At 68.9% G+C, this 111,613-nt stretch carries 117 protein-coding genes, 4 tRNA genes and 1 pseudogene (2 of these 122 cut by a window edge); 27 read left to right on the top strand and 95 right to left on the bottom strand.

Annotated features, from left to right (window positions below):
* On the bottom strand, positions 1–1,595 hold the 5' portion of the coding sequence (locus ACIBCK_RS26840) for a protein kinase (RefSeq protein ID WP_399394250.1). The gene continues 1,291 nt to the left of window position 1, outside the view; the window shows 1,595 of its 2,886 coding nt (coding positions 1–1,595); its start codon is at positions 1,593–1,595; its stop codon lies off the left edge, out of view.
* Between the two features lie 133 nt (positions 1,596–1,728).
* On the bottom strand, positions 1,729–3,891 hold the full coding sequence (locus tag ACIBCK_RS26835) for a serine/threonine-protein kinase (RefSeq protein WP_399394248.1): 2,163 nt from the start codon (positions 3,889–3,891) through the stop codon (positions 1,729–1,731).
* A 135-nt stretch (positions 3,892–4,026) separates the two neighbouring features.
* On the opposite strand from ACIBCK_RS26835, the gene ACIBCK_RS26830 reads away from it, so the two are divergent.
* Complete coding sequence (locus tag ACIBCK_RS26830; protein ID WP_399394246.1) at positions 4,027–5,229, top strand: serine hydrolase domain-containing protein; 1,203 nt, start codon at positions 4,027–4,029, stop codon at positions 5,227–5,229.
* On the opposite strand, the gene ACIBCK_RS26825 is transcribed toward ACIBCK_RS26830, so the two are convergent.
* Complete coding sequence (locus tag ACIBCK_RS26825; RefSeq protein WP_399394245.1) at positions 5,226–6,932, bottom strand: glycerol-3-phosphate dehydrogenase/oxidase; 1,707 nt, start codon at positions 6,930–6,932, stop codon at positions 5,226–5,228. The genes ACIBCK_RS26830 and ACIBCK_RS26825 overlap by 4 nt on opposite strands.
* Positions 6,933–7,182: 250 nt before the next feature.
* On the opposite strand from ACIBCK_RS26825, the gene ACIBCK_RS26820 reads away from it, so the two are divergent.
* The gene (locus ACIBCK_RS26820) at positions 7,183–8,436 is read left to right on the top strand and encodes a nucleotide sugar dehydrogenase (RefSeq protein ID WP_399394243.1); all 1,254 of its coding nucleotides are present in this window, start codon (positions 7,183–7,185) and stop codon (positions 8,434–8,436) included.
* 83 nt (positions 8,437–8,519) lie between these two features.
* Here the strand turns inward: ACIBCK_RS26820 and ACIBCK_RS26815 are convergent, their stop codons facing one another.
* The 4 genes from ACIBCK_RS26815 to ACIBCK_RS26800 form a co-directional block, all read right to left on the bottom strand.
* The gene (locus ACIBCK_RS26815; protein ID WP_399394242.1) at positions 8,520–9,644 is read right to left on the bottom strand and encodes a GuaB3 family IMP dehydrogenase-related protein; all 1,125 of its coding nucleotides are present in this window, start codon (positions 9,642–9,644) and stop codon (positions 8,520–8,522) included.
* Between the two features lie 142 nt (positions 9,645–9,786).
* The gene (guaB, locus tag ACIBCK_RS26810; protein ID WP_399394240.1) at positions 9,787–11,304 is read right to left on the bottom strand and encodes an IMP dehydrogenase; all 1,518 of its coding nucleotides are present in this window, start codon (positions 11,302–11,304) and stop codon (positions 9,787–9,789) included.
* Between the two features lie 152 nt (positions 11,305–11,456).
* On the bottom strand, positions 11,457–12,032 hold the full coding sequence (locus ACIBCK_RS26805) for a sigma-70 family RNA polymerase sigma factor (protein ID WP_160506701.1): 576 nt from the start codon (positions 12,030–12,032) through the stop codon (positions 11,457–11,459).
* A gap of 266 nt (positions 12,033–12,298) precedes the next feature.
* Positions 12,299–12,910, bottom strand: a complete 612-nt coding sequence (locus ACIBCK_RS26800) for a response regulator transcription factor (RefSeq protein ID WP_003948568.1) — start codon at positions 12,908–12,910, stop codon at positions 12,299–12,301.
* A gap of 390 nt (positions 12,911–13,300) precedes the next feature.
* On the opposite strand from ACIBCK_RS26800, the gene ACIBCK_RS26795 reads away from it, so the two are divergent.
* Positions 13,301–13,663 carry a WhiB family transcriptional regulator gene (locus ACIBCK_RS26795; RefSeq protein ID WP_399394238.1) on the top strand — a complete coding sequence of 121 codons (363 nt, stop codon included), beginning with the start codon at positions 13,301–13,303 and terminating at the stop codon, positions 13,661–13,663.
* A gap of 32 nt (positions 13,664–13,695) precedes the next feature.
* On the opposite strand, the gene ACIBCK_RS26790 is transcribed toward ACIBCK_RS26795, so the two are convergent.
* A complete protein-coding gene (locus tag ACIBCK_RS26790; protein WP_399394236.1) occupies positions 13,696–14,592 on the bottom strand; it encodes a LysR family transcriptional regulator in 897 nt (298 codons plus the stop codon).
* 79 nt (positions 14,593–14,671) lie between these two features.
* Between ACIBCK_RS26790 and ACIBCK_RS26785 the strand changes: the two genes are divergently transcribed.
* Complete coding sequence (locus ACIBCK_RS26785; RefSeq protein ID WP_399394234.1) at positions 14,672–15,349, top strand: MOSC domain-containing protein; 678 nt, start codon at positions 14,672–14,674, stop codon at positions 15,347–15,349.
* Positions 15,350–15,382: 33 nt separating this feature from the next.
* Positions 15,383–16,156, top strand: a complete 774-nt coding sequence (locus ACIBCK_RS26780; protein WP_399394232.1) for an SDR family NAD(P)-dependent oxidoreductase — start codon at positions 15,383–15,385, stop codon at positions 16,154–16,156.
* Between the two features lie 147 nt (positions 16,157–16,303).
* Here the strand turns inward: ACIBCK_RS26780 and groL are convergent, their stop codons facing one another.
* The 3 genes from groL to ACIBCK_RS26765 all read right to left on the bottom strand — a co-directional run bounded on the left by groL (position 16,304) and on the right by ACIBCK_RS26765 (position 19,858).
* On the bottom strand, positions 16,304–17,929 hold the full coding sequence (gene groL / locus ACIBCK_RS26775; protein ID WP_399394230.1) for a chaperonin GroEL: 1,626 nt from the start codon (positions 17,927–17,929) through the stop codon (positions 16,304–16,306).
* Positions 17,930–18,046: 117 nt separating this feature from the next.
* A complete protein-coding gene (gene groES / locus ACIBCK_RS26770) occupies positions 18,047–18,355 on the bottom strand; it encodes a co-chaperone GroES (RefSeq protein WP_006347174.1) in 309 nt (102 codons plus the stop codon).
* Positions 18,356–18,898: 543 nt separating this feature from the next.
* Positions 18,899–19,858 carry a polysaccharide deacetylase family protein gene (locus tag ACIBCK_RS26765; protein ID WP_399394615.1) on the bottom strand — a complete coding sequence of 320 codons (960 nt, stop codon included), beginning with the start codon at positions 19,856–19,858 and terminating at the stop codon, positions 18,899–18,901.
* A gap of 82 nt (positions 19,859–19,940) precedes the next feature.
* Between ACIBCK_RS26765 and ACIBCK_RS26760 the strand changes: the two genes are divergently transcribed.
* Positions 19,941–21,176, top strand: coding sequence for a methyltransferase domain-containing protein (locus ACIBCK_RS26760; RefSeq protein ID WP_399394228.1), 1,236 nt, complete (start codon positions 19,941–19,943; stop codon positions 21,174–21,176).
* A 91-nt stretch (positions 21,177–21,267) separates the two neighbouring features.
* On the opposite strand, the gene ACIBCK_RS26755 is transcribed toward ACIBCK_RS26760, so the two are convergent.
* Positions 21,268–22,758: an MFS transporter gene (locus ACIBCK_RS26755; RefSeq protein ID WP_399394613.1), complete on the bottom strand. Its 1,491-nt coding sequence runs from the start codon at positions 22,756–22,758 to the stop codon at positions 21,268–21,270.
* Between the two features lie 80 nt (positions 22,759–22,838).
* Between ACIBCK_RS26755 and ACIBCK_RS26750 the strand changes: the two genes are divergently transcribed.
* Positions 22,839–23,609, top strand: a complete 771-nt coding sequence (locus tag ACIBCK_RS26750; protein ID WP_399394227.1) for a TetR/AcrR family transcriptional regulator — start codon at positions 22,839–22,841, stop codon at positions 23,607–23,609.
* 25 nt (positions 23,610–23,634) lie between these two features.
* On the opposite strand, the gene ACIBCK_RS26745 is transcribed toward ACIBCK_RS26750, so the two are convergent.
* Genes ACIBCK_RS26745 through tsaB form a run of 4 tightly spaced genes read right to left on the bottom strand, consistent with a single transcriptional unit; the run spans position 23,635 to position 26,171 of the window.
* Positions 23,635–23,892, bottom strand: coding sequence for a hypothetical protein (locus ACIBCK_RS26745; RefSeq protein WP_399394226.1), 258 nt, complete (start codon positions 23,890–23,892; stop codon positions 23,635–23,637).
* Entirely contained in the window at positions 23,889–25,019 is a 1,131-nt protein-coding gene (gene tsaD, locus ACIBCK_RS26740; protein ID WP_399394225.1) for a tRNA (adenosine(37)-N6)-threonylcarbamoyltransferase complex transferase subunit TsaD, read from the bottom strand. Before tsaD ends, ACIBCK_RS26745 begins: the two co-directional genes overlap by 4 nt.
* Positions 25,012–25,485: a ribosomal protein S18-alanine N-acetyltransferase gene (gene rimI, locus ACIBCK_RS26735; protein WP_367049173.1), complete on the bottom strand. Its 474-nt coding sequence runs from the start codon at positions 25,483–25,485 to the stop codon at positions 25,012–25,014. Before rimI ends, tsaD begins: the two co-directional genes overlap by 8 nt.
* 29 nt (positions 25,486–25,514) lie before the next feature.
* Positions 25,515–26,171 (bottom strand): tRNA (adenosine(37)-N6)-threonylcarbamoyltransferase complex dimerization subunit type 1 TsaB, encoded by a 657-nt coding sequence (tsaB, locus tag ACIBCK_RS26730; RefSeq protein ID WP_399394223.1) that lies wholly within the window; start codon positions 26,169–26,171, stop codon positions 25,515–25,517.
* 108 nt (positions 26,172–26,279) lie between these two features.
* On the opposite strand from tsaB, the gene ACIBCK_RS26725 reads away from it, so the two are divergent.
* On the top strand, positions 26,280–26,831 hold the full coding sequence (locus ACIBCK_RS26725; protein WP_399394222.1) for a hypothetical protein: 552 nt from the start codon (positions 26,280–26,282) through the stop codon (positions 26,829–26,831).
* Positions 26,832–27,116: 285 nt separating this feature from the next.
* On the opposite strand, the gene tsaE is transcribed toward ACIBCK_RS26725, so the two are convergent.
* The 5 genes and pseudogenes from tsaE to ACIBCK_RS26700 all read right to left on the bottom strand — a co-directional run bounded on the left by tsaE (position 27,117) and on the right by ACIBCK_RS26700 (position 32,499).
* A complete protein-coding gene (gene tsaE, locus ACIBCK_RS26720) occupies positions 27,117–27,647 on the bottom strand; it encodes a tRNA (adenosine(37)-N6)-threonylcarbamoyltransferase complex ATPase subunit type 1 TsaE (RefSeq protein WP_399394220.1) in 531 nt (176 codons plus the stop codon).
* Positions 27,625–28,870 (bottom strand): annotated as a pseudogene (locus tag ACIBCK_RS26715) (alpha/beta fold hydrolase); the annotation flags it as partial. The pseudogene ACIBCK_RS26715 and the gene tsaE, both read right to left, overlap by 23 nt.
* 13 nt (positions 28,871–28,883) lie before the next feature.
* Positions 28,884–30,044, bottom strand: a complete 1,161-nt coding sequence (gene alr / locus ACIBCK_RS26710) for an alanine racemase (protein ID WP_399394218.1) — start codon at positions 30,042–30,044, stop codon at positions 28,884–28,886.
* A 528-nt stretch (positions 30,045–30,572) separates the two neighbouring features.
* Positions 30,573–32,027 carry an NAD(P)H-hydrate dehydratase gene (locus ACIBCK_RS26705; RefSeq protein WP_399394216.1) on the bottom strand — a complete coding sequence of 485 codons (1,455 nt, stop codon included), beginning with the start codon at positions 32,025–32,027 and terminating at the stop codon, positions 30,573–30,575.
* Positions 32,028–32,130: 103 nt separating this feature from the next.
* Positions 32,131–32,499, bottom strand: coding sequence for a holo-ACP synthase (locus ACIBCK_RS26700; RefSeq protein ID WP_399394215.1), 369 nt, complete (start codon positions 32,497–32,499; stop codon positions 32,131–32,133).
* A gap of 99 nt (positions 32,500–32,598) precedes the next feature.
* Here ACIBCK_RS26700 and coaA point away from each other — a divergent pair, with 99 nt between their 5' ends.
* Both coaA and ACIBCK_RS26690 read left to right on the top strand, forming a co-directional pair.
* Entirely contained in the window at positions 32,599–33,597 is a 999-nt protein-coding gene (gene coaA, locus ACIBCK_RS26695; RefSeq protein ID WP_367044329.1) for a type I pantothenate kinase, read from the top strand.
* Positions 33,598–33,627: 30 nt separating this feature from the next.
* Entirely contained in the window at positions 33,628–34,578 is a 951-nt protein-coding gene (locus tag ACIBCK_RS26690; RefSeq protein ID WP_399394213.1) for a DUF389 domain-containing protein, read from the top strand.
* Here the strand turns inward: ACIBCK_RS26690 and glmM are convergent.
* The 4 genes from glmM to ACIBCK_RS26670 form a co-directional block, all read right to left on the bottom strand.
* Positions 34,575–35,933, bottom strand: a complete 1,359-nt coding sequence (gene glmM / locus ACIBCK_RS26685; protein ID WP_399394212.1) for a phosphoglucosamine mutase — start codon at positions 35,931–35,933, stop codon at positions 34,575–34,577. The two genes, ACIBCK_RS26690 and glmM, sit on opposite strands and share 4 nt — an antisense overlap.
* A 110-nt stretch (positions 35,934–36,043) precedes the next feature.
* On the bottom strand, positions 36,044–36,565 hold the full coding sequence (gene rpsI / locus ACIBCK_RS26680; protein WP_055548454.1) for a 30S ribosomal protein S9: 522 nt from the start codon (positions 36,563–36,565) through the stop codon (positions 36,044–36,046).
* A gap of 42 nt (positions 36,566–36,607) precedes the next feature.
* Positions 36,608–37,051: a 50S ribosomal protein L13 gene (gene rplM / locus ACIBCK_RS26675; RefSeq protein WP_361182318.1), complete on the bottom strand. Its 444-nt coding sequence runs from the start codon at positions 37,049–37,051 to the stop codon at positions 36,608–36,610.
* Between the two features lie 211 nt (positions 37,052–37,262).
* Positions 37,263–38,474 (bottom strand): glycosyltransferase 87 family protein, encoded by a 1,212-nt coding sequence (locus ACIBCK_RS26670; RefSeq protein WP_399394210.1) that lies wholly within the window; start codon positions 38,472–38,474, stop codon positions 37,263–37,265.
* A gap of 74 nt (positions 38,475–38,548) precedes the next feature.
* Here ACIBCK_RS26670 and ACIBCK_RS26665 point away from each other — a divergent pair, with 74 nt between their 5' ends.
* Complete coding sequence (locus ACIBCK_RS26665; RefSeq protein ID WP_399394209.1) at positions 38,549–39,397, top strand: hypothetical protein; 849 nt, start codon at positions 38,549–38,551, stop codon at positions 39,395–39,397.
* A gap of 30 nt (positions 39,398–39,427) precedes the next feature.
* Here ACIBCK_RS26665 and truA read toward each other — a convergent pair whose 3' ends face one another.
* The 35 genes from truA to rpsL form a co-directional block, all read right to left on the bottom strand.
* Complete coding sequence (truA, locus tag ACIBCK_RS26660) at positions 39,428–40,282, bottom strand: tRNA pseudouridine(38-40) synthase TruA (RefSeq protein ID WP_399394207.1); 855 nt, start codon at positions 40,280–40,282, stop codon at positions 39,428–39,430.
* 81 nt (positions 40,283–40,363) lie between these two features.
* Positions 40,364–40,864 carry a 50S ribosomal protein L17 gene (gene rplQ, locus ACIBCK_RS26655; RefSeq protein ID WP_399394205.1) on the bottom strand — a complete coding sequence of 167 codons (501 nt, stop codon included), beginning with the start codon at positions 40,862–40,864 and terminating at the stop codon, positions 40,364–40,366.
* A 120-nt stretch (positions 40,865–40,984) separates the two neighbouring features.
* On the bottom strand, positions 40,985–42,007 hold the full coding sequence (locus tag ACIBCK_RS26650) for a DNA-directed RNA polymerase subunit alpha (RefSeq protein WP_016645160.1): 1,023 nt from the start codon (positions 42,005–42,007) through the stop codon (positions 40,985–40,987).
* 120 nt (positions 42,008–42,127) lie between these two features.
* Positions 42,128–42,532 carry a 30S ribosomal protein S11 gene (gene rpsK, locus ACIBCK_RS26645; protein WP_003948617.1) on the bottom strand — a complete coding sequence of 135 codons (405 nt, stop codon included), beginning with the start codon at positions 42,530–42,532 and terminating at the stop codon, positions 42,128–42,130.
* A 62-nt stretch (positions 42,533–42,594) separates the two neighbouring features.
* On the bottom strand, positions 42,595–42,975 hold the full coding sequence (gene rpsM, locus ACIBCK_RS26640) for a 30S ribosomal protein S13 (protein ID WP_135332566.1): 381 nt from the start codon (positions 42,973–42,975) through the stop codon (positions 42,595–42,597).
* Between the two features lie 178 nt (positions 42,976–43,153).
* Entirely contained in the window at positions 43,154–43,267 is a 114-nt protein-coding gene (gene rpmJ, locus ACIBCK_RS26635; RefSeq protein WP_003974245.1) for a 50S ribosomal protein L36, read from the bottom strand.
* Positions 43,268–43,324: 57 nt separating this feature from the next.
* Complete coding sequence (infA, locus tag ACIBCK_RS26630) at positions 43,325–43,546, bottom strand: translation initiation factor IF-1 (protein WP_003948620.1); 222 nt, start codon at positions 43,544–43,546, stop codon at positions 43,325–43,327.
* 162 nt (positions 43,547–43,708) lie between these two features.
* Entirely contained in the window at positions 43,709–44,545 is an 837-nt protein-coding gene (gene map, locus ACIBCK_RS26625) for a type I methionyl aminopeptidase (protein WP_399394202.1), read from the bottom strand.
* A 116-nt stretch (positions 44,546–44,661) separates the two neighbouring features.
* Entirely contained in the window at positions 44,662–45,315 is a 654-nt protein-coding gene (locus ACIBCK_RS26620) for an adenylate kinase (RefSeq protein ID WP_399394200.1), read from the bottom strand.
* Positions 45,315–46,628, bottom strand: coding sequence for a preprotein translocase subunit SecY (gene secY, locus ACIBCK_RS26615; RefSeq protein WP_399394199.1), 1,314 nt, complete (start codon positions 46,626–46,628; stop codon positions 45,315–45,317). Before secY ends, ACIBCK_RS26620 begins: the two co-directional genes overlap by 1 nt.
* 224 nt (positions 46,629–46,852) lie before the next feature.
* A complete protein-coding gene (gene rplO / locus ACIBCK_RS26610; protein ID WP_098244248.1) occupies positions 46,853–47,308 on the bottom strand; it encodes a 50S ribosomal protein L15 in 456 nt (151 codons plus the stop codon).
* 1 nt (position 47,309) lies between these two features.
* Positions 47,310–47,492: a 50S ribosomal protein L30 gene (gene rpmD / locus ACIBCK_RS26605; RefSeq protein WP_041985698.1), complete on the bottom strand. Its 183-nt coding sequence runs from the start codon at positions 47,490–47,492 to the stop codon at positions 47,310–47,312.
* On the bottom strand, positions 47,492–48,094 hold the full coding sequence (gene rpsE, locus ACIBCK_RS26600) for a 30S ribosomal protein S5 (protein WP_160506669.1): 603 nt from the start codon (positions 48,092–48,094) through the stop codon (positions 47,492–47,494). The genes rpmD and rpsE overlap by 1 nt, the downstream gene beginning before the upstream one ends.
* A 46-nt stretch (positions 48,095–48,140) precedes the next feature.
* Positions 48,141–48,524, bottom strand: coding sequence for a 50S ribosomal protein L18 (gene rplR, locus ACIBCK_RS26595; protein ID WP_344522013.1), 384 nt, complete (start codon positions 48,522–48,524; stop codon positions 48,141–48,143).
* Between the two features lie 3 nt (positions 48,525–48,527).
* A complete protein-coding gene (gene rplF, locus ACIBCK_RS26590; RefSeq protein ID WP_190084423.1) occupies positions 48,528–49,067 on the bottom strand; it encodes a 50S ribosomal protein L6 in 540 nt (179 codons plus the stop codon).
* A gap of 21 nt (positions 49,068–49,088) precedes the next feature.
* Entirely contained in the window at positions 49,089–49,487 is a 399-nt protein-coding gene (gene rpsH, locus ACIBCK_RS26585; RefSeq protein ID WP_160506666.1) for a 30S ribosomal protein S8, read from the bottom strand.
* Between the two features lie 224 nt (positions 49,488–49,711).
* Positions 49,712–49,897, bottom strand: coding sequence for a type Z 30S ribosomal protein S14 (locus ACIBCK_RS26580; protein WP_003948630.1), 186 nt, complete (start codon positions 49,895–49,897; stop codon positions 49,712–49,714).
* Between the two features lie 5 nt (positions 49,898–49,902).
* Positions 49,903–50,460 carry a 50S ribosomal protein L5 gene (rplE, locus tag ACIBCK_RS26575; protein ID WP_399394196.1) on the bottom strand — a complete coding sequence of 186 codons (558 nt, stop codon included), beginning with the start codon at positions 50,458–50,460 and terminating at the stop codon, positions 49,903–49,905.
* The gene (gene rplX / locus ACIBCK_RS26570) at positions 50,460–50,783 is read right to left on the bottom strand and encodes a 50S ribosomal protein L24 (RefSeq protein WP_160506664.1); all 324 of its coding nucleotides are present in this window, start codon (positions 50,781–50,783) and stop codon (positions 50,460–50,462) included. The genes rplE and rplX overlap by 1 nt, the downstream gene beginning before the upstream one ends.
* A gap of 2 nt (positions 50,784–50,785) precedes the next feature.
* Positions 50,786–51,154, bottom strand: coding sequence for a 50S ribosomal protein L14 (gene rplN / locus ACIBCK_RS26565; protein ID WP_073768975.1), 369 nt, complete (start codon positions 51,152–51,154; stop codon positions 50,786–50,788).
* Positions 51,155–51,261: 107 nt separating this feature from the next.
* Complete coding sequence (gene rpsQ, locus ACIBCK_RS26560) at positions 51,262–51,546, bottom strand: 30S ribosomal protein S17 (protein ID WP_055564830.1); 285 nt, start codon at positions 51,544–51,546, stop codon at positions 51,262–51,264.
* Positions 51,546–51,770 carry a 50S ribosomal protein L29 gene (gene rpmC / locus ACIBCK_RS26555; RefSeq protein WP_005481220.1) on the bottom strand — a complete coding sequence of 75 codons (225 nt, stop codon included), beginning with the start codon at positions 51,768–51,770 and terminating at the stop codon, positions 51,546–51,548. Before rpmC ends, rpsQ begins: the two co-directional genes overlap by 1 nt.
* Entirely contained in the window at positions 51,770–52,189 is a 420-nt protein-coding gene (gene rplP / locus ACIBCK_RS26550; RefSeq protein WP_135332557.1) for a 50S ribosomal protein L16, read from the bottom strand. Before rplP ends, rpmC begins: the two co-directional genes overlap by 1 nt.
* A gap of 5 nt (positions 52,190–52,194) precedes the next feature.
* Positions 52,195–53,037: a 30S ribosomal protein S3 gene (gene rpsC / locus ACIBCK_RS26545; protein ID WP_160506663.1), complete on the bottom strand. Its 843-nt coding sequence runs from the start codon at positions 53,035–53,037 to the stop codon at positions 52,195–52,197.
* A complete protein-coding gene (rplV, locus tag ACIBCK_RS26540; RefSeq protein WP_016645177.1) occupies positions 53,037–53,384 on the bottom strand; it encodes a 50S ribosomal protein L22 in 348 nt (115 codons plus the stop codon). The genes rpsC and rplV overlap by 1 nt, the downstream gene beginning before the upstream one ends.
* A 41-nt stretch (positions 53,385–53,425) precedes the next feature.
* On the bottom strand, positions 53,426–53,707 hold the full coding sequence (rpsS, locus tag ACIBCK_RS26535; RefSeq protein ID WP_160506662.1) for a 30S ribosomal protein S19: 282 nt from the start codon (positions 53,705–53,707) through the stop codon (positions 53,426–53,428).
* Positions 53,708–53,719: 12 nt separating this feature from the next.
* Complete coding sequence (gene rplB, locus ACIBCK_RS26530; protein ID WP_160506661.1) at positions 53,720–54,556, bottom strand: 50S ribosomal protein L2; 837 nt, start codon at positions 54,554–54,556, stop codon at positions 53,720–53,722.
* 39 nt (positions 54,557–54,595) lie between these two features.
* Positions 54,596–55,012 (bottom strand): 50S ribosomal protein L23, encoded by a 417-nt coding sequence (gene rplW / locus ACIBCK_RS26525; RefSeq protein WP_160506660.1) that lies wholly within the window; start codon positions 55,010–55,012, stop codon positions 54,596–54,598.
* Complete coding sequence (gene rplD / locus ACIBCK_RS26520; RefSeq protein WP_399394191.1) at positions 55,012–55,665, bottom strand: 50S ribosomal protein L4; 654 nt, start codon at positions 55,663–55,665, stop codon at positions 55,012–55,014. The genes rplW and rplD overlap by 1 nt, the downstream gene beginning before the upstream one ends.
* A 7-nt stretch (positions 55,666–55,672) precedes the next feature.
* A complete protein-coding gene (gene rplC, locus ACIBCK_RS26515; protein WP_361182338.1) occupies positions 55,673–56,317 on the bottom strand; it encodes a 50S ribosomal protein L3 in 645 nt (214 codons plus the stop codon).
* A 13-nt stretch (positions 56,318–56,330) separates the two neighbouring features.
* Complete coding sequence (gene rpsJ, locus ACIBCK_RS26510; RefSeq protein WP_003948644.1) at positions 56,331–56,639, bottom strand: 30S ribosomal protein S10; 309 nt, start codon at positions 56,637–56,639, stop codon at positions 56,331–56,333.
* A gap of 505 nt (positions 56,640–57,144) precedes the next feature.
* On the bottom strand, positions 57,145–58,338 hold the full coding sequence (gene tuf / locus ACIBCK_RS26505) for an elongation factor Tu (RefSeq protein ID WP_160506655.1): 1,194 nt from the start codon (positions 58,336–58,338) through the stop codon (positions 57,145–57,147).
* A 152-nt stretch (positions 58,339–58,490) separates the two neighbouring features.
* Positions 58,491–60,617: an elongation factor G gene (gene fusA / locus ACIBCK_RS26500; RefSeq protein WP_399394189.1), complete on the bottom strand. Its 2,127-nt coding sequence runs from the start codon at positions 60,615–60,617 to the stop codon at positions 58,491–58,493.
* Between the two features lie 39 nt (positions 60,618–60,656).
* Entirely contained in the window at positions 60,657–61,127 is a 471-nt protein-coding gene (gene rpsG, locus ACIBCK_RS26495; protein WP_003974303.1) for a 30S ribosomal protein S7, read from the bottom strand.
* 2 nt (positions 61,128–61,129) lie between these two features.
* Positions 61,130–61,501, bottom strand: a complete 372-nt coding sequence (gene rpsL, locus ACIBCK_RS26490) for a 30S ribosomal protein S12 (protein WP_003948652.1) — start codon at positions 61,499–61,501, stop codon at positions 61,130–61,132.
* A gap of 386 nt (positions 61,502–61,887) precedes the next feature.
* Here rpsL and ACIBCK_RS26485 point away from each other — a divergent pair, with 386 nt between their 5' ends.
* The 6 genes from ACIBCK_RS26485 to ACIBCK_RS26460 all read left to right on the top strand — a co-directional run bounded on the left by ACIBCK_RS26485 (position 61,888) and on the right by ACIBCK_RS26460 (position 68,355).
* The gene (locus tag ACIBCK_RS26485; protein WP_399394187.1) at positions 61,888–62,613 is read left to right on the top strand and encodes a Crp/Fnr family transcriptional regulator; all 726 of its coding nucleotides are present in this window, start codon (positions 61,888–61,890) and stop codon (positions 62,611–62,613) included.
* Positions 62,614–62,737: 124 nt separating this feature from the next.
* Complete coding sequence (locus ACIBCK_RS26480; RefSeq protein ID WP_399394185.1) at positions 62,738–63,475, top strand: hypothetical protein; 738 nt, start codon at positions 62,738–62,740, stop codon at positions 63,473–63,475.
* A complete protein-coding gene (locus tag ACIBCK_RS26475) occupies positions 63,472–65,625 on the top strand; it encodes a hypothetical protein (RefSeq protein ID WP_399394183.1) in 2,154 nt (717 codons plus the stop codon). The genes ACIBCK_RS26480 and ACIBCK_RS26475 overlap by 4 nt, the downstream gene beginning before the upstream one ends.
* Before the next feature lie 18 nt (positions 65,626–65,643).
* Positions 65,644–66,693 (top strand): hypothetical protein, encoded by a 1,050-nt coding sequence (locus ACIBCK_RS26470; protein WP_399394182.1) that lies wholly within the window; start codon positions 65,644–65,646, stop codon positions 66,691–66,693.
* Complete coding sequence (locus tag ACIBCK_RS26465) at positions 66,690–67,187, top strand: Pycsar system effector family protein (protein WP_399394180.1); 498 nt, start codon at positions 66,690–66,692, stop codon at positions 67,185–67,187. The genes ACIBCK_RS26470 and ACIBCK_RS26465 overlap by 4 nt, the downstream gene beginning before the upstream one ends.
* Before the next feature lie 229 nt (positions 67,188–67,416).
* Positions 67,417–68,355 (top strand): M48 family metalloprotease, encoded by a 939-nt coding sequence (locus tag ACIBCK_RS26460; protein WP_399394178.1) that lies wholly within the window; start codon positions 67,417–67,419, stop codon positions 68,353–68,355.
* Positions 68,356–68,446: 91 nt separating this feature from the next.
* Here ACIBCK_RS26460 and ACIBCK_RS26455 read toward each other — a convergent pair whose 3' ends face one another.
* The 11 genes from ACIBCK_RS26455 to ACIBCK_RS26405 all read right to left on the bottom strand — a co-directional run bounded on the left by ACIBCK_RS26455 (position 68,447) and on the right by ACIBCK_RS26405 (position 82,859).
* Positions 68,447–72,346: a DNA-directed RNA polymerase subunit beta' gene (locus tag ACIBCK_RS26455; protein ID WP_361837202.1), complete on the bottom strand. Its 3,900-nt coding sequence runs from the start codon at positions 72,344–72,346 to the stop codon at positions 68,447–68,449.
* 96 nt (positions 72,347–72,442) lie between these two features.
* Positions 72,443–75,928, bottom strand: a complete 3,486-nt coding sequence (gene rpoB, locus ACIBCK_RS26450; RefSeq protein WP_399394175.1) for a DNA-directed RNA polymerase subunit beta — start codon at positions 75,926–75,928, stop codon at positions 72,443–72,445.
* Positions 75,929–76,517: 589 nt separating this feature from the next.
* Complete coding sequence (gene rplL / locus ACIBCK_RS26445; RefSeq protein ID WP_160506646.1) at positions 76,518–76,898, bottom strand: 50S ribosomal protein L7/L12; 381 nt, start codon at positions 76,896–76,898, stop codon at positions 76,518–76,520.
* A gap of 113 nt (positions 76,899–77,011) precedes the next feature.
* Positions 77,012–77,542 carry a 50S ribosomal protein L10 gene (rplJ, locus tag ACIBCK_RS26440; RefSeq protein ID WP_367044292.1) on the bottom strand — a complete coding sequence of 177 codons (531 nt, stop codon included), beginning with the start codon at positions 77,540–77,542 and terminating at the stop codon, positions 77,012–77,014.
* Positions 77,543–77,803: 261 nt separating this feature from the next.
* Entirely contained in the window at positions 77,804–78,790 is a 987-nt protein-coding gene (locus ACIBCK_RS26435) for a hypothetical protein (RefSeq protein ID WP_399394173.1), read from the bottom strand.
* A 65-nt stretch (positions 78,791–78,855) separates the two neighbouring features.
* The gene (locus ACIBCK_RS26430; protein ID WP_399394171.1) at positions 78,856–79,749 is read right to left on the bottom strand and encodes a hypothetical protein; all 894 of its coding nucleotides are present in this window, start codon (positions 79,747–79,749) and stop codon (positions 78,856–78,858) included.
* A 152-nt stretch (positions 79,750–79,901) separates the two neighbouring features.
* The gene (rplA, locus tag ACIBCK_RS26425) at positions 79,902–80,624 is read right to left on the bottom strand and encodes a 50S ribosomal protein L1 (RefSeq protein ID WP_351170386.1); all 723 of its coding nucleotides are present in this window, start codon (positions 80,622–80,624) and stop codon (positions 79,902–79,904) included.
* Between the two features lie 87 nt (positions 80,625–80,711).
* Positions 80,712–81,146, bottom strand: coding sequence for a 50S ribosomal protein L11 (rplK, locus tag ACIBCK_RS26420; protein WP_160506641.1), 435 nt, complete (start codon positions 81,144–81,146; stop codon positions 80,712–80,714).
* Positions 81,147–81,329: 183 nt separating this feature from the next.
* Positions 81,330–82,301: a transcription termination/antitermination protein NusG gene (nusG, locus tag ACIBCK_RS26415; protein ID WP_399394169.1), complete on the bottom strand. Its 972-nt coding sequence runs from the start codon at positions 82,299–82,301 to the stop codon at positions 81,330–81,332.
* Positions 82,302–82,390: 89 nt separating this feature from the next.
* The gene (gene secE, locus ACIBCK_RS26410; protein WP_399394167.1) at positions 82,391–82,675 is read right to left on the bottom strand and encodes a preprotein translocase subunit SecE; all 285 of its coding nucleotides are present in this window, start codon (positions 82,673–82,675) and stop codon (positions 82,391–82,393) included.
* Between the two features lie 111 nt (positions 82,676–82,786).
* Positions 82,787–82,859 (bottom strand) — tRNA-Trp (locus ACIBCK_RS26405).
* 191 nt (positions 82,860–83,050) lie between these two features.
* Between ACIBCK_RS26405 and ACIBCK_RS26400 the strand changes: the two genes are divergently transcribed.
* Together ACIBCK_RS26400 and ACIBCK_RS26395 are read left to right on the top strand one after the other, a co-directional pair.
* Positions 83,051–84,277 (top strand): pyridoxal phosphate-dependent aminotransferase, encoded by a 1,227-nt coding sequence (locus ACIBCK_RS26400; RefSeq protein WP_399394166.1) that lies wholly within the window; start codon positions 83,051–83,053, stop codon positions 84,275–84,277.
* A gap of 127 nt (positions 84,278–84,404) precedes the next feature.
* Positions 84,405–85,424 (top strand): adenosine deaminase, encoded by a 1,020-nt coding sequence (locus tag ACIBCK_RS26395; RefSeq protein WP_399394164.1) that lies wholly within the window; start codon positions 84,405–84,407, stop codon positions 85,422–85,424.
* Here the strand turns inward: ACIBCK_RS26395 and ACIBCK_RS26390 are convergent.
* Positions 85,414–86,013 carry a TetR/AcrR family transcriptional regulator gene (locus ACIBCK_RS26390; RefSeq protein ID WP_399394163.1) on the bottom strand — a complete coding sequence of 200 codons (600 nt, stop codon included), beginning with the start codon at positions 86,011–86,013 and terminating at the stop codon, positions 85,414–85,416. The genes ACIBCK_RS26395 and ACIBCK_RS26390 overlap by 11 nt on opposite strands.
* 87 nt (positions 86,014–86,100) lie before the next feature.
* Between ACIBCK_RS26390 and ACIBCK_RS26385 the strand changes: the two genes are divergently transcribed.
* Entirely contained in the window at positions 86,101–86,733 is a 633-nt protein-coding gene (locus tag ACIBCK_RS26385) for an NAD(P)-dependent oxidoreductase (RefSeq protein ID WP_399394162.1), read from the top strand.
* A gap of 25 nt (positions 86,734–86,758) precedes the next feature.
* Here ACIBCK_RS26385 and ACIBCK_RS26380 read toward each other — a convergent pair whose 3' ends face one another.
* The 8 genes from ACIBCK_RS26380 to ACIBCK_RS26345 all read right to left on the bottom strand — a co-directional run bounded on the left by ACIBCK_RS26380 (position 86,759) and on the right by ACIBCK_RS26345 (position 91,603).
* Positions 86,759–87,814: a UDP-N-acetylmuramate dehydrogenase gene (locus ACIBCK_RS26380; RefSeq protein ID WP_399394161.1), complete on the bottom strand. Its 1,056-nt coding sequence runs from the start codon at positions 87,812–87,814 to the stop codon at positions 86,759–86,761.
* Between the two features lie 113 nt (positions 87,815–87,927).
* Positions 87,928–89,382 carry a DHA2 family efflux MFS transporter permease subunit gene (locus ACIBCK_RS26375; protein WP_399394159.1) on the bottom strand — a complete coding sequence of 485 codons (1,455 nt, stop codon included), beginning with the start codon at positions 89,380–89,382 and terminating at the stop codon, positions 87,928–87,930.
* A gap of 85 nt (positions 89,383–89,467) precedes the next feature.
* Complete coding sequence (locus ACIBCK_RS26370) at positions 89,468–90,016, bottom strand: TetR/AcrR family transcriptional regulator (RefSeq protein WP_399394611.1); 549 nt, start codon at positions 90,014–90,016, stop codon at positions 89,468–89,470.
* Between the two features lie 142 nt (positions 90,017–90,158).
* Complete coding sequence (locus ACIBCK_RS26365; protein WP_399394157.1) at positions 90,159–90,587, bottom strand: MaoC family dehydratase; 429 nt, start codon at positions 90,585–90,587, stop codon at positions 90,159–90,161.
* A gap of 4 nt (positions 90,588–90,591) precedes the next feature.
* On the bottom strand, positions 90,592–91,056 hold the full coding sequence (locus ACIBCK_RS26360; RefSeq protein ID WP_399394155.1) for a MaoC family dehydratase N-terminal domain-containing protein: 465 nt from the start codon (positions 91,054–91,056) through the stop codon (positions 90,592–90,594).
* Between the two features lie 97 nt (positions 91,057–91,153).
* A complete protein-coding gene (gene rpmG, locus ACIBCK_RS26355) occupies positions 91,154–91,318 on the bottom strand; it encodes a 50S ribosomal protein L33 (RefSeq protein ID WP_004571794.1) in 165 nt (54 codons plus the stop codon).
* Between the two features lie 91 nt (positions 91,319–91,409).
* Positions 91,410–91,482 (bottom strand) — tRNA-Met (locus ACIBCK_RS26350).
* 48 nt (positions 91,483–91,530) lie between these two features.
* A tRNA-Thr gene (locus ACIBCK_RS26345) sits at positions 91,531–91,603 on the bottom strand.
* Between the two features lie 527 nt (positions 91,604–92,130).
* On the opposite strand from ACIBCK_RS26345, the gene ACIBCK_RS26340 reads away from it, so the two are divergent.
* From ACIBCK_RS26340 to ACIBCK_RS26330, 3 genes are all read left to right on the top strand, one after another.
* On the top strand, positions 92,131–93,426 hold the full coding sequence (locus ACIBCK_RS26340; protein ID WP_399394153.1) for an amidohydrolase family protein: 1,296 nt from the start codon (positions 92,131–92,133) through the stop codon (positions 93,424–93,426).
* Between the two features lie 108 nt (positions 93,427–93,534).
* Positions 93,535–94,191 (top strand): SDR family oxidoreductase, encoded by a 657-nt coding sequence (locus tag ACIBCK_RS26335; RefSeq protein WP_399394151.1) that lies wholly within the window; start codon positions 93,535–93,537, stop codon positions 94,189–94,191.
* 97 nt (positions 94,192–94,288) lie between these two features.
* Positions 94,289–94,666 (top strand): nuclear transport factor 2 family protein, encoded by a 378-nt coding sequence (locus ACIBCK_RS26330; protein ID WP_399394149.1) that lies wholly within the window; start codon positions 94,289–94,291, stop codon positions 94,664–94,666.
* Between the two features lie 49 nt (positions 94,667–94,715).
* Here ACIBCK_RS26330 and ACIBCK_RS26325 read toward each other — a convergent pair whose 3' ends face one another.
* On the bottom strand, positions 94,716–94,934 hold the full coding sequence (locus tag ACIBCK_RS26325; protein WP_399394610.1) for a hypothetical protein: 219 nt from the start codon (positions 94,932–94,934) through the stop codon (positions 94,716–94,718).
* 77 nt (positions 94,935–95,011) lie between these two features.
* Positions 95,012–95,093: transfer RNA gene (locus ACIBCK_RS26320), tRNA-Tyr, on the bottom strand.
* 222 nt (positions 95,094–95,315) lie between these two features.
* Here ACIBCK_RS26320 and ACIBCK_RS26315 point away from each other — a divergent pair.
* A complete protein-coding gene (locus ACIBCK_RS26315) occupies positions 95,316–95,804 on the top strand; it encodes a YajQ family cyclic di-GMP-binding protein (protein WP_393473025.1) in 489 nt (162 codons plus the stop codon).
* A 145-nt stretch (positions 95,805–95,949) separates the two neighbouring features.
* Here the strand turns inward: ACIBCK_RS26315 and ACIBCK_RS26310 are convergent, their stop codons facing one another.
* The 13 genes from ACIBCK_RS26310 to ACIBCK_RS26250 form a co-directional block, all read right to left on the bottom strand.
* Positions 95,950–96,216 carry a GlsB/YeaQ/YmgE family stress response membrane protein gene (locus tag ACIBCK_RS26310; protein WP_399394147.1) on the bottom strand — a complete coding sequence of 89 codons (267 nt, stop codon included), beginning with the start codon at positions 96,214–96,216 and terminating at the stop codon, positions 95,950–95,952.
* A 151-nt stretch (positions 96,217–96,367) separates the two neighbouring features.
* Entirely contained in the window at positions 96,368–96,760 is a 393-nt protein-coding gene (locus ACIBCK_RS26305) for a YccF domain-containing protein (protein ID WP_399394145.1), read from the bottom strand.
* Positions 96,757–97,620, bottom strand: coding sequence for a zinc metalloprotease HtpX (gene htpX / locus ACIBCK_RS26300; RefSeq protein WP_399394143.1), 864 nt, complete (start codon positions 97,618–97,620; stop codon positions 96,757–96,759). The genes ACIBCK_RS26305 and htpX overlap by 4 nt, the downstream gene beginning before the upstream one ends.
* A 187-nt stretch (positions 97,621–97,807) precedes the next feature.
* On the bottom strand, positions 97,808–99,346 hold the full coding sequence (locus ACIBCK_RS26295) for an NADH-quinone oxidoreductase subunit N (protein WP_399394141.1): 1,539 nt from the start codon (positions 99,344–99,346) through the stop codon (positions 97,808–97,810).
* The gene (locus ACIBCK_RS26290) at positions 99,343–100,950 is read right to left on the bottom strand and encodes a NuoM family protein (protein ID WP_399394139.1); all 1,608 of its coding nucleotides are present in this window, start codon (positions 100,948–100,950) and stop codon (positions 99,343–99,345) included. Before ACIBCK_RS26290 ends, ACIBCK_RS26295 begins: the two co-directional genes overlap by 4 nt.
* A 6-nt stretch (positions 100,951–100,956) precedes the next feature.
* Positions 100,957–102,951, bottom strand: coding sequence for an NADH-quinone oxidoreductase subunit L (locus ACIBCK_RS26285; RefSeq protein ID WP_399394137.1), 1,995 nt, complete (start codon positions 102,949–102,951; stop codon positions 100,957–100,959).
* Positions 102,948–103,343, bottom strand: coding sequence for an NADH-quinone oxidoreductase subunit NuoK (gene nuoK / locus ACIBCK_RS26280; protein ID WP_399394135.1), 396 nt, complete (start codon positions 103,341–103,343; stop codon positions 102,948–102,950). Before nuoK ends, ACIBCK_RS26285 begins: the two co-directional genes overlap by 4 nt.
* Positions 103,343–104,092 (bottom strand): NADH-quinone oxidoreductase subunit J, encoded by a 750-nt coding sequence (locus ACIBCK_RS26275; protein WP_399394133.1) that lies wholly within the window; start codon positions 104,090–104,092, stop codon positions 103,343–103,345. Before ACIBCK_RS26275 ends, nuoK begins: the two co-directional genes overlap by 1 nt.
* Positions 104,089–104,691, bottom strand: a complete 603-nt coding sequence (locus ACIBCK_RS26270; protein WP_399394131.1) for a NuoI/complex I 23 kDa subunit family protein — start codon at positions 104,689–104,691, stop codon at positions 104,089–104,091. The genes ACIBCK_RS26275 and ACIBCK_RS26270 overlap by 4 nt, the downstream gene beginning before the upstream one ends.
* A complete protein-coding gene (locus ACIBCK_RS26265) occupies positions 104,691–105,659 on the bottom strand; it encodes an NADH-quinone oxidoreductase subunit H (RefSeq protein ID WP_399394129.1) in 969 nt (322 codons plus the stop codon). The genes ACIBCK_RS26270 and ACIBCK_RS26265 overlap by 1 nt, the downstream gene beginning before the upstream one ends.
* Complete coding sequence (locus ACIBCK_RS26260) at positions 105,656–107,077, bottom strand: NADH-quinone oxidoreductase subunit C (RefSeq protein WP_399394127.1); 1,422 nt, start codon at positions 107,075–107,077, stop codon at positions 105,656–105,658. The genes ACIBCK_RS26265 and ACIBCK_RS26260 overlap by 4 nt, the downstream gene beginning before the upstream one ends.
* On the bottom strand, positions 107,074–107,745 hold the full coding sequence (locus ACIBCK_RS26255; protein ID WP_399394125.1) for an NADH-quinone oxidoreductase subunit B: 672 nt from the start codon (positions 107,743–107,745) through the stop codon (positions 107,074–107,076). The genes ACIBCK_RS26260 and ACIBCK_RS26255 overlap by 4 nt, the downstream gene beginning before the upstream one ends.
* Positions 107,736–108,125: an NADH-quinone oxidoreductase subunit A gene (locus tag ACIBCK_RS26250; protein ID WP_266863289.1), complete on the bottom strand. Its 390-nt coding sequence runs from the start codon at positions 108,123–108,125 to the stop codon at positions 107,736–107,738. Before ACIBCK_RS26250 ends, ACIBCK_RS26255 begins: the two co-directional genes overlap by 10 nt.
* Before the next feature lie 219 nt (positions 108,126–108,344).
* On the opposite strand from ACIBCK_RS26250, the gene ACIBCK_RS26245 reads away from it, so the two are divergent.
* The 3 genes from ACIBCK_RS26245 to ACIBCK_RS26235 all read left to right on the top strand — a co-directional run.
* Positions 108,345–109,607 (top strand): sensor histidine kinase, encoded by a 1,263-nt coding sequence (locus ACIBCK_RS26245; protein WP_399394123.1) that lies wholly within the window; start codon positions 108,345–108,347, stop codon positions 109,605–109,607.
* A 149-nt stretch (positions 109,608–109,756) separates the two neighbouring features.
* A complete protein-coding gene (locus ACIBCK_RS26240; RefSeq protein ID WP_399394121.1) occupies positions 109,757–111,115 on the top strand; it encodes a sensor histidine kinase in 1,359 nt (452 codons plus the stop codon).
* A 224-nt stretch (positions 111,116–111,339) separates the two neighbouring features.
* On the top strand, positions 111,340–111,613 hold the 5' portion of the coding sequence (locus ACIBCK_RS26235) for a LuxR C-terminal-related transcriptional regulator (RefSeq protein ID WP_399394119.1). It continues 404 nt past the right edge of the window; only the first 274 of its 678 coding nucleotides appear in the window; the start codon lies at positions 111,340–111,342; the stop codon falls past the right edge of the window.

Genomic DNA, 111,613 nt, shown 5'->3' with positions numbered 1-111,613 from the left:
GGCCCGATGGGCGGGGCGAGCTGCCAGTTCTCGTGCACGGGCCCGGCCTGCTCGGGCGCCCACCGCTCGGTCACGCCGCCGACCACGGTCATCCGCGCATGCCGGGCGCGCTCCGCGGCAAGAGCGGTGGCGGGCCCACGCCGAGCCCCACTCCGCTCGGCGACGAGGGCGTCCCAGTAGCTGTGCCCGGATGAGGCGGAGGGGGCCACGGAGGTGGAGGGGGCGGGGGCGTCGTGACGGGGGGCAGGGGTGAGCGCGCCGCGACCGTGGCCGGGGCCGGGGCCGGGGCCGGGGCCGGGGCCAGGGCCGGGGCCAGGGCCGCGCGCAGGGTTTCGCTCGCCGTGGGCGACGTCCGCGCCCTCGTCGGCGGAGGCTTCAGCGGACCCTTCGGCAGGCCCTCCCGCGAGTCCGCCCGCAGGCCCTGAGGGCGGACTCGCGTAGGGGCTGCCAACGCCCCCAACATCCCTGCCCCCACCGGGACTCGAAGCTCCCGCACCTCCACCCCTCGGCACAGCCCCGTGCCACGGCTTCGTGCCTGCGACGCCGTACGGGTCGAGGATCCGCCCGGCAGCTTCGGTATCCGTCCCGCTTCCCGCGGCCCCGGTTTCCCCGGCCCTCACCGAGTCACCGCTCTCGCCCGGCCCCTGACTCGCCCCGTACGTCCCGCCGGTCCTGGGCCCCGGCAACTCCGCGCCCCGGCGGCCTTCGTTCTCGCTCACCCGCGCCGCGGCACGCGCTCCGGCGCGATACGCGGCTATGGCACTGGAATGCGCGGCCCGCACGTCACCGCCGGGCTCCGAAGTCGGAGCCGGGGCAGCCTCAATGGCGACAGGCCCACTGGAACCGCCAGGCCCGGCTGAACCGCCAGGCCCACTGGAACCGCCAGGCTGCGAATCGTCCGCCTCGGGACCACCGCCGACATCCGCACCGGCGTCGCCCCCGCCCTCGAACCCCCCGAGGAACTCCTCGGGCCGAGGGTCGTAGCCGCACAGCGCCTCTTCCGCCGCGCCCGCCGCGAGGCCCGTGAGAACCACCCGGCCGTCGTCGCAGACCAGGACCGTACGAGCGGTGATGTTCCGGTGCACCCAGCCGTGCGCGTGCAGCACCCGCAGCGCCGTCACCACGTCGGAGGCGATCTCCGCCGCGCGGTACGGACTCAGCGGCCGGTCGGCGAGCAGCGCGGCCAGCGGCCTCGCCGCCACCAACTCGCTCACTATCCACAGCGAACCGCCCTCGGCGAACACGTCGAAGACCTGGTCGAGCCGCGGATGGTCGGGGATCTGGGCGGCGGCCTGCGCGGCCTCTATCGCGCGGCGCACCGCCGGATCCGACGGCCGCCGGGTGGTACGCGCCGAGGGTCGTCGCACCGCCCCGGCGCTCACGAACCCTGCCGGAAGCTCCCCGTCCGGCAGGTCGCGCTCATCGAGTTCGAGCACTTCCGCGTCGACGACCTCGGGCAACGGCACCTGCCTGACCAGGACTTCCTGACCGCTGTAGGTGTCAAAGGCCCGCGTCTCCGCGAGTTCGTACTCATCCGCGGGAGGCAGCGGCAGGCGATAGCGGTCGGCGAGTACCCGCCCCGCGTATTCGTCCACGACGCCTCCCCCGTCCGCACGGTGGTCAATTCCGTTCGCCCAACGCCCTGTTGCGGCTGCGTACGGTCCGCAAGCACTCACGATACGTGCCGGAGGCAAACCACATTGAGGGGATGCGAGATCTCCTCGATCGCTACTTCTTCGGCTCGAACGTCTTCGTGAAGGTCCGCCAAGCGTCCTTGCGCTCGTCCCCGTCCCACTTGTCCGCCTTGGCCGTGTACATCAGTCCGTAGCCCAGGTGGTCGTTGACGACGAACCCACGGTCTATCGACCGGTACTTCGTGCCGCCGTCGACGTACGTGAACTCCCAGTCGGCCGTGTTCCAGCCACGGAAGTCGACCTTCTCTATCCGGATCCGCTTGTACTGCGACCGGACCATGTACCTCTCCTGGCCCTTCCAGTCGCCCACCGGGTCGGACTTGGGGGTGGGAGTCCAGCCGATCAGGAGCTTCTGCCCGTCCGGCCCGGAGAAACGCGCGCCCGCGGCGCTCGTGGACTGGTACTTCCAGCCCTTGGGCAGCCCCACGGAGAAACCTTGCGAGTGCTTGTACGTCGACTCCGCTCCGTCTCCCGGCTTCTTGCCGGAGTCGTCGCCCTCGCCCTCGCCGTCACCGCTCTCGCCCGGCTCGCCCTCACCCGAACCGGGGCTCGCCCCCGCGCTCGCCTCGGCTTCGTCCTTGCCGTTGCCCTTGTCCTGATCGGCACCGCCGTCCTGCCCGGCGCCCTTTTCGTCTTCCTTCTCGCCACTGCCCGCGGTCGCGCCGCTGGACGCGGCCTTGTCGCCGCCGTTCTTGTTGTCGCGCGCACCGCTCTCGCCCCCGTCGTTCAGCGCGAACGCGAGCACGGTCCCGAGCACCGCGAGCGCGAGGGCCAACGAGAAGATCACCAGCGTGCGCCGCGGAACCACGTCGGTGAGCGAGGCCTTGGGCTGCTGCGCCGCACGCGGCGGCGTCGCGGGATCCGCAGGGGTAGCCGACCCCCCGGAAGCCAAGCCAGAACGAGAAGCGGGGACAGCAGCAGAGGCAGAGGCAGCAGCCGCGCGAGAGTTGGACCCGGAACCAGAAGGACCTGATCCGGAGTCAGCACCGGAGCGGGAGCGAGAAGGGGCCTCAGAACCAGCCCCGGCCTCGGACGCCGAAGCAGAACCGGAAGCAGCCGTCCCGGCCCCGGCACCCCGCGCGGTAGCCGCAGCCGCGGCCTTCCGCACCGACCGCAGCGCACCCTTGAGCCGCTCGGCAGCCTCCTCGCCCTTGCGACCGGAATCCCCGGTTGACTTGGCGGCCCCGGCGGCCCCCACAGCCCCGGAGGCTCCAGAGCCCTCAGCCGTACCCGCCGACCCAGCCTTGCCCTTGCCGAACCGCTTCCCCGCACCGGACGTCGGCGGCACCGGAGGCAACGGCACGACCTTCGTCGCGTCGACCGGCTCCGGCTCGTCCTTGACCTCCGGCGCGTGGATGACGTCGATCAGGAGCGCCCGCGCCCCCGCGTCGTCGAGCCGCTGCTCGGGGTCCTTGGCGAGCAGGCCGTAGATGACCTTCTCCAACGGTCCCGCGTTCGTCGGCTGTTCGACGTCCTCGGTCATCACCGCGGTGAGGGTGGCGATCGCCGACCCCTTGTCGTACGGAGGGACGCCTTCCACGGCCGCGTACAGCAGGCCGCCGAGCGACCACAGGTCGGCCGCGGGGCCCGGCTTGTGGCCTCGCGCCCGCTCGGGCGAAATGTACGAAGGAGCGCCGACGAGCATGCCGGTGGACGTGATCGACGGGTCGCCCTCGACCTGCGCGATACCGAAGTCCGTGAGGACGACCCGGCCGTCCTCGGCGATCAGCACGTTCGACGGCTTCACGTCACGGTGCAGGATTCCCTCGCGGTGCGCGGACCGCAGTACGTCGAGCACCGCGAGCCCGACCTCGGCCGCACGCCTCGGCGTGAGCAGCCCGTCCTCGCGAATGGCCTCGGCGAGGGACTTGCCCTCGACCAGCTCCATCACGATCCACGGCCGGTCGTCCTCGTCGACCACGTCGTACACGGTCACCGCGCTGGTGTTGCGGATCCGCGCGATCGCCTTGGCCTCACGCAGCGTTCGCGTGATGAGCCGCCGCTTCTCTTCCTCGTCGATGCTCGAGGGAAAGCGCAGTTCCTTCACCGCGACCGTACGGCCGAGTGTCTCGTCCTTGGCGCGCCAGACGGTTCCCATTCCGCCGCGGCCGAGCACTTCCCCCAGCCGGTAGCGCCCGGAGAGGAGACGTTCGCTCTGGTCCTGACGGGACTGACCCGTCTTCTCCGCGTCCGACATGCGTCCCCTCTGCTGCTACCGCTGCTACCTGCGCAACCCGCCCTGACAGAGCCTCCATTGTCCCTCACTCGGGGACCGGTCTACGCCCAGGGTCCAACGTCCCTCATGATGGGCTCCGCACAAGGAGGGACCGCCATGCCCATTTCACGGACACTGCTGGCCGTACCCCTTGCGGTGGCCCTCATCGGGCTGACTTCCGCCAGTGCGCCGCCGACCGCGAAACCGGCCACGGACGCCACTCTTCCGTTGCTCGTGACCCGAGGCAAGGCCCCCGCCGCGGCTCTGTTGACCCGCGAAGCCCCATGGTCGACGACCGAGTCGGCAGCCCCGGACCTTCCACCGGACCGGCAGCCGACCCAACAGCCACACTGGCACTTCGCCCACGTCAACAAGCCGTCACGCGACGCACCCACCCCGGGAACGAACAAGAACCCAGCGCGCGAAGCCGGTTACGACACCGGCGCCGGCACCAGCAGCGCGAACAGCACCGCCACCCGCATCCGCCGCACCGACCACTTCCGCGCAGGCAGCATCACCAAGACGTTCATCGCGACGGTCGTCCTTCAACTCGCCGCCGAGCACCGACTGTCCCTGTCCGCCCCCGTAGAACGACACCTGCCCGGTCTCATCCGCGGCAAGCGTCTCGACGGCCGGACTCTCACCCTGCGCGCCCTGCTCACCCACACCAGCGGCCTCGCCGACTACACCACCGGCGCCGAAGGCCTCGTCCCCCGTACTCCAGCGGAGGCGGTCCGCACCGCCCTCGCCCTTCCCGCGACCCCGCCCGGCCGCTGGTCGTACTCCAACACCAACTACGTCGTCCTCGGCATGGTGATCGAGCAGGTCACCGGCCGCTCGTACGCCGCGGAGACCGCGCGCCGCATCATCACCCCCCTTCGCCTGTCCGGCACTTCCTTCCCCGGCACCCGCACCACGCTCCCGCCCCCGCACGGCCGCGCGTACACGAGCGGGGGCCGGGACGTCACCGCCCTCAACCCGGGCATCGCGGGCGCGGCCGGGGAGCTGATCTCCACGCTGGCCGACCTGGACCGCTTCTACGCCGTACTCCTCGCGGGCCGGCTGCTCCCCGCGTACCAGCTACGCCAGATGCTCAACACCCGCTCCGCGCAGGGCCACTACGGCATGGGCCTCTACCCGCAGAAGCTGCCCTGCGGCACCACGGTCTGGGGACACAACGGCCGCATTCCCGGAAGCTACGTCCGCACGGCCGCCACCCGCGACGGCGGCCGCGTCCTCACTTTCCGGGTCAACACGGACGAGATCGCCGACCCGGCCCTCGAACAGACGCTTCTGACGGCGCAGTTCTGCCCGCGCTAGAGCGGCACGATGTCCGGCGCCCCCAGCCTCGCCGCGTCCGCCGTCAGGTCGTCCGGCTGCCGCTGCGACTCACGCTCCGCCTCCACCCGCTTCTCGTAATGCTGGACCTCCCTCTCCACCTGGTCCTTGTCCCAGCCGAGGACCGGCGCCATCAGCTCCGCACACAGCCGTGCGCTGCGCGTGCCCCGGTCGAACGTCTCGATCGAGATCCGTGTGCGCCGGGTCAGCACGTCGTCCAGGTGGCGTGCCCCTTCGTGCGACGCGGCATAGACGATCTCGGCGCGCAGATAGTCGTCAGCGGCGGGCAGCGGCTCCCCGAGGGTGGGGTCGGCGGTGATGAGTGCGAGGACCTCTTCCGCCAGCGAGCCGTACCGGTTCAACAGGTGTTCCACGCGCACCACATGAAGTCCGGTGCGGGCGGCGATTCCGGCGCGCGCGTTCCACAGCGCCTTGTACCCCTCGGCGCCGACCAGCGGAATGTCCTCGGTGACACAGTCGGCGACCCGCTGATCGAGGCCGTGCACCGCCTCGTCCACGGCGTCCTTCGCCATGACTCGGTACGTCGTGTACTTGCCGCCTGCGATGACCACGAGGCCGGGCGCCGGATGCGCCACCGTGTGCTCGCGGGACAGCTTGCTCGTGGCGTCCGACTCACCGGCGAGCAGCGGCCTGAGCCCCGCGTACACCCCTTGGACGTCGTCCCGGGAGAGGGGCACGCCGAGCACCGAGTTCACGTGCTCGAGGAGATAGTCGATGTCGGCGCTGGATGCCGCCGGGTGCGCCTTGTCCAGGTCCCAGTCGGTGTCGGTCGTCCCCACGATCCAGTGCCGTCCCCACGGAATGACGAAGAGGACGCTCTTCTCCGTCCGCAGGATCAGCCCGGTCGTCGAGTTGATCCGGTCCTTGGGCACGACCAGATGGATGCCCTTGGACGCCCTGACGTGGAACTGTCCCCGGTCCCCGACCATCGCCTGGGTGTCGTCCGTCCACACGCCGGTGGCGTTCACCACCTGCTTGGCCCTGACCTCGTACTCCCCGCCGCCCTCGACGTCCTGCACCTTGGCGCCGACGACGCGTTCACCCTCGCGCAGGAAACCCGTCACGCGGGCGCGGTTGGCGACCTTGGCGCCGTACGCCGACGCGGTGCGCACCAGGGTCGCGACATAGCGGGCGTCGTCCATCTGGGCGTCGTAATACTGCATCGCCCCGACCAGTGCGTCCTTCTTCAGGCACGGGGCGACACGCAGGGCGTGACGCCGGGTCAGGTGGCGGTGCATGGGTAGGCCGCGGCCGTGTCCTCGTGACATCGACATGGCGTCGTACAACGCGACGCCCGATCCGGCGTAGAGCCGCTCCCAGCCCTTGTGCTGCAAGGGGTACAGGAACGGCACCGGCTTCACGAGGTGCGGGGCGAGCCGCTCCAGGAGCAGGCCGCGCTCCTTCAGCGCCTCCCGCACCAGCGCGAAGTCGAGCATCTCCAGATAGCGCAGTCCGCCGTGGATCAGCTTGCTCGACCGGCTCGACGTGCCGGAGGCCCAGTCCCGCGCCTCGACCAGACCGGTGGAAAGGCCGCGGGTCACGGCGTCGAGTGCGGTGCCCGCACCGACCACTCCCGCGCCCACGACCAGGACATCCAGCTCCCGCTCGGCCATTCCCGCAAGTGACTCGGCACGCTCCGCCGGTCCCAAGGTCGCTGTCCTCACCGCTGCCTCCCGTTAGCTGTCGGGTGTGGTCGCGCTCACATCATGCCCAGATTCTGGTCGGGTCCGCTGAGTTCGACCGCCGCCTGTGGACAACCTGCGGCCGATCCGTGGCCAACACTCCGACGCCCGGCGCAGCGCAATGCCGCATAACGGTCATATTTACTCCTAGTCTGACATTGCGCTGGTCCACCTTGTCCACAGGACTTGCGCGCTCGTTCCGCTCCGGCTATTGGGAGGACGGCCCACCGCCATGCCCGCAGATCTCGCCGTCATCGGTCTCGGCCACCTCGGCCTGCCCCTCGCCCAGGCCGCCGTCTCCGGCGGCATCGCCACCATCGGCTACGACCCGGTCCGCGCCGCCGACCTGGCAAGCGGACGCCTGCCCTGTGACGGCGCCGAGGGAACCCTCACCGCCGCCGACGTCCGCCGGATGCTCTCGGGGGGTTTCCGGCCCACGACCGACCCGGCGCAGCTCGGCCGGGTGCGCACCGCGGTCATCTGCGCTCCCACCCCTCCGGCGGCCGACCGCAGCCTCGACCTGAGCCAGGTGGCCGACGCCGCCCGCGCCCTGGCCGCGCGCCTGCGCCCGCACACCACGGTCATCCTCGAATCACCCGCTTACCCGGGAACCACGGAGGAATTCCTGCGCCCCATCCTCGAAGAGGGTTCGGGCCTGCGCGCGGGCCGCGACTTCCACCTCGCGCACTCGCCGGGCCGCCTCGACCCGGGCAACCGCACCCACGGCTACGCCGGCACCCCCAAGGTCATCGGCGGCCTCACCCCGGCCTGTACCGAATCGGCCGCCGCCTTCTACGGCCGCCTCACCGACAAGGTCGTACGCGCGCGTGGCCCGCGCGAGGCCGAGACCGTGCACCTCCTGGAGACCAACTACCGGCACGTGAACATGGCCCTGGTCAATGAGATGGCCGTGCTCTGCCACGACCTGAGCATCGACCTGTGGGACGTCATCCGCTGCGCCGAGACCAAGCCCTTCGGCTTCCAGGCCTTCCGCCCCGGCCCCGGCGTCGGCGGCCACGGCGTCCCCCTGGACATCCCGGGCCCCGGCCGCGGCGCCCGCCCCCTGCGCATGGTCGAACTGGCCCAGCAGGTCAACGACCGCATGCCCCGGTACGTGATCCAGCGCTCGGCGACCCTGCTCAACGAGCACGGCAAGTCGGCCCGCGGCGCCCGGGTGCTGCTCCTCGGCGTCACCTACAAGCCCGACCTCGCCGACCAGCAGGGCTCCCCCGCCCAGGAGGTCGCGACCCGCCTGATGGAGATGGGCGCCGCCGTCAGCTACCACGACCCCTACGTGCCCAGCTGGAGCGTCCTCGGCCACCCCGTGCCCCGCGCGGACTCCCTCTACGAGGCGGCGGCCGACGCCGACCTCACGATCCTGCTCCAGCACCACCGCACGTACGACCTGCAAGGTCTCGCGGTGAAGGCCCAGCTGCTCCTCGACACCAGGGGCGCGACCCCGGCGGGCGCGGCACACCGCCTCTGAGGGCGACACGACACACAAGAAGGGCCCCGGTACGCATACCGGGGCCCTCCGTAGAGCTGAGCTTAGAGCTGAGCCAGAGACCGTCAGCGGCTGTGCTGCGAGTCCGCGACCGTCACCTCGACGCGCTGGAACTCCTTGAGCTCGCTGTAGCCCGTCGTCGCCATCGCGCGGCGCAGCGCCCCGAAGAAGTTCATCGAGCCGTCCGGGATGTGCGAGGGACCGGCGAGGATCTCCTCCGTCGTGCCGACCACACCGAGGTCGACGCGCTTGCCGCGCGGCACGTCCTCGTGGACGGCCTCCATGCCCCAGTGGTGGCCCTTGCCGGGCGCGTCCGTGGCGCGCGCCAGCGGGGAGCCGATCATCACCGAGTCGGCGCCGCAGGCGATGGCCTTGGGCAGGTCGCCGGACCAGCCCACGCCGCCGTCCGCGATGACGTGCACGTACCGGCCGCCGGACTCGTCCATGTAGTCACGGCGGGCGGCGGCGACGTCCGCCACGGCGGTGGCCATCGGCACCTGGATGCCCAGGACGTTGCGCGTGGTGTGCGCGGCGCCACCGCCGAAGCCGACGAGGACACCGGCGGCGCCCGTGCGCATCAGGTGCAGCGCGGCGGTGTACGTGGCGCAGCCGCCGACGATCACCGGCACGTCGAGCTCGTAGATGAACTGCTTGAGGTTCAGCGGCTCGGCGGCGCCGGAGACGTGCTCGGCCGAGACGGTGGTCCCGCGGATGACGAAGATGTCGACACCGGCGTCCACGACGGCCTTGGAGAACTCGGCGGTTCGCTGCGGGGAGAGCGCGGCGGCGGTGACCACGCCCGAGTCGCGCACCTCCTTGATGCGCTGCCCGATCAGGTCGGCCTGGATCGGAGCCGCGTAGATCTCCTGGAGGCGCCGGGTCGCGTTGTCGGTGTCCAGCTCCGCGATCTCGTCGAGCAGCGGCTGCGGGTCCTCGTACCGCGTCCACAGGCCCTCGAGGTTCAGGACGCCGAGGCCACCCAGCTCGCCGATGCGGATCGCGGTCTGCGGCGAGACGACCGAGTCCATCGGCGCCGCCAGGAAGGGCAGCTCGAAGCGGTAGGCGTCGATCTGCCAGGCGATCGAGACCTCCTTCGGGTCGCGGGTACGACGGCTCGGCACGACGGCGATGTCGTCGAAGGCGTACGCCCGGCGGCCGCGCTTGCCGCGCCCGATCTCGATCTCAGTCACGTGGGTGGCCCTTCAGCTTTCTTCGGTACTTCGCACTTCTTCGGCACTTCGGCACTCGGTCTGCCGCTCCAGTATCCCCGACGCACGCCAAGGGGGCGGCCCCGGGAATCCGGACCCGCCCCCACGCGCGCGTGGAGCGCCGTCAGCGCTTGTTCGTGTAGTTGGGCGCTTCGACCGTCATCTGGATGTCGTGCGGGTGGCTCTCCTTGAGACCCGCCGAGGTGATCCGTACGAATCGGCCGTTGCGCTGGAGCTCCGGAACGGTCTGGCCGCCCACGTAGAACATCGACTGGCGCAGACCGCCGACCAGCTGGTGCACGACCGAGGAGAGCGGGCCGCGGTAGGGCACCTGGCCCTCGATGCCCTCGGGCACCAGCTTCTCGTCGGAGGCGACGCCCTCCTGGAAGTAGCGGTCCTTGGAGAAGGACTTGCGGTCGCCGCGGGTCTGCATCGCGCCGAGCGAACCCATGCCGCGGTACGACTTGAACTGCTTGCCGTTGATGAACATCAGCTCACCCGGGGACTCCTCGCAGCCGGCGAGCAGCGAGCCCAGCATGACCGTGTCCGCGCCGGCGACGAGCGCCTTGGCGATGTCGCCCGAGTACTGCAGGCCGCCGTCGCCGATGACCGGGACGCCTGCCTCCTTGGCGGCGAGCGACGCTTCGTAGATGGCCGTCACCTGCGGTACGCCGATACCGGCGACGACACGCGTCGTACAGATGGAGCCCGGTCCGACGCCGACCTTGATGCCGTCGACACCGGCGTCGATGAGGGACTTGGCGCCGTCACGGGTGGCGATGTTGCCGCCGATGACGTCCACACCCGAGGCGTTCGACTTGATCTTGGCGACCATGTCGCCGACCAGGCGGGAGTGGCCGTGCGCGGTGTCGACGACGATGAAGTCGACGCCTGCCTCGACGAGGGCCTGGGCGCGCTCGAAGGCGTCACCCGCGACACCGACGGCGGCGCCGACCAGGAGACGGCCTTCGCTGTCCTTGGCGGCGCCGGGGTACTTCTCGGCCTTCACGAAGTCCTTGACCGTGATGAGGCCCTTGAGGATGCCGCCGTCGTCGACGAGCGGCAGCTTCTCGATCTTGTGGCGGCGCAGCAGCTCCATGGCGTCGACGCCGGAGATGCCGACCTTGCCCGTGACCAGCGGCATCGGCGTCATGACCTCGCGCACCTGGCGCGTGCGGTCCGACTCGAAGGCCATGTCGCGGTTGGTGACGATGCCGAGCAGCTTGCCCGCCGGGTCGGTCACCGGGACGCCGCTGATGCGGAACTTGGCGCAGATCGCGTCGGCCTCGGCGAGCGTCGCGTCCGGGTGCACCGTGATCGGGTCGGTGACCATGCCGGACTCGGAGCGCTTCACGAGGTCGACCTGGTTGGCCTGGTCCGCGATGGAGAGGTTGCGGTGCAGCACGCCGACGCCGCCCTGGCGCGCCATCGCGATCGCCATGCGGGACTCGGTGACCTTGTCCATCGCCGCGGAGAGCAGCGGGACGTTCACACGCACGTTCTTCGAGATGAGCGAGGAGGTGTCGATCTGGTCCGGCGCCATGTCCGACGCGCCGGGCAGCAGCAGCACGTCGTCGTAGGTCAGCCCGAGCGTCGCGAATTTCTCGGGCACCCCAGTCGAAGAACCGCCGTTTGCAGTCATGACACCTTCCCCAAATGGCCTTGATCGGTGCGGATGTCCATGCTAACGGGAACCGAGGGTGTCTCATTCCACGATCAAGATCATCGACCAGGTTCGTACGTTCATACGGCATGGATGGACACCGAAGGCGATCGCCGGGCGACCGCTGATCGCTACTGCTCGGCCAGCGCCCGCAGCCTGCTCAACGCGCGATGCTGCGCGACCCGCACGGCGCCCGGGGACATGCCCAGCATCTGCCCGGTCTCCTCGGCCGTGAGCCCGACCGCGATCCTCAGGAGCAGCAGCTCGCGCTGGTTCTCCGGAAGGTTCGCCATGAGCTTCTTGGCCCACTCGGCGTCGCTGCTGAGCAGCGCGCGCTCCTCGGGTCCGAGGGAGTCGTCGGGCCGCTCCGGCATCTCGTCCGACGGCACCGCCGTGGACCCGGGATGGCGCATCGCCGCGCGCTGAAGGTCGGCGACCTTGTGCGCGGCGATCGCGAAGACGAACGCCTCGAAGGGGCGCCCGGTGTCCTTGTAGCGCGGCAGTGCCAGAAGCACCGCGACGCACACTTCCTGCGCCAGGTCCTCCACGAAGTGCCGTGCGTCGCCCGGCAGTCGGGAGAGTCTGGTGCGGCAGTACCGCAGCGCCAGGGGGTGCACATGAGCCAGCAGATCGTGCGTCGCCTGCTCGTCACCCTCGACCGCGCGAAGGACGAGGGCACCGATCACCGTCGTCCTGTCATCGCGCATCGGTCCATGGTGCCTTGGCGCCGATTGATCCGTGGCACCACGTCCGTAGTTGTGCACCGAAGCGTTATGAGCAGGTGCGCCGGAACTCATCTCGTGCGCCCTCCCCTCCCGCTCGACCGACCTGTCCCCGAGGAACTCCACATCTCAAGGATGCGGCATCGGCGGCGAAGCAACGGCAACCGCTCCCCCGAGAGGGAGCGACGGGCGTCCGTCACCCCGCCCACCACACGGCGGGCGGGGATCGCCGTGCCCGCACGGCGGCACACCTATCGGACCAGGCCCCAGCGGAAACCGAGCGCCACCGCGTGCGCGCGGTCCGAGGCGCCGAGCTTCTTGAAGAGCCGCCTGGCGTGGGTCTTGACCGTGTCCTCGGAGAGAAAAAGCTCACGTCCGATCTCGGCGTTCGACCGGCCGTGGCTCATACCCTCCAGCACCTGGATCTCACGCGCGGTGAGGGTGGGCGCCGCGCCCATCTCGGCCGAGCGCAGTCTGCGCGGAGCCAGTCGCCACGTCGGGTCGGCGAGTGCCTGCGTGACGGTCGCCCGCAGTTCGGCGCGCGAGGCGTCCTTGTGGAGATAGCCGCGGGCACCGGCGGCGACCGCGAGTGCGACCCCGTCCAGGTCCTCGGCCACGGTGAGCATGATGATGCGCGCACCGGGGTCGGCGGAAAGCAGCCGCCGGACCGTCTCCACGCCGCCCAGACCGGGCATGCGTACGTCCATCAAAATCAGGTCCGAGCGGTCGGCGCCCCAGCGGCGGAGGACTTCCTCGCCGTTGGCCGCTGTCGTCACGCGCTCGACGCCGGGCACGGTCGCGACCGCGCGGCGGAGCGCCTCTCGGGCGAGCGGGGAGTCGTCGCAGACGAGGACGGATGTCATGACTGTCCTCCGCGGCTCTCACAGCTGCTGCGCGTCACCTTGAGCCTCCAGGCTGGTACTTATTCGTCACCTGTGCGGTTGACGCTCTCGGACATCTGCCCGAGCGCTTGTTCTTTCAACCGCCTCCGCACTCTCAACGACGGTCACCCGAAAGAGTTACGGGGCGGTGGGCCTCCTTCGGCACTCTACGTGAGGGCGCAGACACGGAGCAGGTAGCGCAAGAGACCCTCAACGTTTCATCACAACCAATGCCCCATTTAGCCCTCTTCCTTCCCTTTTGCTGGTGTCTGTGGCTAGATTTTCCAATGAGTCATATTTTCATCTCCTTAGACAGTAGATGTACGGTCGTGGGCACCGTATCCGCGCAGAACGGCTACCAGGAGACAAGCAATGGCAGATTTCTCCCGCCTTCCCGGACCGAACGCAGATCTCTGGGACTGGCAGCTCCTCGCGGCCTGCCGAGGGGTCGACAGCTCGCTCTTCTTCCACCCCGAGGGCGAGCGGGGCGCGGCGCGCAGCGCGCGTGAGAACTCCGCCAAGGAGGTCTGCATGAGGTGCCCGGTACGCGCGGAGTGCGCCGCTCACGCCCTCGCGGTACGGGAGCCGTACGGCGTGTGGGGCGGGCTTACCGAGGACGAGCGCGAGGAGCTCATGGGCCGCGCGCGCAACCGCCTCGTCACGACGTCCGCTCCCTCGGCCACGGCCACGGCCACGCACAGGGCACCGAGCGGCGGCATGATCACGCACACCTGAAGGAACGTTTCTTCGAAAGCACCCAGCAGTGCTCAGCGCTTCGCGGCGCGCTCCAGGTGGTCCAGCGTGGCCGCCACGGCGGGGACCTGCGCCAGATCCGGCAGGGTGAGCGCGACGATCTCACGCTGCACGGCAGGCTCCACCGTCACTGTGCGTGCACCCTTGGGGCGTACGGACTCGATGGCGAGCTCGGGCAGCACCGCGACCCCCAGGCCCGCGCCGACCAGGCCGATCACCGCCGGATAGTCGTCGGTCGCGAAATCGATGCGGGGCACGAACCCCGCCCCCTCGCAGACCTCGACCAGCTGCCTGCGACAGCGCGGACAGCCCGCGATCCACGGCTCGTCGGCCAGCTCCCCGATGGCGACCGCTTCCGCCTTGGCGAGCCGATGCCCCTCGGGCACGAGACCGACGAGCCGGTCGGCGAGCAGGGGCCGCACGACCAGGTCGTCCCACTCCTCCGCGGCGCCGGCGCCTTCGTAGCGGAAAGCGAGCGCCACGTCGCAGTCGCCCTCGCGCAACATCTCGACCGAGCGCGGCGGTTCGGCCTCCTCGAGCGAGACCCGGGTGCCGGGGTGCGCGGCGCGCAGGGCGGCCAGTGCGCTCGGCACCAGCGTCGAGCTGCCGCTGGGGAAGGAGACGAGGCGGACCCGGCCCGCCCGCAGGCCCGCGATGGCGGCGACCTCCTCCTCGGCGGCCGTCAGCCCCGCCAGGATCCCCGCGGCGTGCCGGCCCAGGGCCTCGCCCGCCTGCGTCAGGCGCATCTCCCGCCCCGTGCGGATCAGCAGTGTCGTGCCCGCGGAGGCTTCGAGCGCCTTCATCTGCTGGCTCACGGCGGGCTGGGTGCAGCCGAGCTCGCGCGCCGCGGCGGAGAAGGAGCCAGTGGCGGCGACCGCACGCAGGACACGGAGATGACGGGCCTCGATCATGGCTCAAGCATAAGCGACGCTTGGGTAGAACGACCAATAATGCGTCGACGCTTTGAGCGAGCTCGCCTAGCCTTCCGTCATGAAGCTTCTCTCCGTGAATCTGGGCCGGTTCAAAGCCGTGGACTACAGCGACGCCCCCTCGGGCGGCACCGGCATCGACAAGCAGCCCGCCGAAGGGGCCGTACGGGTGACGGCGCCCGGCCCCAAAGGCGTCGGCGGGAGCGGCCTTGCCGGGGACGAGGTCTGCGACACGCGGCACCACGGCGGCGACCACCAGGCGGTGTACGCCTACGCGCGCGAGGACCTCGACGCATGGGAACGGCTGCTCGGCCGCCCGCTGCCCCATGGTTCCTTCGGCGAGAACCTCACGACGTCCGGGATCGACGTCAGCGGCGCGAAGATCGGCGAACGCTGGCGCGTCGGGCCCGAGTTGCTCCTGGAGGTGACGTCGGGCCGCATCCCCTGCCAGACGTTCCAGGGCCACCTCGGTGAGAAGCAGTGGGTCAAACGCTTCACTCAACAGGGCACTCCCGGCGCTTACCTGCGGGTGATCGAGCCGGGTGAGATCCGCGCCGGGGACGCGATAGAGATCGCGCACCGTCCGGAGCACGATGTCACCGTCGCCCTCCAGTTCAGGGCGGTGATGACGGAGAAGCACCTGCTGCCGAGTCTGCTCGCCGCCGGGGACGCGCTGCATCCCGAGTTGATCGAGACGGCTCGTAAGTACGCGGAGAAGCACGGCTCACGGACGCCGTGACCGGAGGTCTTCGGATCTCACTAGCCTTGGTCCATGACTACGGCTCTGATTACGGGATCGACCGCCGGTATCGGCGCGGCCTTCGCCCGGCGGCTCGCCGGTGACGGCCACAACCTGGTCCTTGTGGCACGGAACACCGAGCGGCTACGGGAGCAGGCGACCGAACTGCACGACCGGCACGGCATCGAGGCCGAGGTGCTCACCGCGGACCTCGCGACCGACGACGGGATCACCGCCGTCGAGAAGCGGCTCGCGGACCGCAGGAACACGGTCGACCTGCTGGTGAACAACGCCGGGTTCGGCAACAAGGGCCGGTATCTGGAGGTGTCGATCGAGGACGAGCTGACGATGCTCAAGGTGCACTGCGAGGCGGTGCTCCGGCTGACGTCGGCGGCGACGAAGTCGATGCGGGAGCGGGGGCGCGGCGGTGTCGTCAACGTCGCTTCGGTGGCGGCGTTCGTGCCGCGCGGTACGTACGGGGCCTCGAAGGCGTGGGTCGTGCAGTTCACGCAGGGGGCGGCGAAGGACCTGGCCGGCTCCGGGGTGCGCATGATGGCCCTGTGCCCCGGATTCGTACGGACCGAGTTCCACGAGCGCGCCGGAATGGGGACGTCCAACATCCCCAAGTGGATGTGGCTCGACGCGGACAAGCTGGTGGCGGCCGCGCTCTCCGACTTGGCGCGGGGCAAGCCCCTGTCCATCCCGGACCCCCGCTACAAGGCCCTGATGGGCGTGGTGAAGGTGACGCCGAGGGCGCTGCTGGGCGGCGTCACGTCGAGGACGGGACGGAAGTACGGCCCGCAGTAGAGGCCCCGGACGAGCGCCCCGTAAGGGGCGCGGGGAACTGCGCGACAAGCCACGACGGGCTCGCACGCAAGAACGCACGGAGGCCCGGCACCCCGAAGTGGGGTGCCGGGCCTCCGTTTCAGCTACGCGGCAGCGTCAGGCAGCGGGTCAGTGCGAGTGACCGTGACCGCCGTGACCGGCGTCACCCTCGTCCTCGGCCGGCTTCTCGACGACCAGGGTCTCGGTCGTGAGCAGCAGGGAGGCGATGGACGCGGCGTTCTCCAGCGCGGAGCGCGTCACCTTGACCGGGTCGATGACGCCGGCCTTGACCAGGTCGCCGTACTCGCCGGTCGCGGCGTTGAAGCCGAAGCCCTTGTCGAGCTCGGCGACCTTCGAGGTGATGACGTAACCCTCGAGGCCGGCGTTCTCGGCGATCCAGCGCAGCGGCTCGACGGCGGCGCGGCGGACGACGGCGACGCCAGTGGCCTCGTCGCCCTCCTTGCCGAGGTTGCCCTCGAGGACCTTGACGGCGTGCACCAGAGCGGAGCCACCACCGGAGACGATGCCCTCCTCGACCGCGGCGCGGGTCGCGGAGATGGCGTCCTCCAGACGGTGCTTCTTCTCCTTGAGCTCCACCTCGGTGGCGGCGCCGACCTTGATGACGCACACGCCGCCGGCCAGCTTCGCGAGGCGCTCCTGGAGCTTCTCGCGGTCCCAGTCGGAGTCCGTGGCCTCGATCTCGGCCTTGATCTGGTTGACGCGGCCCTGCACCTCGGAGGCGTCGCCGCCACCGTCGACGACCGTGGTGTCGTCCTTGGTGACGGTCACGCGGCGCGCGGTGCCGAGCACGTCGAGGCCGACCTGGTCGAGCTTGAGGCCGACCTCTTCGGCGATGACGGTGCCGCCGGTGAGGGTGGCGAGGTCACCGAGCATGGCCTTGCGGCGGTCACCGAAGCCGGGGGCCTTCACCGCGACGGCGTTGAAGGTGCCGCGGATCTTGTTCACGACCAGGGTCGACAGGGCCTCGCCCTCGACGTCCTCGGCGATGATCAGGAGCGGCTTCGAGGCGTTGGTCTGGATGACCTTCTCGAGCAGCGGCAGCAGGTCCTGGATGGACGAGATCTTGCCCTGGTGGATCAGGATGTACGGGTCGTCGAGGACGGCCTCCATACGCTCCTGGTCGGACACCATGTACGGGGACAGGTAGCCCTTGTCGAAGGCCATGCCCTCGGTGAAGTCCAGCTCCAGACCGAAGGTGTTGGACTCCTCGACGGTGATGACACCGTCCTTGCCGACCTTGTCCATCGCCTCGGCGATGAGCTCGCCGACCTGCGGGTCCTGGGCGGACAGACCGGCGACGGCCGCGATGTCGGCCTTGTCGTCGATCGGGCGCGCGGTCGAGAGCAGCTCGTCGGACACGGCCTTGACGGCGGCGTCGATGCCCTTCTTCAGGGCGGCCGGGGAGGCGCCGGCGGCGACGTTGCGCAGGCCTTCCTTGACCAGGGCCTGGGCGAGCACGGTCGCGGTGGTGGTGCCGTCACCCGCGATGTCGTTGGTCTTGGTCGCCACCTCCTTGACGAGCTGGGCGCCGAGGTTCTCGTACGGGTCCTCGACCTCGACCTCACGGGCGATGGTGACGCCGTCGTTGGTGATGGTCGGGGCGCCGAACTTCTTGTCGATGACGACGTTGCGGCCGCGGGGGCCGATCGTCACCTTGACCGTGTCGGCAAGCTTGTTGACGCCGCGCTCGAGGGCGCGACGGGCGTCCTCGTCGAACTTCAGGATCTTCGCCATGGGAGCGGTTCAGCCCTCTCGAAAATTCGGGTTTAACGAACTACGCCCCTCGCCGCCCGGCAATCAGCGGGGTGACCAGGGGCGCAGCTCACAAGCAATACTGGTGAAGCGGGTGAATTACTTCTCGACGATCGCGAGCACGTCGCGAGCCGAGAGGACGAGGTACTCGTCGCCGTTGTACTTCACCTCGGTGCCGCCGTACTTGCTGTACAGCACGACATCGCCGACCTTCACGTCGAGCGGCAGGCGCTCGCCGTTCTCGAAGCGGCCCGGGCCCACGGCGAGGACAGCACCCTCCTGGGGCTTCTCCTTCGCGGTGTCCGGAATGACCAGGCCAGAGGCCGTGGTCTGCTCGGCGTCGAGCGGCTGGACCACAATGCGGTCCTCGAGCGGCTTGATGGCAACCTTGGAGCTGGCGGTCGTCACGATCCGGTCTCCCCCTTCGGAGATCTACGGGGTTAACAGTCTGGGGTGGCGACCAGGTGGATCCGTCGTCGCGGGTGCCGGACCTGCCCGTCGCTGGTTGGCACTCTCCAGTGGTGAGTGCCAAGGCCGAGACTAGGACGACGATTAGCACTCGGTCAAGCGGACTGCTAATTCGCTGACGCGGGTCTTATCCCGGAGGCGACGCCGAACGGCCCCCGCGCCCCTCGGGACAACGCTTCCCCGCGGTGGGCGGTTCCGTCTCCGTGGCCGTGCTCCGCCCCGAATCCGTGGCCGTGTACCCCTTCTCCGTAGCCGTGCGCCGCCCCGCCTCCGTCCTCAACTGCCGCCCCGTTTCCGGCGCCCCCGCAGGTGGAGCGCAGCTGGGCGACACCCCGGGCTTCTTCGGCGGGACCTTCTCCGCCGCCTTCCGCCCCAGCCTCTCGATCGGGTCGACCGACTGCGCGCACCCCGTGAGCAGCGCGGGCGCGAGCACGCCTGCCGCGAGCGCGCCGACGAGGAACCGCCGCGCCCGCGCCCGCCCGGTCACAGGTAGTCCTCCAGCCTGGCCACCGCGTACCCCTTGTCGGTGACCGTCTTCATGACCTTGCGGATCATGTCGGGCATCGTGCCCTTCCAGTCCTCGCGCCCCCGGAAGTGCGTGAGGATGATGTCGCCGGGGTGCAGGTCCCGGTCCCACTCGCGCCAGTCCATGCGGTCGGGGAACGCCTCGGACGCCCACAGCGGGACGGCCTTGATGCCGCAGGACTTGGCGGCGCGCAGCGAGTCCGCGTTGTAGTTGCCGTACGGCGGCCGGAAGAGCTCGGGGCGTTTGCCGTACCGCTTGTGGATGACGTCCTGCATGCCGCAGATCTCGCGCCGCTGCTGCTTGTACGAGAGTCCCGGCAGGTAGGGGTGGTTCAGGGTGTGGTTGTTGAGCACGACCCCGCGCGACTGCATCTTCTTGAAGTAGCCGTAGTCCTCCTTGACCAGGTAGTCGCTGAGGAACGCGGTGTACGGGATCTGCAGTTCGCTCATCATCTTGAGCAGCGCAGGGTCCTTCTCGGCGCCGTCGTCGATGGTCAGGAAGACGACCTTCTTCTTGGTCGGGATGGTCGTGAAGACCGGCGGCAGACTCGCCTGCCCCTTCACCTCGAACCCCTTGCGGGTGGTGATCGTCGGCTTCTTGGCCGGGGCGAGCGGCGCGGCCAGCGGGGGCTTCGCCAGGCCCCAGCGCTTCGCGGCCGCGGCGCGGGCGACCTGGGTGACGCGGAGTTTGTGGGCGTAGGAGTCGAGGGCGCGGGCGGGCGGTGCGTCCAGGCGCTGCTGACCGGGGGCGGGGTTCGCTCCGCCGTCGTCGCCCGAGGCGCAGCCGGAGACGATGGCGGCGGCGGTCAGCACGGCGGCCCCGGCCCGCACTCGGCCCCTGATCCGGCCCTGCGCCCGGACCCGCCCCCGGCCCTTCCGTCTCGCCCTAAATTTGTCGTTTTGTCGTACTAGTTGCATGGCGCCGAAGCTTTGCAGCTCACAGCCCCGCTGCCCGGCCGACACCGCCGCCGGACGCACACCATCCACCGACTGGCCCACAATGGGGCGGGTGAACGACCTCGACCGTGATCCGACTGCCCCGACCGCCCTGACCTCCTTCTCCGCGCTGCTCACCCCCGAAGGCCGGGCCCTGCTCGATCTCGACGAGGTGCGGGAGGCCGACCCGGCCCGGGAGCTGGCCGTCGCGACCCGCCTGCGCCGCGAGCACCCGGCGGAACTGGTCACGGCGGTGCTCGCGCAGGCGCGGCTGCGGCGGCGTGCGGTGGCGAAGTTCGGGACCGAGGACGCGGGCCGGATGTTCTTCACCCCGAACGGCGTCGAACAGGCGACCCGTACGAGCGTGGCCGTGCATCGCGCCGAGAGCTTCAAGGCACTCGGCGTCCGCACCCTGGCCGACCTCTGCTGCGGCATCGGCGGCGACGCGATCGCCCTCGCGCGCGCCGGTATCGCCGTCCTCGCCGTCGACCGCGACCCGCTGACCTGCGCGGTGGCGCGTGCGAACGCGGAGGCGCTCGGGCTCGCGGATCTCATCGAGGTGCGCGAGGCCGATGTCACCGAGGTCGACACGTCCGCGTACGACGCGGTCTTCGTCGACCCGGCGCGGCGGGGCGGGCGGGGCCGCATCTTCGACCCCGAGGCCTACTCCCCGCCCCTCTCCTGGGCGATCGAGGCCGCCCGCAAGGCTCCGCGCGCGGCGCTGAAGATCGCCCCTGGGATTCCGCACGAGGCAGTTCCCGCCGACGCCGCGGCCGAGTGGATCTCGGACGCCGGGGACGTGAAGGAGGCGGTGCTGTGGTTCGGCACGGACACCCCCTCCTCGCACCGCGCGACGCTGCTGCCCTCGGGGGCGTCGCTGTGGTCCTCGCTCGACGCGATGCTGCCGGACCCGCCGGTGCGGGCGATCGGGTGCTATCTGTACGAGCCGGACGGCGCCGTCATCCGTGCGCATCTGGTGGCGGAGGTGGCCGCGCGGGTGGAGGGCGGCCTGATCGACGAGACCATCGCGTACGTCACCTCCGACTCCCTGCACTCGACGCCGTACGCGGCGGCTTACGAGATCACCGACCAACTCCCCTTCGGAGTGAAGAAGTTGAAGGCGGTGCTGCGGGAGCGGGAGATCGGAACCCTGACGGTGAAGAAGCGAGGCTCAGCGGTGGAACCGGAGGAACTACGCCGCAAGGTGAAACCACAGGGCAAGAACGCGGCGACGGTGTTCCTGACGCGGGCGGCGGGGGCGCCGACGATGCTGATCGGGCAGCCGGTGACGGAATCCTGAGACGGGAGTGCCGCCCCCGCTGATCACCGGCTCCGCCGAGCTCGTCCTCAAACGCCGGACGGGCTGATTCGTCCGGCATTCTCCCCGCCTCTCACCCATGCGTCGAACGGGAGACCCCCGGATCGACGCCGTCGTCCAGATTCTGTGAAGAATCCTGCTGGGCGTACGTCTGCGCAGGTCGCGGCCGTGTGGGGGCGCGATGCAGCACCGCCGTGGCGGCGGCCGCCGCCGCGAGGAGCGCCGCGGCGACGCCGAACGCGGTCGCGTACCCGTCCGCGAGCGCCCCCGGCCCCCGGCCGCCCCCGGTGACGCCCGACGCCACCGTCACCAGGACCGCGAGCCCCAGCGAACCGCCCAGCTGCCGGGAGCTGTTGAGCAGCCCCGATGCCATGCCGGTCTCCTCGGCGGCGACACCGGACGTCGCCGCCGTGCCCAGCGGCACGAAGCACATGCCGATGCCGACGCTCGCCACGAGCGAGGGCCCCACGACGGATCCCAGGAACGTCCCGGCGGGGCCGACCGCGAGGGCGAACCACACGAACCCGGCCGCACCGAGAAGCCCGCCGGTCACCAGAAGCGCCCGCTCCCCGAACCGCCCCACCTTCCGCGCCGAGATCGCCGACCCGGCGACGATGCCCGCGCAGAACGGCAGGAACGCCGCCCCGGCCCGCGTCGGCCCGTACGACATGACCTCCTGGAGGTAGAGCGAGGTGAAGTAGAAGGCGGCGAACTGGCCCGATGACATCAGCAGCGCGAACGCGTTCGCGGAGAGCACGGGACGGTTCCTGAGCAGGCCGGGCCGGAGCAACGGCTCGCGGCGGCGGGACTCGACGGCGGCGAACGCGCCGAGCAGCGCGGCGGCAGCGGCGAGCGTGCCCAGCGTCGTGCCGGAGCCCCACGCGTACGTCTCCGTGCGGACGAGGCCGAGGACGAGCACCGTCATGCCGGCCGTGACGAGCAGCGCCCCCACCACGTCCAGGCGCGGCGCGGGCCCGGTGCGCCGGTCGGCGGGCACGCCGTGCCGGGAGAGGAGGAGCGCGGCGAGCACCACGGGGACGTTGATCAGCATCACCGAGCGCCAGCCCGCCACGTCCGTCAGCAGCCCGCCCGCCATGACCCCGACCGCGCCGCCCAGCGCGCCCGCGGCGCCCCAGAGGCCGAGCGCCCGTGAACGCGCGGGCCCGGCGGCGTAGTTGACGGTGATCAGCGCGAGCGCCACGGGTGCGAGGGCCGCCGCGCCCGCCCCCTGCACGGCCCGCGCCGCGACGAGCTGCCCCGGGGTCTGGGCCAGGCCGCCCACCAGGCTCGCGAGCCCGAAGACCGCGAACCCGGCGGTCAGCGTGCGCCGCCGACCCACCACATCGGCGAGGCGTCCGCCCAGCATGAGGAGGCCGCCGAAGGCGAGGGCGTAGGCGTTGACGACCCAGAGCAGCGATTCCGCCCCGAAGCCGAGGTCGTCGCCGATGTCGGGCAGTGCGATGTTCACGACGGACATGTCGAGAGAGACCAGGAACTGCACGGTGAGCAGCACAGGCAGCAGCCAACGCGCCCCCGAGGACTTCGAGTCAGCGGTATTCACCATGCTCACGCACATTACTATACGCGTATAGAAAATACAGGGGTGTGCGTCGGCCACTCGGGACGGGCGCGACAATGAGCCGCGTGGAAGCAGAGAAGCCAGCGCCAGGAGCAGCGAAGCCGGGAGAGAGGCCCGGCGAGAAGCCGGGAGAGGAACCGGGCGAGGAACCGGGCGAGGAACCGGGCGGGAAGCCGGGCGGGAAGCAGAAGCGGGGGCGCCCCAGCCGCATCGACCTCGACACGATCGTCGGCATCGCGCGCCGCATCCTCCAGGAGGAGGGCGTGGCCGCCCTGAGCATGCGCCGGGTCGCCAAGGAGGTCGGCACGACCCCGATGGCGCTCTACCACCACGTACGCGACAAGGACGAGCTCCTGATGCTCACCCTGTCCGGCACGGCCGACTCGGTCCCGCGTCCCGCACTCCCCGACGACCCGCGCGACCGGCTGCTCGCGGTGTCCCTGCACATGCACGGCACGCTGGCCCGGATGCCGTGGGTGGTCGAGGTGCTCGGCCTCGGCGACCTCACCGACAAGGGCGCCCTGTGGATGGTCGAGGAAATCATCGACACGTGCGTCGCCTGCGGCCTGACCCCGCCCCAGGCCGTCGCCGCCTACCGCACCATCTGGTACTGCGTCTACGGCGACCTGGTCTTCCGCAGGGCGACGGACCGCCGCGCCGATGAGCCGGACCGCAGGCTTCACTTCCCCGGCATGCTCGACGACGCGGACGCAGAGGAGCTGCCCCGGCTGACCGCGCTCGCCGGCCGCTGGCTGGAACTGACGACGGCGTACGACGTGGCCACGCAGCTGGGAGCGGTCATCGACGGGCTTCTGGGGCAGGCTCGGCGCCCCTGAACCGCTCCCCCGGCGGCGGAGGGCGTCAGCCCAGGCCCACCGACTCGAAGCGCCACCTGTGCACCGGGCGCGACACCAACTCCGGTGCGGGCTCCGGGAGTTCGGGCAGGTCGGCGTAGTACGCCGTGTCCCACCAGGTCAGGACGAGCACCCGGTCCTGCGGAGCGCGGAAGCTCTCCCGCCGGACCGGCTCACCGTCCAGGACCTGCGCCCGCGCCCACGCGAGCAGCTCATCGCCACGCCCGTCGGCGGCGCGGGCCTCCCACATCAGCGCGACGGTCACGAGTACAGGTTCTCCTTGCTGACCTCGTGCACGTGATCGTGATCGTGGCCGTGGTCGTGGTCGTGCGCGTGCGTGTGGCCCGGCACGTGCGGCTCCGTCACCGGCAGCGAGGAGTCCGCCGACAGGTCCCAGTCGGACGCCGAGCGGTTCCTGGCCACCATCTCGGCGCCCAGGGCGGCCACCATCGCGCCGTTGTCCGTGCACAGCTTCGGCCGCGGCACCCGCAGCCGGATCCCGGCCGCCTCGCACCGCTCCTGGGCAAGCGCGCGCAGCCGCGTGTTGGCGGCCACGCCACCGCCGATCATCAGGTGGTCCACGCCCTCGTCCTTGCAGGCCCGCACGGCCTTGCGGGTCAGCACGTCGACCACCGCCTCCTGGAAGGACGCCGCCACGTCACGGACGGGAACGTCCTCGCCCGCGGCCCGCTTGGCCTCGATCCAGCGCGCCACCGACGTCTTCAGACCGGAGAAGGAGAAGTCGTACGCCGCGTCGCGCGGCCCGGTGAGACCGCGCGGGAAGGCGATCGCCTTCGGGTCGCCCTCCTTCGCGTACCGGTCGATGACGGGGCCGCCGGGGAAGCCGAGGTCGAGCACCCGTGCGATCTTGTCGAAGGCCTCGCCCGCCGCGTCGTCGATCGTCGCGCCCAAAGGCCGGACGTCCGAGGTGATGTCGGTGGACAGCAGCAGCGAGGAGTGGCCGCCGGAGACGAGCAGCGCCATCGTCGGCTCGGGCAGCGTGCCGTGCTCCAGCTGGTCGACGCAGATGTGCGACGCCAGGTGGTTGACGCCGTAGAGCGGCTTGCCGAGCGCGTACGCGTACGCCTTGGCCGCCGATACGCCCACGAGCAGCGCGCCCGCGAGACCGGGCCCGGCCGTCACCGCGATGCCGTCGAGATCGGAGGCGGCGACCCCCGCCTCCTTCAGGGCGCGGTCGATGGTCGGCACCATCGCCTCCAGGTGCGCGCGCGAGGCGACCTCGGGCACGACGCCGCCGAAACGCGCGTGCTCGTCGACGCTGGATGCGATGGCGTCGGCGAGCAGGGTGGTGCCGCGGACGATGCCGACGCCGGTCTCGTCGCAGGAGGTCTCGATGCCGAGAACGAGAGGTTGGTCGCGCGAGTCAGCCATGGATGTCGGTTCCTTGTACGGAAGTTGATGGATCGGTCAGACGCATGACGAGGGCGTCCACATTGCCCGGCTGGTAGTAGCCGCGCCTGAAGCCGATGGGCTCGAAGCCGAAGCGCTCGTACAGCTTCTGCGCCCGCGTGTTGTCGACCCGCACCTCGAGCATCACCTCGGCGCACTCGAAGGCGGTCGCCGCGTTCAGCAGATCGGTCAGGAGCCGGGAGCCGAGCCCCGTGCCCCAGTGGCTCGGGGCCACCGCGATGGTCTGTACGTCGGCCTGGTCGCCGCCGGAGGCGAGCCCGGCGTAACCGACGAGACGCCCGTCGTCCATGGCCACCACATAGCGGCGGGTGGCCAGCGGCCCGCGCGCGTGGGAGAGCTCGGACCAGAACATGCCGCGCGACCAGGCGTCGTCCGGGAAGAGTTCCTTCTCCAGGACGAAGACGGGCTCGATGTCCCACCAGCGCATCTCGCGCAGGACGACTGTCGTCACGGATGTCACTTGGGGGTGACCACCTTGTAGTTCTTGGGCACCTGCGCGTCGGGGCGGCGCAGATACAGCGGCCTGGGGGCCGCCAGCTCCTCGCCCGCGGCGAGCTTCTCCGCGGCGAGGGAGGCGAGCGAGGCCGCCGAGACGTTCTCGGGGGCGCGGGCGTCCGGGAAGGTCTCGGGGTACAGCAGCGCGCCGGCGCCAACGGCGGGCAGGCCCGCCACCTCGTCCGCGATGTCCGCGGGCCGGTCGACGGCGGGGCCGGTGAGGCGGGTGCGCGGGTCCGCGTAACGCGCCCAGTAGACCTCCTTGCGGCGCGCGTCCGTGGCGACGACGAAGGGGCCGCCCTCGATGCCCGCCTCGTACGCGAGGCCGTCGAGCGTGCACACGCCGTGCACCGGCACGCCGAGCGCGAGGCCGAAGGTGTCGGCGGTCATCAGGCCGACACGCAGGCCGGTGTACGGGCCGGGGCCCACGCCGACGACGACGGCGGTCACGGCGTCGAGTCTGAGCCCGGCGTCGGCGAGCACCCGGTCGACGGCGGGAAGCAGCAACTCGCCGTGGCGGCGGGCGTCCACCTGGCTGGAGGCTGCGACGACGGACGAGCCGTCGTGCAGCGCGACGGTGACGGCGGGGGTGGCGGTATCCAGAGCGAGCAAGAGCACGCGAATAGCCTACGGCTCCGACGCCCGGCGCACGGCCGACCGAAGATGCCGCACACCTGCTGCTAACGTCACCCCGTAGCCGTACGGAGTACGAAGAGGGTGGCGCAGGTGTCCAGGAGCAGCTCGGGATTCGTGGCCGGCCTCACGGCTGCCGCACTCGCCGGAGTCGGCTTCCTCGCTTACCAGGCCTCGGCCAGCGCGCCGGACACCCTGGGCAAGAAGCCGGACTCGTCGCCTTCCTCGGCGGCCCCGCGCTCCCCCAAGGAAAAGGCCGACCCGACGGTCGTCCCTGCCCAGTCCGGCGCGGGCGAGCGGGTCGTCTACTCGGTGGGCGAGGACCGCGTGTGGCTCGTCGGTGGCTCCGGCAAGGCGCAGCACACCTTCAAGGTCACACCGAGCACGGTGGACCCGGTCCCCGGCACGTACGCCGTCACCTCACGCTCGGGCACCGTCACCGGAACGGACGGTGTGGCGATCGAGCACGTCGTGCGTTTCGCGAGCGTGGAGGGCATCGCGATCGGCTTCAGCGCGGCGGTGGACGGCTCGACGCCGAAGCCCGACCCGTCGAAGAAGACCGGCGGCATCCGCGAGTCCCGCAAGGACGGCAACGCGATGTGGGAGTTCGCGACGATCAGCAAGAAGGTCGTCGTCGTTCCGTAGGCGCTTCGCCCCGGGGCGCCGGATCACGCGGCGGTGTGGAGACGGCGGTCGCGGCGGCGCAGGACGCCAGCAGCTCGCTCATGGAGATCCCCGATGGCCTCGGCAGCCCGTGCGGCCGGGGCTGTGCGTCACGTTCAGAAGCCGACATGGATGCCTCCTGGGCTCCGGGGGCAGACGTGGTTAGGTAGACCTAACCAGTACTGGCATCCATGTCACCACGCGCGACGCACGCCGCGCAACATCTTCCCGACGCCCTGTCGGAAAGTTAGGGCGAAAAGACGAGGATCAGGCCGAGAGCAGCGTGAGGTCGGCTCGCGCCCATCGCGTCCCGACCCCGGTCAGCGTCACTTCCCGCACTTCGTCGGTGGTGTCGCCGACGGCGCGGTCGATCACGACACGCAGCCGGTCGTCGGAGAGCTCCTCGACCTTGCCGTCGCCCCACTCCACGACGATCACCGATTCGGGCAGCGAGACGTCGAGGTCGAGGTCCTCCATCTCGTCGAGGCCGCCGCCCAGGCGGTACGCGTCCACGTGCACCAGGGGCGGGCCGTCGGAGAGTGACGGATGGACGCGGGCGATGACGAAGGTCGGCGACGTGACGGCGCCGCGCACGCCGAGGCCCTCACCGAGGCCGCGGGTCAGCGTCGTCTTGCCGGCGCCGAGCTCGCCGGTGAGCATCACGAGGTCACCGGGGCGGAGCAGCTTGGCCAGGCGGCGGCCCAGGTCGCCCATCTGCTCCGGGGAGGTGACGGTGATGCCGAGGGTGTTCACGGGGGCCGGGTCGTTCACGGGGGCCGGGTTGTGCGGTGCTTCCATGCCCACCCACGTTAGCCGCTGGAGGTCCGTGCGTCGGCCGCCGTGGGCAGAGCTCCCGTACGGGCGAGAAGGTCCGCGAGGCGGTCCGTGACGACCTCGGGGTGTTCCAGCATGACCAGGTGCCCGGCGTCGGGTACGAGCACGAGTTCGGCGTCCGGGAGCAGATCGGCGATGGCCTCGCTGTGCTCGCTGGGCGTCACCAGGTCCTTGTCCCCCGCGAGGACGAGCACCGGAAGTCCGGCGAAGTGCCCGAGCGCCTCCGTCTTGTCGTGCTCGGCGAACGCCGGATAGAACTCCGCGACCACGTCGATGGGCGTCGACTCGATCATCCGCTCGGCGAACCGCGAGATCGCCGGGTCCACGTCCCGCGACGAGAACGAGTAGCGCTTGATGATCCCGGCGAAGAGATCCGCGGTGGCCCGCCGCCCCTTCTCCACGAGCTCGGCCTGCGACCCGAGGGCTTTGAGGACCCCCGGGAGCACGCGTCGCACGGCGTTCATCCCGGCGACGGGGAGACCGAAATTGACCTGACCGAGCCGCCCGGACGACGTACCGACGAGAGCGACTCCGACGACGCGCTCGCGGATCAGCTCCGGGTAGTGATCGGCGAGAGCCATCGTCGTCATGCCGCCCATGGAGTGCCCGACGAGGACCAGCGGCCCCTCGGGAGCCGCCGCGTCGATGACGGCCTTCAGGTCCCGCCCCAACTGATCGATGGAGACCGGCGCCTGCGCCGCACCCCGCCCCGAACGCCCGTGGCTGCGCTGGTCCCAGTACACACAGCGCACGACGCCGCGCAGCGCCGCCCGCTGGAAGTGCCAGGAGTCCTGGCTCAGGCAGTAGCCATGGCTGAAGACGACGGTGACCGGAGCCGGGGTCTTGCGTCCGAAGAGCCTGCGGCGGCGCGGCGCCCGCGCGCTGTCCTCCTCGCCCTTGTCGATCTCGTCGACCTCGTACGAGAGTTCGGTGCCGTCATCGGCGTACGCCACGCCGGGCATGCCGCGCAGCGAGCCGTACGGCCCCGACGCGTCGAGTGCGAGCCGCGCCTTCTTGCGCATCCCGCGGCCCACGGTCAGCCGTTCGATGGCGACACCGGCCGCGGCGCCCGCGGCGACGACACCTATCGCGGCACCGGCGAAGCCGGCCCTGCGCCAGTTGCCTGCCGCCGCCGCGACTTCCGTCACCACCGCGTCCGCGGCCGCCCCCGTGCTGGTCTCGCTCACGTGCCGCTCCTCCTCAGACGCCGTCCGCTTCTCGCCGCTCGTTCACATGGACGCGCGGGACGCGCGTTCCGATGCGGGTGACGATCTCGTACGCGATCGTGCCCGCCGCCTGTGCCCAGTCCTCGGCGGTCGGCTCGCCCCGGTCTCCCGGACCGAACAGGACGGCCTCCGAGCCCACCGCCGGCTCGTCACCGCCGAGGTCGACCACGAACTGGTCCATGGCGATGCGCCCCGCTACCGTCCGCAGCTTCCCGCCGACGAGCACGGGTCCCGTGCCGGACGCGTGACGCGGGACTCCGTCCCCGTACCCGACCGGGACGAGTCCAAGAGTCGTTTCGCCGGGAGTGACGTAGTGATGCCCGTAACTCACGCCGTGACCCGCCGGGGCGTGCTTCACGAGGGCGAGCGAGGCGCTGAGCCGCATGACGGGCCGCAGCCCGAACTCCTCCGACGTGCCGACCTCGGGGCTCGGTGAGATGCCGTACATCGCGATCCCGGGACGTACGAGGTCGAAGTGGGTCTCCGGAAGCGTCAGCGTGCCGGGCGAGTTGGCGATGTGCCGCACCTCGGGCCGGATGCCGCGGCCCTCGGCTTCCGCGACCATCTCGCGGAACAGGGCGAGTTGGGCCGCGATGGACGGATGGCCCGGCTCGTCGGCGCACGCGAAGTGCGACCAGAGGCCCGTGACGCGGACCAGGCCCTCGGCCTCGGCCTGCAGCGCCTGCGAGACGAGTTCGGGCCAGTCGGCGGGCATGCAGCCGCCCCGCCCGAGCCCGGTGTCGGCCTTCAACTGAACCCGTGCGGTACGCCCCACCGCTCGGGCGGCGGCGGACACTTCACGCAACGCCCAGAGTCCGCTGACCGACATGTCGAGGTCGGCCTCGACGCCCTCGCGCCAGGGCCCGCCCGGGGTCCACAGCCAGCACATGATGCGCCCCTCGATCCCGGCGGCGCGCAGCGCGAGGGCCTCTTCGGGGGTCGCGGTGCCCACCCAGGTGGCTCCCGCCTCGACGGCGGCGCGGGCGCAGGGCACCATCCCGTGGCCGTACGCGTCCGCCTTCACGACGGCCATGAAGGCGGCTCCGGGGGCGTGTGCGCGCAGAGTCCGCACGTTGGCCCGGAGGGCGGCCAGGTCGATCTCGGCGCGGGCACGCAAAGGTGCGGTCTCAGTCATAACGCCGACCAGTGTCTCAGAGCCCCACCTCCACCAACCCCCCAGCCACGGGGCTGCGCCTGCCCCCCCCCCCACAGCAACCTCCACCCCGAACAAGCCTTCCCCACCCACCCGCCCGATTCCCCGCAGCGACCTCCGCCCCGAACAAGCTCTCCCACCCACCCACCCGAATGCCCCGCGGTCGCGGGCTGGAAAGGGGGGTGGGTGGGTTAGGGGCGGACCGATCGGCGGGGTGGGCCAGCGCCACGCACCCGCAGTCGGCAGCGCTCGGAAGGGGACGTGCCGGTATGTCTGCCCGGAGCACGGCTCCCGAAGACCCCGGGAGCCGAAGCAATCCCGCGGCCACCGGACGATAGCGAGGACGGACATACCGGCGCGGCCCCGCACCCACAGACGGCCCGGAACCGCACCCGCACCCAGCACCGCACCCAAAGCGCCCGCCCACAGCCACACGCACCCCCAGCCAGCACCGCACCGCACCCAAGGTCCCCGGCCCCCCGGCCCCCCTACCCCCAGCCAAGCCGGACGCTAGTCCCCCCGTACATCCCGCCAAGCCCCAGCAATCGCCTCCGCCACGTCATGCGCCCCCACCGGCGCCCCATCCGCCGCACGGCGCCCCGCGAGGCCATGCAGATACGCGCCCACCGCGCCCGCGTCCCCCGCATCGAGACCCGCCGCGAGCAACGCCCCCGCGAGGCCCGAGAGGACGTCCCCGCTGCCCGCGGTGGCCAGCCAGGGCGTGCCCGTGGGGTTGACCCGCACCGCACCGCCACCGGGGCCGGCGACCAGCGTCGTCGACCCCTTGAGCAGCACCGTCGCCCCGTACCGCCCAGCCAGCTCCCGCACAGCGTCCAGGCGCCCCCGCTCCACCTCCTCCCGCGAGACACCCAGCAGCGCCGCCGCCTCCCCCGCGTGCGGAGTGAGCAACGTAGGCGCGGACCGCCCCCGCACGGCCGAGGCGTCGGCAAGGCGCAGCCCGTCCGCGTCGATCAGCACGGGCACATCGGCGTCGACCACCTCCGCGAGCCGCTCGGCATCGTCCCCGAGGCCGGGACCGACCACCCACGCCTGCACCCGCCCCGCCTTCGACGGCGGCCCCGCGGACACGAGGGTCTCCGGGAAGCGCGCGATGACGGCATCCGCCGCGTGCCCCACGTACCGCACGGCCCCCGCGCCACCCCGCAGCGCCCCGGCGACGGAGAGCACGGCCGCTCCGGGGTACCGGGCCGACCCGGCGACGATCCCCACCACGCCCCTCCGGTACTTGTCGCTCTCCCCGGTCGGCATCGGAAGCAGCGAGGCCACATCGGCGAACTGAAGAGCCTCGACCTCTCCACCACCCCCGGCCTCACCCATCTCCAACCCGATGTCCACGAGCCGCACCACACCCGCGTACTCCCGCCCCGGATCGATCAACAGCCCCGGCTTGTACGCCCCGAAGGTCACCGTCACATCGGCCCGCACCGCCTCGCCGTCCACGACACCGCTGTCCGCGTCGACACCACTCGGCAGGTCCACGGCGACCACGGGGGTACCCAAAACCCGGACTGCGCCCACCAGTTCCGGGGCCGGACCCCGCAGCCCACCCTTCCCCCCGATGCCCACGATCCCGTCCACGACAAGATCGGCCCTGCGGAGAAGCCCCCGAGCAACCCCGTCCGCGCCCTCGCGCGCAGCGACCCGCCCCCCGGCCGCGCGAAAGGCGGCAAGCCCACCCCCATGCACCCGTTCGGGCGAAAGCAGCACCGCGGTCACACCGGCCCCACGCCGGGCGAGCCGCGCCCCGGCGTACAGCGCGTCGCCGCCGTTGTCCCCGCTGCCCACGAGCAGCACGACCCGGGAGCCGTACACCTTGCCCAGCACCTCGGCGCAGACCACAGCGAGCCCGGCCGCCGCCCGCTGCATCAGGGCACCTTCCGGCACCCGCGCCATCAACTCCCGCTCAGCGGCCCTTACCGTCTCCACCGGATACGCAATACGCATACCCCCGAGTGTCACCCCGCGCCGCGAACACCGCCTACCCCCGCCACCACCCCGGCAGGGCCACCCCCACCCCCCGCCATCACCCCGCAGGACCCATCCCCACCTACCCCTCAGCAATCACCACAGCGGAAGCCACCCCCGCGTCATGGCTCAGCGAGACATGCCACGACCGCACCCCCAGCTCCGCCGCCCGCGCAGCCACCGTCCCCTTCACGCGGAGCCGTGGCTGGCCGGTGTCCTCGACGTAGACCTCCGCGTCCGTCCACCGCAGCCCCGCCGGCGCGCCCAGCGCCTTGGCCAGCGCCTCCTTCGCCGCGAATCGTGCCGCCAGTGAGGCGATCCCGCGTCGCTCCCCGCTCGGCAGGAGCAGCTCCCGCTCGACGAACAACCGCCCGGCCATCCCGGACGTACGTTCCATCGCCGCCTCGAACCGATCGATCTCGGCCACGTCGATTCCGACCCCAATAATCACGAGCAGCAGCCTACGAGGCGGGGCACCGTAACCGGCCGAGCCCCGCAGGGGTGACGCACCCCACCCCCCGGCCCGTTCAAACAGCCGTAACAATGGACTGTGATCTCTTCGGTCTCCGTACCCCCGACGACCGCGCGGAGCGCCCACCGGCACAGGCCGGAGGCGACTCCGTACGTCGACCTCACCCGCACCGAGTGGAGCGCCCTGCGCGACAAGACGCCGCTCCCGCTGACCGCCGAGGAGCTGGAACAGCTGCGCGGCCTGGGTGACGTCATCGACCTGGACGAAGTGCGGGACATCTACCTGCCGCTCTCCCGGCTGCTCAACCTCTACGTGGGCGCCACGGACGGCCTGCGCGGCGCCCTCAACACCTTCCTCGGCGAGAAGGGCTCCCAGTCGGGCACACCCTTCGTCATAGGAGTCGCCGGCTCGGTGGCCGTCGGCAAGTCGACCGTCGCCCGCCTCCTCCAGGCGCTGCTCTCCCGCTGGCCCGAGCACCCGCGGGTGGAGCGCGTGACGACCGACGGTTTCCTGCTGCCCACCAGGGAGCTGGAGGCCCGCGGTCTGATGTCCAGGAAGGGCTTCCCGGAGTCGTACGACAGAAGGGCCCTGACCCGCTTCGTGGCGGACATCAAGGCGGGCAAGGACGAGGTGACGGCGCCCGTCTACTCCCACCTGATCTACGACATCGTGCCGGACCAGCGCCTCACGGTCCGCCGCCCCGACATCCTCATCGTCGAGGGCATCAACGTCCTGCAGCCCGCACTCCCCGGCAAGGACGGCCGCACCCGCGTGGGCCTCGCCGACTATTTCGACTTCAGCGTGTACGTGGACGCCCGCGCGGAGGACATCGAGCGCTGGTATCTGAACCGCTTCAAGAAGCTGCGCGCCACGGCGTTCCAGGACCCGTCCTCGTACTTCCGCAAGTACACCCAGGTCTCGGAGGAAGAGGCCCTGGACTACGCCCGCACGACCTGGCGCACCATCAACAAGCCCAACCTCCTGGAGAACGTGGCCCCCACCCGCGGCCGCGCCGCCCTGGTCATCCGCAAGGGCGCCGACCACAAGGTGCAGCGCCTGAGGCTGCGCAAGCTGTGACCCTCCGCGGCCCCCGGATACCCTGCGCGCATGCTGCATCTGCGCCTGATCACCCCGGCGGACAAGACTGACGACGTGGTGCGCCTGATCGAGGAGACGGTCGGCGCCACGCACCTGGCCGTGGTGCCGGGCGCGGCCCGCAATCCCGCGGGCGACGTCGTGATGTGCGATGTCGCCCGTGAGGCGGGCGACACGCTGATCAACGCCCTGCGCGCGCTCGGCATCGACAGGACCGGCTCGATCGCCCTGGAGAACATCGATCTGTCGCTCTCCGAGCGTGCGGACAAGGCGGAGGACGACGCCCCGGGCGAGGGCGCGGACGCGGTCCTGTGGGAGCAGCTCAGCGACGTGACCCACGAGGAGTCGACGCTCTCCATCACGTACGTGGCCTTCATCACGCTGGCCACGATGATCGCGGCCTGCGGCGTGGTCCTGGACAACGCGATCCTGATCGTGGGAGCGATGGCGGTGGGCCCGGAGTTCGGCCCGCTCGCGGGCTTCTGCACGGCGCTCGTCCAGCGCGCGCCGCGACTGGCCCTGCGCTCGCTGATCGCGCTGCTCGTGGGCTTCGCGGCGGCGATGGTGGTGACCGTCGGCTTCAGCTACTTCATGGACGCGATGAACCTGTTCAGCGACGACGCCCTGAAGTCGGAGCGCCCGAACACGAACTTCATCTACCGCCCCGACTGGTTCTCGTTCGTCGTGGCCGTCCTCGCGGGCTCGGCGGGCACGCTCTCGCTCACCTCGGCCAAGTCGGGCGCGCTGGTGGGCGTGGCGATCTCCGTGACGACGGTCCCGGCCGCGGCCAACGCCGCCGTCGCCTTCAGCTACGACGAGTACAAGCAGGCGTGGGGCTCCACCGAGCAGCTCCTGCTCAACCTGCTCGGCATCGTCCTGGCCGGCACCCTCACACTGCTGGCCCAGAAGATTCTCTGGGCCAGGCAGCACGAACGTACGGCCAAGAAGGCCCGTCTTTCCTAGCCGAGCGCGGACTTCACCACGTCGGCGAGCCGCCCGGCCACGGACCTGGCCTGGTCGATGTCTGCGGCCTCGACCATGACGCGCACCAGCGGCTCCGTGCCGGAGGAACGCAGCAACACGCGCCCCGTGGCGCCCAGTTCACGCTCGGCCTCGGCGACGGCGGCCGTCAGCTCGGCGGAGGTCGTGACACGCGACTTGTCGACGTCCGGCACATTGATCAGGACCTGCGGAAGCCGCTCCATGACCCCGGCGAGCTCCGCGAGGCTGCGCTTGGTCTCGGCGACGCGCGCCGCGAGCAGAAGCCCCGTCAGGGTGCCGTCGCCCGTGGTGGCGTGGTCGAGGATGATCACGTGCCCGGACTGCTCGCCGCCGAGGGCGAAGCCGTGCTCCTTCATCGACTCCAGGACGTACCGGTCGCCGACGGCGGTCTGTACGAGGGAGAGTCCCTCGCGCTCCATGGCGAGCTTGAAGCCGAGGTTCGACATGACCGTCGCGACGACCGTGCCCTCGCGCAGCGTGCCGTGCTCCCGCATGGCGAGTGCGAGGACGGCGAGGATCTGGTCCCCGTCGACCTCGGCGCCCGTGTGGTCCACGGCCAGGCAGCGGTCGGCGTCACCGTCGTGCGCGATACCGAGGTCGGCGCCGTGCTCGACGACGGCGGCCTTGAGCAGGCCCAGATGCGTGGACCCGCAGCCGTCGTTGATGTTCAGGCCGTCCGGCTTGGCGCCGATCGTGATGATCTCGGCACCGGCGCGCGCGAACGCCTCGGGCGATACGCGGGCGGCGGCGCCGTGCGCCTCGTCGAGGACGATCTTCAGTCCGTCGAGGCGGTTGGGGAGCACACCGAGGAGGTGCGCCACGTACTGGTCGAGGCCCTGGTCGTACGTCCGCACGCGGCCGACGCCCGCGCCCGTGGGGCGCTGCCAGGGAGCACCGGTGCGGTGCTCCTCGTACACGGACTCGATGCGGTCCTCCAGCTCGTCGGCCAGTTTCTGGCCGCCGCGCGCGAAGAACTTGATGCCGTTGTCCGGCATGGCGTTGTGGCTCGCGGAGAGCATCACGCCGAGGTCGGCGCCCAGCGCACCGGTGAGATGCGCCACCGCGGGGGTGGGCAGCACACCGACGAGCTGGACGTCCACGCCCGCGCTCGCGAGACCGGCGACCACCGCGGCCTCCAGGAACTCCCCCGAGGCGCGGGGGTCGCGGCCGACCACCGCGACCGGGCGATGGCCCTCGAACGTGCCCGCTTCGCCGAGCACATGAGCCGCCGCCACGGAGAGCCCGAGCGCGAGCTCGGCCGTCAGATCCGCGTTGGCGACACCGCGCACGCCGTCCGTGCCGAAGAGTCGTCCCACTGCTGTCCTCCTCCGGACTACTGCCCCGGGGTCACCGGGGTTCCGATAAACGAACGCCCCGGCAGCACACAACGTGCCGCCGGGGCGAACGAAAAGTACAAGCAGGCAGATTAGCGCTTGCTGTACTGCGGAGCCTTGCGGGCCTTCTTGAGACCGGCCTTCTTGCGCTCGACCGCACGGTCGTCACGCTTGAGGTAACCGGCCTTCTTGAGGGCGGCGCGGTTGTTGTCGACGTCGGCCTCGTTCAGCGCACGGGCGACACCCAGACGGAGCGCACCGGCCTGGCCGGAGACGCCGCCACCCGAGATGCGGGCGATGACGTCGTAGCGGTCGTCGAGCTCGAGCACCTTGAAGGGCTCGTTGACTTCCTGCTGGTGGACCTTGTTCGGGAAGTAGTCCTCGAGCGTGCGCCCGTTGACCTTCCACTTGCCGGTGCCCGGGACGATCCGGACGCGGGCGATGGCGTTCTTGCGACGGCCCAGGCCGGCGGCCGGCTGGGGGTCGCCGAAGCGCGCGGCGTTCGACTCAGAGGTGTACTCGCCCTCGACGGGCGCCTCGGACTCGGTGGTGTACTGCTCGACGTCAACAACCTCGGTCTCTTCGACCGGCTGCTCAACGGTGGTCTCGGCCACGATTCTCCTCAGATTTCTTTACGTCTTTGGGGGTGGCCGGAACTACTGCGCGACCTGGGTGATCTCGAACGGGACCGGCTGCTGAGCGCCGTGCGGGTGCTGGTCGCCCGCGTAGACCTTCAGCTTCGAGAGCATCTGACGGCCCAGGGTGTTCTTGGGGATCATGCCCTTGATGGCCTTCTCGACGGCCTTCTCGGGGTTCTTCTCCAGAAGCTCGTCGTAGCGGACGGAACGCAGACCACCCGGGTAGCCGGAGTGGCGGTACGCCATCTTCTGGGTCTTCTTGTTGCCGGACAGGTGAACCTTGTCGGCGTTGATGATGATGACGAAGTCGCCCATGTCCATGTGGGGGGCGTAGATCGCCTTGTGCTTGCCCCGCAGGAGGTTGGCGGCAGTGGTCGCCAGACGGCCCAGGACGATGTCCTGAGCGTCAATGACGTGCCACTGGCGGGTCACATCGCCGGGCTTAGGGCTGTACGTACGCACTTCGTAGCCTTCGCTTCTTCAGTGGATGGGGTCCAGACACACGGCACCCAGGAAGCGATCATGCAGCTGGGGCTCACAGTGCCGGGGACGCTGCCCGTATGCGAGCCACTGGTAACTGCTCCAGGGAACCTACGTATGGGCCCTTCGCGTGAGAACGACGACACCAATACGCATAACAATCGCCGAGAATACCCGCGCCGCCCCGTACGGGTCAAAACGCGGACCTGGAGACCGGCACCGCCGGCTCCACCGCCTCGGGCGGTCGTGCGTCCTCCACGATAACCGCCGTCGGCCGCAGACAGCACCGGGCCACCGTGAAGGCCAGTACACACAGGGTGACGGAGTCCCGGAAGGCCCGCCGGGTGCCCGGTTCGAGCCAGGGCCAGGTGAACCCCGGGATCTGCGGGACGAACGCGAGCCAGAACCACTTCTCCCGGGCCACCGCCCCCGGCACGAGCACCCCGGCGAGCAGCATCGGCACGACGACGAGGAGGTAGTGGTCGTAGGACGGCCTGGAGACCAGGAAGGCCGCCAGCATCAGCATCGCGGCCGTCTCGACCACCCGCTGCTCGTACGTCCCCTCACCGCCCCGCCAGCGCCGCCACGCACACCACACCCCCGCCCCCGCGGCCACGAGGGCGAGCAGCGTCGCCGCCCCCTGCGGCACCCCGAGCCGCGGCAGGATCGCGGCGGGCGAAGCCTCGTAGAGCCGTACGAACTTGTCGTCGCCCCGCAGCAGGAACGGCAGCGTCCGCGTGAAGAACCCCGCGGGGTCCGGCATCGTGAGCGCCGCCACCGCCGACACCACCGCCGGCACGAGCACCGCGGCCCCGAGCGCCCGCCACCGCCGCGCGAACACGAAGAGCAGCACCACGGGCACGAGCAGCGGCTTCACGGCGACGGCGGCCCCGATGACAAGGCCCGCGCCCACCCACTTCCCCCGGCACACGAGGAGCAGCGCAAGCGGCAGCGCGGCCGCCGACGCCACGGTCCAGTTGCCGAGCTTGATGAGGTGCACGAACGGCGCGAACCCCACCGCGAGCACGAGGAGCCCGAGGGCCGCGAACCTGCTGCGCCACTGCACCCCGTAGATCCGCAGCGCACACCCCCACCCGAAGACGAGCGAGGACGCGACCCCCGCCGGGACGAGGAAGCGCACGACGGACTGCGGGAGCAGCGTCTGCGGCACCGCGGCGAGCACGGCTCCCGGCAGATAGAGGAAGTGCCGGTCGGCATAGGGCGAACGCCCCTCCAGCCACGCCTCGGCCGCCCGCGCCACGATGGCGTTGTCCATCCCTCCGCCCGAACTCTTCAGCCCCACCCGGATGACCGCGGCGAGCAGCACGACCCCGAGCGCCGCCCAGGCATGCCAGGTCGTCGGCCGCAGCATCCACCCACTAACAGCTACTTTGCCCGTATTCATAGGGATCAGGCTAGGTCGGCCACCTCCCCCGGCCCCCGCTCAACATCCCCAACTCCCCGTCTAAGATGCGGCGCATGAGCTTTGGGCAAGGGGGACCTCAGTGGGGTCCAGGGGATTCACAGACCCCTGACTGGGCGGCGCTCGCCGAGGCGTCCGAATCGCGCACCCGGCGCCGCAAATGGCTGATGATCGGCGGCGGCGCGCTCGCCACCGTCGTGGTCGCGGCCGCCGTCGCCGTCACCGTCGTCTCCGCGAACAGCGACAACACCTCCGCGTCGAACAAACCGGCGAGCGAGCTGCCGTCGACCGCGGACATCCCCGGCGCGAGCGAGAACCCCGGTCCGTCCTTCGAGGCGACGACACCGCCGCCCCCGCCGGACCCCAAGGAGTTCATCTCCAGCGCCAAGAAGGACAAGGCGCCGCTCAGCGCCGACACGCTCTTCCCCGGCAAGTCGCTGACCTCGGGCGACCGCGTCTACAAGAAGGGCGCCACCAGCGGCACGAAGAAGTGCGCGAGCGTCACCCAGGCCAAGCTCGGCGCGGTCCTCACGAAGAACGACTGCACGCAGCTCTTCCGCGCCAGCTACGTGAAGGACAACATCGCCGTCACGGTCGGCGTCGCCGTCTTCGACACCGCGGCCCAGGCCGCCAAGGTCAACGACCAGGCGAAGGAAGGGCTCGTCCTCTCCCTGTCCGGCAAGGGCGTGCCCGCCTTCTGCCGTACGGCGGTCTGCCGCGGCACCTACAACGCGTACGGCCGCTACGCCTACTTCACGACGTCCGGCTTCACCAGCGACAAGGACGTCACCACGAAGGAGCGCAAGGTCTACACGACCGGCGACGACCTGGCCCGCTTCGCCTTCGGCCAGATCAACCGACGGGGCGAGGCGCAGGCTTCCGCCGCGGCCAACGCCCCGCAGTAGTCCGGCAGCCAGGAGTCCGGCAGCCGGCGCTCAGCAGCAGCCGGCGCCGGGCAACGTCCGCTTGTTGCGCGCTTCTTTGCTGCGCGCGGCGAGCAACTCGTCGGCGGGGTAGCCGACTTCCTCAAGGGTCAGCCCGTGCGGCCGTACGACATGCACGGCCGAATCCCGCACCCCGGCGGCCAGCACCTTGGCGGGCCACTCCACGGGCCGGTGCCCATCACCCACGAACAGCATGGCCCCCACCAACGACCGCACCATGTTGTGGCAGAAGGCGTCGGCCCGCACGGTGGCTTCGAGAATCCCGTCCGGCCGCCGCTCCCACCGCAGTTCCTGGAGCGTACGGATGGTGGTGGCGCCCTCGCGCCGCTTGCAGTAAGCAGCGAAGTCATGCTCGCCGAGCAGCTTCTCGGCGGCGGCGTTCATGGCGTCGAGGTCCAACTCCCAGTCGTGCCACAGCACATGACTGCGCAGCAGCGGATCGACGCCGCCCGGGTGATCGGTCACGCGATAGGCGTAACGCCGCCACACGGCCGCGAACCGCGCGTTGAACCCCGCGGGAGCCTCGGCCACCTTCCAGACCCGCACGTCGTGCGGCAGCCGCCCGGCGAGCCTGCGCAGCAGCTTGTCACTGTGCTCGGCCCACACGCCCTCGGGCAGATCGACATGAGCGACCTGCCCGCGCGCGTGCACGCCGCTGTCGGTCCGCCCGGCGACGGTCAGCTCGTACGTCTCCTGCGACCGCGTCACGGTCTTCAGCGCGGCCTCGATCTCCCCCTGGACGGTCCGCTGCCCCTGCTTCTGCTTGGCCCAGCCGGAGAAGTCCTTGCCGTCGTACGAAAGGTCGAGCCGCACCCGCACGAACCCGGGCTCTACTTCATCACTCACACCAACAATCCTCTCAGCACCAGGTACACGCGAAAGCGGGCCCGCCCCGAAGGGCGGACCCGCTCACAGCAAGGCAGAGCCTCAGGCGTCCTTGGACTCGTCCTTGGACTCCTCGGCAGCCTCGTCACCCTTGGTCGTGTCGACCTTGGGCTCGGAAACCTCGGCGTCCTTGGCGGAACGCTTCGTGGCCGCCTCGGCCTCACCGGTGGCCTCCTGGGCCACGGTCAGGGCCTCCACCAGCTCGATGACAGCCATGGGCGCGTTGTCGCCACGACGGTTACCGATCTTGGTGATACGGGTGTAGCCACCCGGGCGGTTCTCGTAGCGCGGGCCGATCTCCGTGAAGAGCGTGTGCACGATGCTCTTGTCGGTGATGACGGACAGCACCTGGCGGCGGTTGTGAAGGTCACCCTTCTTCGCCTTGGTGACCAGACGCTCCGCGTAGGGACGCAGACGACGGGCCTTCGCCTCGGTGGTGGTGATGCGGCCGTACTCGAAGAGCTGCTTGGCGAGGTTCGCCAGCAGAAGCTTCTCGTGCGCGGCGCTGCCGCCCATACGGGCACCCTTGGTGGGCTTCGGCATGGTGTTTCTCCTTGTTGTCTGCCCCGGCCGTGTCAGGTACCGGGGTCAGCGGAATCCGTGCCCCAAAGGGGCGCGGGGAACTGCGCGACCAGCCGAAGCGGACCCGCAGCCAAAATCAGATCAGTACTGCTCGGTCTCGACGAAGCCGGCGTCCGCGTCGTCGTCAGCCCCGAAGGCGTCAGCCGCAGCGGTCGGGTCGAAGCCGGGAGGCGAGTCCTTCAGCGCGAGACCCATGCCGTTGAGCTTCATCTTGACCTCGTCGATCGACTTCGCACCGAAGTTGCGAATGTCGAGCAGGTCCGCCTCGGAGCGGGCCACGAGCTCACCCACGGAGTGGATGCCCTCGCGCTTGAGGCAGTTGTACGACCGAACGGTGAGCTCGAGCTCCTCGATCGGCAGGGCGAGATCAGCGGCCAGGGCCGCGTCCGTCGGCGAGGGACCCATGTCGATGCCCTCGGCGTCGATGTTGAGCTCACGGGCCAGACCGAACAGCTCGACCAGGGTCTTACCGGCGGACGCCATGGCGTCACGCGGGCGCATGGCCTGCTTGGTCTCGACGTCGACGATCAGCTTGTCGAAGTCGGTGCGCTGCTCGACACGCGTGGCCTCGACCTTGTACGTGACCTTCAGGACCGGCGAGTAGATCGAGTCGACCGGGATGCGCCCGATCTCCTGACCGACCTGCTTGTTCTGAACGGCGGAGACGTAGCCGCGACCGCGCTCGACGGTCAGCTCCATCTCCAGCTTGCCCTTGCCGTTGAGCGTGGCGAGGACCAGGTCGGGGTTGTGCACCTCGACACCGGCGGGCGGGGCGATGTCAGCGGCGGTGACGAGACCGGGACCCTGCTTGCGCAGGTACATCACGACGGGCTCATCGTGCTCGCTGGAGACGACCAGCTGCTTGATGTTGAGGATGAGGTCGGTGACGTCTTCCTTGACGCCCGGCACGGTGGTGAACTCGTGCAGGACACCGTCGATACGGATGGACGTGACGGCCGCACCCGGGATCGAGGAGAGAAGGGTCCGACGCAGGGAGTTGCCGAGGGTGTAACCGAAGCCCGGCTCCAGCGGCTCGATCACGAACCGGGAGCGGAATTCGTCGACGACCTCTTCGGTCAACGAGGGACGCTGAGCAATCAGCATGAAGTGTTTCCTTCAGTCATGGACACCCACTATTTGATGTCCTTGAGTGCTACAAGGGTACGGGCGGTACGGCTCCGAGGAGCCGCACCGCCCGAAAATCCCTGGTTCAAGCGACGTGCGTCAGACGCGGCGGCGCTTGGGGGGACGGCAGCCGTTGTGCGGCGTGGGGGTGACGTCCTGGATCGAACCGACCTCGAGGCCGGTCGCCTGCAGCGAACGGATCGCGGTCTCACGACCGGAACCCGGACCCTTGACGAAGACGTCAACCTTGCGCATGCCGTGCTCCTGGGCGCGACGCGCGGCCGACTCGGCGGCCATCTGCGCGGCGAACGGAGTCGACTTGCGCGAGCCCTTGAAGCCGACGTGGCCGGCGGAGGCCCAGCTGATCACGTTGCCCGTGGGGTCCGTGATCGAGACGATGGTGTTGTTGAACGTGCTCTTGATGTGGGCGTGCCCGTGAGCGACGTTCTTCTTTTCCTTGCGGCGCACCTTCTTGGCAGCGCCCTGACGACCCTTGGGGGGCATCTATTAACTCCTACGCGAGGTGGTCGGTCCTGCAGCGACAGCTGTCGATCGACCGCTGAGGACTACTTCTTGCCCGGCTTCTTCTTACCGGCGATGGCGCGACGCGGGCCCTTACGGGTGCGGGCGTTGGTGCTGGTGCGCTGACCGCGGACGGGCAGGCCACGACGGTGACGAAGACCCTGGTAGCAACCGATCTCGACCTTGCGGCGGATGTCGGCCTGGATCTCGCGACGGAGGTCACCCTCGGTCTGGATGTTGGCGTCCACGTACTCGCGGATCTTGATCAGGTCCTCTTCGGACAGATCACGAACACGGGTGTTGCGGTCCACACCGGTGGCGTCCAGCGTCTGCTGGGACAGCGTGCGGCCAATGCCGAACACGTACGTGAGGGCGACCTCAACACGCTTTTCGCGCGGGAGGTCAACACCTTCAAGGCGTGCCATTCAAGGCTCCTGTTGATTTTCGGAGGTCTTCAGCAGGACCGGTCCCAGGTGCCGTACGAGGTACATCCTGGGTCCCCGGCCTCCGACCGGGGGTGTCGCCCTCCATCACTGAAGAGGGACGGGTCCTGCACATGTGCTTACGTGCGTCGCGCGAAAATCTGCGAACTGCAGTCGTGCGTCAGCCCTGGCGCTGCTTGTGGCGCGGGTTGTCGCAGATAACCATGACCCGGCCGTGACGGCGGATCACCCTGCACTTGTCGCAGATCTTCTTGACGCTCGGCTTGACCTTCATTGGTGAGGTTCTCCGGGTCAGTGCCATCACCCCACGCGAATGGGGTGCGGGCAAGATCTACTTGTACCGGTAGACGATCCGGCCACGCGTCAGGTCGTAAGGAGACAGCTCCACCACGACCCGGTCGTCAGGGAGGATGCGGATGTAGTGCATGCGCATCTTGCCGCTGATGTGTGCCAGGACCTGGTGGCCGTTCTGGAGCTCAACCTTGAACATGGCGTTCGGAAGAGACTCAACGACAGTGCCCTCGATCTCGATGGCACCTTGCTTCTTGGCCACGCTTTGCCCTTCGAATCGACTACCTTGATCGACTTCGTACGCCGTATGCAGGCACACGGATGCACGAGAGCCGACGAGTCAGTCTACGTCAGGCACCCCGGAAAGACGAATCGAGGAAGTCTGCCCCACGAGCAAGATCTCTAAGCAGCGACACAACCGCACTTAGCCCAGCGGATCCGGCGCGACGGTAACCCCATACTCCGCCAGCTTCGCCCTGCCGCAGTCGGGGGAGGTCAAGACGAGCGGACCCTCCTCCGTGAGGGCGATCGTGTGCTCCCAGTGGGAGGACCAGGTCCCGTCAGTGGTGATGACGGTCCAGTCGTCCTCCAGGACCTCCGTGCGGGGCGTGCCCAGGGAGACCATGGGCTCGATGGCCAGGCAGAGGCCGGGGACCAGCTTGGGGCCCTTGCCGCGGCGGCGCTCGACGTAGTTGAGGACGTGCGGGTCCATGTGCATCTCGGTGCCGATGCCGTGGCCGCCGTAGTCCTCGACGATGCCGTACTTGCCACCGCCGGGCTTCGGCTGGCGGCGGATGTACGTCTCGACCGCCCGGGAGATGTCCACGAGGCGGTTGCCCTGCTTCATGGCGGCGAGGCCGGCCCACATGGACTCCTCGGTCACCCGGGAGAGCTCGATCAGCTCCGGGGCGTGACCGGTGCCCACGAACGCGGTGTACGCGGCGTCGCCGTGCCAGCCGTCGATGATCGCGCCGGCGTCGATGGAGATGATGTCGCCGTCCTTGAGGACGGTCTTGTCGTCCGGGATCCCATGGACGACGACCTCGTTGACCGAGGTGCAGATCGTCGCGGGGAAGCCGCCGTACCCGAGGAAGTTCGACTTCGCGCCGTGCTCGGCGATCACCTTGCGGGCGACGTCGTCCAGGTCCTTCGTGGTGGCACCCGGCACCGCCGCCTCGCGCGTCGCGGCGTGGACGGCGGCGACGACAAGGCCCGCCTCACGCATCTTCGCGATCTGCTCGGGGGTCTTGATCTGCACCATGGGGCTTCCGCTCTCCGTCATCCGTCCAACAACCGGCTACGTACACGAACCGACTACGTACACAACACTACGGCCGCGGTCCCCCGAGGGGCACCGCGGCCGAGACAGCGTACTGACTACTTGTCGCCCTTGAGGGCTTCCATCGCGCGCTTGGTGACCTCGTCCACCTTGCCGAGCGCGGAGATCGTGACCACCAGGCCCTGGGCCTTGTAGTGGTCGATGATCGGCTCGGTCTCGCGGTGGTACACGTCGAGACGCTTGCGCACGGTCTCTTCCTGGTCGTCACCGCGCTGGTAGAGCTCACCGCCGCAGACGTCGCAGACGCCCTCGGTCTTCGGCTGGCTGTACGTCACGTGGAAGACGTGGCTGGAATCGTTCCGGCAGATGCGGCGGCCGGCGATGCGCTTGACCACCTCGTCCTCGGGGACCTCGAGGTCGAGCACCGCGTCGAGCTTCTGGCCGTCCGTCTTGAGCGACTCGTCCAGGGCCTCGGCCTGTGACACGTTCCGCGGGAAGCCGTCGAGCAGGAAGCCGTTCTCGGCGTCCGACTGCGTCATGCGGTCATGGGCCATGCCGATCGTGACCTCGTCGGGTACGAGGTTGCCGGCGTCCATGAAGGCCTTCGCCTGCTTGCCCAGCTCCGTGCCCTGGCTGATGTTGGCGCGGAAGAGGTCGCCCGTGGAGATGTGCGGGATCGACAGGTTCTTGGCGAGGAACGCGGCCTGCGTTCCCTTGCCCGCACCGGGCGGCCCGACGAGGACGATTCGCATCAGCGGAGGAACCCTTCGTAATTGCGCTGCTGGAGCTGGCTCTCGATCTGCTTCACGGTCTCCAGACCCACACCCACGATGATCAGGATGCTTGTCCCGCCGAACGGGAAGTTCTGGTTCGCGTTGAAGCCCACCAACGCCATCGTCGGCACGAGAGCGATCAGACCCAGATACAGCGAGCCCGGCCACGTGATCCGGTTGAGTACGTAGCTCAAATACTCAGCGGTCGGACGGCCAGCCCGGATGCCCGGGATGAAGCCACCATACTTCTTCATGTTGTCCGCGACTTCCTCGGGGTTGAACGAGATAGCCACGTAGAAGAAGGCGAAGAACACGATCAACAAGAAGTACGTCGCGATGTAAATCGGGTGGTCACCCTTGGTCAGGTTCGCCTCGATCCACTGCTTCCACCCGGCGTTGCCACCCGCGAACTGGGCGACGAGTGCGGGGATGTAGAGCAGCGAAGAGGCGAAGATCACAGGGATGATGCCCGCCTGATTGACCTTCAGCGGAATGTACGTCGACGTACCGCCGTAGGACCGGCGGCCGATCATGCGCTTCGCGTACTGGACGGGAATGCGGCGCTGAGCCTGCTCCACGAAGACGACCAGGCCGACCATGACGAGACCGACCGCGATGACGGTGCCGAACTCGATCCAGCCGCCCGCCAGCGAGCCCTGCTTCTTGATGGCCCACAGGGCGCTCGGGAAGGTCGCGGCGATCGAGATGAACATCAGGATCGACATGCCGTTGCCGATGCCGCGGTCGGTGATGAGCTCACCCAGCCACATGACGCAGGCCGTGCCCGCGGTCATCGTGATCACCATGGTGATGGTCACGAAGATCGACTGATCCGGCACGATGTCGGTGGCCACGGGGCAGCCGGAGAAGAGCGAGCCCGAGCGGGCGGTGGCCACGAGACCGGTGCCCTGGAGGATCGCGAGCGCGACGGTGAGATAACGCGTGTACTGCGTGATCTTCGCCGTGCCTGCCTGACCCTCCTTCTTGAGCGCCTCCAGCCGCGGGATCACCACGGTCAGCAGCTGCAGGATGATGCTCGCCGTGATGTACGGCATGATGCCGAGCGCGAAGATCGTGATCTGCAGCAGCGCCCCGCCACTCATCATGTTGACCAGACCGAACAACCCCTGGTTGGAGTTGGCCTGGTCCATACATACCTGGACGTTTTTATAACTGACGCCCGGGATCGGAATGTGCGTTCCGAGCCGGTAGATCACGATGATGCCGAGAGTGAAGAGCAGCTTCTTGCGCAGGTCGGGCGTCTTGAACGCCCGGGCGAACGCGGTGAGCACGGTGCCTCCTGCGACCCCCGCGCGCGTGCGTCAGAGGTAGTGGTCTGAGGATCGACGAATACGTATCAGTCAGAAAAACCGCACGGGCAGACCGCACGGAGCTTAGACAGTGCACGCCACCTTACCGGCGACCGTGCCCCCCTTGGAACGACCAACCGGGGATGCCCCTTTTGTGGGGCATCCCCGGCTGGGAATCGCTCAAGTCATCGAGTGGCCTGAAGAATTCAGACGAGCTCGGTGACGGTACCGCCTGCGGCGGTGATCTTCTCCTTGGCGGAGCCGGAGACGGCGTCAACCGTCACCTGCAGCGCCACGGTGACCTCACCCTGGCCGAGGACCTTGACGAGGCTGTTCTTGCGAACCGCACCCTTGGCCACGAGGGCCTCGACGGTGACCTCGCCACCCTCGGGGAACAGCGCGCTCAGCTTGTCGAGGTTCACGACCTGGAACTCGGTCTTGAACGGGTTCTTGAAGCCCTTGAGCTTCGGGAGACGCATGTGGAGGGGCATCTGGCCACCCTCGAAGCGCTCCGGAACCTGGTAACGGGCCTTGGTGCCCTTGGTACCACGACCAGCGGTCTTACCCTTGGACGCCTCACCACGACCCACACGGGTCTTGGCGGTCTTGGCGCCCGGGGCGGGCCGGAGGTTGTGGACCTTCAGCGGGTTCTGCTCCGCCATGTCAGTCGACCTCCTCAACCGTCACGAGGTGGCGGACGGTGTTAGCCATTCCGCGGAACTCGGGGCGGTCTTCCTTGACGACCACGTCGTTCAGGCGCTTGAGCCCGAGCGAACGCAGCGTGTCGCGGTGGTTCTGCTTGCTGCCGATGTACGACTTCGTCTGCGTGATCTTGAGACGGGCCATTACGCACCCGCTCCCGCACGTGCACGCAGCAGAGCCGCGGGGGCGACGTCCTCGAGGGGCAGACCACGGCGAGCCGCGATCTCCTCGGGACGCTGCAGGCCCTTGAGGGCCGCCACGGTCGCGTGCACGATGTTGATCGCGTTGGACGAGCCGAGCGACTTCGACAGGATGTCGTGCACGCCGGCGCACTCGAGCACAGCACGCACCGGGCCACCGGCGATAACACCGGTACCGGGGGAAGCCGGCTTGAGCAGGACGACGCCTGCAGCCTTCTCGCCCGTGATCGGGTGCGGGATGGTGCCCTGGATACGCGGAACCTTGAAGAAGTTCTTCTTGGCCTCTTCAACGCCCTTGGCGATGGCCGCGGGAACTTCCTTGGCCTTGCCGTATCCGACACCTACGGTGCCGTCACCGTCGCCCACCACGACCAGCGCGGTGAAGCTGAAGCGGCGACCACCCTTGACAACCTTGGCGACACGGTTGATCGCGACAACGCGCTCAACGTATGCGGTCTTCTCGGCGGCAGCGCCACCGTCGCGACCCTTCCGGTCCCGCCGCTCGCCGCCACCGGCACCGCTCCCGCGGCGCTGGGGTCCAGCCATTGGAATTACCTCTCTCTGTTACGTCCGCTAGCTCCGGAACCGGGGCTTAGAACTTCAGCCCGGCTTCGCGGGCGGCGTCCGCCAGAGCGGCAATGCGCCCGGCGTACTTGTTGCCACCGCGGTCGAACACGACGGTCTCGACACCCGCGGCCTTGGCACGCTCGGCAACGAGCGCGCCGACCTGCTTGGCCTGGGCCGACTTGTCAGCCTCGCCACCGCGGATCGTGGTGTCCAGGGTCGACGCCGACGCAAGGGTGTGACCCTTGAGGTCGTCGATGACCTGAGCAACGATGTTGCGGTTGGAACGCGTCACGACGAGGCGCGGACGCTCCGCCGTACCCGACACGTTCTTGCGGATGCGGATATGGCGGCGGGCCTTGGCGGCACGCTTGTAAGCGTCACCCTTGGCGATCTTCACACCGTATGCCATGGCTTACTTACCTGCCTTTCCGACCTTGCGCCGGATGACTTCGCCCTCGTACTTGACACCCTTGGCCTTGTACGGGTCGGGCTTGCGGAGCTTGCGGATGTTGGCCGCAACCTCGCCGACCTTCTGCTTGTCGATGCCCTCGACCGAAAGCTTGGTCGCGGACTCCACCTTGAAGGTGATGCCCTCGGGGGCCTCGACCAGGATCGGGTGGCTGTAACCCAGCGAGAACTCCAGGTTGGAGCCCTTCGCGAGCACGCGGTAACCGACACCGCTGATCTCGAGCTTCTTCACGTAACCCGTGGTCACGCCGGTGATCATGTTCGCCACCAGCGTGCGGGACAGGCCGTGCAGGGCCTTGTTCTGACGCTCGTCGTTCGGGCGGGTGACGCTCAGCACGCCGTCCTCGCCCTTGGCGACATCGATCGGCGCGACGACGGTGTGGGAAAGGGAGCCCTTGGGACCCTTAACCGAAACCGTCCGGCCGTCGATGGTGACGTCCACGCCGGCGGGAACCGTGATGGGGAGCTTGCCAATACGCGACATTAGCTATTCCTCCGTTCCCGACTACCAGACGTAGGCGAGGACTTCCCCACCTACGCCCTTCTTGCCTGCCTGCTGGCCGGTGAGGAGACCGTGGGACGTGGAGATGATCGCCACGCCCAGGCCGCCGAGCACCTTCGGCAGATTGGTGGACTTCGCGTAAACCCGGAGACCGGGCTTGGAGATCCGCTTGATGCCCGCGATGGAGCGCTCACGGTTCGGGCCGAACTTCAGCTCGAGGACGAGGTTCTTGCCAACCTCGGCGTCCTCGGTCTTCCAGCCCGTGATGAAGCCCTCCTGCTGGAGGATCTCCGCGATGTGAGACTTGATCTTGCTGTGCGGCATCGCCACGGAGTCGTGGTACGCCGAGTTCGCGTTACGCAGACGAGTCAGCATGTCCGCGATCGGATCAGTCATGGTCATGAATTGGCCTTCGGCCTCTCTCGCCGTGGTTTCCTATCTGCGCCATCCCTCTCCCCACTCAGAGGCGGGACGGGTGCGGCGCGGGGACCTACGGCGTAGTAAGTCGGTCAGGGCGGCAGGCGCCCAACCCTCCTAGCCTAAGCCATGGAGAGGTGGGCCACCTACCGACCAGATACTTACCGAGAGCCTCCGGAAATTCCCAAGTCCCTAAGGACAGGAGGGAATTACCAGGAGCTCTTGGTCACGCCCGGCAGCTCGCCACGGTGAGCCATCTCACGAAGGCAGACGCGGCACAGGCCGAACTTGCGGTACACGGAGTGCGGACGGCCACAGCGCTGGCAGCGGGTGTAGCCGCGCACACCGAACTTGGGCTTACGAGCAGCCTTGGCAATAAGTGCCTTCTTCGCCATCTCGCTTACGCCTCCTTGAACGGGAAGCCGAGGTGACGAAGGAGCGCACGGCCCTCAGCGTCGTTGGTCGCCGTGGTGACCACGGTGATGTCCATACCCCGGACGCGGTCGATCTTGTCCTGGTCGATCTCGTGGAACATGACCTGCTCCGTGAGACCGAAGGTGTAGTTGCCACGGCCGTCGAACTGCTTGGGGGACAGACCACGGAAGTCGCGGATGCGCGGCAGCGCGAGCGACAGGGTGCGGTCCAGGAACTCCCACATGCGGTCGCCACGAAGCGTGACGTGGCAGCCGATCGGCTGACCCTCGCGCAGCTTGAACTGCGCGATGGACTTCCGGGCCTTGGTGATGGCCGGCTTCTGACCCGTGATGGTGGTCAGGTCACGGACGGCACCGTCCATGAGCTTCGAGTCACGGGCGGCGTCGCCGACACCCATGTTGACCACGATCTTGACGAGGCCGGGGATCTGCATGACGTTCTCGTAGGAGAACTCTTCCTGCAGCTTGCCCGCGATCTCCTCGCGGTACTTCGCCTTCAGACGCGGGCTGGTGGTGGTCGTCATCAGATGTCCTCACCCGTCCGCTTGGCAACGCGGATCTTGTTGCCGTCATCGTCGAAGCGGAAACCGACACGCGTGACGACCTTGTTGCCGTCCTTCTCCACGACCAGCTGGACGTTGGAGACGTGGACAGGGGCCTCGGTGGTCACGATGCCGCCGGCCTGCGAACCGCTGGCGGTCGGGCCGGCCTTCGTGTGCTTCTTGACCCGGTTGACACCCTCGACCAGGACGCGCTCGTCGCGCGGGTAAGCGGCAATGACCTTGCCCTGCTTGCCCTTGTCCTTACCGGTGATGACCTGGACCAGGTCGCCCTTCTTGATCTTCATGCTTACAGCACCTCCGGCGCGAGCGAGATGATCTTCATGAACTTCTTCTCGCGCAGCTCACGGCCGACCGGGCCGAAGATACGGGTGCCGCGAGGGTCGCCGTCGTTCTTCAGAATGACGGCGGCGTTCTCGTCGAAGCGGATGTACGAGCCGTCGGGACGGCGGCGCTCCTTGACGGTGCGAACGATGACGGCCTTGACGACGTCACCCTTCTTCACGTTGCCACCGGGGATCGCGTCCTTGACGGTGGCGACGATGACGTCACCGATGCCCGCGTAGCGGCGACCCGAGCCACCGAGAACACGAATGGTGAGAATTTCCTTCGCACCCGTGTTGTCGGCGATCCGAAGTCGCGACTCCTGCTGGATCACGTCTATCTCCTGATTGTCTGCCGGTTCCCGGCGGGGGCGAATCCCTTACGGGAGCCGGCCCCCACCGAGCCTGGCGGAACTGATCCGAGGGGAAACCCCCTCGGAAATTACTTGGCCTTCTCGAGGATCTCGACGATGCGCCAGCGCTTGGTGGCGGACAGCGGACGCGTCTCCATCAGGAGGACGCGGTCGCCGACGCCGGCAGCGTTCTGCTCGTCGTGCGCCTTGAGCTTGTTCGTACGGCGGATGACCTTGCCGTACAGCGCGTGCTTCACGCGGTCCTCGACAGCGACGACGACGGTCTTGTCCATCTTGTCGCTGACGACCAGACCCTCACGGGTCTTGCGGAATCCGCGGTCAGTCTTGGTCTCAGTCACGTTGCTCTCGCTCATCAGGCGCTCTCCACCGTCTCGATGCCCAGCTCGCGCTCACGCATCAGGGTGTAGATCCGCGCGATGTCCTTACGGACGGCCTTGAGCCGACCGTGGTTCTCGAGCTGACCGGTCGCCGCCTGGAAGCGGAGGTTGAACAGCTCTTCCTTGGCTTCGCGGAGCTTGTTGAGAAGCTCCTCGTCACCCAGTTCGCGCAGCTCGGACGCCTTGGTACCGGCCGACATCACGACTCACCTGCCTCGCGCCGAACAATCCGGCACTTCATCGGAAGCTTGTGAGCAGCGCGGGTAAGCGCCTCACGCGCAGTCTTCTCATTCGGGTAGGACAGCTCGAACATCACCCGTCCGGGCTTGACGTTCGCGACCCACCACTCGGGGGAACCCTTACCGGAACCCATGCGGGTCTCGGCGGGCTTCTTCGTCAGCGGGCGGTCCGGGTAGATGTTGATCCAGACCTTGCCGCCACGCTTGATGTGGCGGGTCATCGCGATACGAGCCGCCTCGATCTGGCGGTTGGTCACGTACGCCGGAGTGAGGGCCTGAATCCCGTACTCGCCGAACGCAACCTGCGTACCACCCTTGGACATACCGCTGCGCTTCGGGTGGTGCTGCTTGCGGTGCTTGACCCTACGAGGGATCAGCATGTCGGTCAGGCCTCCGTTCCGGTGCTCTCAGCCGGAGCGGCAGCTGCGGCGGGAGCGTCGGCCTTGGGGGCCTCGGCAGCCGGCGCGGACTGCTGCTGCGGCTTGCGGCCGCGGCCGCCACGCTCGCCACCACGGCCACCACGGGCCGGGCGGTCGTTGCCGCCACCACGGGCCGGGCGGTTACCCGCACGGGCCGCGGCGTTCTCGGCGCGGACCTCGGCGATGTTCTTGACGTCGCCCTTGTAGATCCAGACCTTCACGCCGATACGGCCGAAGGTCGTCTTGGCCTCGAAGAAGCCGTAGTCGACGTTCGCACGGAGGGTGTGCAGGGGCACGCGGCCCTCGCGGTAGAACTCCGAGCGAGACATCTCGGCGCCGCCGAGACGGCCGCCACACTGGATCTTGATGCCCTTGGCGCCGGCCTTCATCGTCGACTGCATGCTCTTACGCATGGCGCGACGGAAGGAGACGCGGGAGGACAGCTGCTCTGCAACGGCCTGCGCGACCAGCTGAGCGTCGACCTCGGGGTTCTTGACCTCGAGGATGTTCAGCTGGACCTGCTTGCCCGTGAGCTTCTCGAGGTCACCGCGGATGCGGTCGGCCTCGGCGCCACGGCGGCCGATGACGATGCCGGGACGCGCGGTGTGGATGTCCACCCGCACGCGGTCACGGGTGCGCTCGATCTCAACCTTCGAGATGCCGGCGCGCTCCATGCCGGACGTCATCATCCGACGGATGGCGACGTCTTCCTTGACGTAGTCCTTGTACAGCTTGTCGGCGTACCAACGCGACTTGAAGTCGGTGGTAATGCCGAGCCGGAACCCGTGCGGGTTTACCTTCTGGCCCATTACCGGGTTCCTTCCTTGCTGCTGACGACCACGGTGATGTGGCTGGTCCGCTTACGGATCCGGTAGGCACGGCCCTGAGCACGCGGACGGAACCGCTTCAGGGTCGGGCCCTCATCCACGTACGCCTCGCTGATGACCAGCGAAGAGGCGTCACTGTGGTCGTAGTTGTGTGCAGCGTTGGCGATGGCGCTGTCAAGCACCTTGCCAACCGGCACGCTCGCGGCCTGCGGGGCGAAACGCAGGACCGCCTGAGCCTCCGTGGCATCCATGCCACGGATGAGGTCCACCACTCGGCGGGCCTTCATGGGCGTGACGCGGATGTACCGCGCCTGGGCCCTGGCTTCCATGGTTGTCCCTTCGGTGTAAGTCATAGTCGTTCCACCCCGCGCTAGCGGCGCTTCGACTTCCGGTCGTCCTTGACGTGGCCGCGGAAGGTGCGAGTCGGCGAGAACTCGCCGAGCTTGTGGCCGACCATCGCCTCGGTGACGAACACCGGGATGTGGGTCTTGCCGTTGTGCACCGCGATCGTGTGGCCCAGCATGGCCGGGACGATCATCGAGCGACGGGACCAGGTCTTGATGACGTTCTTGGAACCTGCTTCGTTCTGGACATCCACCTTCTTGATGAGGTGTCCGTCGACGAAGGGTCCCTTCTTGAGACTGCGCGGCATCTAAACCCGCTCCTAGCGCTTCTTGTTCGTCTTGCGGCGGCGGACGATGTACTTGTTGCTCGCCTTCTTCGGCGAACGAGTACGACCCTCCTTCTGACCCCACGGCGAGACCGGGTGGCGACCACCGGAAGTCTTGCCTTCACCACCACCGTGCGGGTGGTCGACCGGGTTCATCGCCACACCGCGAACGGTCGGGCGAACGCCCAGCCAGCGCTTACGGCCGGCCTTGCCCCAGTTGATGTTCGACTGCTCGGCGTTGCCGACCTCGCCAATCGTGGCGCGGCAGCGGACGTCGACCAGACGGATCTCACCGGACGGCATACGAAGGTGGGCCATGGAGCCCTCCTTCGCCAGCAGCTGCACGGAGGCACCCGCGGAGCGGGCGAACTTCGCGCCGCCGCCGGGCCGCAGCTCGATGGCGTGGATGGTCGTACCGACCGGGATGTTGCGGAGGGCCAGGTTGTTGCCCGGCTTGATGTCCGCGCCCGGTCCGTTCTCGACCCGGTCACCCTGCGACAGGTTGCGGGGGGCCAGGATGTAGCGCTTCTCGCCGTCCGCGTAGTGCAGGAGCGCGATGCGCGCGGTGCGGTTCGGGTCGTACTCGATGTGCGCGACCTTCGCCGGCACGCCGTCCTTGTCGTGACGACGGAAGTCGATCACTCGGTAGGCGCGCTTGTGTCCGCCACCCTGGTGGCGAACGGTCACACGACCGGCGTTGTTACGGCCGCCCTTGCTGTGCAGCGGGCGGACCAGCGACTTCTCCGGCGTGGACCGCGTTACCTCGACGAAGTCGGCGACGCTGGAGCCACGACGGCCCGGCGTAGTCGGCTTGTACTTGCGGATTCCCATTTCTCAGTCCTCGTCCGATATTCGGACCAGGGCGCTCCGTTAGGAGGCCTGGCCGAAGATGTCGATACGGTCGCCCTCAGCAAGGGTCACGATCGCGCGCTTGGTGTCAGCGCGCTTACCGAACCCCGTGCGGGTGCGCTTGCGCTTGCCCTGGCGGTTGATCGTGTTGACCCCAGTGACCTTGACCGAGAAGACCGCCTCGACGGCCTGCTTGATCTGGGTCTTGTTGGCGCCGGGCGCGACGACGAAGGTGTACTTGCCCTCGTCGAGAAGCGCGTAGCTCTTCTCAGAGACGACCGGCTTGACGAGGACGTCACGGGGGTCCGTGAAGCTCTTGCTCAGCGGCGTCTCAACGGTGTTCTTGCCCTCGGTGGCGTGGCGCTTCGCCTTGGCGACGCGCGCGGCCTTGGCAGCCTTGGCCGCCTTGGGGGCGATGCTCGGGTGACGCGTAGCCATCAGGCTTCGCTCCCTTCGGTCTCATCGGCCTTGGGGCCAGACACGAAGGACTCGAAGGCGGCCTTGGTGAAGACCACGTCGTCCGAGACGAGCACGTCGTACGTGTTCAGCTGGCCCGGCTCCAGGATGTGCACCTGGGGCAGGTTGCGGGCGGAGAGCAGCGAAGTCTCGTCCGCACGGTCGATGACCAGGAGCACGTTCTTGCGCTCGCTGACCTTGCCGAGCAGCGTCTTCGCGGCCTTCGTGGAGATGTCGCCCTCGACCACGTTGGTGACAACGTGGATACGAGCGTTGCGGGCCCGGTCGGTGAGGGCGTGGCGCAGGGCCGCGGCCTTCATCTTCTTCGGGGTCCGCTGCGAGTAGTCACGCGGCTGCGGGCCGTGGACGACGCCACCGCCGGCGAACTGCGGCGCACGGGTCGAACCCTGGCGCGCGCGGCCGGTGCCCTTCTGGCGGTACGGCTTCTTGCCACCACCGCGGACTTCACCGCGGCGCTTGGTCTTGTGCGTGCCCTGACGGGCAGCGGCCAGCTGGGCGACAACGACCTGGTGGAGAAGCGGGATGCTGATCTTCTCTACGTCGAAGATCTCCGAGGGGAGGTCTACGGTCCCGGCCTTGTCGCCTGCCGGCGAAAGGATGTCAATGGTGCTCATCGGTTCCTCAAGCCCCCTTGGCCGCGGTACGGACCAGGACGAGGCCGCCGTTCGGACCGGGAACTGCGCCCTTGATCAGGAGCAGGCCCTTCTCCGCGTCAACGGCGTGAACGGTCAGGTTCTGGGTGGTGACCCGCTCGTTGCCCATACGGCCCGCCATGCGGAGGCCCTTGAACACACGGCCCGGGGTGGCACAGCCACCGATGGAACCGGGAGAGCGGTGCTTGCGCTGGGTGCCGTGACCGGCGCCGAGTCCCTTGAAGTTGTGACGCTTCATGACACCGGCGAAGCCCTTGCCCTTGCTCTTGCCCGTGACGTCAACCTTGACGCCGGACTCGAACACCTCGGCAGTCACCTCCTGGCCAAGCGTGTACTCGCTGGCGTCGGGGGTGCGGATCTCCACCAGGTGGCGGCGGGGGGTCACGTCGGCCTTGGCGAAGTGACCCTTGAGGGGCTTGTTCACCTTGCGAGGGTCGATCTCGCCGAAGGCGATCTGGACCGACTCGTAGCCGTCGGAGTCATTCGTACGGACCTGGGTAACGACACAGGGCCCGGCCTTGACGACGGTGACCGGGACGACACGGTTGTTCTCGTCCCAGACCTGGGTCATGCCGAGCTTCTCGCCCAGGACGCCCTTGATCTGCTTAGTCATCTGTCCGCGCCTCTCAGAGCTTGATCTCGATGTCGACGCCGGCCGGAAGGTCCAGGCGCATCAACGAGTCAACGGTCTTGGGCGTCGGGTCGAGGATGTCGATCAGGCGCTTGTGCGTGCGCATCTCGAAGTGCTCGCGCGAGTCCTTGTACTTGTGCGGCGACTTGATGACGCAGTACACGTTCTTCTCAGTGGGCAGCGGCACCGGGCCTGCGACCGACGCACCAGTGCGAGTCACCGTCTCGACGATCTTCTTCGCCGAAGAGTCGATGACCTCGTGGTCGTAGGCCTTGAGCCGGATGCGGATCTTCTGTCCCGCCATGGCTACTTGGTAGTCCTTTGTCTCGAAGGCTCTGGCTCCCGGGAGGCCCTTTTTTCTACTTCCTCCGACCCACGCGGTCGGGCGTGTCGCAGTCCCGCTCACGGAGATTTCCCGAAGGATTTCCCTGCTAGGGGCTGCGGCCCAGATGACCGCGGGTCCGGGGGAAGAAACCCACCGGGCGCCTGGCCGAGCTTCCGCACTGCACTTCCCAGAAGATTCCCGTACGTCCGCTCCAGCGCTGCCTTACGGCAGATGGGGCGACGAGTACTGTGGGACTCGCTTCCGGTCCCCCCGGCGGGAGGCGCGCAGCATCGGCACTCAACCGAGCAACCTGAACAGTGTGCCACACGTGGGACGATGAAGGCCAATCGGGCCAAGCTGTCAAGCTGGCACGGCCGACATCGCGTACGCAAAGAGCCCCGCCCACCCGAAGGTGGACGGGGCTTTTCGCTGCGCTCAGTTCAGAGCGACCGGGTCTCCCCGATCAACGCGTAAGCGGAAATGCTTACTTGTTGATCTTGGTGACCTGGCCGGCGCCGACGGTCCGGCCACCCTCACGGATGGCGAACTTCAGGCCCTCTTCCATCGCGACGGGCTGGATGAGCTCAACGGTCATCTCAGTGTTGTCGCCCGGCATGACCATCTCGGTGCCCTCGGGGAGGGTCACGACGCCGGTCACGTCCGTGGTGCGGAAGTAGAACTGCGGGCGGTAGTTGTTGAAGAAGGGGGTGTGACGGCCACCCTCGTCCTTCGACAGGATGTAGGCCTGGGCCTCGAACTCGGTGTGCGGCGTGACCGAACCGGGCTTGATGATGACCTGGCCGCGCTCGACGTCCTCGCGCTTGATGCCACGGAGGAGCAGACCGACGTTCTCACCGGCCTGGCCCTCGTCGAGCAGCTTGCGGAACATCTCGATGCCGGTGACCGTGGTGGTGGTCTTCTCGGTCTTGATGCCGATGATGTCGACGGTCTCGTTGACCTTGAGGATGCCGCGCTCGATACGACCGGTGACGACGGTGCCACGACCGGTGATCGTGAAGACGTCCTCGATCGGCATCAGGAACGGCTTGTCGACGTCACGCTCGGGCTCCGGGATGGACTCGTCGACAGCCTTCATCAGGTTGAGGACGGACTCACCCCACTCCTTGTCGCCCTCGAGCGCCTTGAGCGCCGAGACCTTGACGACCGGCAGGTCGTCGCCCGGGAACTCGTACTCGGAGAGGAGCTCACGGACCTCGAGCTCGACGAGCTCCAGGATCTCCTCGTCGTCCACCATGTCGGCCTTGTTCAGGGCGACGACGATGTACGGAACGCCGACCTGGCGGGCCAGGAGCACGTGCTCCTTGGTCTGCGGCATCGGGCCGTCGGTGGCGGCGACCACGAGGATGGCGCCGTCCATCTGCGCGGCACCCGTGATCATGTTCTTGATGTAGTCCGCGTGACCCGGGCAGTCGACGTGCGCGTAGTGACGCGTCTCCGTCTGGTACTCGACGTGCGCGATCGAGATCGTGATACCGCGCTGGCGCTCCTCGGGAGCCTTGTCGATCTGGTCGAAGGCCGAGGCCTCGTTCAGCTCGGGGTAAGCGTCGTGCAGCACCTTGGTAATGGCGGCCGTGAGGGTCGTCTTACCGTGGTCAATGTGACCGATGGTGCCGATGTTGACGTGCGGCTTAGTCCGCTCGAACTTTGCCTTCGCCACTGAATCCTCCTGCGGAGTGGTTCTGTACGCCTTGCTTCATCGGCGCCAGGTGATCTTTGCTGGGATACCCGGGGCCCGGGGCACCCGGCCCGAAGAGGGTCGGAATGCCCCGGAGACTCCGGAGTCAAGCCTAAAGCGTCAACTCGGGTGAGTTACTCGCCCTTGGCCTTCGCGATGATCTCCTCGGCGACGTTCCGCGGAACCTCGGCGTAGGAGTCGAACTGCATTGAGTAGCTTGCGCGACCCGACGTCTTGCTGCGGAGGTCTCCGACGTAGCCGAACATCTCCGAGAGGGGCACGAGGCCCTTCACGACGCGAGCGCCGCTGCGCTCCTCCATGGCCTGGATCTGGCCACGACGGGAGTTGATGTCACCGATGACATCGCCCATGTAGTCCTCGGGCGTGGTGACCTCAACGGCCATCATCGGCTCGAGCAGCACGGGCTTGGCCTTACGCGCGGCCTCCTTGAAGGCCTGCGAACCGGCGATCTTGAAGGCGAGCTCGGAGGAGTCGACCTCGTGGTAGGCGCCGTCGAGAAGCGTGATGCGAACACCAGTCATCTCGTAGCCCGCCAGGATGCCGAACTGCATGGCCTCCTGCGCACCGGCGTCCACCGACGGGATGTACTCCCGCGGGATACGGCCACCGGTGACCTTGTTCACGAACTCGTACGAAGCGTCGCCGCTGTCGATGGGCTCGATCGCGATCTGCACCTTGGCGAACTGACCGGTACCACCGGTCTGCTTCTTGTGGGTGTAGTCCACGCGCTCGACGGCCTGACGGATCGTCTCGCGGTACGCGACCTGGGGCTTGCCGACGTTCGCCTCGACGCGGAACTCGCGCTTCATGCGGTCGACGAGCACCTCGAGGTGAAGCTCGCCCATACCACCGATGATGGTCTGGCCGGTCTCCTCGTCCGAGTGGACCTGGAAGGAGGGGTCCTCCTCCGAGAGACGCTGGATGGCTACACCCAGCTTCTCCTGGTCACCCTTGGACTTGGGCTCGATGGCGACCTGGATGACCGGCGCCGGGAAGTCCATGGACTCCAGGATGACCGGCTTCTTGTCGTCGCACAGCGTCTCACCGGTGGTGGTCTGCTTCAGGCCCATGACGGCGACGATGTCGCCGGCGCCCACCGAGTCGATCTCCTCACGCTTGTTCGCGTGCATGCGGTAGATCTTGCCGATGCGCTCCTTCTTGCCCTTGACGGAGTTCAGCACCGCGGTGCCGGCCTCCAGGCGACCGGAGTAGATCCGGACGAAGGTGAGCTTGCCGAGGTGCGGGTCGCTCGCGATCTTGAACGCGAGAGCCGAAAGGGGCTCCTCGTCCGAAGGCTTGCGCTTGACGACCGTCTCGGGGTCCTTGACGTCGTGGCCCTCGATGGCCTCGACGTCCAGGGGGGAAGGCAGGTAACGCACGACCGCGTCGAGCAGGGGCTGGACGCCCTTGTTCTTGAACGCGGTGCCGCAGAACACGGGGGTGACGGTGGTGTCGCCGCCCTTGCCGGAGGCGATGGTGACGCGGCGAATGGCCTCGTACAGCTGCTCCTCGGTGGGCTCCTGGCCCTCGAGGTACAGCTCCATCATCTGCTCGTCGTTCTCGGCGACGGCCTCGAGCAGCTTGCCGCGGTACTCATCGGCAGCCTCGACGTGCGTGTCGGGGATGTCGACGATGTCGTAGGCCTCGCCCATCTTGGTCTCGGCGGACCAGACGAAGGCCTTCATGGTGACGAGGTCGACGACGCCCTTGAAGTCAGCCTCTGCACCGATGGGCAGCTGCATGACGATCGGGGTCGCACCGAGGCGGTCGACGATCATGTCGACGCAGCGGTGGAACTCGGCACCCGTGCGGTCGAGCTTGTTGACGAAGCAGATGCGGGGGACGCCGTAGCGGTCCGCCTGACGCCACACGGTCTCGGACTGGGGCTCAACACCGGCGACGCCGTCGAACACCGTCACGGCACCGTCGAGCACGCGGAGCGAACGCTCCACCTCGACGGTGAAGTCGACGTGGCCCGGGGTGTCGATGATGTTGATGGTGTGGTCGACGTCGTTCATCGGCCAGTGACAGGTGGTGGCAGCAGAGGTGATCGTGATGCCACGCTCCTGCTCCTGCTCCATCCAGTCCATGGTCGCGGCGCCGTCGTGGACCTCACCGATCTTGTACGACACACCGGTGTAGAACAGGATCCGCTCGGTGGTCGTCGTCTTGCCCGCGTCGATGTGGGCCATGATGCCGATGTTGCGCACCTTGGCCAGGTCAAGTGAAGTGGTAGCCATATCGGCTCAGTCTTCTCTCGGTCTCGATGTGGGTAGCGACTACCAGCGGTAGTGCGCGAAGGCCTTGTTGGACTCGGCCATCTTGTGGGTGTCCTCGCGCTTCTTCACAGCGGCACCAAGGCCGTTGGAGGCGTCGAGAAGCTCGTTGAGGAGACGCTCGGTCATCGTCTTCTCGCGACGGGCGCGGGAGTAACCGACCAGCCAGCGCAGGGCCAGCGTGTTGGCACGACCGGGCTTGACCTCGATCGGAACCTGGTAGGTCGCACCGCCGACGCGGCGGGACTTGACCTCGAGGGTCGGCTTGATGTTCTCGAGCGCGCGCTTGAGCGTGATGACCGGGTCGTTGCCGGTCTTCTCGCGCAGGCCCTCCATGGCGCCGTACACGATGCGCTCGGCGGTGGAGCGCTTGCCGTTCAGCAGCACCTTGTTGATGAGGGAGGTCACCAGAGGAGAACCGTAGACCGGGTCGATGATGACCGGGCGCTTCGGGGCGGGGCCCTTACGAGGCATTCTTACTTCTCCTTCTTGGCGCCGTAGCGGCTGCGGGCCTGCTTGCGGTTCTTGACGCCCTGGGTGTCAAGGGAGCCGCGGATGATCTTGTAACGAACACCCGGCAGGTCCTTCACACGGCCACCACGCACGAGCACGATGGAGTGCTCCTGCAGGTTGTGTCCCTCACCCGGAATGTAAGCGGTGACTTCGATCCCGCTGGTCAGACGCACACGCGCGACCTTACGCAGGGCCGAGTTCGGCTTCTTCGGGGTGGTCGTGAACACACGCGTGCAGACGCCGCGGCGCTGGGGCGATCCCTCGAGCGCGGGCGTCTTGTTCTTCTCGACCTTGTCCTGCCGGCCCTTCCGGACCAGCTGCTGGATCGTAGGCACTACTTCTCCGGTTTCTGTGTGCCGAATGGTAAAGCTAACCTGGAACGTCGCCGACCCACGCGGTCGGGTGTGTCGAATCCTGCAGACTCCCGCCGCAAGGCGGAAACGGGCGCAGATTACGGTGGCCGTTCACGGACCCGCGCAGCGGCTGAAGACACGCGCACGAGCCCAGGCACACCCCAGGCACAAGGTCTGAGCGTACCTACCTCATCGGGTTCGGTCAAAACAAATGCGGTGGGGGGCGACACGCCGGGCTTTTCGGCTCCGGTGTGACCGGTCTCGGCCAGGGGGGCCGATTGTCGCCCGTTCCCCGCGGGGCCACCTCAAGTACGTTGACTGGTTGCGAGAACGGCGGCATCGGCGCACGTGAACACGGGGGCAGCGGCATGACCGTGGGGCAGACGCACGCGCGGGACGACGACGGCCTGGACGACCGGGTGCCCTTCCTCGCGCGCCTGGAGAGAGACGACCGCACCGCGCTGCTCGCCATCGGCCGCCCCCTGCGCTATCCCGCACGCGGCATCATCATGCGCCAGGACGAGCCGTCCACCCACATCCTGCTGCTCCTGCAGGGCTGGACCAAGGTCACGGCGACCGCGGTCAATGGCTACGAGGCGCTCCTCGCCCTGCGGGGCCCCGGCGACATCATCGGCGAGGGTGCCGCGCTCAGCGGACGCGGCCGCTCGGCCACGGTGACGGCCCTGGAACAGGTCGAAGCGACCGCCATCGAGCAGGGGCGCTTCACGCGATTCCTCACCGGCAGCCCCCAGGTGGCGCTCAAGCTCCTCGGCCTGGCCACCGACCGACAGCGCTCCACCGACCGCCGCCGCCTCGAATGGGCGGCGCTGGCGGTGCGCGAGCGCCTTGCCGTGCTGCTCCTCGACCTCGTACGCACCCACGGAATCCGCACCGATCAGGGCATCGAACTCACCGTCCCGCTCAGCCAGCAGGAGTTCGCCGGCTCGGTCGGGGCCTCGCGGGAGGCGGTGGCCCGGCTCCTAAAGGAGTTACGCGACCGCCAAGTCGTCGTCACGAGCCGCCGCCGTGTCATCGTCGTCCGGCCGGACGTCCTGCGCCGCATAGCCGGAGTCGGCGGCAGCGGCAGCCAGTGATCCAGCGGTAACGACATGTCGCTCTGTGCACACGGTCACACTTCGTACGTGTCATCATCCCTCCGCCCTCTCGCCCTGCCGCGCCATCGTGCTGTTCGACAGCCCGAACCGGCGAGAGGCAGACATGACCGACCACCTGCACCGCACGATCCTGCTCTTCGACATCGAGCAGTTCGGCACCAGAGACGATGTCGAGCAGGCCTTCCTCCGGCGCATGCTCTACGACGTCGCCGACGACACCCTCACCGCGGCCGATGTCAGCGAAACGGCTCGGCTCCGCGCCGACCGAGGTGACTCCGTCGTCGAACTCATCGACGCGAATGTTCCGGTGTCCAGGCTGCTGAAGGTGCTGCTCACCGAGACCCCGATGCTGCTGCACGCCAAAAACCGGCTGATGGCGGGCAGCACCCGGATGCGGCTGCGCGTCGTACTGGCGGCCGGATACGTCGGCGTGGACGAGAAGGGCTGGATCGGCGGGGACCTGAACCATGCCTTCCGCCTTTTGGACGCCGAGCCACTGCGCGAGGCCCTGCGGACCGGCGCCGACAGCAGCGTCCTTTGTGTCTCCGACGCCGTCTACCAGGGCGTCGTACGCCACGGCCATCACGGCGTTCGCCCCGAGGAGTTCCACCAGGTCGCCGTACCGACCAAGGAAGGGCCGACCAGCGCCTGGCTTCGCCGGGTGGCGGCGCCCGAGCAGGGCGGCGACCGGGGGGCCTCCCGGCCGTCCGCCGCCTCCCACACCGCCCCCTCCCCCACCGGCACCCAGATCATGGGCTCGCAGTACGGAGTCACCGGCGGCCAGGTCGACGGCAACCTCAACTTCGACCTGCGGGGCTCGGAGCGGGGTGACCGGAAGTGAGCCAGGAAGAGGCCAAGCCGGAGAGGGCGCCGAAGGGCGAGCGGCCGGAGAAGGGTGAGAAGCCGGAGCCGGACACCGCCAAGACGGACGAAAGCCCGTCCGAAGGCGGCTCCGGCAAGGAGCACGATCAGGAACCGGAGGAACGGCAGCCGGCTTGGGCCGCCCGTCGCGACCTGATCGACCACGCACCGGACTTCATCGGCAGTCTGGTCTCACGTGACCAGCTCGGCGTCACCGGAGGCCACGTCGCGGGCGACGTCAACTTCCATCTCGGCACCCAGAGCTTTGGTGCTCGATCCCGCTCGGTGTCCGGCCAGGTCCGTCCCGAGGACATCGAACAGGTGGCGGCCTTCTTCCAGAGCTGCCCGAGCTTCGATGCGGCCCTTGAGCGACTCCGGGACGACCATGTCGTCGTCCTCAGGGGAAGCCGGGGCACCGGTCGCCGGTCCGCGGCGCTCATGCTGCTGCATCGGCTCGGTGCCCGACCCATACAGTCTTTCGACCCGGGCACCGCTCCGACAGCGCTGCCGGATGCCCTTGAGGACTCTCCCGGTTTCCTCCTGCACGACCTGTCGACCAGCCGCAGCCGTCCGCTCCTGGAACCCCATGTCCTTGGCATGCGGGAGAAGTTGCAGCGGCACGGCGGCCGGTTCGTGATTACTGTCGACACGTCGGCGTTCCTTGGCGAGGTCCCTTGCGTCCTGTGGGAACCGCCACCGGTCGCGGACGTGCTCCGTGCCCATGTCAGGGCCCTGGTCGGCAGCGAGGCATGGGAGCGTCTGCGGCTGCTCGCGTCCGTCGAGGACTTCCTCCGCCGTACTCACCAGCCGGGCGAGACCAAGACGTTCGCGGAGCAACTCGCCGCCCACCACCGAGGCGAACTCGACGAGGGGAAACTGGCCGACTTCGCGCGGTCGGCCCTGGCCGACCGGGTCTCCGGATGGCTCACGTCACCGGAGAAGGAACGCGGTGACGAGCTGCGTGACAAGGCGTTCCTCATCGCCCTCGCCGTCTTCGACAAGGCCCCGTACGCGATCGCCGCGGAGCTCGGCGACAGCCTCTTCGTCGAACTCCAAAGGACGGCGAATCCCGACGAGCCACCCGTGATCCCGATCTTCGGCAGCTCCACGGCATCGCGCCTCGAACTCGCCCACGCCGTCGGCAGTACGCAGGACGAGGTCACCGAATGGGGCCCGGTCTCCCAGTACAGGGCCGAGTTCCAGGACACGCGGACACCGAGCGTGCTCCTGCACGAGGTCTGGACGGTGCATCCCTCCGCACGCCCCGCTCTCGTCCGCTGGATCCAGCAGCTCGCGAAGGACGGCCGCCCGCTGGTCCGCACCCGGGCCGCCGCGGCCACTGCGCTGCTCGCCGAGGCCGATCTGCCCTCCGCCATGGCGCACTTGGTCGAGCCCTGGGCCGGCGGCAGGTCCTACAACGGCTGGCTGACCGCCGCCAACACGCTCAGTCTGGCCAGCCTGCTCGAGGTGCGGGGCGTGTCCCGCATCCTGCATTCCTGGTGCATCGGAGAACATCCCAGCCGCCGATGGACCGCGATCCGCGTCTACGGACTTCTCGGCCCGATGCAGCCGGTGGAGGCGCTGGACGCGCTGCTCGACACCGTGCGCCTGGAGAACGACGAGGAGGAGGAGGTGAACCAACTCGCCGAAGCCACGCAGCTGTTGTTGCTCGCGGCCCATGAGCCGGTGCTCCCGCGACTCGCCTCGCTGGCCCAGGGCAACCAAACGCCGCACGGCGACGCCCTGTACGACCACGCACTGCGTGCCTTTGGTCTCGCCTGCGAAGAGTCCGAGGAGGGCACGGACCGCCCTCTCGTCCTGAAATGGTTCGCCGATGCCCGTTCCTCCCCCGACAGCAACGAGGACGACCTCGTCGCCGGCCTCTGGCGTGCCGGGCTGCGCAATCGTGCCCACACCGACAGCGCCCGGGGGACCTTGCAGGAATGGGTCCGTGTGGCGGAGCGCGACACCTACACCGAGCAGGCCTTGACGCCGCTGCTGGCCGCGCTCGCCGACACCGAGACGGACCGGCAGCGGATCGATCACCTCCTGCGCACGGCGCACGACGCCGGTGGCAGGCCCCTGCACGTGACGCATCGCCTGCGCGCGGCTGTCGCGGCGCAGTCATGAGCCGGAGAGGAACCCGCCGTGGCAACGGACAAGGATCATCCTGAAACCCAGACCCCCCAATCGCCCCGAGAGGGACCGCGCTCACCCGAGGCGGCCGGGAACGACGACATACACGCCCTGCCGAGCCGACCCACGCAGCTGATCGACCCCGTCCTCGCGGTGCGCGAACTGTCACGCTACGAATTCACGGGCCGCCGCTATCTGGGGCGTGCCGACTGCGCTCTCGTGATCGCCGGCCCCGGCGATCACTACGAGACGTTTCTGCCTCCGCGGCGCCCGACGAGCCTCCGCGGCAAGACCGCCGCGTACGAGGTCGATCTCGGCGTTCACCCCCTGCACCTGCGCACCCGTCTACCCAGTGACGTCGACAGCTTCGAGTTCGACACCACCTTCGATCTCACCTGGCAGGTGACCGACCCGGAACGCTTCGTCATCAGCCAGGAACGCGACATCCCCGCCCTGCTGTACCGCATGCTGCACCGCCTGCTGCGCCCCGTCACCCGCAAGTTCCCCATTTCCTCGAGTGCGCGCGCCGAGGAATCCGTACAGCAGGTCCTCGACGCCTCCGGCGACCACGCGGCGCGGCAAGGCCTGCGGCTCGGCGGGACAGCCCAGCTGCGTCGCGATCCCTGCGAGCGCGCGGCGCAGTACGACGTCGCCGCCGTGCTGTCCGAACACGAGGTGGAACTGCTGCGGCTGGAACAGGAGCAAGATCTCAAGGCGCGGAAGATCGCGTTCTACCGCCACCACCTCGCCAAGGGTGGACTCGACGCGCTCCTCCTCCACCTGGCCGAGCACACACAGGACACCGGCTTGATCGTGGAGAATCTCCGCGCCGACGAGGCGAGGATGATCGAGAGCCAGCTCGGGCTCATCGACCGGGTTCTGCCCGAGGAAACCCTGGAGAAGTACCAGTTGGAGGAGCCTCAGCAGCTGGTGCTCGCGCTGTTCAGGTCCATGTTCACGCAGGCGGTGAGCGCTTCCACCGACGCACAGCCCGAAGACCCACTGCGCAAGCCACCCGATCCGTCCGCCCAGCACTTCGAGGGCCGGGCCGAGCCCGTATGACAGCCGAGGAATCGCAGTCCGGCGCCAGGCTGCTCACCGAGGTCCGGGCCGAGATCAGTCGCGCCGACAGCAAGGCGGCCGTAGTGGTCGGCGCCATCGCTATGGCAGTAGGGCTGCTCGGCGGCCTCGTCATGAGCCGAGGCTGGGACCCGTCCCGGCTCGCCCTGCCATGGGCCGTCGTCTGGTGGAGCGGAGTCTGCTCACTCGCGGCCTCCCTGCTCTCGATGCTCCTCGCCGTCGTGCCCCGCTACCGCAAGAGCGACTGGGAGCCCGGGATGCCACTCGGCTACTTCGGCGACATCCGACGTGCCGCCGACTCCGGCGCCCTGGCACAGGCGCTGACGGAAGCCGACCGCGATCCAACACCTCTGTTTGTGAACGCACTTGCGGCGACCAGCCGGATCGCCGCGCACAAGCACCTGTGCGTACGCGCCGGGCTCCTGGCCCTCACAGCGGCGACCCTGCTGCTCCCCGCGGCCCTGCTGCTCGGCTGAGGAAGCCTGTACCGAAGGAAGGAACACCATGTCCCAGCGTCACGAACCGGAGTACCCCGCACACGATGCGGCGGTGTCACCTCGCTACCCCGAATCAACCTCCACACCAGCACCGCGCTCGCCCCACGCCTTGCCGAAGCCATCAGCGGGCACGGAACCAGAGGCGCCATGCATATCCCATTTTCCAGGGGCGGGGGAACCTTCCCCCGCAGATAGCCCGGCCCCAGAGGTGGTCCGCGACGCCGGCCGGGTCCACATAGCGGCCCGCCGCAGGGGCGCCGACACCCTCGCTGTCGGGTCGCTGGCGCTCCACCTGCCGCACGCCGTGGCCAGCCTGCTTGTCGTGGCCTTTCTGGCGTACCTGCTGGAGAGCGCGACCGGCATTCCCCTCTGGGGGACACTCGCCGGGTGGCTGCTCAGCGGTGCGCTGATCTTCCATCGCCCGACGGAGGCGTTCCTGGCACACCATGTCTTCGGCCACCGACCGCCGTCCCTCATCGAGGCCGATCAACTGGAATCGGCCTGGCTCGACGTCACGGCCCGCTTCGGAGCGGACCCGGCCACGTACCAGCTCTGGATCGCCGAGAGCGAAGAACTCAACGCAGAGGCAGCAGCGGGGCACATCGTGACCGTCACATCGGCGGCTCTACGCCTCCCGCCGGGCCAGCTCGCGGCCGTGCTCGCCCATGAGCTCAGCCACCATGTCGCGGGACATTCCTGGTCGGCACTCCTGAGCAACTGGTATGCCCTGCCGGGAAGCCTTCTCTGGCGCATGCTGCGGGCCCTGCACCGGCTCACCCTTCCCCATCGGCACCAGCAGGCCAAGGAGGCAAACCGCCGACTCATTCTGCTGGCGAGCGTGGCCGGACTGGTGCTGCTCTATCTCTTCCCCTGGCTGCTTCTGCTGGCGCTCACTCCATGGCTGCTCGCCGCCGTGAGCAGGCGTGCCGAGCTGCGCGCCGACCGGTCCGCGGCTCTGCGCGGCTTCGGCCCTCAGCTGGTCGCGGTCCTGCAGCGCTTCATCACCGATGAGGAGGCCTCGAAGCCGCCCAACCCGGTCCACCACCACGACCGTCTGTTCCCGGCGCCGTCCCTGCTCTCGTCGAAGCCAGATCACCACACCCGTCTGCAGCGGCTCCAGCGGCAGCTCCAACAGCCCGGGCACTGAAAGAACGCCGAAGGGCGGCCACCCCGTACGAAACGGGATGACCGCCCATCAACTCAAGCGACTAGCTAGCTTGCGAGCTAGAAAGCAACGCCTACTGGTTGTAAGGCCCGTAGTCGTAGTCCTCCAGCGGCACAGCCTGACCCGAACCCGTCCCGAAGGGCGAGTAGTCGATGTCGTCGTAGCCGACGGCCGAGTACATCGCGGCCTTGGCCTCTTCGGTCGGCTCGACCCGGATGTTGCGGTAGCGGGAGAGACCCGTACCGGCCGGGATGAGCTTACCGATGATGACGTTCTCCTTGAGGCCGATCAGGGAGTCGGACTTGGCGTTGATCGCCGCGTCCGTCAGGACCCTGGTCGTCTCCTGGAAGGAGGCCGCGGACAGCCACGACTCCGTCGCCAGCGAGGCCTTGGTGATACCCATCAGCTGCGGACGGCCGGAGGCCGGGTGGCCGCCTTCCGTGACCACACGACGGTTCTCGGTCTCGAACTTCGAGCGCTCGACGAGCTCGCCCGGCAGCAGCTCCGCGTCGCCGGACTCGATGATCGTCACGCGGCGCAGCATCTGCCGGATGATGATCTCGATGTGCTTGTCGTGGATCGACACGCCCTGGCTGTTGTAGACCTTCTGGACTTCGCCGACCAGGTGGACCTGGACCGCGCGCTGACCGAGGATCCGCAGCACGTCGTGCGGGTTGGTGGCACCGAAGGTGAGCTTCTGGCCCACCTCGACGTGGTCACCCTCACGCACGAGGACCTTGGCGCGCTTCGAGATCGGGAAGGGAGTCTCGTCGCTGCCGTCGTCCGGCGTGACGACGATCTTCTTGGTCTTCTCGGTCTCCTCGATACGGATGCGGCCTGCCGCCTCCGAGATCGGGGCGACACCCTTGGGCGTACGAGCCTCGAAGAGCTCGACGACACGGGGCAGACCCTGGGTGATGTCGTCACCGGCCACACCACCGGTGTGGAACGTACGCATCGTCAGCTGCGTGCCGGGCTCACCGATGGACTGGGCGGCGATGATGCCGACCGCCTCACCGATGTCGACCAGCTTGCCGGTGGCGAGCGAACGGCCGTAGCAGAAGGCACAGGTGCCGACCGCGGACTCACAGGTCAGGACCGAACGGGTCTTGACCTCCTCGACGCCGTTGGCGACCAGGGCGTCGATGAGGACGTCACCGAGGTCGACGTTGGCCGGCGCGATGACCTTGCCGTCGATGACGACGTCCTCGGCCAGCATGCGGGCGTACACCGAGGTCTCGACGTTCTCCGTCTTGCGGAGCACACCGTCCTCGCCCTTGACCGCGATCTTGAGCTTCAGACCGCGCTCGGTGCCACAGTCCTCCTCGCGAATGATGACGTCCTGCGAGACGTCGACCAGACGACGGGTGAGGTAACCGGAGTCGGCGGTACGGAGAGCCGTGTCCGCAAGACCCTTACGAGCACCGTGCGTGGAGATGAAGTACTCGAGGACCGAGAGGCCCTCACGGAACGATGCCTTAATCGGGCGCGGGATCGTCTCGTTCTTCGCGTTCGACACCAGACCACGCATACCGGCGATCTGACGCATCTGCATCATGTTTCCTCGGGCACCCGAGTCAACCATCATGAAGATGGGGTTCGTCTTGGGGAAGTTCGCGTTCATCGCCTCGGCAACCTCGTTGGTCGCCTTGGTCCAGATCGCGATGAGCTCCTGCGTGCGCTCGTCCTTGGTGATCAGACCGCGCTCGTACTGCTTCTGGACCTTCTCGTCCTGCGCCTCGTAGCCCGCGACGATCGCCTTCTTGGCCTCGGGGACCACGACGTCGGAGATGGCCACGGTGACACCGGAACGGGTCGCCCAGAAGAAGCCCGCCGCCTTCAGGTTGTCGAGCGTCGCCGCCACGATGACCTTGGGGTAGCGCTCGGCCAGGTCGTTGACGATCTCGGAGAGCTGCTTCTTGCCCACCGAGTAGTCGACGAACGGGTAGTCCTCGGGCAGCAGCTCGTTGAAGAGCGCGCGGCCCAGGGTCGTACGCAGCCGGAAGCTGTCGCCCTGCTGGTACTCCTGCTCGCCCTCTTCGACGGCCGGCGGGGTCCAGCCGCGCGGCGGGATGGTGCCCACCGGGAAGCGGATGTCGACCTTCGCCTGGAGCGAGAGCTCCTTGGCGTCGAACGCCATGGTCGCCTCGGCGGAGGAACCGAACGAGCGGCCCTCACCGATGACCTTGCGCTCTTCCTCGTCCGTCGTGAGGAAGAAGAGACCGAGAACCATGTCCTGGGTCGGCATGGTGACGGGACGGCCGTCAGCCGGCTTCAGGATGTTGTTCGAGGACAGCATCAGGATGCGGGCCTCGGCCTGCGCCTCCGCGGAGAGCGGCAGGTGGACGGCCATCTGGTCACCGTCGAAGTCCGCGTTGAACGCGGTGCAGACGAGCGGGTGGATCTGAATGGCCTTGCCCTCGACCAGCTGCGGCTCGAAGGCCTGGATGCCGAGGCGGTGCAGCGTCGGCGCACGGTTCAGGAGAACCGGGTGCTCGGCGATGACCTCTTCCAGGACGTCGTACACGACCGTGCGGCCGCGCTCGACCATGCGCTTGGCGCTCTTGATGTTCTGCGCGTGGTTGAGGTCAACCAGACGCTTCATCACGAACGGCTTGAAGAGCTCCAGCGCCATGGCCTTGGGCAGACCACACTGGTGCAGCTTCAGCTGCGGGCCGACGACGATCACGGAACGCGCGGAGTAGTCCACACGCTTACCGAGAAGGTTCTGACGGAAACGACCCTGCTTGCCCTTGAGCATGTCGCTCAGGGACTTCAGCGGGCGGTTACCGGGACCGGTGACCGGGCGACCACGACGACCGTTGTCGAAGAGGGCGTCCACGGCCTCCTGGAGCATGCGCTTCTCGTTGTTCACGATGATCTCGGGAGCACCGAGGTCGAGAAGCCGCTTCAGGCGGTTGTTGCGGTTGATGACACGGCGGTACAGGTCGTTCAGGTCGGAGGTCGCGAAGCGGCCACCGTCCAGCTGCACCATCGGACGCAGGTCCGGCGGGATGACCGGCACGCAGTCGAGCACCATGCCCTTGGGGCTGTTGCTGGTCTGCAGGAACGCGGAGACGACCTTGAGGCGCTTGAGCGCACGGGTCTTCTTCTGGCCCTTGCCGGTACGGATGATCTCGCGAAGCCGCTCGGCTTCCTCATCCAGGTCGAACGACTCAAGGCGCTTCTGCAGTGCAGCGGCACCCATCGAACCGTCGAAGTACGTGCCGAAGCGGTCACGCAGCTCGCGGTAGAGCAGCTCGTCACCCTCCAGGTCCTGGACCTTGAGGTTCTTGAAGCGGTTCCAGACCTCGTCGAGACGGTCGATCTCGCGCTGCGCACGGTCACGCAGCTGCTTCATCTCGCGCTCGGCACCTTCGCGCACCTTGCGGCGTACGTCGGCCTTGGCGCCCTCGGCCTCGAGCTCGGCCAGGTCGGTCTCGAGCTTCTTGGCGCGGGCCTCCAGGTCGGAGTCGCGACGGTTCTCGACCTGCTGACGCTCCACGGAGACGTGCGCCTCCAGGGAGGGCAGGTCACGCGTGCGGCGCTCCTCGTCCACGAACGTGATCATGTACGCCGCGAAGTAGATGACCTTTTCGAGGTCCTTCGGGGCGAGATCAAGCAGGTAGCCGAGGCGCGACGGGACGCCCTTGAAGTACCAGATGTGCGTGACAGGGGCGGCCAGCTCAATGTGGCCCATCCGCTCACGACGCACCTTGGCGCGAGTGACCTCGACGCCGCAGCGCTCGCAGATGATGCCCTTGAAGCGGACACGCTTGTACTTACCGCAGTAGCACTCCCAGTCCCGGGTCGGACCGAAGATCTTCTCGCAGAAGAGTCCGTCCTTTTCGGGCTTGAGCGTGCGGTAGTTGATGGTCTCCGGCTTCTTGACCTCGCCGTGGGACCACTGTCGGATGTCGTCCGCGGTGGCAAGGCCGATCCGCAGCTCGTCGAAGAAGTTGACGTCGAGCACTTTGTCGTCAATCCCTCTTTCGGGGTCGAGTCTCAATCATGGTCTGAACGGGTCCGGGGAGAGCCGGCCGGACACGAGGTCCGGCCGGCCAACCCGTCAGACCTCTTCGACGCTGCTCGGCTCGCGCCGGGACAGGTCGATACCGAGCTCCTCCGCCGCGCGGAAGACGTCCTCGTCGGTGTCGCGCATCTCGATGGACATGCCGTCCGAGGACAGCACCTCCACGTTGAGGCAGAGCGACTGCATTTCCTTGATGAGCACCTTGAAGGACTCGGGAATGCCGGGCTCGGGGATGTTCTCGCCCTTGACGATGGCCTCGTAGACCTTCACGCGGCCGGTCACGTCGTCGGACTTGATCGTCAGCAGCTCCTGGAGGGCGTAAGCGGCGCCATAAGCCTCGAGCGCCCACACCTCCATCTCACCGAAGCGCTGACCACCGAACTGAGCCTTACCACCCAGCGGCTGCTGGGTGATCATGGAGTACGGACCGGTCGAGCGAGCGTGGAGCTTGTCGTCGACCAGGTGGTGCAGCTTGAGGATGTACATGTACCCGATCGAGATCGGGTCCGGGAACGGCTCGCCGGAGCGACCGTCGAACAGCCGCGCCTTGCCGGACGGCAGGACCATGCGGTCGCCGTCGCGGTTCGGGACGGTGTGCTCGAGGAGGCCGGTCAGCTCGTCCTCGCGGGCGCCGTCGAAGACCGGGGTCGCGACGTTCGTCCGCGGGGCGACCTGGTCGGCGCCGATGCGCTGCAGGCTCTGCGCCCACTCCTCGCTGAGACCGGAGACGTCCCAGCCCTGGCTGGCGAGCCAGCCGAGGTGGATCTCCAGGACCTGACCCGGGTTCATTCGGGACGGGACACCCAGCGGGTTGAGGATGATGTCGACGGGCGTGCCGTCCTCGAGGAAGGGCATGTCCTCGATCGGAAGGATCTTGGAGATGACGCCCTTGTTGCCGTGACGACCGGCGAGCTTGTCACCGTCCGTGATCTTGCGCTTCTGCGCCACGTAGACACGAACCAGCTGGTTCACGCCCGGCGGCAGCTCGTCGCCCTCTTCACGGTCGAAGACGCGTACGCCGATGACCTTGCCGATCTCACCGTGCGGCACCTTCAGCGAGGTGTCGCGCACCTCGCGCGCCTTCTCACCGAAGATCGCGCGGAGCAGGCGCTCCTCCGGCGTCAGCTCGGTCTCACCCTTGGGCGTGACCTTGCCGACGAGGATGTCGCCGGCGACGACCTCGGCACCGATACGGATGATGCCGCGCTCGTCGAGGTCAGCGAGGACCTCTTCGGAGACGTTCGGGATGTCCCGGGTGATCTCCTCCGGGCCCAGCTTGGTGTCACGGGCGTCGACCTCGTGCTCCTCGATGTGAATCGAGGAGAGGACGTCGTCCTGTACGAGGCGCTGCGACAGGATGATCGCGTCCTCGTAGTTGTGACCTTCCCAAGGCATGAACGCCACGAGCAGGTTCTTGCCGAGGGCCATCTCGCCCTCTTCGGTCGCGGGACCGTCGGCCAGAACCTGGCCCTCGATCACGCGGGCGCCCTCGTCGACGACAACCTTCTGGTTGACCGAGGTGCCCTGGTTCGACCGGGAGAACTTGGCGATGCGGTACGTGGTGTACGTGCCGTCGTCGTTCGTGACGGTGACGTAGTCCGCGGAGACCTCCTGGACCACACCGGCCTTCTCGGCCTTGATCACGTCACCGGCGTCGACCGCACAGCGGTACTCCATGCCGGTGCCGACGAGGGGAGCCTCGGCGGTGATCAGCGGCACGGCCTGACGCATCATGTTCGCGCCCATGAGGGCACGGTTGGCGTCGTCGTGCTCCAGGAACGGGATCATCGCGGTCGCGACCGACACCATCTGGCGCGGCGAGACGTCCATGTAGTCGACGTCGTCGCCGGGGATGTAGTCGATCTCGCCGCCACGACGGCGGACGAGGACGCGCGACTCGGTGAAGCGCATGTCCTCACCCAGCACGGCGTTGGCCTGGGCGATCACGAAGCGGTCTTCTTCATCGGCCGTGAGGTAGTCGACGTCGTCGGTGACGACGCCCTCGACGACCTTGCGGTACGGCGTCTCGACGAAGCCGAACGCGTTGACGCGGCCGTACGAGGCGAGCGAACCGATCAGACCGATGTTCGGGCCTTCGGGAGTCTCAATCGGGCACATGCGGCCGTAGTGAGACGGGTGCACGTCACGGACCTCGAAGCCGGCCCGCTCACGGGAGAGACCACCCGGGCCAAGCGCCGACAGACGGCGCTTGTGGGTGAGACCCGACAGCGGGTTGTTCTGGTCCATGAACTGCGACAGCTGCGACGTGCCGAAGAATTCCTTGATCGACGCCACGACCGGGCGAATGTTGATCAGGGTCTGCGGCGTGATCGCCTCGACGTCCTGGGTCGTCATGCGCTCACGCACGACGCGCTCCATACGAGCCAGACCCGTGCGGACCTGGTTCTGGATGAGCTCGCCGACGTTACGCAGACGACGGTTGCCGAAGTGGTCGATGTCGTCGGTCTCGACGACGATCGACGTACCGCTGTCACCAACGGTCTCGACCTCACCGGCGTGCAGCTTCACCAGGTACTTGATCGAGGCGATGATGTCCTCGACCGTGAGGATGCCCGCGTCGAGCGGAGCGTCCGCACCCAGCTTCTTGTTGACCTTGTAGCGGCCGACCTTCGCGAGGTCGTAGCGCTTGGGGTTGAAGTAGAGGTTCTCAAGCAGCGTCTGAGCAGCCTCACGCGTCGGCGGCTCGCCCGGACGAAGCTTGCGGTAGATGTCGAGCAGCGCGTCGTCCTGGCCCTGGGTGTGGTCCTTCTCCAGGGTGGCGCGCATGGACTCGTACTCGCCGAACTCCTCGAGGATCTGCTCGGTCGTCCAACCGAGAGCCTTGAGAAGAACGGTGACCGACTGCTTGCGCTTGCGGTCGATGCGCACACCGACCATGTCGCGCTTGTCGATCTCCATCTCCAGCCAGGCACCCCGGGACGGGATGATCTTGGCGGAGAAGATGTCCTTGTCGGACGTCTTGTCGATCGAGGAATCGAAGTAGACACCCGGCGAACGGACCAGCTGCGACACGACGACACGCTCGGTGCCGTTGATGACGAAGGTGCCCTTGTTCGTCATGAGCGGGAAATCGCCCATGAAGACCGTCTGGGACTTGATCTCGCCGGTCTCGTTGTTGGTGAACTCGGCGGTGACGAAGAGCGGGGCGGCGAACGTGAAGTCGCGCTCCTTGCACTCGTCGATGGAGTTCTTCGGGGGCTCAAAACGGTGGTCGCGGAACGTCAAGGACATCGACCCGGAGAAGTCCTCGATCGGAGAGATCTCCTCGAAGATCTCTTCCAGACCGGACTTGGTGGGGACGTCCTGTCCACTGTCGAGAGCCGCCTCGACACGACCCTTCCAGGCTTCATTCCCGAGCAGCCAGTCAAAGCTCTCGGTCTGCAGCGCAAGAAGGTTCGGAACCTCGAGGGGCTCCCTGATCTTTGCAAAGGAGATGCGCAGCGGGGCGGTGCTTGCGCCGTTGTTCGTATTCGCGGTCGAGGCAGTGCGCGAGGCGGCCAAGAGGGGGTCCTTCCGAGGGCTCGGACTCACTACGCGCGTACCGGTCCCAGGTTGGACGCAGGGCCGGAAAATCCCAGGTCAGGGAAAGTCCAGTCCACTGTGCTCAAGCATGGGCATGCCCCTGGTGACGGGCAGGAGGCAGCTAACAGGCAGCGCAAAGGGTCAGTGTAGCCACTAGGCCCACTGATGTCCAGTGCGGGTTTTTGAAGACCCTCGTTGTTCTCAACCCCTGCTGCAAGCCACGCCCTCGATGCACATCGATACTGCCCTCTTCGCCGTCGATCCATGCCTCGGATGCGGATCGTTGTGACGACGCGTCCTGAGAATTGCGCGCTGCGTGCGGTTCGTCAAGGCCCCCCTGCCCCGACTTGGCTCTCAGTTCGTCACCGTCACGGCCGTTCCGAGGCACGACGAAGATCACCATACTCGTCGGGGCGGGCTTCGCAAGGCAGCCGTAGGGGTGCGCCGGAGAACGCCGAAGGGCGACCACCCAGATGGGTGATCGCCCTTGGCGCGCGCTGCCTGAGCAGCGCTGAAAAGACCTGCCACCTACACGCCCTCAGGCGCGTGGCAGACGACTCGCGAGGTGTTACTTGACCTCGACCGAGGCGCCGGCGGCCTTGAGGGACTCGGCAGCCTTCTCGGCGGCCTCCTTGGCGACCTTCTCGAGGACCGGCTTCGGGGTGCCGTCGACGAGGTCCTTGGCCTCCTTGAGACCCAGGGAGGTGAGCTCGCGCACGACCTTGATGACCTGGATCTTCTTCTCGCCGGCGCCGGTGAGGATGACGTCGAACTCGTCCTGCTCCTCGGCAACCTCGGCGGCGGCGGCCGGGCCGGCCGGGGCAGCGGCGACGGCCGCGGCGGCGGTGACGTCGAACTTCTCCTCGAAGGCCTTCACGAACTCGGAGAGCTCGATGAGGGTGAGCTCCTCGAACTGGGCAAGCAGGTCTTCCTGGCTGAGCTTCGCCATGATGGGCGATCCTTCCACTAATTCGGCTGGTGCCGGGTGTACATGAAGGCGGGCGTACGTTTGGCCCGCTGCGACCGTCGCCCTAACGGGCGGCGATCAATGCGCGAGCCGAATTACTCGGCACCGCCCTGCTCGGCCTTCTTGGCGCGAAGCGCTTCCGCGGTGCGGACGAACTTCGAGGGAAGCGCCTGGAAGAGCTGCGCAGTCTGCGTCTGCTTGCCCTTCATGGCGCCCGCCAGCTTGGCGAGCAGAACCTCGCGGGACTCGAGGTCCGCGAGCTTCTTGATCTCGTCGGCGGACAGCGCCTTGCCGTCAAGGACACCGCCCTTGATGACGAGGTTGGGGTTGTCCTTGGCGAAGTCACGAAGACCCTTCGCCGACTCCACCGGGTCACCGGTGACGAAGGCAACAGCGGTCGGACCCGCGAACAGGTCGTCCAGCTGGTTGATCCCGGCCTCATTGGCCGCGATCTTGGTCAGCGTGTTCTTCACCACGGCGTACTCGGAGTTCTCACCGAGCGAACGGCGCAGCTGCTTGAGCTGGGCCACGGTGAGACCCCGGTACTCGGTCAGCACGGCGGCGTTCGAGCTGCGGAACTTGTCCGTGAGCTCGGCTACCGCGGCAGCCTTGTCGGGCGTCGGCATAGAGCGTCAGCCTCCTTCCGGGTGATGAGGACCGCTCAAAAGGGGCTGACAAAACAAAACGCCCCAGCGCAGGCGCATGGGGCGTGAGCTCGACCCGACGGAATCCCGTCCGGGAGCACTTCCACATCCACCTGCGCGGGTCGTCCGCAATTTCAACGGATCCTTCGGCCACCGCGTCCTCTAACGAGCACACGGCAACGACCAGCGGTCTTTGGCTTCTGTGGAAGAGTACGCGAACGGGTTCGCGTCAAGCAAATCGGCTCAGATGCCGCTGTTGGAGCTACCGGCGCTGTCGGAGACACCGGAGCTGTCGGCACCGTCGGCGTCCGGCTTCCCCAAGCCCTCGAGCTCCTTGAACATCTCCATCAGGTCGAAGGTCTCACCGGCCGGCGGCGGGGTCACCTTGGCGGCCGCGCCGTACTCCGAGAACTTCTGGGACGACTTCATCGTGCCCTCGGGGCTCTTGATGTCGATGTCCATGCGGACGGGGTAGTCGTCCTCGTTCACCCAGACCTCGGTGTCGTACCCCTTGATGCCCGACTTCTCGATGTTCTTGAGGAGCTGCTCGCGCTCGCTCTTGCCGAGCATCTCGTCGAGGCCCTTGTTGGACTCCATCATCTCCTTGACGGAGAGACGGCCCTTGTAGCGCTGCGTCTGGACGCCGTCGACCTTCGCGGGACCGACGTGCTTCAGGTTCGGCGAGTCCAGGAGCATGGCGAGCTGCTGCGCCGGGTCCTGGTTCATGCTGTCCAGGCCGCCGGTCAGCTGCTTGGCGGCCTTCTCGTCACCGACCTGCTCCGCGATGGTGTTCAGGTCCATCTTGACCCACTGCTTGCCGTCCATGTCCTTGGCGGCGACAGCCCCCATGTCCATGTACATGACGTTGTCGAGCCAGAGCATCCGGACCTTCTCCGGTGCCTCCGGGTCGCCGTCCGTGAGCGCCGAGCCCGACATCGTCATATCCATGACGGTCGGGTCCCAGCCCATGACGCCGGACATCTTCATGTCGCCGCTGGAGCCGCCCATCGACTTCGGCGCGGACATCGTCATCTCGACCTTGGCCGACTTGGCCTTCGAGGTCTTCTCGTACGCCGCCGTGATGACCTCGGTGACCTGCGAGCGGGACTGGGTCTCCCCCGAGCCCGTCCCGTTCGCCTTGCCGTCCTTGTCGGAGCCGCCGCAGGCGACCGCACCGGTACACAGCATCGCGGTGGCGAGCGCAGCGCTCGCCGTTCTCTTCACAGTCATGACCCCACCCCTAGGAACACATGATCGACACAATTCGGTCCGGCGAGAATACCCGACGTCCGAGGTCAGGCCTGCGGCTGCTGGTTCATGAGGTCCTTGAAGCTCATCGTGTCCGAGGCCGGGGGCTTCTCCACGGACACGGGGGTGCCGTAGTCGCTGTAGTAGGCCGTCTGCGAGAAGTCCCCGTCGGCCATCTTGCCCTTCTCGGCCTTCTTGACCAGCAGGTCGTCGGCGTCGACCCAGATGTCGATGGTCTGCGTGGTCAGACCGACCTGCTTGAACTGCTTCCTGAGCTCGGCCATCTGCTCGGCGTCGAGGTCGGCGTTCTTGCCGGTGAAGTCGGCGGCGTCGACGGTGCCGGAGTAGTGGGTGGCCTTCGTCCCGCGGACGGTCTCCTCGCCCACACGCTTCACATCACCCGAGGCGAGCAGCATCTTGACCGACTGGTTCGGGGTGGTGTTCTGCATCTGATCCTTGAAGGCGTCACCGGCAGCGCCACTTATCTCGGCCAGGGTGGCGTAGTCGTACTCGATCCAGTGCTTGCCGCCGCCGGCCTGCTCCGCGAACTTGTCCCCCATGTTCGCGTAGAACCCGTTCTTCAGATAGCGGTAGTCGATCTTCGACTGCCCGATCTGTTCCATCTGCTCGGCCTGGGTTCCGCCCGTGAGAGTGGCCGTCATGTTGCCGGTGATGCCGTCCGACCACTCCATGGAGCCCGTCATGTCCATCGACATCTTGGTGCCCATGACCGTCTTGCCCTCGATCTTGGCGGAGTCGGCGCTGTCGGTCTTGTCCTGGATGGTGCGCAGGGCAGCGATCGGGCTGAGGGCGACGGAGCCCTTCTTCTTGCCCTTCGCGTCGCCGTCGCCGCCGCCGGAGGAGCCACAGGCCGCGACCCCGGTCAGCGCGGCGGCCACCGCGATCGACAGGCCTGCGCGTCGCATGGTCGTGCTGTTCATGACATCCCACCCCTTGTACTCGTGTGAATCCCGCACGCTAGCGCAATCCCCCGAAAGCTCTGAGGCATGCACGTATACGAGGACGGGCCCCGCACCTCGAAAGGTTGCGGGGCCCGTCCACAAACGCGTACGCGACGCGGCTGCCGTCAGATTCAGACGGCGGCCGGGTCCTCCTCGGTGAGGAGGTTGCGGGTGCGGTTGCTGTCCAGCGGGATGCCGGGGCCCATCGTGGTGGCCAGCGCGGCCTTCTTGATGTAGCGGCCCTTGGCGGCCGACGGCTTCAGACGGAGGATCTCCTCCAGCGCCGCGGCGTAGTTCTCCACCAGCTTGGTGTCGTCGAAGGACACCTTGCCGATGATGAAGTGCAGGTTCGAGTGCTTGTCGACGCGGAACTCGATCTTGCCGCCCTTGATGTCGTTGACAGCCTTCACGACGTCGGGGGTCACGGTGCCGGTCTTCGGGTTCGGCATCAGACCACGCGGACCGAGCACGCGGCCGAGGCGGCCGACCTTGCCCATGAGGTCCGGGGTGGCGACGACGGCGTCGAAGTCCAGGCGGCCCTTGGCGACCTCGTCGATGAGCTCGTCGGCGCCGACGATGTCGGCCCCAGCGGCTTCCGCGGCCGCAGCACGGTCACCGGTCGCGAAGACCAGGACCCGGGCGGTCTTGCCGGTGCCGTGCGGGAGGTTCACGGTGCCACGGACCATCTGGTCGGCCTTGCGCGGGTCTACACCCAGGCGGAAGGCGACCTCGACGGTGCCGTCGAACTTGGTCGAGGAGGTCTCCTTGGCGAGACGGACGGCCTCGAGCGGGGCGTAGAGCTTGTCCCGGTCGATCTTGGCGTCCGCAGCGCGGAGAGTCTTGCTGCGCTTCACTTCTGCTCCTGGTGGTTTCAGGTGTGGAGTCGTGGTGCGGACCAGCGCTTGGTCCTACCACTGAGAAAGGTCAGACGGGGAAAGCTCTTAGCCCTCGACCGTGATGCCCATGGAACGGGCGGTGCCGGCGATGATCTTCGACGCGGCGTCCAGGTCGTTGGCGTTGAGGTCTTCCATCTTGGTGGTGGCGATCTCGCGGACCTGCGCCTCGGTGATCTTGGCGACCTTGGTCTTGTGCGGCTCGCCGGAGCCCTTCTCGACACCCGCGGCCTTGAGGATCATCTTGGCGGCCGGCGGAGTCTTGGTCACGAAGGTGAAGGAGCGGTCTTCGTAGACCGTGATCTCCACCGGGATGACCCAGCCACGCTGCGACTCGGTCGCGGCGTTGTAGGCCTTGCAGAACTCCATGATGTTGACGCCGTGCTGGCCCAGCGCGGGGCCGACCGGCGGGGCCGGGTTGGCTGCGCCGGCCTGGATCTGGAGCTTGATAAGCCCCGTGACCTTCTTCTTCTTGGGAGGCATTGCTCTCTCCGGGTCCTAGTGAGAGTTTCCAGCCACCATCCAGTCATCCGGATGGAGGCATACCGCACCACGATAACGGGTATCGTCACGCGGCCAAAAACCGAGCAGGTCAGACCGGCTTTGAGAGCCCGTCTGACCTGTTCGGAGGCGTATGTTCCAGAGGAAGCCAGGAAGCCGCGAGGGCTAGTTCTTCTGGATCTGGTCGAAGCTGAGCTCGACCGGGGTCTCACGGCCGAAGATCTCGACGAGACCCTTGACCTTCTTCGAGTCGGCGTTGATCTCGTTGATCGTCGCCTGCAGCGTCGCGAACGGACCGTCGGTGACGGTGACCGAGTCGCCGACCTCGAAGTCGAGGACCTGGACCTCGACCTTGCGGGACGGAGCCGGCTTGCCCTCGGCCTCGGCGGCCTCGCGGGCCGCCTTCTCCTCGGCCTCGGGGGCGAGCATCTTGACGATCTCGTCCAGGGTCAGGGGGTACGGGTCGTAGGCGTTGCCCACGAAGCCGGTGACGCCGGGGGTGTTGCGGACGACGCCCCAGGACTCGTTCGTCAGGTCCATGCGCACCAGGACGTATCCGGGGAGCTTGTTCTGACGGATGGTCTTGCGCTCGCCGTTCTTGATCTGCGCGACCTCTTCCTGCGGCACCTCGGCCTGGAAGATGAAGTCCTCGACGTTCAGCGAGACGGCACGCTGCTCGAGGTTGGTCTTCACGCGGTTCTCGTAACCCGCGTAGGTGTGGATGACGTACCACTCGCCGGGAAGGGTGCGGAGCTCGTCGCGCAGGGCCGCGATCGGGTCGACCGGCTCGGCCTCCTCCTCGTCCTCAGCGGACTCAGCGGACTCGTCGGCCTCAGCGGACTCAGCGGACTCGTCGGCCTCAGCGGACTCGGCGGCCTCTTCGGTGTCGCCCTCGGTGTCGTCCTCGTCGGACTCGGCGGCGGCTTCCTCGCCCGCCTCGGCGTCGTCGGCAGACTCGGTGTCGGTCTCGACGTGCAGCGCCGACTCCTCGGCGGGAGTGCCAGCGGCGGCGTCGGCAGCCTCGGCCTGGTCCGGGTCCTCGGCGTCCGCCGCCTCGACGATGTCGAGCTGGTCCTCCACGGACTCCGCGGAATCCACGCGCGGCTCAACGGCGTCGTTCAGGTTCGGGTCAGACACGGTGGCTGCTTCTTCCTGGATACAGAGGGGTGGAACGCGCGAAACGGGCGCCGGGTACGGCGCCCTTCGCTCTCGGCTGTGCCATCGGCTCAGCCGAAGACGTACTTGACGGCCTGGTTGAACCCATAGTCAATCACGGTCACGAGGCCGATCATGATGATGACGAAGACGATCACCACGGTGGTATACGTCGTGAGCTGACTGCGAGTCGGCCAGACGACCTTGCGGAGTTCCGCGACGATCTGGCGGTAGAAGAGCGCGAGACGGCCGAAGGGGCCCTTCTTGCCGCGCTTGCCGCCCTTGCGGGCCTTCTTCGAATCCGGCGCCTCGTCCTGGGCATCAGGCATGTCGATGGAGCCCACGGCGTCCGTCACTCGTCCTCACCTGATTCCGGGTCGTGGCCGTGCCGCGCCCGGTATGAGCCGCACGGCGGTGCAATGCAGTACGTACATGTGCGCACACATCCTGGTGAGAGGAGTGTGTAGCAGGGCCGGAGGGACTTGAACCCCCAACCGCTGGTTTTGGAGACCAGTGCTCTACCAATTGAGCTACGACCCTTTGATTTCCCCCAACCTACCGCATCCGCCCGGGTGCACAGAGTGCGAGGAGAAGGTGCGGCCGGTGAGGGCCAACGAGCAGTGAGTGTACGTGCTCTGCGGCGCCCCGTCGAACAGAAACGGATCCGGCGGCCGTCGGCAAACAGCGAAAGCCGCGTGCCGGGGGCGTTTCAGGTCTGGAACGATGGGGCGATGAGCGCTTCCACTTCTCCCACCGAGCGCAGGGTGTCCGCCCGCGTCGGCGCGATCTCCGAGTCCGCGACCCTCGCTGTCGACGCCAAGGCGAAGGCCCTCAAGGCCGCCGGGCGGCCGGTGATCGGTTTCGGTGCGGGTGAGCCCGACTTCCCGACGCCCGACTACATCGTCGAAGCCGCTGTCGAGGCCTGCAAGAACCCGAAGTACCACCGCTACACCCCGGCCGGCGGGCTCCCCGAGCTCAAGGCCGCGATCGCCGCGAAGACGCTGCGCGACTCCGGGTACGAGGTCGACGCCTCGCAGGTCCTGGTGACCAACGGCGGCAAGCAGGCGATCTACCAGGCGTTCGCCGCGATCCTCGACCCGGGGGACGAGGTCATCGTCCCGGCTCCCTACTGGACGACGTATCCGGAGTCGATCCGTCTCGCGGGCGGCGTGCCCGTCGATGTCGTCGCCGACGAGACCACGGGCTACCGCGTCTCGGTGGAGCAGCTGGAGGCCGCGCGCACGGAGCGCACGAAGGTCGTCCTCTTCGTGTCACCGTCCAACCCGACGGGCGCCGTCTACAGCGAGGCGGACGCCGAGGCGATCGGCCGCTGGGCCGTCGAGCACGGTCTGTGGGTCATGACCGACGAGATCTACGAACACCTCGTCTACGGAGACGCGAAGTTCACCTCGCTCCCCGCGATCCTGCCCGAGCTGCGCGACAAGTGCATCGTGGTCAACGGCGTCGCCAAGACGTACGCGATGACCGGCTGGCGCGTGGGCTGGATCGTCGGCCCGAAGGACGTCGTGAAGGCCGCGACGAACCTCCAGTCGCACGCCACCTCGAACGTCTCCAACGTCGCGCAGGTGGCGGCCATCGCGGCCGTCTCCGGCGACCTGACGGCCGTCGACACGATGCGCGAGGCCTTCGACCGGCGCCGCAGGACCATCGTGCGGATGCTGAACGACATCGACGGCGTGCTCTGCCCCGAGCCCGAGGGCGCCTTCTACGTCTACCCCTCGGTGAAGGGCCTCATCGGCAAGGAGATCCGCGGCAAGCGCCCGCAGGACTCCGTGGAGCTGGCCGCGCTGATCCTGGAGGAGGCCGAGGTCGCGGTCGTCCCGGGCGAGGCCTTCGGAACGCCGGGCTACCTCCGCCTTTCGTACGCCCTGGGTGACGAGGACCTCGTCGAGGGTGTCTCGCGGATCCAGAAGCTGCTGGCCGAGGCGCGCGACTGACCCTGCCTTTTTGTACGTGCGGGCCGTCTCCCCTCCCCGGGGAGGCGGTCCGTTTCTTCGTTCGGGGATGGGCACGAAGGGGGAAAGTGGCTACCGGGACGCCACGTACGTACGGCAAGATCCTTGAATGGAGCGCGTACGTGACGTAAGAGAGCTGCCGAAGGCCCATCTGCATCTGCACTTCACCGGGTCGATGCGGCCCACGACCCTGCTGGAGCTCGCCGACAAGTACGGGGTGCGGCTGCCCCCGGCGCTGACCGGCGGTGAGCCTCCGCAGCTGCGGGCGACCGATGAACGCGGGTGGTTCCGCTTCCAGCGGCTCTATGATATGGCGCGGTCCTGCCTGCGGGAGCCCGAGGACATCCAGCGCCTGGTGCGGGAGGCCGCGGAGGAGGATCTGCGGGACGGGTCGGGGTGGCTGGAGATCCAGGTCGACCCGACGTCGTACGCGCCCCGGCTCGGCGGGCTGATCCCGGCCCTGGAAATCATCCTGGACGCCGTCGAGAGCGCCTCGCGGGACACCGGCCTCGGAATGCGCGTCCTCGTCGCGGCGAACCGCATGAAGCACCCTCTGGACGCCCGCACGCTGGCCCGGCTCTCGGTGCGGTACGCCGATCGCGGCATCGTCGGCTTCGGGCTCTCGAACGACGAGCGCCGGGGCTTCGCACGGGACTTCGACCGGGCCTTCGCGATCGCACGGGACGGCGGCCTGCTCGCGGCGCCGCACGGCGGTGAGCTCAGCGGGCCCGCCTCCGTGCGGGACTGCCTGGACGACCTACACGCGGGACGGATCGGGCACGGGGTGCGGGCGGCGGAGGACCCGCGGCTCCTGAAGCGGCTCGCCGATCGTGGCGTGACCTGCGAGGTCTGTCCGGCGTCGAACGTGGCTCTCGGTGTCTACGAGAAGCCCGAGGACGTGCCGCTGCGCACCTTGTACGACGCCGGGGTGCCGATGGCCCTTGGGGCGGACGATCCGCTGCTCTTCGGGTCGCGGCTGGCCGCGCAGTACGAGATCGCGCGCAAGCACCATGCCTTCGACGACAGCGAACTGGCCGAGCTCGCCCGGCAGTCGGTGCGCGGCTCGGCCGCCCCCGTCGACGTACAGGAGAAGCTGCTTTCGGGGATCGAGGAGTGGCTCAGCGGCTGATGCCCGCGAGGAGGGTGCGGGCGAGGGCGGCCGCGAACTCCTCCACGGGCTGCGGGGGTTGCTTGCCGACCGTGGAGTCGTAGGCGAAGGCACGCTGGGCGCAGGCGCCCAGGAGGAGCGAGGCGGCCGCGAAGGTGTCGGCTCCGGGGGCGATCCGGCCGGCGTCGCGTTCGATACGGAGGTAGGCGTCGAGTGCCTCGATGGGCATGTGCGGGCCCGTGCCCATCTCCTGCATGGAGTCCTCGTGACGGCGCTTGAGCTTGGGCTCGGCGTACAGGGACGCGGCGATCGGGAAGCTCTGGGCGTAGAAAAGACTGGCCAGGCGGGCGATCTCGGCGAGGTTCTCCTCCACGGAGCGCTCCCCCGGGTCCTCGGCGAGGCGGCGTAGGAGCGGGCCGAGCCGGGGCAGCCGCTCCTGGAGGACGGCCACGAACAGCTCCTCCTTGCTCGCGAAGTGCTTATAGAGGGCCGCTTCGGAGCAGCCGGCCGCTTTGGCGATCTCCTTGGTGGTGGCACGGGCGAGGCCGATGGTGAGCATGAGGTCGTGCGCCGCGTCGAGAATGCGGGCCCGGGTGGGCTTCTGCTGCATGTGCCGTCCAACCAACCTTGACGTACGGGTGAGTGCATACTCACCCTAGGGGTAAGTGAATACTTACCCACCTGGGGAGGGTGCGCGATGAAGCTCACGGTGTTCGGTGCGACCGGTGGTGTCGGCGGGGAGATCGTCCGGCAGGCGCTGGCGGCGGGCCACGAGGTGACGGCAGTCGTACGTGATCCCGCACGGCTGAGGGCGACGGGCGGGGGCCTTGAAGTGTTCCGGGCCGACCTGACCGATTCGGAGTCCCTGCGGGCGGCGGTGACCGGACGGGACGCGGTCCTGTCGGGGCTCGGGCCGCGCAAGAGGTCGGACGCGGGGATCGCGGCGGAGCTCACGCGTTCGGTGCTGCACGCCATGGAGGCCGAGGGCGTGCGCAGGCTGGTGGTGGTGAGCGCGGCGCCGGTGGGCCCGCCGGCCGAGGCCCAGCCGGTGGTCGACCGGATCATGGGCGCCCTGGTCAGCAAGATCCTGAAGCCGGTGTACGACGATCTGCGGGCCATGGAGGCCGCGCTGGCGAGCAGCGCGACGGACTGGACGTCCGTGCGCCCACCGAGGCTGCAGGACAAGCCGGCCACGGGCGTCTACCGCCGGGTTGTCGGGGGCACGCCGACCAGCGGGCGGTTCATCGGCAGGGCCGACGTGGCGCACGCGATGCTGGCGGCGGTCGACGACCTGGCGACGGTGAAGCAGGGCGTGGGCGTGGCCTACTAGCCGCGCACCGCCGGCGGGGGGGGGCTCAGAGGCTGACGCCGACCGTCACCGGCTCGTTGACCAGCGTGACCCCGAAGGCGTCCCGCACTCCGGCGACGACCTCACGGGCCAGGGCCAGCAGGTCCTCCGTGGTCGCGTTGCCGCGGTTGGTCAGGGCGAGCGTGTGCTTGGTGGAGATGCGGGCCGGGCCCTCTCCGTAGCCCTTGGTGAAGCCCGCCTTGTCGATGAGCCAGGCGGCGGAGGTCTTCACGCGGCCGTCCTCCGTCGGGAAGGCGGGGGGTGCCACGTCCGGGCCGAGACGGTCCACCACGCGCGCGTGGAACGCGGCGAACTCCTCCTCGGTGAGGATGGGGTTGGTGAAGAAGGACCCGGCCGACCAGCTGTCGTGATCCTCGGGGTCGAGCACCATGCCCTTGCCCGCGCGCAGCTTCAGGACGGTCTCACGGGCGACGGCCGCGGGGACCCGGTCGCCCGCTTCGACGCCGAGGGTGCGGGCCGTCTCCGGGTACTTGAGGGGGGCGCTCATCCCCTGGGCGTCCTCCAGGGCGAAGCGGACACGCAGCACCACGAAGCGGTCGGGTTCGGCCTTGAACCGGCTGTGGCGGTACGAGAAGTCGCACTCGGCGTTCGTGACGGTGACCGTCTCGTGGGTCTTCCTGTCGTACGCGACCACTTCGGTGATGGTCGACGAGACCTCCTGGCCGTACGCCCCCACGTTCTGGATCGGCGTCGCGCCCGCGGAGCCCGGGATGCCCGCCAGGCACTCGATGCCCGCGAGGCCGGCCTCCACGACGCGGGCCACCGCGTCGGTCCACACCTCACCGGCGGCCAACTCGAGCTTCGTGCCGTCGAGTTCGAAGCCCTTCGTGGCGATGCGCAGAGCGGTGCCGTCGAATCCCTTGTCGCCGATGACCAGGTTCGAGCCACCGCCGATGAGCAGCAGCGGGGTCCCGGAGTCGTCGGCTTCGCGGACGGCGGCGATCACCTCGGCGTCGGTCGTCGCGGTGATCAGGCGGGCCGCGGGACCGCCGAGCCGGAAGGTGGTCAGCGGGGCGAGGGGGGCATCGTGGAGTTCCTGCACGTGCCCAAGGGTACGGTCCGTGGCCCCGCCGCTCTGGCGGGGCCACGGACCGGGGGCGGGCGAGTCGGGCGGGCCCACGGACCGTGGGGCCGGGCGAGACGGGCGGAAGCGGTTCAGACTCCGGCCGGGGTGCGCTCTTCGGCGGCGGGCACCGCGCCCGCCTGCTTGCCGGTCGCGGCCCGCCCGGGGAGCAGCGCGGCGGCCACCGCGCCCACGCCGACCATCGCGGCGCCGACCCACAGGGCGGGCCCGAGGCCGTCCACGAAGTGCTGGGCGGGCCCGTAGCCGCCCTGGGCGGAGAACACCGCGGCGAGGATTGCGATGCCGAGGGCGCCGCCGACCTCGCGCAGGGCGTTGTTGGCGCCGGACGCGATGCCCTGCTCGGAGTGGCGGACGCTGGACATCACCAGGTTCGCGGCGGGGGCGAAGTACAGCGCCATGCCGACCCCGCTGATGATCAGGGCGGGCAACTGGGCGGCGTACGACACATCGGGCTCCAGGACGGCCGCGAACCAGGCGAGACCGATGGCCTGGAGCGCGAGGCCAGCGGTCACGACGGGACGACCGCCGATCCGGTCCGAGAGATAGCCCGCGATGGGGGCGACGATCATCGGCATGCCGGTCCAGGGGAGCATCCGCAGGCCCGCCTCGGTGGGCGAGTAGCCGACGACGGTCTGCAGGAACTGGGCGAGCAGGAAGATCGAGCCGAACATCCCGACGAACATCAGCAGGCTCGCGGCGTTGATCGCGGAGAACGCACGGTTCCGGAAGAGCCGCATCGGCAGCATCGGGTTCTCGCTGCGGATGCCGTGGCGCACAAAGAGGGCCAGGAGCACGCCGCCGCCTATCAGGCCGATGAGGACGGTCGCGCTCGTCCAGCCGTCGATGTTGCCGCGGATGAGCGCGTACACGATGCCGAAGAGGCCGCCGCTGGCGAGCAGTGTTCCGGTGATGTCGAGCGGCGCTCCCGTGCCGTACGACTCGGAGAGCCGCAGCCGGGCCAACGGCAGCACCGCGAGGCCGAGCGGCACGTTCAGCCAGAAGATCCACTGCCAGGACACGTGTTCGGTGAGGCTGCCGCCGATGAGCGGGCCACTGGCCACCGCGAGGCCGTTGACGGCGCCCCAGATCCCGTACACCATCCCGCGCTTGGCCACCGGCACGGCCGCCGTCAGGAGGGTCAGCGTCAGGGGCATCATGATCGCGGCGCCGACGCCCTGGACCGCGCGGGCCGCGATGAGCGCCTCGATGCCGGGCGCGAGTGCCGCGGCGCCGGAGGCTCCGGTGAAGATGGCGAGGCCGACGATGAAAAGCTTGCGGCGCCCGAAGCGGTCGCCCAGGGCCGCGCCGAACATCAGCAGCACGGCGAAGGTGAGCGTGTAGGCGCTCACCGTCCATTCGAGGTCGTGCAGCGCTCCCCCGAAGTCCGCGCGGATGGCGGGCAGGGCGGTGGTGACGACGAGGTTGTCGAGGGCCGCCATGAATCCGGCGACGCTGGTGATGGCGAGGGCCCAGGCCGCTTCCCCGCGCCGCGCTGGTTTCCGCTGTCGCTGCTCCTGCTGTGACATTGCTTCCCCTGTGGTTAGTTATTGATGACTAACTTTTGTGGGCGCAAAGGTACGCACCCCCCTGACGCGCGCCGGAGTGCGCGTCCTACCCCTTGGGCTGCACCGACTCGTAGAAGCCGGTCCACACCCGGTGCTCCGGACTGAACCCCATGGACACCAGGACGTTCACGAGCATCCCGTACGCGAGGAACTGGGTCGTCTCGTTGACGTCCGCCCCCAGTGCGAGGCGGACCGTGTCGTACATCTCCATCCATGAGGCCCGTAGCGCCTCGCCGAACTCCCGGTCGCCGGACGCCTCCGCGGAGGCCACGGCGACGTACATCTGCATCTGCATGAGCAGCTTGTCCGGGTCGTCGGCGATGAGCGCCTGGTAGGCCGCTCCCATGGCGTGTAGGGCCTCCTCCCCCTCGAGGCCCTGCGCCGCCTTGCGGAACACCTCGGTGACCTCCTGGCAGCAACGTCCGGATGCGGCAAGGAAGATCGCCTGCTTGCTCGGGAAGAGGCGGAAGAGGTACGGCTGCGAGACACCCACGCGCTTGGCGATCACCTCGGTGGACGTGCCGTTGTAGCCACCGCGGGCGAACTCGATCATCGCCGCGCGGATGACGCTCTCGCGTCGCTCCTCTGCGCTCATCCTGACCATGTGATTAAGTTAGTGGCTAATCACTACCTTGGTCAAGCGGTCGTGACGACGAGCCACGGAAATAGGGGGCGTCATAAGGGGCGTCCGCTATGGCGGACGCCCCTTACCTGTGAGACCTGCGAACCCGCGAACGTCAGGCGAGCTGGACCACCGCGCGGGACATACCGAGGACCTTCTGGCCCTCGCTGGTCGCCAGCAGGTCCACGCGGACCCGGTTGTCGTCGAGCTTCTGGGCGACCTTGGCGCTGACCTCGATGACCGCGCCCTTGTCGTCGTTCGGAACTACGACGGGCTTGGTGAAGCGCACGCCGTACTCGACGACGGCGGCCGGGTCGCCCACCCAGTCCGTCACCACACGGATCGCCTCGGCCATGGTGAACATGCCGTGCGCGATGACATCGGGGAGGCCGACCTCGACCGCGAACTTCTCGTTCCAGTGGATCGGGTTGAAGTCACCGGAAGCGCCCGCGTACCGCACGAGCGTGGCGCGCGTCACGGGAAAGCTCTGGGCCGTCAGCTCGGTGCCGACCTCGACGCTGTCGTACGAAATCTTGGCGGTCATCGCGTCACGCTCCCTCTGCCGCAGGCTCCGCCGCACGCGCGACGAGCTTCGTCCAGGCGGTCACGACGTGCTCGCCGGCCTCGTCGTGGACCTCGCCGCGGATGTCCAGGATGTCGTTGCCCGCGAGCGACTTGATGGCCTCGATGGTCGAGGTCACCGTGAGCCGGTCCCCCGCGCGCACCGGGCGGGTGTACGCGAACTTCTGGTCCCCGTGCACGACGCGGCTGTAGTCGAGCCCCAGCTGCGGGTCCTCGACGACCTTGCCCGCGGCCTTGAACGAGATGGCGAACACGAAGGTCGGCGGGGCGATCACATCCGGGTGCCCGAGCACCTTGGCGGCCTCCGCGTCGGTGTACGCGGGGTTGGCGTCGCCCACCGCCTCGGCGAACTCACGGATCTTCTCCCGGCCGACCTCATAGGGATCGGTGGGCGGGTAGGACCGCCCGACGAAGGACTGGTCGAGCGCCATGGACTCGGTACCTCCTGCAGGTATGGGTAACAGGTATGGGTAAACGACGCGAGGCCGCCCCCAGAAATCGGGGACGGCCTCGTGTACGAGCCTGTGTCTAGCGCGTTTCGCGGTGCGCAGTGTGCGCGTTGCAGCGCGGGCAGTGCTTCTTCATCTCAAGACGGTCCGGGTCGTTACGCCGGTTCTTCTTGGTGATGTAGTTCCGCTCCTTGCACTCCACGCAGGCCAGCGTGATCTTCGGGCGGACGTCTGTGGCAGCCACGTGAGTGCTCCTTGACGGACGGATGGACGGATGAACGCAAAAAAATAGTAGCCGATCGAAGGTCCGACCCCACAATCGGCTACCAAATCAGTAGCGGTGACCGGACTTGAACCGGTGACACAGCGATTATGAGCCGCTTGCTCTACCGACTGAGCTACACCGCTGCAGATGCCTGATCCCCTCGCCCGAGGGCGAGGATCACGCGACATCAGAGCCCCAATGCGGAATCGAACCGCAGACCTTCTCCTTACCATGGAGACGCTCTACCGACTGAGCTATTGGGGCGAGCGATGAAGACATTACACGGTCGGTCGCCGATCGCCCAAATCCGTTTCGCCGGGGCTGTCCGGGGGCATTCCGGCAGGCGTCCCGCCCGCCTCACGACGTCACTTCGACGCCTCACGCCACACCGGTTCGGCGGCTCGGGGTGGGGTGGTTCGGTCGCTGGGGGTGGGGTGGTTCGGTCGCTCGTGGCGGGGTGGTTCCGTCGCTCAAGGCGGGGTGGTGCGGCGGCTCGTGGCCCGGCCGATCCGCGGCGCGCGGAGTGCCCCTTCCGCGGCGCGCGGCCTGCCCCTGTTCGCGGCTCGTGGCCGGCCCGTTCCCCGGCGCGCGGAGTGCCCCCCGTAGCTCCGCACCACGCCGGTACGACTATTCCGCTCCTCCTCGAAGAGGGCCGGTCGCCGTCCTAGGCTCGACCCACCCTGCGTGATCTTGCTCGACCCACTCCGCGTGATCTCGGGCGTCCTGATCCCGGACGCCTCCGTCCCGGACGACGCCAGGTCCCGCAGCCGCCCCCGAACCTCAGGAGCGCGATGCCCGACAGCCAGCCGCAGCCCCACTCCTCCGGGTCATCCGGCTCTTCCGGCTCCTCCGGGGACGACGCCGACGCGTCCGCGCTGCTTCTGTGCGGCGCCCGGCTGACCGACGGCCGGACCGTGGACGTGCGGCTCGGCTCCGGGCGCATCGAAGCGGTAGGCACGGCGGGCAGCCTGACCTCGCACGCCACGCGTGTCGACCTCGGCGGCTACCTCCTACTGCCGGCCGCCGCAGAACCACACGCGCACAGCGACACAGCGCTGTCGGCGGACGCGGAGGGCCCCGTCTCGTACGAACTCGCCGACGTCCAGCGCCGGACGACCGAGGCCGCCCTGCTGCAGCTCGGGCACGGCGCCACGGCGCTGCGCTCGCATGTGCGGATCGGCGACGTCCCGGGGCTCACCTCGATGGAGGCGGTGTTGCAGGCGCGGCGTTCGCTGCGCGGCCTGGTCGACCTCGCCGCCGTGGCCGTGCCGCGGCTGCTGACCGGCGTGGCCGGTGCCGACGGGCTCGCGATGCTGCGGGACGCGGTGAAGATGGGCGCCTCCGTAGTGGGCGGCTGCCCCGACCTTGATCCCGATCCGACCGGCTACGTGGAGGCGGTGCTCGAAGTGGCCGCCGAGCACGGCTGCCCCGTCGACCTGCACACGGACGGCAGCGATCCGGCTCGCCTGGGGCGGCTCGCGGCGATGGCGGGCGGGCTGCGGCCCGGGGTGACGATCGGGCCGTGCGGAGGGCTCGGGCGACTGCCGTCGGACGTGGCCGCGCGAACGGCGGAACAGCTGGCGGCGGCCGGCGTGACGGTGGTGTGCCTGCCGCAGGGTGGCTGCGGGAGCGTGGAACGGCGGGGCGCGGTGGCTCCGGTACGGCTGCTGCGGGCGGCCGGGGTGCGGGTCGCCGCGGGCAGCGGGGCCATGCGGGACGTGTCGAACCCCGTGGGGCGCGGGGACCCGCTGGAGGCCGCCTACCTGCTGGCCTCGCGGTGCGGGCTGCGCCCCGGGGAGGCGTACGGGGCGGTCAGCTCGGCGGCGCGTGCCGCGATGGGGCTGCGCCAGGTCCGGGTGGAGGCGGGCTTCCCCGCCGAGCTGCTCGCGGTGCGCGGCGACCATCTCTCGGGGGCGCTCTCGCTCGCGTACAGCCGCATCGTGGTGCACCGGGGGCGCGTGGTGGCACGGACGAGCGCGGTGCGGGAGTACTGCGATTCGGCGGCCGCCGTGGCACTCGACCTGCCCCGGCAGGGCCGTTCGGCGGGGAACGGCCCGGGACGGGCGAAGGGCGCGGAGCCCTCGTGAAGACACCTTGAGGGCGGCTTGCGGGCGGGCGTGAGGGCGGGCGGCACCTCCTGACGTGCACCCGCGTGCGCGGGGCGAACACGCGGGTGCTGTCGTACGGTCGGAGACATGCGCATTGTCATCGCTGGAGGTCATGGTCAGATCGCCCTGCGGCTCGAGCGGTTGCTCGCCGCGCGGGGTGACGAGGTCGTCGGGATCATCCGCAGAGGCGACCAGGAAGCCGATCTGCGGGACGCGGGCGCTGAAGCGGCGCTGTGCGACCTGGAATCGGCGTCGGTAGACGAGGTCGCCGGGCTTCTGGAAGGCGCCGACGCCGCCGTCTTCGCGGCGGGCGCCGGGCCGGGCAGCGGAGTCGACCGCAAGAACACCGTGGACCGTGACGCGGCGGTGCTCTTCGCGGACGCGGCGGAGCGCGCGGGCGTGCGGCGCTACGTGGTCGTGTCGTCGATGGGCGCCGACCCCGCGCACGAGGGCGACGAGATCTTCGACGCCTATCTGCGCGCCAAGGGCGAGGCCGACGCCTCCGTACGCGGCCGCAAGGCCCTGGACTGGACGATCCTGCGCCCCGGCATGCTGACGGACGACGCGGGCACCGGTCTCGTACGCCTGGAGGCATCGACCGGACGCGGTCCTGTCCCGCGGGACGACGTGGCCGCGGTCCTCGCCGAGCTCGTCGACTCGTCGGCGACGGCAGGCCTGACGCTGGAGCTGGTCAGCGGCTCCACTCCGGTGTCCGTGGCGGTCAAGTCCGTTGCGGGGAACTGACGTTCGTACAGGCCGTACGGGTATGTCGGTCTCCTGAGGGATGCCCCGCGCGCGGGGCGGTGCTTGGCTGGGAGGCACTGCCTACGTGAGGAACGCCATGCCTGCTTCCGATGTGCCCGCCGCGCAGGAAGCCCTCTTGCGGCAGATGTACGCCGTCTTCAGTACCGAAGAGCGCGATGCGTTCATCCCCCGCTCCCTGGCACCCGACGTGGACTGGCCGAACCTCCTGGACAACACCCGCGCCCGCGGCATAGCGGCGGTCCGCGCCTACTGGGCACGGCAGTTCGCGGTGATGCACCCCCTGGTGCACCTGGAGCGGCTGCGGCTCGACGACGACGGGCGGCGGGTCGTGGCGACCGTGCGGCCCGGCTTGCGCGACGGGACGGGCGACCATTGGGCGCCGATGACGGTCGAGCACGTCTACACGTTCCGGGCGGACGGCCTGGTGAGCCGCATGGACGTCCGCCAGCCGTGACGCCCGCCCTGACGTGCGCCAGGCGGCCCTGAAGGCCCGTGAGAGCGCCTCAGAAGAGCGGGAGCTGGCCGGGGAAGTCCGGGACCGCGTAACCGTCCAGAGCGGGCTGCGCGGCGCCCAGCATGGCCTGCCTGCGCGAGCCGGGACAGGAGACGAGGTCACCGCTGCCGCGCGCCCCCGGCGGATCATGCCGGGCGAACCGGCCTCCGACGACGGCGATTTCACGGCGGCACTCGGGGCAGTTCCTGCGACGCGATGAGGAGGGCATGGACGACATGCCCTCAGCGTACGAAAAGACCCCCTCCGACTCGCGTTTCCGCAAGATCGGAGAGGGTCTCCTTCGTGTGGCGGCGCCAGGATTCGAACCTGGGAAGGCTGAGCCGGCAGATTTACAGTCTGCTCCCTTTGGCCGCTCGGGCACACCGCCTGGGTCGCTGCGTGGAATCGACCGCTTTGGGGCGGCGCTCCGTGGCAACGACGTAAACGATACCTGATGCACAGGGGTGCTTCGCCACCCGATTGATCAGCGCCCGGCGCGGGGGCGGTGGCTAGGCTTTGCGGGTGCGGCCAGGGACCGAAGGCCGTGCACCTGCTCGGTACGCAGACGCACGTAGACGTACACAGACCCCGATACAAGGAGCCACAGGACATGGCCGACTCCAGTTTCGACATCGTCTCGAAGGTCGAGCGGCAGGAGGTCGACAACGCCCTCAACCAGGCCGCCAAGGAGATCTCGCAGCGCTACGACTTCAAGGGCACGGGCGCTTCGATCGCCTGGTCCGGCGAGAAGATCCTGATGGAGGCGAACGGCGAGGAGCGGGTCAAGGCGATCCTCGACATCTTCCAGTCCAAGCTGATCAAGCGCGGCATCTCGCTGAAGTCGCTGGACGCGGGCGAGCCGCAGCTCTCCGGCAAGGAGTACAAGATCTTCGCCTCGATCGAAGAGGGCATCTCCCAGGAGAACGCGAAGAAGGTCGCCAAGATCATCCGCGATGAGGGCCCCAAGGGCGTCAAGGCGCAGGTCCAGGGTGAAGAGCTGCGGGTCAGCTCGAAGAGCCGTGACGACCTGCAGGCCGTGCAGGCGCTGCTCAAGGGGCAGGACTTCGACTTCGCCGTGCAGTTCGTCAACTACCGGTAATCGCGGTAGGGACGCAGCAGTAAGTACTGGTGATTGCTCGTTGCATTACGCCGAAGGGCGGGCACCCGGATCGGGTGCCCGCCCTTGCTGCTGGCCGCAGATCGGGGGACTACGCCTGAGGAGGCGTGGTTGGCGCGTGTGTGGCTCAGCGGCGTGAGTGGCCGAAGAGGATGCGGTAGGCGACGAGCAGGACGAGTGAGCCGCCGATCGCCGCCGCCCAGGTCGCGCCGTCGTAGAAGTCGTTGACGATCGGGCGGTCGAGATAGCGGGCGGAGAGCCAGCCGCCGATGAAGGCGCCCGCGATGCCGATGACCGTCGTGCCGATGAAGCCGCCCGGGTCGCGGCCGGGCAGCAGGATTTTGGCCACGGCACCGGCGAGCAGCCCGAGAACGATCCAGCTGATGATGCCCATGCGGTGCCCTGCCCCTCTTCGTGCCTTCTTGGTGCTGTTGTCCTGGAGGACGACACGAGGGCGGGGCGTGGTTGCGGTGATCAGCCAGGTGCGGTGTATGACACACGGGCCGCTGCGGCGCGGCTCGGCACGCGGCGGTGGCGCGCTAGCGCTAGCGCGCCGCGAACGGCTGGTCCGTGCGGACGATTTCGCGGCCGAGCGGCATCAACGACACCGGGATCAGCTTGAAGTTGGCGATGCCCAGCGGGATGCCGATGATCGTGACACAGAGAGCGAGGCCCGTGACGATGTGGCCGAGCGCGAGCCACCAGCCCGCAAGGACCAGCCACAGGACGTTCGCGATGCAGGACGGTGCGCCCGCGTCGCGACGCTCAACTGTCGTGTAGCCGAAGGGCCACAGGGCATAGCGGCCGATGCGGAAGCTGGCGACACCGAAGGGGATGCCGATGACCGTGATGCACAGGAGCACCCCGGCCAGGAGATAGGCGAGGAACATCCAGAAGCCGCACAGGACGAGCCAAATGACGTTCAGGATTGTCTTCACTGTTGGCGACCTGCCATCTGCTCGAGCCGGGCAATGCGCTCCGCCATCGGCGGATGCGTGGAGAACATCTTGGACATGCCCTGCCCCGGACGGAAAGGGTTCGCAATCATCATGTGACTTGCCGTCTCAAGGCGTGGCTCGGGCGGCAGCGGCAGCTGCTTCGTGCCCGCCTCGAGCTTGCGCAGGGCGCTCGCGAGGGCCAGTGGGTCCCCTGTGAGCTGTGCGCCGGACGCGTCGGCCTCGTACTCCCTGGAGCGGCTGATCGCGAGCTGGATGATGGAGGCGGCGAGCGGGCCGAGGAGCATGATCAGGAGCATGCCGAAGATGCCGGGGCCTTCGTTGTCGTTCGACCTGCCGATCGGGATCAGCCAGGCGAAGTTGACCAGGAACATGATCACTGAGGCGAGTGCGCCGGCGACCGATGAGATCAGGATGTCGCGGTTGTAGACGTGGCTGAGCTCGTGGCCGATGACGCCGCGCAGCTCGCGCTCGTCGAGGAGGCGCAGGATGCCGTCGGTGCAGCACACCGCCGCGTTACGGGGGTTGCGGCCCGTCGCGAAGGCGTTCGGCGCCTCGGTGGGTGAGATGTAGAGCCTGGGCATGGGCTGGCGGGCCTGGGTGGAGAGCTCGCGGACCATGCGATACAGCTCGGGGGCCTCGAACTCGCTCACCGGGCGCGCGCGCATGGCGCGCAGGGCGAGCTTGTCGCTGTTCCAGTACGCGTACGCGTTGGTGCCGAGCGCCACGAAGAGCGCGACGATCAGGCCCGTACGTCCGAAGAAACTGCCGATGACGAGGATGAGAGCGGACAGTCCCCCGAGGAGTACGGCGGTCTTCAGCCCGTTGTGCCGGCGGTGCACGGTACGCCCTCCTGTGGTGCGTGGGGGAACCCTCTGTCTACTGGTGCTTCCACTCTTCAGTGGACCCTCCCGTACTGGTCAACGCCAGGCGGGGAGCACTAGTTCCCTTGTGCGCGCAGGAGCCGCGCAGGAGCGGTGTGGGCCGCTCGGGTGATGGCCGAGCGGGCCCCACGGGGACCGGAACGCGTCAGAAGAGGCCGGTGTCGGAGAACCTCAGGACGAGTTGCGGCGCTCCGGAGAGCGCGATGCCGAGAACCGCGGTCAGGGCGATGGCCGCCGTGAGGGGTGCCGGGACGCGGTGCTTGACCGGCTCGCCCTCGGGGGCTCGGAACAGCAGCGCGGTCCACTGGAGGTAGTAGAAGAGCGCGATCACCACGTTCGCGGCCATCACCACGGCCAGCCAGCCGAGGCCCGCGTCGACCGCCGCGGAGAAGACGGTGACCTTTGCGAAGAGGCCGATGATGCCCGGCGGGAGTCCCGCGAGGCAGAGCAGGAAGAAGCCGAGCACCAGGGCCGCAAGGGGGCTTCGCGCGTACAGGCCCCGGTAGTCGCTGACGCGGTTCAGGCGCTGCGTACGGCCGACGAGCGCGGCTACGGCGAAGGCGCCGAGGTTCACGGCCGCGTACATGAGGGCGTACGCGACGGTGGAGCCGACGGCCTTCTCGGCCTCGGCGGGGTTGTCGGCGTATCCGGCCGCGGCGATCGGCACCAGGAGGTATCCCGCCTGGCCGACCGAGGACCAGGCGAGCAGGCGGACCGCGCTGTACGCGCGCGTGGCCTGTTGGCGCAGCGCCGCCACGTTGCCCGCGGTCATGGTGAGGGCGGCGAGCACGGCGAGGGCCGGCCCCCACACGTCCGCGTACGAGGGGAAGGCGACGACGGTGACCAGGATCAGGCCGGTGAAGCCCACCGCCTTACCGACGACCGAGAGGTAGGCCGCCACCGGCAAGGGAGCGCCTACGTAGGTGTCGGGCACCCAGAAGTGGAAGGGCACGGCGGCCACCTTGAAGGCGAAGCCGACGAGGGTGAGGGCGACGCCGGCCTGGGCGAGGGTGTCCAGCTGCCCGTCGACGTGCTGGAGCTTCTCGGCGATCTCCGTGAGGTGGAGGGTGCCGGTCGCGGCGTACACGAAGCTGACGCCCATCAGCGTCACGGCGGTCGCGGTGACGGAGGAGAGGAAGAACTTCAGGGCCGCTTCGGATGACCGCTTGTCGCCGTGCCTGAGGCCGACGAGCGCGAAGGCGGGGAGGGAGGCCACTTCCAGGGCGACGACGAGCGTGGCGAGGTCACGCGAGGCGGGCAGCAGCGCGGCGCCCGCCGCGGAGGAGAGCAGCAGGAACCAGAACTCCCCTTCGGGGAGTTCCTTGGCGGTGCCGTTCGCGTCCTTGAGTGTGCTGATCGAGAGCAGCGCGGCCAGCAGGGCGCCGCCGATGACGAGCAGTTGGATGACGAGTGTGAAGCGGTCGGCGGTGTAGCTGCAGGCCTCCGCGCCACCGGTCAGGCAGAAGGTCGACCGGTCGTCGTTGAGGATCGGCAGCAGGGAGAGCGCGGCGACGGCGAGGCCCGCCACGGAGATCCAGCCGAGCAGCGCCTTCTTCTTGTCGCCAACGAAGAGGTCGACGACGAGCACGAGGAGACCGACGACCGCCGCGATGGTGGGCGGAGCGATCGCGAGCCAGTCGACGGACTGGACGACGCCGGCGGCGCTTTCGGCGGCCACGGTCACGACTTGCCTCCTGAGAGGAGCTGCTGCACGGCCGGGTCGGTGAGGCCGAGCAGAGCGGCGGGCCAGAGTCCGGCGAGGACGGTGAGGGCGACGAGCGGAGTCCAGGCGGCGAATTCATAGCCCTGGACGTCGGCGAGCGCCGGGGTTTCGGGCTCGACCGCACCCTTGGAACCCTGCGGACCCTGAGTCGTCGGGCCCATGCAGACGCGGCGTACGACGATGAGCATGTAGGCGGCAGTGAGCAGGGTGCCGACGGCGGCGATCGCCATGAAGGTGAGGAAGGCGGGGCGGCTGAGTCCCTCGGCGGGCTTGAACGCGCCGAACAGGGCGAGCATTTCGCCCCAGAACCCGGCCAGGCCCGGCAGGCCGAGCGAGGCGACCGCGCCGAAGGCGAGGAGGCCGCCGAGGCGGGGTGCCTTGCCGTAGAGCGCGGCGCCCGATTCCTGAGCGAGGGTGTCGAGGTCGCTGGTGCCGGTGCGGTCCTTCAGCGCGCCGACGAGGAAGAACAGCAGGCCGGTGATGAGGCCGTGCGCGATGTTGGCGAACAGCGCGCCGTTCACGCCGGTCGGGCTCATCGTCGAGATGCCGAGAAGCACGAAGCCCATGTGGCCCACGGACGAGTACGCGATGAGGCGCTTGAGGTCGCCCTTCGCGCCCTGCTTGGCGAGGGCGAGGCAGGCGAGCGATCCGTAGATGATCCCGACGACCGCGAAGGCCGCGAGGTACGGCGCGAAGGTCTGCATTCCGTCGGGCGTGATCGGCAGCAGGATCCGGACGAAGCCGTACGTGCCCATCTTCAGCAGCACGCCGGCCAGCAGGACCGAGCCGACGGTCGGCGCGGCGGTGTGCGCGTCCGGCAGCCAGCTGTGCAGCGGCCACATCGGCGTCTTGACCGCGAGCCCGATCCCGATCGCCAGAACGGCGATGACCTGCACGGATGTGCTCAGGCGAGGGCCGTTGTCAGTGGCGAGTGCCACCATGTCAAAGGTGCCGGACTTGAGGCCGATGAGGAGGAGACCGAGCAGCATCACGACGGAGCCGAGAAGCGTGTAGAGGATGAACTTCCAGGCGGCTTGCGTGCGTTGGGCGCCGCCCCAGCGTGCGATGAGGAAGTACATCGGGATGAGGACCATCTCGAACGCCAGGAAGAACAGCAGCAGATCGAGGACGGCGAAGGTCGCGAGGGTGCCGGACTCGAGCACGAGGATCAGCGCCACAAATGCCTTGGGGGACGGCCCGGTCGGCATTTTGAAATAGCTGTACATCGCGCAGAGGAAGGTCAGGAGCGCGGTCAGGACCAGGAGGGGGAGCGAGATGCCGTCGATGCCGAGGTGGATGCGCACGTCGAGTGCGGGGATCCAGCTGATATCGGTCGTGGCCTGCATCTTTGACGGATGGTCATGGTCGAAGCCGAGCGCGAGGACGATCGCGGCGATGAGGATCACGCCGGTCACGACCACGCCGTGGCGGAGCACCGCCTGGTCGGGCGACTTCCCCTTCAGTCCGGGCGGGGCCGGGAGCAGGGCGGCGACGGCGCCGATGAGCGGGACGACCACGATCAACGCGAGAAGAAGCTGCATCACGGATTCACTGATATCGATCACGGCTGCTCACGCTCCGGCGGTGGCGACGAGGACGGCGGCGACAGCCAGGACGACGGTGCCTGCGAGCAGCGCGCTCAGGTAGGTCTGCACGTTGCCGGTCTGCGCGCGGCGGACCGCCGCGCCGAGCCAGCGGGGTGCGGTGCCCGCGCCGCGTACGTACGTGTCGACGACCTCGCGGTCGAGGAACCGGACGAGGCGCGCGGCGGCCTGGACGGGACGCACGAACAGGGCGGCGTAGACGGCGTCGAGGTGGAAGCCGACGGCGGCGTGCCGGTGCAGCGGGCCGAGCAGGAGGCGGCCGGGGTCGGCCGGGTCGTGGGCCTGGGCCACGTCTCCGTAGGCGGGGGCGTGCGAGGCGATGGCCTCGGCCTCGACCAGGCCTCCGTCGGCGCCCGTGTCGGCGGCGACCGCGCCCATCGGGTGGCGGACGGCGAGAGCCGTGGTGTGCCGCCACGCTCCGTACGTGACGAGTCCGCCGACGAGGGCGAGTCCCGTGCCGAGGACGGAGGTGGTGAGGGTCGGGGTGAGCGAGTGGCCGTCGAACCAGTCCGGCAGGACGCCGACGGTGAGGCCGAAGGCGAGCGAGGGGACGGCGAGCACCCAGAGCACGGCGGTCATGGTGATGGGCTGGCGGCCGTGGTCCGGGGCTTCGGGGCCCTGGCCGTTGAAGGCGAGCAGCCACAGACGCGTCGCGTAGGCGGCGGTGAGGAGGGCGGTAAGCAGACCGGCGATCAGGACGATCCAGCCCGCCACGGTGGGGGCGGTCTCGGAGTGTCCTGTGGCGGCGTGCTCGGCGGCGCCCAGGACGGCTTCCTTGGAGAAGAAGCCGCTGAAGGGCGGGATCGCGGCGAGCGCGAGGAGCGCCACGGTCATCGTCCAGAAGGCGTCGGGGACGCGGTCGCGCAGGCCCTTCATGCGGGACATCGCGGCGAGGGAGTTGGTGCCGGCGGCGTGGATGATCACGCCGGCGCCGAGGAAGAGGAGCGCCTTGAAGGCGCCGTGCGACAGGAGGTGGAAGACGGCGGCGCCGCGGTCGCCGACGGCGAGGGCGCCGGTCAGATAGCCGAGCTGGCCGATCGTCGAGTAGGCGAGGACGCGCTTGATGTCGTCCTGGGCGAGCGCCGCGAGGGCCGAACCGGCCATCGTGACGGCGGCCATGACGGCGAGGACGACCAGCGCCGCCGACGAGGCGGCGAAGACCGGGAGGAGGCGGGCCACGAAGTAGACACCGGCGGCGACCATCGTCGCTGCGTGGATGAGCGCGGAGACGGGCGTGGGGCCCGCCATCGCGTCGGGCAGCCAGGTGTGCAGCGGGAACTGCGCGGACTTGCCCGCCACACCGGCGAGGAGCAGCAAGGCGATCAGCGTCGGGTGGTCGAGGTCTTCGCCCGCGACCGTCGCGAGGACGGTCGTGATGCGGAAGGACCCCGCGTCGACGGCGAGCGCGAACAGGCCGATCAGGAAGGGGACATCGCCGAGCTTGGTGACCAGGAAGGCCTTGAGGGAGGCGGCGCGGGCTTCGGGCGTCTCCCAGTAGTGGCCGACGAGGAAGTACGAGCAGATGCCCATGATCTCCCAGCCGACCAGGAGCACCATCAGGTCGCCGGAGTAGACGACGAGCAGCATCGCGGAGGTGAAGAGGGAGACGAGAGCGGCGTACGAGGGGTAGCGCGGGTCGTCGCGCAGGTAGCCCGTCGAGTAGATCTGCACGCACGAGGCGACGACGCCGACCAGGACGGCGACGAGGGCGGCGAAGCCGTCGATGTGCAGGGCGAGTTCGATGGGGACCGAGCCGGTCGGGGTGAGCTCGGTGGCGGAGTCGATGTCGGCGCCGCCGCCGTGGCGGACGGCGACCAGGACGGCGATGACCAGCGCCACCAGAGTGGGCAGGACCGCGAGGGGGCGTACGAGGCCGGGGACGGTGCGGCCGAGCAGCAGACCGGCGACGGCACCGAGGAACGGCAGGAGGGGGACGAGTACGGCGAGGGTGGTCGTGGTCACGCGGTGGCCTCAGCCTTCTGCGACTTCTGCGACTGCTGTGCCGAGGCGGGGTCATCGCCGTCGTCATCGTCATCGGGGTCGTCGGGGCCCTCGGCGGTGTCGCGGAGGTCGTCGACGGCGGAGGAGCCGCGGTTGCGGTAGACCGCCAGGACGATCGCGAGGCCGATGCCGATCTCCGCCGCGGCGATGGCGATGGTGAAGAGGGTCAGGGCCTGGCCGGAGTGGAGGGCGTCGCGGAGCCAGACGTCGAAGGCGACCAGGTTGAGGTTGACGGCGTTGAGCATGAGCTCGACGGACATCAGGACCAGGATCGCGTTGCGGCGGGCGAGCACTCCGTACAGGCCCACGCAGAAGAGGAGGACGGCCAGGACGGCGGGATAGGCGAGGTGCATCAGCGCTGCTCCTTGTCGCCGGCGGCACCGGTCGGACGGCTTTCGGCGGCCGGGCCGGTCGGGCGGCTTTCGGCGGCGGCATCTGACGGGCGGCTCTGGGCCGGGGCGCCTGACGTGGGGCCTGCTCCGGGGGTGCCTGTCGTGGGGGTGTCGCCGGGGGTGCCGTTCAGGCGGGTCATGCGGGCGTTCCTGCGGGAGAGGACGATCGCGCCGACCAGCGCGGCGAGGAGCAGGACAGAGAGCGCTTCGAAGGGCAGCACCCAGTGCCGGAAGAGGAACTCTCCGGTCACCGCGGTGGAGCCCTGGGCTTCGTCGGCGGCGCGGTCGAGGTCGATCCACTCCGTCCGGAAGGCGTCGACGACCACCCAGACCAGCAGGCCCGCAGCGACGACGGCCACCGCGAGCGCGACCGGGCGGTTGCCCGAATCGGCGTCCGGGGAGCGGCCGATGGGGGCCCGGGTCAGCATCAGACCGAAGAGGAGGAGTACGACGACGGAGCCTACGTAGATCAGGACCTGCACCCAGGCGATGAACTCGGCGGTGAGCAGGAGGTACTCGACGGCCAGGCCGCCGAGCGTCGCCACGAGCCACAGGGCTGCGTGCACCAGCTGCTTGGTGGTGACGGTGACGATCGCCGAGCCGAGGGTGACGAGGCCGACCAGGAGGAAGGCGATCTCCACTCCCTTCGGGGAGAGGAAGCCTTGGGGGGCGTTGGCCGCCAGGGAGGTGGCGGTGGCTGCGAGGGTCACGCGTCTCCCTCCGGTCCGGTGGCTTCGGCCTGCTGTGCGGCGGCTTCAGCTGCCTGGGCCGCGGCTTCCGCTTCCTGCGCGGCGGCCAGCTTCTCCGCTGTCTTGCGGGCGGTGACGATCTCCTTTGGGTCCTCGGCCGCGGGGTCGAGGGCCGGCGGGGCGGGGACCGTCCACATCCAGTCGCGGAGCTTGTCGCGCTCGTGGGTGAGTTCGTGGATGTCGGTCTCGGCGTACTCGAACTCCGGGGACCAGAACAGTGCGTCGAAGGGGCAGACCTCGATGCAGATGCCGCAGTACATGCAGAGGGAGAAGTCGATGGCGAAACGGTCGAGGACGTTGCGGCTGCGCTCGCGGCCGCCCTCGACGGCCGGCGGGACCGTCTCCTTGTGGGAGTCGATGTAGATGCACCAGTCCGGGCACTCGCGGGCGCAGAGCATGCAGACCGTGCAGTTCTCCTCGAAGAGCCCGATGACGCCGCGGGTGCGGGGCGGGAGTTCGGGCTGGTGCTCCGGGTACTGCTCGGTGACGGTCTTCTTCGTCATCGTGCGGAGGGTGACGGCGAGGCCCTTGGCCAGGCCGGACCCGGGGATGGGAGCCATCAGTTGATCGCCACCTTCACGATGCCGGTGAGCGCGATCTGCGCGAGGGCGAGCGGGACGAGGAGGGTCCAGGAGAGCTTCTGGAGCTGGTCCTCGCGGAGACGGGGGTAACTGACGCGGAGCCAGATCACGACGAAGGCGAGCAGTCCGGTCTTCAGGAGGGTCCAGACCCAGCCGAGGCCGTCGGCGCCCCAGGGGCCGTGCCAGCCGCCGAGGAAGAGGACGGTGGTGAGGCCGCAGAGTACGACGATTCCGGCGTACTCGGCGAGGAGGAAGAGGGCGAAGCGCAGGCCCGTGTACTCGGTGTACGCACCGAAGATGATCTCCGAGTCGGCGACCGGCATGTCGAACGGCGGGCGCTGGAGTTCGGCGAGGCCCGCGATGAAGAAGACCAGGGCGCCGACGATCTGCCAGGGCAGCCACCACCACTCGAAGGCGTTCAGGATGCCGGGCAGCGAGACCGTCCCGGCGGCCATCGCGACCGAGGCCGCGGCGAGCAGCATCGGGAGTTCGTACGCCAGGAGCTGGGCCGCGGTGCGCAGGCCGCCGAGGAGGGAGAACTTGTTGGCGCTGGCCCAGCCCGCCATGAGCGAGCCGAGTACGCCGACGCCCATGACCGCGAGCACGAAGAAGATGCCCGCGTCGACGAGTTGGCCGACGGCGCCTTCGCTCGGGCCGATCGGGATGGCGACCAGGACGAGGAGGTACGGCAGCAGGGCGACGGCGGGGGCGAGCTGGAAGATACGCCGGTCGGCCTTGGCCGGTACGACGTCTTCCTTCTGCGCGAACTTCACGCCGTCGGCGACGAGCTGGGCCCAGCCGTGGAAGCCGCCCGCGTGCATGGGGCCGAGGCGGCCCTGCATATGGGCCATGACCTTGTGTTCGGTCTGGCCGACGACCAGGGGAAGGACGAGGAAGACGGCGAAGACGATGAGCAGGCGCAGGGTGACGTCGAGCACGTCGGTCACTCCGAGCCTCCTTGGCGGTGGGCTTCATCGTCGGGCTTGGTTGGGGCGGGCTTCACGGGGTCGGGCCTGGTGGGCTCGGGCTTGGCCGACTCCGGCTTGGCAGGGGCGGACTTGGCCGACTCCGACTCCGGCTCGGCAGGCTCGGGCTTGGCAGGCCCGGACTTGGCTGACTCCGGCCCGGCAGGCTCCGGCCCGGCCGACTCCGGCTCTGCAAGTCCGGACTTGGCTGACTCCGGCTCGGCAGGCTCGGGCTTGGCAGGCCCGGACTTGGCCGACTCCGGCTTGGCAGGCTCCGGCTTTGCCGACTCCGGCCCGGCAGGCTCGGACTCGGCCGCCTTAGCAGGCTCCGGCTTAGCAGTTACGGCGCCGGGGTCAGTACTAGTACCAGTGCCGGGCTCGGCTTCCGTAGCCGGTGCCGCCTCACCGCTTGCCTCACCGCTTGCCTCGCCGCTCACCCCCTCGCTCGCGTCGAACGCCGGGCGGGCCTGGTGCCACGGAGCGTCGGAAGCAGGTGCCGACGGCTCGGGCTTCGCCTCCGGCCCCGGAGCAGCTTCGGGCTTCGCCTCCGGTGCCGGAACGGCCGGTGTCTCCGGTGCCGGAACGGCCGGTGTCTCCGGCGCCGGAACAGCCGGAGTCTCCCGTGCCGGAACGGCCCCAGCGGGCCCCTCCCCCTCCGGTCGCTGCGACGCCGACCCCTGGCTCGCGCTCCGCGAACGGCGCGGGGTCGGGGTGGGCTCCGGCCCGGCAGTTGGCGTCTGGCTGGCCGAGCCCTCCCCCGCCGTGCGTGCCCGGCGTACGGGACGGTCGCCCGCCGCGCGGGCCGCGCCGCGGGCCGGGCGGGCCGGGGCCGCCGGGAGTTGGCCCTTGAGGGGGCCCCATTCGTTCGGGTCGGGTACGCCGGGCGGCAGCATCTGGCGGCGCTTGGGCCCGCCGTGCTCCGACTCCCCCGGTTCCTTCGCACCGGGCCATGCCTTGGCGACCCGGGCCGCCAGGACGAAGTCCTTGCGCAGGGGGTGGCCTTCGAAGGTGTCGGGGAGGAGCAGCGGGACCAGATGCGGGTGGCCCTCGAAAGCCACGCCGAACATCTCGTGCGTCTCGCGCTCGTGCCATGCCGCGCCCGCGTAGACATCGACCGCCGTCGGCAGGACCGGGGCGTCGTGCGGAACGGTCGTACGGATGAGGAGGCGACGTACGGGAGCCAGGGCGACGACGTGGGTCGAGACGTGGAAGCCCGTGCCCGGCTCGTCGACGGCGCTCAGCCAGTCGAAGTAGGTGCAGGTCAGGGTCGTGCGCGCGGTTTCGAGCGCCGCGATCCACGAGCTCGGCGGGACGTCGACCGTCAAGAGGTCGTACGACTCGTCCGCCGTGGCGTCCGCGCCGAAGAGCTCCTCGACGGCGCTCGGCAGCCAGCCCGTCATGCCTGCTCCTCCTTCGCCACGGCCTCGCCCGGCACCGGCGGCTTCACAAGTCCGCTCCGGAGAGCCGCCGTCGAAGGACGGCTGCCGTTGCCCTTCCCGCGCCCGTACCGCTCGCCGAGCGACTCCGCCGCGATCTTCTCCTGGAGCTTGAGGATGCCCTGGAGCAGCGCCTCGGGGCGGGGCGGGCAGCCCGGTACGTACACGTCGACCGGGATGATCTGGTCGACGCCCTTGGTCACCGCGTACGAATCCCAGTACGGGCCGCCGCAGTTGGAGCAGGCGCCGAAGGAGATGACGTACTTGGGCTCGGGCATCTGCTCGTACAGGCGCTTCACGGCCGGGGCCATCTTGTCCGTGACCGTGCCGGAGACGACCATCAGGTCGGCCTGGCGCGGGCCCGGTGCGAACGGGATCACGCCGAGCCGGATGAAGTCGTGCCGGGCCATGGAGGCGGCGATGAACTCGATGGCGCAGCAGGCGAGGCCGAAGTTGAAGACCCACAGCGAGTACCGGCGGCCCCAGTTGAGGACCACCTTCATCGGTTCGGGGGCCAGCCGCGACAGCACGCCCAGCTTCTGCGGCTCGGGCGTGGGGAGCACGGTCGGCTCGGGCAGGAGCACGGGCTCCGGGGTGACGTCGGTGCGAGGACGCTCCGGGGTCACGTCCATGTGAGGACGCCCTTCTTGTATGCGTACAGCAGGCCCACGGTCAGGAAGCCGAGGAAGATGAACATCTCCACCAGCGTCGTCGCACCGTAGCCGGGCGCGGCGAAAACCGTCGCCCAGGGAAAGAGGAAGATCGAGTCGACGGCGAAGATGACGTAGAGGAACGCGTAGACGTAGTAGCGGACCTGGGTGTGCGCCCAGCCCTCGCCGACCGGGTCGACGCCGCACTCGTACGTCAGGAGCTTCTCGGGTGTCGGCACGACGGGGCGCAACAGCCGCCCCGCGCCGAAGGCGACGGCGACGAACAGCACGCCGACGACGGCGAGCAGTCCGACGACGGAGTACGACTGGTAGTAGCTCGCCGCGACGTTCGTCACGTGCACGTCAGCCCCTCACTCCCTGACCGCCTCTGACACTCAGCACTGTTCGACGATCTGTACGCACGGGAGTCTAGGGCCTGCTAAAGGTGAGGTAAGCAGAGCGTCACGCATCGGCAAGGACTGATCCCCCACGGCCTTCCACCCACAGGTGGGGATATCCCCCGAGTGTCCGGGCGGTCCTCCTCATGGCATCGCCGCGACAAGCCGTGCACCCTGGCGCTTATGACCGCACGCGCCACGTCCTCAGCCACATCCACCACGTCCTCGCCGCCGCCCCCCGCCCGCTTCGCGGCGTACGACGGGCGGACCTGGAAGGAGATCGCGCATCTCCTCGCCAACCTGCCGATCGGTGTGGCCGGTTTCGTCTACGTGGTCGTGACGCTCGCGGCCGGCTGCGGTCTCGCCGTGACGGTCGTCGGTCTGCCGCTGCTCGCGGGCGCGCTGCTCGGCGCGCGGCTGCTCGGCAGGGCGGAGCGGGCGCGGGCGCGCAAGCTGCTCGGGCTGCGGATCGACGAGCCGAGCCCGATGCCGAAGCAGCGCGGGCACGGCTTCTTCAGCTGGCTGTGGTCGAGCCTGAAGGATCCGGTCGGCTGGCGCACGATGCTGTACTCGTTCATGCGGCTGCCCTGGGGCGTGGTGACGTTCACCGTCACCCTGACCGGGCTCTTCGTGTTCTGGCCCGTGCTCCCCTACATCGTGCGCGGCCTGACCAACGCCGACCGCGCGATGGCGCGCGGGCTGCTCTCGCCCTCCGACGAACTGGAGCGGCGCATCGTGGAGTTGGAGTCGGACCGTGGCGTCGTCGTCGACACGGCCGCGGCCGACCTGCGCCGCATCGAGCGCGATCTGCACGACGGCGCGCAGGCACGACTGGTGGCCCTCGCCATGGGTCTCGGTCTGGCCAAGGAGAAACTCCTGGAGGGCCAGGCCGACGACACCGTGGCGGCGATGGTCGACGAGGCGCACGGCGAGGTGAAGCTCGCCCTCCAGGAGCTGCGTGACCTGGCCCGCGGCATCCACCCCGCCGTCCTGACCGACCGTGGCCTGGATGCCGCGCTCTCCTCGGTGGCCTCGCGGTGCACGGTCCCGGTGAAGGTGACCGCCGATCTGCCGGCGCGCCCGGCCGCCGCGATCGAGGGCATCGCGTACTTCACGGTCTCCGAGCTCCTGCAGAACGTGAGCAAGCACAGCGGGGCCCGTACGGCGTCCGTGGACGTGTGGCGGAGCGACCAGCGGCTGCTCATCCAGGTGTGGGACGACGGCCGGGGCGGCGCCGGCCTGGACGGGGGCACGGGTATGGCGGGGCTCGCGGACCGGCTCGGCGCGGTCGACGGCCTGTTCGTGATCGAGTCGCCGGAGGGCGGCCCCACGACGATCACGGCGGAACTGCCGTGGCGGGACCGGGAGCAGGGCCAGAGCCAGAGCCAGGGCCAGGGCCACGGCCAGGAGCAGGTCGCGCGGGGGTCCCGGGGGCCCCGGGGGTAGGGAAAACCCCCGGTTCAAGACACCTACGCACCACATGGTCCGGATCACCTGCGGCCAGCACTCTTGAGGTACGACGCCGAACCAGCGCGTGACCCGAGAAGAAGCGCACGACCGAGCAGCGCACGACCGAGCAGAAACGGACGACACCGATGGCCACGGAGTACGGACAGGAGTACGGACGCATGAACCGTTCGGAGTTCCGGGGATCCGACCTCGATGAGCGGCGGCGCCGTCTTCCCGCCGGGCTGCGCGCGCCCATCGAGGCCCGTGCCTGGAAGGAGTTCGGCTATGTGCTCCTGAGCCTGCCGATCAGCATCGTCACGTTCGTGTTCGCGGTCACGATGCTGTCGCTGGGCGGCGGTCTGCTGGTCACGTTCATCGGCATTCCGGTACTGGCCGCCGGGCTCGCCGCCTGCCGCAGCTTCGGCTCGCTGGAGCGGGTGCGGGCGCGGGCGCTCCTGGGCGTCGAGGTGGCCGCACCTGAGCCGCTGCGGCCCAAGAGCGGCGGCGGGCCCATGGCGTGGATGGGCGCCGCGCTCAAGAGCGGAGTCTCCTGGCGGCACGTCCTCTACTGCATCCTCCACATGCCCTGGGCGGTCTTCTCCTTCACCGTGTCGGTGGTGTTCTGGACGTACGGCTGGGCGATGCTCACGTACCCGCTGTGGCAGTGGCTCTTCCCGGTCTACGGCGGCCAGAACGGCATCCAGCTCTACCGCGACAACGGTCACCAGATCTACCTGGACAACCCCTTCGAGATCGGCGTCACCGCCCTGACCGGCCTGCTGATCACGCTCGCCACGCCCTGGATCATCCGGGCCCTGACCACCGTCGACCGCCTCATGGTGGCCGGTCTGCTCGGCCCGTCGAGCCTGGCCACGCGCGTCGTCGAGCTGGAGTCGGACCGCGGCGTCGTCGTGGACACCGCCGCGGCCGACCTGCGCCGTATCGAGCGCGACCTGCACGACGGCGCGCAGGCACGCCTGGTGGCACTCGCCATGGACCTCGGCCTGGCCAAGGAGAAGCTGACGGAGGACCCGGAGGCCGCGGCGCGCATGGTGGGAGAGGCGCACGGCGAGGTGAAGGTGGCCCTCCAGGAGCTGCGTGACCTGGCCCGCGGCATCCACCCCGCCGTCCTGACCGACCGCGGCCTGGATGCGGCGCTCTCCGCGCTCGCCGCCCGGTGCACGGTTCCGGTCCAGGTCGAGGTGGACCTGCCCGCGCGTCCCGCCGCCGCGATCGAGGGCATCGCGTACTTCACGGTCTCCGAGCTCCTGCAGAACATCAGCAAGCACGCGCGGGCGTCGCGCGGTTCGGTCGACGTGTGGCAGGTCGAGGACCGGCTGATGCTCCAGGTCTCCGACGACGGGGCCGGGGGCGCGGATGTCACCGGTGGCTCCGGTCTCGCCGGGCTCGCCGAGCGGCTCGACGCGGTCGACGGGATTCTGGTGGTGGATTCCCCTGCGGGCGGGCCCACGACGGTGACTGCCGAACTGCCCTGGCGGGCATAGCCGTCGGCCCGTCCCGCCGCCTCGCGGCGGATCTTTCCCACCCACCCGATCACCCCGCGGCGCGGGAGATCGGGTGGGTGCTGCCGTGCCGCGCGGTCAGCGAGCACGGCAAGCGGTTGTCCATGAACGCCGTAACGCCCCTTCGTGGGCGTTCGTACGCGCGATACTGAGGTGCCGATACCAAGGCGCCGGGGGACAACCAGAACCACATATGCCGGGGGGCCATGAACGTGGAGGACAAAGTGCGGGTCGTCATCGCCGAGGATTCGGTGCTGCTCAGGGAGGGCCTGACCCGGTTGCTGACCGACCGCGGGCACGACGTCGTCGCGGGGGTGGGCGACGCGGACGCGCTGATCAAGACGATCAACGAACTCTCCTCGGCGGGCGAGCTGCCCGACGTCGTCGTCGCCGACGTGCGGATGCCGCCGACGCACACCGACGAGGGAGTGCGCGCCGCGGTGCATCTGCGCCACCAGTTCCCGGGGCTCGGGGTGCTCG

It is taken from the genome of Streptomyces sp. NPDC051218, assembly GCF_044455475.1.
Lineage (GTDB): Bacteria > Actinomycetota > Actinomycetes > Streptomycetales > Streptomycetaceae > Streptomyces.
This window is presented reverse-complemented; position numbering and strand designations above follow the sequence as displayed.

Coding starts and splice junctions, on each gene's coding strand:
- rplR (WP_344522013.1), bottom strand. CDS start 48,524: ATGGCATACGGTGTGAAGATCGCCAAGGGTGACGCTTACAAGCGTGCC.
- ACIBCK_RS26690 (WP_399394213.1), top strand. CDS start 33,628: ATGCTGCATCTGCGCCTGATCACCCCGGCGGACAAGACTGACGACGTG.
- rplQ (WP_399394205.1), bottom strand. CDS start 40,864: ATGCCGAAGCCCACCAAGGGTGCCCGTATGGGCGGCAGCGCCGCGCAC.
- rplE (WP_399394196.1), bottom strand. CDS start 50,460: ATGACGACCACCACCAGCCCGCGTCTGAAGGCGAAGTACCGCGAGGAG.
- rpmD (WP_041985698.1), bottom strand. CDS start 47,492: ATGGCCCGTCTCAAGATCACGCAGACGAAGTCGTACATCGGCAGCAAG.
- rplO (WP_098244248.1), bottom strand. CDS start 47,308: ATGGCGGAGCAGAACCCGCTGAAGGTCCACAACCTCCGGCCCGCCCCG.
- ACIBCK_RS26270 (WP_399394131.1), bottom strand. CDS start 104,691: ATGGCTCCCATCCCCGGGTCCGGCCTGGCCAAGGGCCTCGCCGTCACC.
- alr (WP_399394218.1), bottom strand. CDS start 30,044: ATGACTGAGACCGCACCTTTGCGTGCCCGCGCCGAGATCGACCTGGCC.
- ACIBCK_RS26240 (WP_399394121.1), top strand. CDS start 109,757: ATGGCCACGGAGTACGGACAGGAGTACGGACGCATGAACCGTTCGGAG.
- ACIBCK_RS26430 (WP_399394171.1), bottom strand. CDS start 79,749: ATGAACAGCACGACCATGCGACGCGCAGGCCTGTCGATCGCGGTGGCC.
- ACIBCK_RS26395 (WP_399394164.1), top strand. CDS start 84,405: ATGGAGCGCGTACGTGACGTAAGAGAGCTGCCGAAGGCCCATCTGCAT.
- rpsG (WP_003974303.1), bottom strand. CDS start 61,127: ATGCCTCGTAAGGGCCCCGCCCCGAAGCGCCCGGTCATCATCGACCCG.
- ACIBCK_RS26820 (WP_399394243.1), top strand. CDS start 7,183: ATGCCCGCAGATCTCGCCGTCATCGGTCTCGGCCACCTCGGCCTGCCC.
- ACIBCK_RS26465 (WP_399394180.1), top strand. CDS start 66,690: ATGACAGCCGAGGAATCGCAGTCCGGCGCCAGGCTGCTCACCGAGGTC.
- rpsH (WP_160506666.1), bottom strand. CDS start 49,487: ATGACCATGACTGATCCGATCGCGGACATGCTGACTCGTCTGCGTAAC.
- ACIBCK_RS26375 (WP_399394159.1), bottom strand. CDS start 89,382: ATGTCACAGCAGGAGCAGCGACAGCGGAAACCAGCGCGGCGCGGGGAA.
- ACIBCK_RS26765 (WP_399394615.1), bottom strand. CDS start 19,858: ATGCAACTAGTACGACAAAACGACAAATTTAGGGCGAGACGGAAGGGC.
- ACIBCK_RS26245 (WP_399394123.1), top strand. CDS start 108,345: ATGACCGCACGCGCCACGTCCTCAGCCACATCCACCACGTCCTCGCCG.
- ACIBCK_RS26705 (WP_399394216.1), bottom strand. CDS start 32,027: ATGCGTATTGCGTATCCGGTGGAGACGGTAAGGGCCGCTGAGCGGGAG.
- rplD (WP_399394191.1), bottom strand. CDS start 55,665: ATGAGCACCATTGACATCCTTTCGCCGGCAGGCGACAAGGCCGGGACC.
- groL (WP_399394230.1), bottom strand. CDS start 17,929: ATGGCGAAGATCCTGAAGTTCGACGAGGACGCCCGTCGCGCCCTCGAG.
- rpsE (WP_160506669.1), bottom strand. CDS start 48,094: ATGGCTGGACCCCAGCGCCGCGGGAGCGGTGCCGGTGGCGGCGAGCGG.
- ACIBCK_RS26400 (WP_399394166.1), top strand. CDS start 83,051: ATGAGCGCTTCCACTTCTCCCACCGAGCGCAGGGTGTCCGCCCGCGTC.
- rplC (WP_361182338.1), bottom strand. CDS start 56,317: ATGACTAAGCAGATCAAGGGCGTCCTGGGCGAGAAGCTCGGCATGACC.
- ACIBCK_RS26780 (WP_399394232.1), top strand. CDS start 15,383: ATGACTACGGCTCTGATTACGGGATCGACCGCCGGTATCGGCGCGGCC.
- ACIBCK_RS26485 (WP_399394187.1), top strand. CDS start 61,888: ATGACCGTGGGGCAGACGCACGCGCGGGACGACGACGGCCTGGACGAC.
- ACIBCK_RS26480 (WP_399394185.1), top strand. CDS start 62,738: ATGACCGACCACCTGCACCGCACGATCCTGCTCTTCGACATCGAGCAG.
- ACIBCK_RS26790 (WP_399394236.1), bottom strand. CDS start 14,592: ATGATCGAGGCCCGTCATCTCCGTGTCCTGCGTGCGGTCGCCGCCACT.
- ACIBCK_RS26580 (WP_003948630.1), bottom strand. CDS start 49,897: ATGGCGAAGAAGGCACTTATTGCCAAGGCTGCTCGTAAGCCCAAGTTC.
- rplK (WP_160506641.1), bottom strand. CDS start 81,146: ATGCCTCCCAAGAAGAAGAAGGTCACGGGGCTTATCAAGCTCCAGATC.
- ACIBCK_RS26650 (WP_016645160.1), bottom strand. CDS start 42,007: ATGCTGATTGCTCAGCGTCCCTCGTTGACCGAAGAGGTCGTCGACGAA.
- rplX (WP_160506664.1), bottom strand. CDS start 50,783: ATGAAGATCAAGAAGGGCGACCTGGTCCAGGTCATCACCGGTAAGGAC.
- rplB (WP_160506661.1), bottom strand. CDS start 54,556: ATGGGAATCCGCAAGTACAAGCCGACTACGCCGGGCCGTCGTGGCTCC.
- rpmJ (WP_003974245.1), bottom strand. CDS start 43,267: ATGAAGGTCAAGCCGAGCGTCAAGAAGATCTGCGACAAGTGCAGGGTG.
- rpsS (WP_160506662.1), bottom strand. CDS start 53,707: ATGCCGCGCAGTCTCAAGAAGGGACCCTTCGTCGACGGACACCTCATC.
- fusA (WP_399394189.1), bottom strand. CDS start 60,617: ATGGCTACCACTTCACTTGACCTGGCCAAGGTGCGCAACATCGGCATC.
- rpsJ (WP_003948644.1), bottom strand. CDS start 56,639: ATGGCGGGACAGAAGATCCGCATCCGGCTCAAGGCCTACGACCACGAG.
- ACIBCK_RS26665 (WP_399394209.1), top strand. CDS start 38,549: ATGAGCTTTGGGCAAGGGGGACCTCAGTGGGGTCCAGGGGATTCACAG.
- ACIBCK_RS26390 (WP_399394163.1), bottom strand. CDS start 86,013: ATGCAGCAGAAGCCCACCCGGGCCCGCATTCTCGACGCGGCGCACGAC.
- ACIBCK_RS26325 (WP_399394610.1), bottom strand. CDS start 94,934: ATGCCCTCCTCATCGCGTCGCAGGAACTGCCCCGAGTGCCGCCGTGAA.
- tsaD (WP_399394225.1), bottom strand. CDS start 25,019: ATGGCTGACTCGCGCGACCAACCTCTCGTTCTCGGCATCGAGACCTCC.
- map (WP_399394202.1), bottom strand. CDS start 44,545: ATGGTGCAGATCAAGACCCCCGAGCAGATCGCGAAGATGCGTGAGGCG.
- rpmC (WP_005481220.1), bottom strand. CDS start 51,770: ATGTCGGCCGGTACCAAGGCGTCCGAGCTGCGCGAACTGGGTGACGAG.
- rimI (WP_367049173.1), bottom strand. CDS start 25,485: ATGCGCTGGTGGGACATCGAGCCCGTCTTCGTCCTGGAGAAGGAACTC.
- ACIBCK_RS26435 (WP_399394173.1), bottom strand. CDS start 78,790: ATGACTGTGAAGAGAACGGCGAGCGCTGCGCTCGCCACCGCGATGCTG.
- ACIBCK_RS26330 (WP_399394149.1), top strand. CDS start 94,289: ATGCCTGCTTCCGATGTGCCCGCCGCGCAGGAAGCCCTCTTGCGGCAG.
- ACIBCK_RS26760 (WP_399394228.1), top strand. CDS start 19,941: ATGGGGCGGGTGAACGACCTCGACCGTGATCCGACTGCCCCGACCGCC.
- ACIBCK_RS26835 (WP_399394248.1), bottom strand. CDS start 3,891: ATGTCGGACGCGGAGAAGACGGGTCAGTCCCGTCAGGACCAGAGCGAA.
- nuoK (WP_399394135.1), bottom strand. CDS start 103,343: ATGCACCTCGCCTATCCCGCCGTCCTGGCCGTCCTCCTCTTCTGCGTG.
- ACIBCK_RS26830 (WP_399394246.1), top strand. CDS start 4,027: ATGCCCATTTCACGGACACTGCTGGCCGTACCCCTTGCGGTGGCCCTC.
- ACIBCK_RS26370 (WP_399394611.1), bottom strand. CDS start 90,016: ATGAGCGCAGAGGAGCGACGCGAGAGCGTCATCCGCGCGGCGATGATC.
- ACIBCK_RS26670 (WP_399394210.1), bottom strand. CDS start 38,474: ATGAATACGGGCAAAGTAGCTGTTAGTGGGTGGATGCTGCGGCCGACG.
- ACIBCK_RS26360 (WP_399394155.1), bottom strand. CDS start 91,056: ATGGCGCTCGACCAGTCCTTCGTCGGGCGGTCCTACCCGCCCACCGAT.
- ACIBCK_RS26785 (WP_399394234.1), top strand. CDS start 14,672: ATGAAGCTTCTCTCCGTGAATCTGGGCCGGTTCAAAGCCGTGGACTAC.
- ACIBCK_RS26365 (WP_399394157.1), bottom strand. CDS start 90,587: ATGACCGCCAAGATTTCGTACGACAGCGTCGAGGTCGGCACCGAGCTG.
- ACIBCK_RS26255 (WP_399394125.1), bottom strand. CDS start 107,745: ATGGACGTGACCCCGGAGCGTCCTCGCACCGACGTCACCCCGGAGCCC.
- ACIBCK_RS26755 (WP_399394613.1), bottom strand. CDS start 22,758: ATGGTGAATACCGCTGACTCGAAGTCCTCGGGGGCGCGTTGGCTGCTG.
- rpsM (WP_135332566.1), bottom strand. CDS start 42,975: ATGGCACGCCTTGAAGGTGTTGACCTCCCGCGCGAAAAGCGTGTTGAG.
- rplV (WP_016645177.1), bottom strand. CDS start 53,384: ATGGAAGCCAGGGCCCAGGCGCGGTACATCCGCGTCACGCCCATGAAG.
- ACIBCK_RS26805 (WP_160506701.1), bottom strand. CDS start 12,032: ATGCGCGATGACAGGACGACGGTGATCGGTGCCCTCGTCCTTCGCGCG.
- rpsK (WP_003948617.1), bottom strand. CDS start 42,532: ATGCCCCCCAAGGGTCGTCAGGGCGCTGCCAAGAAGGTGCGCCGCAAG.
- rplL (WP_160506646.1), bottom strand. CDS start 76,898: ATGGCGAAGCTCAGCCAGGAAGACCTGCTTGCCCAGTTCGAGGAGCTC.
- rplW (WP_160506660.1), bottom strand. CDS start 55,012: ATGGCTACGCGTCACCCGAGCATCGCCCCCAAGGCGGCCAAGGCTGCC.
- guaB (WP_399394240.1), bottom strand. CDS start 11,304: ATGACTGCAAACGGCGGTTCTTCGACTGGGGTGCCCGAGAAATTCGCG.
- rplP (WP_135332557.1), bottom strand. CDS start 52,189: ATGCTGATCCCTCGTAGGGTCAAGCACCGCAAGCAGCACCACCCGAAG.
- ACIBCK_RS26315 (WP_393473025.1), top strand. CDS start 95,316: ATGGCCGACTCCAGTTTCGACATCGTCTCGAAGGTCGAGCGGCAGGAG.
- ACIBCK_RS26620 (WP_399394200.1), bottom strand. CDS start 45,315: ATGCGAATCGTCCTCGTCGGGCCGCCCGGTGCGGGCAAGGGAACGCAG.
- rplF (WP_190084423.1), bottom strand. CDS start 49,067: ATGTCGCGTATTGGCAAGCTCCCCATCACGGTTCCCGCCGGCGTGGAC.
- ACIBCK_RS26260 (WP_399394127.1), bottom strand. CDS start 107,077: ATGACGGGCTGGCTGCCGAGCGCCGTCGAGGAGCTCTTCGGCGCGGAC.
- ACIBCK_RS26335 (WP_399394151.1), top strand. CDS start 93,535: ATGCGCATTGTCATCGCTGGAGGTCATGGTCAGATCGCCCTGCGGCTC.
- rpsQ (WP_055564830.1), bottom strand. CDS start 51,546: ATGAGCGAGAGCAACGTGACTGAGACCAAGACTGACCGCGGATTCCGC.
- ACIBCK_RS26310 (WP_399394147.1), bottom strand. CDS start 96,216: ATGGGCATCATCAGCTGGATCGTTCTCGGGCTGCTCGCCGGTGCCGTG.
- ACIBCK_RS26800 (WP_003948568.1), bottom strand. CDS start 12,910: ATGACATCCGTCCTCGTCTGCGACGACTCCCCGCTCGCCCGAGAGGCG.
- rpsC (WP_160506663.1), bottom strand. CDS start 53,037: ATGGGCCAGAAGGTAAACCCGCACGGGTTCCGGCTCGGCATTACCACC.
- ACIBCK_RS26795 (WP_399394238.1), top strand. CDS start 13,301: ATGGCAGATTTCTCCCGCCTTCCCGGACCGAACGCAGATCTCTGGGAC.
- ACIBCK_RS26385 (WP_399394162.1), top strand. CDS start 86,101: ATGAAGCTCACGGTGTTCGGTGCGACCGGTGGTGTCGGCGGGGAGATC.
- rplJ (WP_367044292.1), bottom strand. CDS start 77,542: ATGCCGACGCCCGACAAGGCTGCCGCGGTAGCCGAGCTCACGGACAAG.
- tsaE (WP_399394220.1), bottom strand. CDS start 27,647: ATGGAAGCACCGCACAACCCGGCCCCCGTGAACGACCCGGCCCCCGTG.
- ACIBCK_RS26340 (WP_399394153.1), top strand. CDS start 92,131: ATGCCCGACAGCCAGCCGCAGCCCCACTCCTCCGGGTCATCCGGCTCT.